Source organism: Bacillus sp. TL12, assembly GCF_022625245.1.
Lineage (GTDB): Bacteria > Bacillota > Bacilli > Bacillales > Bacillaceae_G > Bacillus_A.
Map to the genome: position 1 here is coordinate 57,672 of NZ_JAJJBY010000008.1, position 115,343 is coordinate 173,014.

General features: G+C 35.2%; 112 protein-coding genes, 1 tRNA gene and 8 pseudogenes (1 of these 121 only partly in view). 83 read left to right on the forward strand and 38 right to left on the reverse strand.

The window, feature by feature from the left end:
• The 10 genes and pseudogenes from LOK41_RS09930 to LOK41_RS09975 form a co-directional block, all read left to right on the forward strand.
• On the forward strand, positions 1–75 hold the final stretch of the coding sequence (locus LOK41_RS09930; protein ID WP_241816323.1) for a peptidoglycan recognition protein family protein. Its footprint begins 402 nt before the window's first position; the window shows 75 of its 477 coding nt (coding positions 403–477); its start codon lies beyond the left edge, outside the window; its stop codon occupies positions 73–75.
• Positions 72–321: pseudogene (locus LOK41_RS09935) on the forward strand (DUF2164 domain-containing protein). Before LOK41_RS09930 ends, LOK41_RS09935 begins: the two are co-directional and overlap by 4 nt.
• A gap of 228 nt (positions 322–549) precedes the next feature.
• Positions 550–753: a hypothetical protein gene (locus LOK41_RS09940; RefSeq protein WP_241816324.1), complete on the forward strand. Its 204-nt coding sequence runs from the start codon at positions 550–552 to the stop codon at positions 751–753.
• Positions 750–1,322, forward strand: a complete 573-nt coding sequence (locus tag LOK41_RS09945; protein WP_241816325.1) for a GNAT family N-acetyltransferase — start codon at positions 750–752, stop codon at positions 1,320–1,322. Before LOK41_RS09940 ends, LOK41_RS09945 begins: the two co-directional genes overlap by 4 nt.
• A 96-nt stretch (positions 1,323–1,418) precedes the next feature.
• Positions 1,419–1,562: a hypothetical protein gene (locus LOK41_RS09950; protein WP_241816326.1), complete on the forward strand. Its 144-nt coding sequence runs from the start codon at positions 1,419–1,421 to the stop codon at positions 1,560–1,562.
• Positions 1,514–2,323, forward strand: a pseudogene (locus LOK41_RS09955) (amino acid permease); the annotation flags it as partial. The gene LOK41_RS09950 and the pseudogene LOK41_RS09955, both read left to right, overlap by 49 nt.
• A 135-nt stretch (positions 2,324–2,458) precedes the next feature.
• Complete coding sequence (locus tag LOK41_RS09960) at positions 2,459–4,078, forward strand: long-chain fatty acid--CoA ligase (RefSeq protein WP_241816327.1); 1,620 nt, start codon at positions 2,459–2,461, stop codon at positions 4,076–4,078.
• 191 nt (positions 4,079–4,269) lie between these two features.
• Positions 4,270–4,845, forward strand: a complete 576-nt coding sequence (locus tag LOK41_RS09965; protein ID WP_241816328.1) for a biotin transporter BioY — start codon at positions 4,270–4,272, stop codon at positions 4,843–4,845.
• A gap of 83 nt (positions 4,846–4,928) precedes the next feature.
• Positions 4,929–6,392 (forward strand): acyl-CoA synthetase, encoded by a 1,464-nt coding sequence (locus tag LOK41_RS09970; RefSeq protein ID WP_241816329.1) that lies wholly within the window; start codon positions 4,929–4,931, stop codon positions 6,390–6,392.
• The gene (locus LOK41_RS09975) at positions 6,385–7,482 is read left to right on the forward strand and encodes an acetyl-CoA C-acyltransferase (RefSeq protein ID WP_241816330.1); all 1,098 of its coding nucleotides are present in this window, start codon (positions 6,385–6,387) and stop codon (positions 7,480–7,482) included. The genes LOK41_RS09970 and LOK41_RS09975 overlap by 8 nt, the downstream gene beginning before the upstream one ends.
• A 66-nt stretch (positions 7,483–7,548) precedes the next feature.
• Here the strand turns inward: LOK41_RS09975 and LOK41_RS09980 are convergent, their stop codons facing one another.
• Entirely contained in the window at positions 7,549–8,751 is a 1,203-nt protein-coding gene (locus tag LOK41_RS09980) for an alanyl-tRNA editing protein (protein WP_241816331.1), read from the reverse strand.
• Between the two features lie 137 nt (positions 8,752–8,888).
• On the opposite strand from LOK41_RS09980, the gene LOK41_RS09985 reads away from it, so the two are divergent.
• Positions 8,889–9,281 carry a hypothetical protein gene (locus LOK41_RS09985; RefSeq protein ID WP_241816332.1) on the forward strand — a complete coding sequence of 131 codons (393 nt, stop codon included), beginning with the start codon at positions 8,889–8,891 and terminating at the stop codon, positions 9,279–9,281.
• A gap of 83 nt (positions 9,282–9,364) precedes the next feature.
• Positions 9,365–10,606 (forward strand): MDR family MFS transporter, encoded by a 1,242-nt coding sequence (locus LOK41_RS09990; protein ID WP_241816333.1) that lies wholly within the window; start codon positions 9,365–9,367, stop codon positions 10,604–10,606.
• A 114-nt stretch (positions 10,607–10,720) separates the two neighbouring features.
• Here the strand turns inward: LOK41_RS09990 and LOK41_RS09995 are convergent, their stop codons facing one another.
• The gene (locus LOK41_RS09995; protein WP_241816334.1) at positions 10,721–11,101 is read right to left on the reverse strand and encodes an Hsp20 family protein; all 381 of its coding nucleotides are present in this window, start codon (positions 11,099–11,101) and stop codon (positions 10,721–10,723) included.
• Between the two features lie 253 nt (positions 11,102–11,354).
• Positions 11,355–11,498, reverse strand: coding sequence for a small acid-soluble spore protein P (locus LOK41_RS10000; protein ID WP_241816335.1), 144 nt, complete (start codon positions 11,496–11,498; stop codon positions 11,355–11,357).
• A 116-nt stretch (positions 11,499–11,614) separates the two neighbouring features.
• Between LOK41_RS10000 and LOK41_RS10005 the strand changes: the two genes are divergently transcribed.
• Both LOK41_RS10005 and LOK41_RS10010 read left to right on the forward strand, forming a co-directional pair.
• A complete protein-coding gene (locus tag LOK41_RS10005) occupies positions 11,615–11,878 on the forward strand; it encodes a hypothetical protein (RefSeq protein WP_174103786.1) in 264 nt (87 codons plus the stop codon).
• A 47-nt stretch (positions 11,879–11,925) separates the two neighbouring features.
• Positions 11,926–12,651 (forward strand): polysaccharide deacetylase family protein, encoded by a 726-nt coding sequence (locus tag LOK41_RS10010; protein ID WP_241816336.1) that lies wholly within the window; start codon positions 11,926–11,928, stop codon positions 12,649–12,651.
• A 34-nt stretch (positions 12,652–12,685) separates the two neighbouring features.
• Here the strand turns inward: LOK41_RS10010 and sspO are convergent, their stop codons facing one another.
• Positions 12,686–12,835: a small acid-soluble spore protein O gene (gene sspO / locus LOK41_RS10015; RefSeq protein WP_174103784.1), complete on the reverse strand. Its 150-nt coding sequence runs from the start codon at positions 12,833–12,835 to the stop codon at positions 12,686–12,688.
• Positions 12,836–13,130: 295 nt separating this feature from the next.
• On the opposite strand from sspO, the gene acnA reads away from it, so the two are divergent.
• Positions 13,131–15,854 carry an aconitate hydratase AcnA gene (gene acnA / locus LOK41_RS10020; protein ID WP_241816337.1) on the forward strand — a complete coding sequence of 908 codons (2,724 nt, stop codon included), beginning with the start codon at positions 13,131–13,133 and terminating at the stop codon, positions 15,852–15,854.
• 157 nt (positions 15,855–16,011) lie between these two features.
• On the forward strand, positions 16,012–16,236 hold the full coding sequence (locus LOK41_RS10025; RefSeq protein WP_241816338.1) for a hypothetical protein: 225 nt from the start codon (positions 16,012–16,014) through the stop codon (positions 16,234–16,236).
• A 147-nt stretch (positions 16,237–16,383) separates the two neighbouring features.
• Here the strand turns inward: LOK41_RS10025 and LOK41_RS10030 are convergent, their stop codons facing one another.
• The 3 genes from LOK41_RS10030 to LOK41_RS10040 all read right to left on the reverse strand — a co-directional run bounded on the left by LOK41_RS10030 (position 16,384) and on the right by LOK41_RS10040 (position 17,605).
• Positions 16,384–16,710, reverse strand: coding sequence for a YmzC family protein (locus tag LOK41_RS10030; protein WP_174103781.1), 327 nt, complete (start codon positions 16,708–16,710; stop codon positions 16,384–16,386).
• 24 nt (positions 16,711–16,734) lie between these two features.
• Positions 16,735–16,947: a hypothetical protein gene (locus tag LOK41_RS10035; protein WP_241816339.1), complete on the reverse strand. Its 213-nt coding sequence runs from the start codon at positions 16,945–16,947 to the stop codon at positions 16,735–16,737.
• Between the two features lie 67 nt (positions 16,948–17,014).
• A complete protein-coding gene (locus tag LOK41_RS10040) occupies positions 17,015–17,605 on the reverse strand; it encodes a DUF4306 domain-containing protein (RefSeq protein ID WP_241816340.1) in 591 nt (196 codons plus the stop codon).
• A 200-nt stretch (positions 17,606–17,805) separates the two neighbouring features.
• On the opposite strand from LOK41_RS10040, the gene LOK41_RS10045 reads away from it, so the two are divergent.
• The 5 genes from LOK41_RS10045 to tlp all read left to right on the forward strand — a co-directional run bounded on the left by LOK41_RS10045 (position 17,806) and on the right by tlp (position 20,257).
• Positions 17,806–18,384, forward strand: coding sequence for a peroxiredoxin family protein (locus tag LOK41_RS10045; protein ID WP_241816341.1), 579 nt, complete (start codon positions 17,806–17,808; stop codon positions 18,382–18,384).
• Positions 18,385–18,488: 104 nt separating this feature from the next.
• Complete coding sequence (locus LOK41_RS10050; RefSeq protein WP_241816342.1) at positions 18,489–19,436, forward strand: 3'-5' exonuclease; 948 nt, start codon at positions 18,489–18,491, stop codon at positions 19,434–19,436.
• 167 nt (positions 19,437–19,603) lie between these two features.
• A complete protein-coding gene (locus tag LOK41_RS10055; protein WP_241816343.1) occupies positions 19,604–19,747 on the forward strand; it encodes an FbpB family small basic protein in 144 nt (47 codons plus the stop codon).
• Between the two features lie 43 nt (positions 19,748–19,790).
• On the forward strand, positions 19,791–19,925 hold the full coding sequence (gene sspN / locus LOK41_RS10060; RefSeq protein ID WP_000527986.1) for an acid-soluble spore protein SspN: 135 nt from the start codon (positions 19,791–19,793) through the stop codon (positions 19,923–19,925).
• 107 nt (positions 19,926–20,032) lie between these two features.
• Positions 20,033–20,257, forward strand: coding sequence for a small acid-soluble spore protein Tlp (gene tlp / locus LOK41_RS10065; RefSeq protein ID WP_241816344.1), 225 nt, complete (start codon positions 20,033–20,035; stop codon positions 20,255–20,257).
• 15 nt (positions 20,258–20,272) lie between these two features.
• Here the strand turns inward: tlp and LOK41_RS10070 are convergent, their stop codons facing one another.
• Entirely contained in the window at positions 20,273–21,565 is a 1,293-nt protein-coding gene (locus tag LOK41_RS10070) for a glycoside hydrolase family 18 protein (protein WP_241816345.1), read from the reverse strand.
• A gap of 109 nt (positions 21,566–21,674) precedes the next feature.
• Here LOK41_RS10070 and LOK41_RS10075 point away from each other — a divergent pair, with 109 nt between their 5' ends.
• Complete coding sequence (locus LOK41_RS10075) at positions 21,675–22,094, forward strand: acyl-CoA thioesterase (protein ID WP_003199074.1); 420 nt, start codon at positions 21,675–21,677, stop codon at positions 22,092–22,094.
• Between the two features lie 27 nt (positions 22,095–22,121).
• Here the strand turns inward: LOK41_RS10075 and LOK41_RS10080 are convergent, their stop codons facing one another.
• Together LOK41_RS10080 and plsY are read right to left on the reverse strand one after the other, a co-directional pair.
• Positions 22,122–22,412, reverse strand: coding sequence for a HesB/YadR/YfhF family protein (locus tag LOK41_RS10080; protein ID WP_174101397.1), 291 nt, complete (start codon positions 22,410–22,412; stop codon positions 22,122–22,124).
• A gap of 259 nt (positions 22,413–22,671) precedes the next feature.
• Entirely contained in the window at positions 22,672–23,268 is a 597-nt protein-coding gene (gene plsY / locus LOK41_RS10085; protein WP_174101398.1) for a glycerol-3-phosphate 1-O-acyltransferase PlsY, read from the reverse strand.
• A gap of 226 nt (positions 23,269–23,494) precedes the next feature.
• Between plsY and LOK41_RS10090 the strand changes: the two genes are divergently transcribed.
• From LOK41_RS10090 to parC, 7 genes are all read left to right on the forward strand, one after another.
• The gene (locus LOK41_RS10090) at positions 23,495–25,351 is read left to right on the forward strand and encodes an anaerobic ribonucleoside triphosphate reductase (RefSeq protein WP_241816346.1); all 1,857 of its coding nucleotides are present in this window, start codon (positions 23,495–23,497) and stop codon (positions 25,349–25,351) included.
• A complete protein-coding gene (nrdG, locus tag LOK41_RS10095; RefSeq protein WP_174101400.1) occupies positions 25,348–25,800 on the forward strand; it encodes an anaerobic ribonucleoside-triphosphate reductase activating protein in 453 nt (150 codons plus the stop codon). Before LOK41_RS10090 ends, nrdG begins: the two co-directional genes overlap by 4 nt.
• 18 nt (positions 25,801–25,818) lie before the next feature.
• Positions 25,819–26,496, forward strand: a complete 678-nt coding sequence (locus LOK41_RS10100; protein WP_003199064.1) for a response regulator transcription factor — start codon at positions 25,819–25,821, stop codon at positions 26,494–26,496.
• Positions 26,497–26,699: 203 nt separating this feature from the next.
• A complete protein-coding gene (locus LOK41_RS10105; RefSeq protein WP_241816347.1) occupies positions 26,700–27,929 on the forward strand; it encodes a S1C family serine protease in 1,230 nt (409 codons plus the stop codon).
• Between the two features lie 72 nt (positions 27,930–28,001).
• Entirely contained in the window at positions 28,002–28,415 is a 414-nt protein-coding gene (locus tag LOK41_RS10110) for a CoA-binding protein (protein WP_174101402.1), read from the forward strand.
• 375 nt (positions 28,416–28,790) lie between these two features.
• A complete protein-coding gene (gene parE / locus LOK41_RS10115) occupies positions 28,791–30,755 on the forward strand; it encodes a DNA topoisomerase IV subunit B (RefSeq protein WP_241816348.1) in 1,965 nt (654 codons plus the stop codon).
• 1 nt (position 30,756) lies between these two features.
• Positions 30,757–33,180 carry a DNA topoisomerase IV subunit A gene (parC, locus tag LOK41_RS10120; RefSeq protein WP_241816349.1) on the forward strand — a complete coding sequence of 808 codons (2,424 nt, stop codon included), beginning with the start codon at positions 30,757–30,759 and terminating at the stop codon, positions 33,178–33,180.
• Positions 33,181–33,544: 364 nt separating this feature from the next.
• Here parC and LOK41_RS10125 read toward each other — a convergent pair whose 3' ends face one another.
• From LOK41_RS10125 to LOK41_RS10135, 3 genes are all read right to left on the reverse strand, one after another.
• Entirely contained in the window at positions 33,545–34,696 is a 1,152-nt protein-coding gene (locus tag LOK41_RS10125) for a cysteine desulfurase family protein (RefSeq protein ID WP_241816350.1), read from the reverse strand.
• Between the two features lie 18 nt (positions 34,697–34,714).
• A complete protein-coding gene (locus LOK41_RS10130; RefSeq protein ID WP_241816351.1) occupies positions 34,715–35,608 on the reverse strand; it encodes an LPD16 domain-containing protein in 894 nt (297 codons plus the stop codon).
• A 21-nt stretch (positions 35,609–35,629) separates the two neighbouring features.
• Positions 35,630–35,703 (reverse strand) — tRNA-Cys (locus LOK41_RS10135).
• A 549-nt stretch (positions 35,704–36,252) separates the two neighbouring features.
• Between LOK41_RS10135 and LOK41_RS10140 the strand changes: the two genes are divergently transcribed.
• A complete protein-coding gene (locus LOK41_RS10140) occupies positions 36,253–37,185 on the forward strand; it encodes a DMT family transporter (RefSeq protein WP_241816352.1) in 933 nt (310 codons plus the stop codon).
• A 292-nt stretch (positions 37,186–37,477) separates the two neighbouring features.
• A complete protein-coding gene (locus LOK41_RS10145) occupies positions 37,478–38,128 on the forward strand; it encodes a hypothetical protein (protein ID WP_241816353.1) in 651 nt (216 codons plus the stop codon).
• A gap of 394 nt (positions 38,129–38,522) precedes the next feature.
• Here the strand turns inward: LOK41_RS10145 and LOK41_RS10150 are convergent, their stop codons facing one another.
• From LOK41_RS10150 to LOK41_RS10160, 3 genes are all read right to left on the reverse strand, one after another.
• Positions 38,523–38,873: a hypothetical protein gene (locus LOK41_RS10150; RefSeq protein ID WP_000475221.1), complete on the reverse strand. Its 351-nt coding sequence runs from the start codon at positions 38,871–38,873 to the stop codon at positions 38,523–38,525.
• Between the two features lie 236 nt (positions 38,874–39,109).
• A complete protein-coding gene (locus tag LOK41_RS10155) occupies positions 39,110–39,535 on the reverse strand; it encodes a thioredoxin family protein (protein WP_174101408.1) in 426 nt (141 codons plus the stop codon).
• Positions 39,532–39,972, reverse strand: coding sequence for a disulfide oxidoreductase (locus tag LOK41_RS10160; protein WP_174101409.1), 441 nt, complete (start codon positions 39,970–39,972; stop codon positions 39,532–39,534). The genes LOK41_RS10155 and LOK41_RS10160 overlap by 4 nt, the downstream gene beginning before the upstream one ends.
• A gap of 652 nt (positions 39,973–40,624) precedes the next feature.
• Between LOK41_RS10160 and LOK41_RS10165 the strand changes: the two genes are divergently transcribed.
• Positions 40,625–41,653 (forward strand): oxidoreductase, encoded by a 1,029-nt coding sequence (locus LOK41_RS10165; RefSeq protein WP_241816354.1) that lies wholly within the window; start codon positions 40,625–40,627, stop codon positions 41,651–41,653.
• Positions 41,654–41,737: 84 nt separating this feature from the next.
• Here the strand turns inward: LOK41_RS10165 and LOK41_RS10170 are convergent, their stop codons facing one another.
• Positions 41,738–41,920, reverse strand: a complete 183-nt coding sequence (locus tag LOK41_RS10170; RefSeq protein WP_241816355.1) for a hypothetical protein — start codon at positions 41,918–41,920, stop codon at positions 41,738–41,740.
• A 27-nt stretch (positions 41,921–41,947) separates the two neighbouring features.
• Complete coding sequence (locus LOK41_RS10175) at positions 41,948–42,601, reverse strand: TetR/AcrR family transcriptional regulator (protein ID WP_241816356.1); 654 nt, start codon at positions 42,599–42,601, stop codon at positions 41,948–41,950.
• 135 nt (positions 42,602–42,736) lie between these two features.
• Here LOK41_RS10175 and LOK41_RS10180 point away from each other — a divergent pair, with 135 nt between their 5' ends.
• The 9 genes from LOK41_RS10180 to LOK41_RS10220 all read left to right on the forward strand — a co-directional run bounded on the left by LOK41_RS10180 (position 42,737) and on the right by LOK41_RS10220 (position 54,585).
• Positions 42,737–43,630: an ABC transporter ATP-binding protein gene (locus tag LOK41_RS10180; RefSeq protein ID WP_241816357.1), complete on the forward strand. Its 894-nt coding sequence runs from the start codon at positions 42,737–42,739 to the stop codon at positions 43,628–43,630.
• Positions 43,623–44,429, forward strand: a complete 807-nt coding sequence (locus LOK41_RS10185; RefSeq protein WP_241816358.1) for an ABC transporter permease subunit — start codon at positions 43,623–43,625, stop codon at positions 44,427–44,429. The genes LOK41_RS10180 and LOK41_RS10185 overlap by 8 nt, the downstream gene beginning before the upstream one ends.
• 214 nt (positions 44,430–44,643) lie before the next feature.
• Positions 44,644–45,177: an RNA polymerase sigma factor gene (locus LOK41_RS10190; RefSeq protein ID WP_241816359.1), complete on the forward strand. Its 534-nt coding sequence runs from the start codon at positions 44,644–44,646 to the stop codon at positions 45,175–45,177.
• Positions 45,178–45,190: 13 nt separating this feature from the next.
• Positions 45,191–46,189, forward strand: a complete 999-nt coding sequence (locus tag LOK41_RS10195; RefSeq protein ID WP_241816360.1) for an anti-sigma factor — start codon at positions 45,191–45,193, stop codon at positions 46,187–46,189.
• 61 nt (positions 46,190–46,250) lie between these two features.
• Complete coding sequence (locus LOK41_RS10200) at positions 46,251–47,300, forward strand: LCP family protein (protein WP_241816361.1); 1,050 nt, start codon at positions 46,251–46,253, stop codon at positions 47,298–47,300.
• Between the two features lie 536 nt (positions 47,301–47,836).
• On the forward strand, positions 47,837–49,543 hold the full coding sequence (locus tag LOK41_RS10205) for a peptide ABC transporter substrate-binding protein (RefSeq protein ID WP_241816362.1): 1,707 nt from the start codon (positions 47,837–47,839) through the stop codon (positions 49,541–49,543).
• 380 nt (positions 49,544–49,923) lie between these two features.
• Positions 49,924–51,636, forward strand: a complete 1,713-nt coding sequence (locus LOK41_RS10210) for a peptide ABC transporter substrate-binding protein (protein WP_241816363.1) — start codon at positions 49,924–49,926, stop codon at positions 51,634–51,636.
• Positions 51,637–52,051: 415 nt separating this feature from the next.
• A complete protein-coding gene (locus tag LOK41_RS10215) occupies positions 52,052–53,758 on the forward strand; it encodes a peptide ABC transporter substrate-binding protein (RefSeq protein WP_241816364.1) in 1,707 nt (568 codons plus the stop codon).
• 35 nt (positions 53,759–53,793) lie between these two features.
• Positions 53,794–54,585, forward strand: a complete 792-nt coding sequence (locus tag LOK41_RS10220; RefSeq protein WP_277818567.1) for a class I SAM-dependent methyltransferase — start codon at positions 53,794–53,796, stop codon at positions 54,583–54,585.
• A 108-nt stretch (positions 54,586–54,693) separates the two neighbouring features.
• On the opposite strand, the gene LOK41_RS10225 is transcribed toward LOK41_RS10220, so the two are convergent.
• Positions 54,694–55,035 carry a hypothetical protein gene (locus tag LOK41_RS10225; protein ID WP_241816365.1) on the reverse strand — a complete coding sequence of 114 codons (342 nt, stop codon included), beginning with the start codon at positions 55,033–55,035 and terminating at the stop codon, positions 54,694–54,696.
• Between the two features lie 140 nt (positions 55,036–55,175).
• Between LOK41_RS10225 and LOK41_RS10230 the strand changes: the two genes are divergently transcribed.
• From LOK41_RS10230 to LOK41_RS10250, 5 genes are all read left to right on the forward strand, one after another.
• Positions 55,176–55,511 (forward strand): hypothetical protein, encoded by a 336-nt coding sequence (locus LOK41_RS10230; protein ID WP_241816366.1) that lies wholly within the window; start codon positions 55,176–55,178, stop codon positions 55,509–55,511.
• A 74-nt stretch (positions 55,512–55,585) separates the two neighbouring features.
• Complete coding sequence (locus LOK41_RS10235; RefSeq protein WP_241816367.1) at positions 55,586–55,786, forward strand: P1 family peptidase; 201 nt, start codon at positions 55,586–55,588, stop codon at positions 55,784–55,786.
• 266 nt (positions 55,787–56,052) lie between these two features.
• A complete protein-coding gene (locus LOK41_RS10240; RefSeq protein WP_241816368.1) occupies positions 56,053–58,152 on the forward strand; it encodes a vWA domain-containing protein in 2,100 nt (699 codons plus the stop codon).
• Between the two features lie 385 nt (positions 58,153–58,537).
• The gene (locus tag LOK41_RS10245) at positions 58,538–61,900 is read left to right on the forward strand and encodes a tubulin-like doman-containing protein (protein ID WP_241816369.1); all 3,363 of its coding nucleotides are present in this window, start codon (positions 58,538–58,540) and stop codon (positions 61,898–61,900) included.
• Between the two features lie 57 nt (positions 61,901–61,957).
• Complete coding sequence (locus tag LOK41_RS10250) at positions 61,958–62,101, forward strand: phosphonate ABC transporter permease (RefSeq protein ID WP_241816370.1); 144 nt, start codon at positions 61,958–61,960, stop codon at positions 62,099–62,101.
• A 34-nt stretch (positions 62,102–62,135) separates the two neighbouring features.
• Here LOK41_RS10250 and brnQ read toward each other — a convergent pair whose 3' ends face one another.
• Entirely contained in the window at positions 62,136–63,482 is a 1,347-nt protein-coding gene (brnQ, locus tag LOK41_RS10255; RefSeq protein WP_241816371.1) for a branched-chain amino acid transport system II carrier protein, read from the reverse strand.
• A gap of 656 nt (positions 63,483–64,138) precedes the next feature.
• Here brnQ and LOK41_RS10260 point away from each other — a divergent pair.
• The 5 genes from LOK41_RS10260 to LOK41_RS10280 all read left to right on the forward strand — a co-directional run bounded on the left by LOK41_RS10260 (position 64,139) and on the right by LOK41_RS10280 (position 69,613).
• Positions 64,139–65,521, forward strand: a complete 1,383-nt coding sequence (locus LOK41_RS10260) for an APC family permease (RefSeq protein WP_241816372.1) — start codon at positions 64,139–64,141, stop codon at positions 65,519–65,521.
• A gap of 236 nt (positions 65,522–65,757) precedes the next feature.
• A complete protein-coding gene (locus LOK41_RS10265; RefSeq protein WP_481748801.1) occupies positions 65,758–65,997 on the forward strand; it encodes a DUF1294 domain-containing protein in 240 nt (79 codons plus the stop codon).
• Between the two features lie 210 nt (positions 65,998–66,207).
• Positions 66,208–67,149: an EamA family transporter RarD gene (rarD, locus tag LOK41_RS10270; protein WP_241816374.1), complete on the forward strand. Its 942-nt coding sequence runs from the start codon at positions 66,208–66,210 to the stop codon at positions 67,147–67,149.
• A 78-nt stretch (positions 67,150–67,227) separates the two neighbouring features.
• Positions 67,228–67,653: a divergent PAP2 family protein gene (locus tag LOK41_RS10275; RefSeq protein ID WP_241816375.1), complete on the forward strand. Its 426-nt coding sequence runs from the start codon at positions 67,228–67,230 to the stop codon at positions 67,651–67,653.
• Positions 67,654–67,753: 100 nt separating this feature from the next.
• The gene (locus LOK41_RS10280; protein ID WP_241816376.1) at positions 67,754–69,613 is read left to right on the forward strand and encodes a terpene cyclase/mutase family protein; all 1,860 of its coding nucleotides are present in this window, start codon (positions 67,754–67,756) and stop codon (positions 69,611–69,613) included.
• Between the two features lie 83 nt (positions 69,614–69,696).
• Here LOK41_RS10280 and LOK41_RS10285 read toward each other — a convergent pair whose 3' ends face one another.
• Positions 69,697–69,846: a YfhD family protein gene (locus LOK41_RS10285; RefSeq protein ID WP_241816377.1), complete on the reverse strand. Its 150-nt coding sequence runs from the start codon at positions 69,844–69,846 to the stop codon at positions 69,697–69,699.
• Positions 69,847–69,978: 132 nt separating this feature from the next.
• On the opposite strand from LOK41_RS10285, the gene fabG reads away from it, so the two are divergent.
• The 7 genes and pseudogenes from fabG to LOK41_RS29280 form a co-directional block, all read left to right on the forward strand.
• Positions 69,979–70,719, forward strand: coding sequence for a 3-oxoacyl-ACP reductase FabG (fabG, locus tag LOK41_RS10290; RefSeq protein WP_241816378.1), 741 nt, complete (start codon positions 69,979–69,981; stop codon positions 70,717–70,719).
• A gap of 933 nt (positions 70,720–71,652) precedes the next feature.
• Positions 71,653–71,973, forward strand: coding sequence for a PadR family transcriptional regulator (locus LOK41_RS10295; RefSeq protein WP_033796096.1), 321 nt, complete (start codon positions 71,653–71,655; stop codon positions 71,971–71,973).
• Positions 71,974–72,044: 71 nt separating this feature from the next.
• On the forward strand, positions 72,045–72,386 hold the full coding sequence (locus tag LOK41_RS10300) for a DUF1048 domain-containing protein (RefSeq protein WP_174101433.1): 342 nt from the start codon (positions 72,045–72,047) through the stop codon (positions 72,384–72,386).
• Positions 72,387–72,626: 240 nt separating this feature from the next.
• Positions 72,627–73,319, forward strand: a complete 693-nt coding sequence (locus LOK41_RS10305; protein ID WP_241816379.1) for an ABC transporter ATP-binding protein — start codon at positions 72,627–72,629, stop codon at positions 73,317–73,319.
• Entirely contained in the window at positions 73,320–74,069 is a 750-nt protein-coding gene (locus LOK41_RS10310) for an ABC transporter permease (protein ID WP_241816380.1), read from the forward strand.
• Positions 74,070–74,174: 105 nt separating this feature from the next.
• Positions 74,175–74,306 carry a hypothetical protein gene (locus LOK41_RS28955; RefSeq protein WP_277818572.1) on the forward strand — a complete coding sequence of 44 codons (132 nt, stop codon included), beginning with the start codon at positions 74,175–74,177 and terminating at the stop codon, positions 74,304–74,306.
• Positions 74,307–74,329: 23 nt separating this feature from the next.
• A pseudogene (locus LOK41_RS29280) lies at positions 74,330–74,460 on the forward strand (Tn3 family transposase); the annotation flags it as partial.
• 283 nt (positions 74,461–74,743) lie between these two features.
• Here LOK41_RS29280 and LOK41_RS10315 read toward each other — a convergent pair.
• The 3 genes and pseudogenes from LOK41_RS10315 to dhaS form a co-directional block, all read right to left on the reverse strand.
• Complete coding sequence (locus LOK41_RS10315; protein WP_241816381.1) at positions 74,744–75,283, reverse strand: GNAT family N-acetyltransferase; 540 nt, start codon at positions 75,281–75,283, stop codon at positions 74,744–74,746.
• Between the two features lie 174 nt (positions 75,284–75,457).
• Positions 75,458–75,550 (reverse strand): annotated as a pseudogene (locus LOK41_RS10320) (helix-turn-helix domain-containing protein); the annotation flags it as partial.
• 224 nt (positions 75,551–75,774) lie between these two features.
• Positions 75,775–77,259, reverse strand: a complete 1,485-nt coding sequence (gene dhaS / locus LOK41_RS10325; RefSeq protein ID WP_241816382.1) for an aldehyde dehydrogenase DhaS — start codon at positions 77,257–77,259, stop codon at positions 75,775–75,777.
• Positions 77,260–77,531: 272 nt separating this feature from the next.
• On the opposite strand from dhaS, the gene LOK41_RS10330 reads away from it, so the two are divergent.
• Together LOK41_RS10330 and panF are read left to right on the forward strand one after the other, a co-directional pair.
• Positions 77,532–77,810: a YhdT family protein gene (locus tag LOK41_RS10330; protein ID WP_174101439.1), complete on the forward strand. Its 279-nt coding sequence runs from the start codon at positions 77,532–77,534 to the stop codon at positions 77,808–77,810.
• Positions 77,811–77,813: 3 nt separating this feature from the next.
• Positions 77,814–79,253: a sodium/pantothenate symporter gene (gene panF / locus LOK41_RS10335; protein ID WP_241816383.1), complete on the forward strand. Its 1,440-nt coding sequence runs from the start codon at positions 77,814–77,816 to the stop codon at positions 79,251–79,253.
• Positions 79,254–79,342: 89 nt separating this feature from the next.
• Here panF and LOK41_RS10340 read toward each other — a convergent pair.
• Positions 79,343–79,858 (reverse strand): annotated as a pseudogene (locus LOK41_RS10340) (DoxX family membrane protein).
• A 227-nt stretch (positions 79,859–80,085) separates the two neighbouring features.
• Between LOK41_RS10340 and LOK41_RS10345 the strand changes: the two are divergent.
• The 4 genes from LOK41_RS10345 to LOK41_RS10360 all read left to right on the forward strand — a co-directional run bounded on the left by LOK41_RS10345 (position 80,086) and on the right by LOK41_RS10360 (position 84,781).
• Positions 80,086–81,018 carry a nucleoside hydrolase gene (locus LOK41_RS10345; protein ID WP_241816384.1) on the forward strand — a complete coding sequence of 311 codons (933 nt, stop codon included), beginning with the start codon at positions 80,086–80,088 and terminating at the stop codon, positions 81,016–81,018.
• 119 nt (positions 81,019–81,137) lie between these two features.
• Complete coding sequence (locus LOK41_RS10350; protein ID WP_241816385.1) at positions 81,138–82,247, forward strand: serine hydrolase; 1,110 nt, start codon at positions 81,138–81,140, stop codon at positions 82,245–82,247.
• Between the two features lie 125 nt (positions 82,248–82,372).
• Positions 82,373–83,881 (forward strand): argininosuccinate lyase, encoded by a 1,509-nt coding sequence (gene argH / locus LOK41_RS10355; RefSeq protein ID WP_241816386.1) that lies wholly within the window; start codon positions 82,373–82,375, stop codon positions 83,879–83,881.
• 66 nt (positions 83,882–83,947) lie between these two features.
• The gene (locus LOK41_RS10360; protein ID WP_241816387.1) at positions 83,948–84,781 is read left to right on the forward strand and encodes a GNAT family N-acetyltransferase; all 834 of its coding nucleotides are present in this window, start codon (positions 83,948–83,950) and stop codon (positions 84,779–84,781) included.
• Positions 84,782–84,819: 38 nt separating this feature from the next.
• On the opposite strand, the gene LOK41_RS10365 is transcribed toward LOK41_RS10360, so the two are convergent.
• Together LOK41_RS10365 and ric are read right to left on the reverse strand one after the other, a co-directional pair.
• A complete protein-coding gene (locus LOK41_RS10365) occupies positions 84,820–85,572 on the reverse strand; it encodes a (S)-benzoin forming benzil reductase (protein ID WP_241816388.1) in 753 nt (250 codons plus the stop codon).
• Between the two features lie 170 nt (positions 85,573–85,742).
• Positions 85,743–86,450: an iron-sulfur cluster repair di-iron protein gene (ric, locus tag LOK41_RS10370; RefSeq protein WP_241816389.1), complete on the reverse strand. Its 708-nt coding sequence runs from the start codon at positions 86,448–86,450 to the stop codon at positions 85,743–85,745.
• 217 nt (positions 86,451–86,667) lie between these two features.
• Here ric and LOK41_RS10375 point away from each other — a divergent pair, with 217 nt between their 5' ends.
• The 7 genes and pseudogenes from LOK41_RS10375 to LOK41_RS10405 all read left to right on the forward strand — a co-directional run bounded on the left by LOK41_RS10375 (position 86,668) and on the right by LOK41_RS10405 (position 91,100).
• A complete protein-coding gene (locus tag LOK41_RS10375) occupies positions 86,668–87,009 on the forward strand; it encodes an ASCH domain-containing protein (protein WP_241816390.1) in 342 nt (113 codons plus the stop codon).
• Positions 87,006–87,422 carry an NUDIX hydrolase gene (locus LOK41_RS10380; protein ID WP_241816391.1) on the forward strand — a complete coding sequence of 139 codons (417 nt, stop codon included), beginning with the start codon at positions 87,006–87,008 and terminating at the stop codon, positions 87,420–87,422. Before LOK41_RS10375 ends, LOK41_RS10380 begins: the two co-directional genes overlap by 4 nt.
• A gap of 68 nt (positions 87,423–87,490) precedes the next feature.
• On the forward strand, positions 87,491–88,108 hold the full coding sequence (locus tag LOK41_RS10385) for an acetate uptake transporter (RefSeq protein ID WP_241816392.1): 618 nt from the start codon (positions 87,491–87,493) through the stop codon (positions 88,106–88,108).
• Between the two features lie 191 nt (positions 88,109–88,299).
• Positions 88,300–88,743 (forward strand): flavodoxin, encoded by a 444-nt coding sequence (locus LOK41_RS10390; protein ID WP_241816393.1) that lies wholly within the window; start codon positions 88,300–88,302, stop codon positions 88,741–88,743.
• Between the two features lie 16 nt (positions 88,744–88,759).
• Positions 88,760–89,659 (forward strand): annotated as a pseudogene (locus LOK41_RS10395) (WD40/YVTN/BNR-like repeat-containing protein).
• 227 nt (positions 89,660–89,886) lie between these two features.
• Positions 89,887–90,087, forward strand: coding sequence for a cold shock-like protein CspB (gene cspB / locus LOK41_RS10400; protein ID WP_003198964.1), 201 nt, complete (start codon positions 89,887–89,889; stop codon positions 90,085–90,087).
• A gap of 167 nt (positions 90,088–90,254) precedes the next feature.
• The gene (locus LOK41_RS10405; protein WP_241816394.1) at positions 90,255–91,100 is read left to right on the forward strand and encodes an exonuclease; all 846 of its coding nucleotides are present in this window, start codon (positions 90,255–90,257) and stop codon (positions 91,098–91,100) included.
• A 220-nt stretch (positions 91,101–91,320) separates the two neighbouring features.
• Here LOK41_RS10405 and LOK41_RS10410 read toward each other — a convergent pair whose 3' ends face one another.
• Positions 91,321–92,400 carry a DUF3900 domain-containing protein gene (locus tag LOK41_RS10410; RefSeq protein ID WP_241816395.1) on the reverse strand — a complete coding sequence of 360 codons (1,080 nt, stop codon included), beginning with the start codon at positions 92,398–92,400 and terminating at the stop codon, positions 91,321–91,323.
• 161 nt (positions 92,401–92,561) lie between these two features.
• On the reverse strand, positions 92,562–92,909 hold the full coding sequence (locus LOK41_RS10415) for a hypothetical protein (RefSeq protein WP_174101455.1): 348 nt from the start codon (positions 92,907–92,909) through the stop codon (positions 92,562–92,564).
• 416 nt (positions 92,910–93,325) lie between these two features.
• Between LOK41_RS10415 and LOK41_RS10420 the strand changes: the two genes are divergently transcribed.
• Positions 93,326–94,237, forward strand: a complete 912-nt coding sequence (locus LOK41_RS10420; RefSeq protein WP_241816396.1) for a VanW family protein — start codon at positions 93,326–93,328, stop codon at positions 94,235–94,237.
• A 387-nt stretch (positions 94,238–94,624) separates the two neighbouring features.
• The gene (locus tag LOK41_RS10425) at positions 94,625–95,197 is read left to right on the forward strand and encodes a GNAT family N-acetyltransferase (RefSeq protein WP_241816397.1); all 573 of its coding nucleotides are present in this window, start codon (positions 94,625–94,627) and stop codon (positions 95,195–95,197) included.
• A gap of 374 nt (positions 95,198–95,571) precedes the next feature.
• Here LOK41_RS10425 and LOK41_RS10430 read toward each other — a convergent pair whose 3' ends face one another.
• Together LOK41_RS10430 and LOK41_RS10435 are read right to left on the reverse strand one after the other, a co-directional pair.
• The gene (locus LOK41_RS10430) at positions 95,572–95,982 is read right to left on the reverse strand and encodes a VOC family protein (RefSeq protein WP_241816398.1); all 411 of its coding nucleotides are present in this window, start codon (positions 95,980–95,982) and stop codon (positions 95,572–95,574) included.
• A 45-nt stretch (positions 95,983–96,027) separates the two neighbouring features.
• Positions 96,028–96,483 (reverse strand): SRPBCC family protein, encoded by a 456-nt coding sequence (locus LOK41_RS10435; RefSeq protein ID WP_241816399.1) that lies wholly within the window; start codon positions 96,481–96,483, stop codon positions 96,028–96,030.
• A gap of 153 nt (positions 96,484–96,636) precedes the next feature.
• Between LOK41_RS10435 and LOK41_RS10440 the strand changes: the two are divergent.
• Positions 96,637–96,784: pseudogene (locus LOK41_RS10440) on the forward strand (VOC family protein); the annotation flags it as partial.
• An 83-nt stretch (positions 96,785–96,867) separates the two neighbouring features.
• Here LOK41_RS10440 and LOK41_RS10445 read toward each other — a convergent pair.
• Positions 96,868–97,320 carry a DinB family protein gene (locus tag LOK41_RS10445; RefSeq protein WP_347269301.1) on the reverse strand — a complete coding sequence of 151 codons (453 nt, stop codon included), beginning with the start codon at positions 97,318–97,320 and terminating at the stop codon, positions 96,868–96,870.
• A gap of 3 nt (positions 97,321–97,323) precedes the next feature.
• A pseudogene (locus LOK41_RS10450) lies at positions 97,324–97,779 on the reverse strand (GNAT family N-acetyltransferase); the annotation flags it as partial.
• Positions 97,780–98,118: 339 nt separating this feature from the next.
• Here LOK41_RS10450 and LOK41_RS10455 point away from each other — a divergent pair.
• The 4 genes from LOK41_RS10455 to LOK41_RS10470 all read left to right on the forward strand — a co-directional run bounded on the left by LOK41_RS10455 (position 98,119) and on the right by LOK41_RS10470 (position 102,344).
• Positions 98,119–98,904 (forward strand): TrmB family transcriptional regulator, encoded by a 786-nt coding sequence (locus tag LOK41_RS10455; protein WP_241816400.1) that lies wholly within the window; start codon positions 98,119–98,121, stop codon positions 98,902–98,904.
• Positions 98,905–99,194: 290 nt separating this feature from the next.
• Entirely contained in the window at positions 99,195–100,580 is a 1,386-nt protein-coding gene (locus LOK41_RS10460) for an FAD-binding oxidoreductase (protein WP_241816401.1), read from the forward strand.
• Between the two features lie 11 nt (positions 100,581–100,591).
• Positions 100,592–101,560 carry a bile acid:sodium symporter family protein gene (locus LOK41_RS10465; protein WP_241816402.1) on the forward strand — a complete coding sequence of 323 codons (969 nt, stop codon included), beginning with the start codon at positions 100,592–100,594 and terminating at the stop codon, positions 101,558–101,560.
• Positions 101,561–101,723: 163 nt separating this feature from the next.
• Entirely contained in the window at positions 101,724–102,344 is a 621-nt protein-coding gene (locus LOK41_RS10470) for an FMN-binding negative transcriptional regulator (RefSeq protein WP_241816403.1), read from the forward strand.
• A gap of 94 nt (positions 102,345–102,438) precedes the next feature.
• Here the strand turns inward: LOK41_RS10470 and LOK41_RS10475 are convergent, their stop codons facing one another.
• A complete protein-coding gene (locus LOK41_RS10475; protein WP_241816404.1) occupies positions 102,439–103,914 on the reverse strand; it encodes a protein adenylyltransferase SelO in 1,476 nt (491 codons plus the stop codon).
• Between the two features lie 762 nt (positions 103,915–104,676).
• On the opposite strand from LOK41_RS10475, the gene LOK41_RS10480 reads away from it, so the two are divergent.
• Both LOK41_RS10480 and LOK41_RS10485 read left to right on the forward strand, forming a co-directional pair.
• Complete coding sequence (locus tag LOK41_RS10480; protein WP_241816405.1) at positions 104,677–106,296, forward strand: FAD-dependent monooxygenase; 1,620 nt, start codon at positions 104,677–104,679, stop codon at positions 106,294–106,296.
• Between the two features lie 410 nt (positions 106,297–106,706).
• Entirely contained in the window at positions 106,707–107,651 is a 945-nt protein-coding gene (locus LOK41_RS10485) for a glycerophosphodiester phosphodiesterase (RefSeq protein ID WP_241816406.1), read from the forward strand.
• Positions 107,652–107,774: 123 nt separating this feature from the next.
• Here LOK41_RS10485 and LOK41_RS10490 read toward each other — a convergent pair whose 3' ends face one another.
• Positions 107,775–108,674, reverse strand: coding sequence for a LysR family transcriptional regulator (locus LOK41_RS10490; RefSeq protein ID WP_241816422.1), 900 nt, complete (start codon positions 108,672–108,674; stop codon positions 107,775–107,777).
• A gap of 109 nt (positions 108,675–108,783) precedes the next feature.
• Here LOK41_RS10490 and LOK41_RS10495 point away from each other — a divergent pair, with 109 nt between their 5' ends.
• Positions 108,784–110,004 carry an MFS transporter gene (locus LOK41_RS10495; RefSeq protein WP_241816407.1) on the forward strand — a complete coding sequence of 407 codons (1,221 nt, stop codon included), beginning with the start codon at positions 108,784–108,786 and terminating at the stop codon, positions 110,002–110,004.
• A 112-nt stretch (positions 110,005–110,116) separates the two neighbouring features.
• On the opposite strand, the gene LOK41_RS10500 is transcribed toward LOK41_RS10495, so the two are convergent.
• Complete coding sequence (locus LOK41_RS10500; protein WP_241816408.1) at positions 110,117–110,365, reverse strand: hypothetical protein; 249 nt, start codon at positions 110,363–110,365, stop codon at positions 110,117–110,119.
• A 365-nt stretch (positions 110,366–110,730) separates the two neighbouring features.
• Here LOK41_RS10500 and LOK41_RS10505 point away from each other — a divergent pair, with 365 nt between their 5' ends.
• The gene (locus tag LOK41_RS10505; protein ID WP_241816409.1) at positions 110,731–111,858 is read left to right on the forward strand and encodes a serine hydrolase domain-containing protein; all 1,128 of its coding nucleotides are present in this window, start codon (positions 110,731–110,733) and stop codon (positions 111,856–111,858) included.
• 35 nt (positions 111,859–111,893) lie between these two features.
• On the opposite strand, the gene pepF is transcribed toward LOK41_RS10505, so the two are convergent.
• On the reverse strand, positions 111,894–113,681 hold the full coding sequence (pepF, locus tag LOK41_RS10510; RefSeq protein WP_241816410.1) for an oligoendopeptidase F: 1,788 nt from the start codon (positions 113,679–113,681) through the stop codon (positions 111,894–111,896).
• Between the two features lie 192 nt (positions 113,682–113,873).
• On the opposite strand from pepF, the gene LOK41_RS10515 reads away from it, so the two are divergent.
• Positions 113,874–114,323, forward strand: coding sequence for a hypothetical protein (locus tag LOK41_RS10515; RefSeq protein ID WP_241816411.1), 450 nt, complete (start codon positions 113,874–113,876; stop codon positions 114,321–114,323).
• Positions 114,324–114,377: 54 nt separating this feature from the next.
• Here LOK41_RS10515 and LOK41_RS10520 read toward each other — a convergent pair whose 3' ends face one another.
• Positions 114,378–115,169 (reverse strand): arylamine N-acetyltransferase family protein, encoded by a 792-nt coding sequence (locus LOK41_RS10520; RefSeq protein WP_241816412.1) that lies wholly within the window; start codon positions 115,167–115,169, stop codon positions 114,378–114,380.
• Positions 115,170–115,343: the final 174 nt, after the last annotated feature.

Consider the following 115,343-nt stretch of genomic DNA (forward strand, 5'->3'; position numbering starts at 1 on the left):
TGTCCAGGAACACGTTTTTCTATGGTAGAGTTAAGGGAAATATTATCGCAAAATAGAGGAGAAGATGAGGCATGATGAATATAAAAATACCAAATGAAAAGAAAGATGAGCTTGTAGAACAAATTCAGCGGTTTTTTGAAGAGGAAGACTTGGATACAATCGGGCGTTTTCAAGCAGAGCGTTTATATAGAAGAAATGGTAAAATTAATTGGGCCATACGCATATAATCAAGCAATTGGGGATGCGAGAATATTAATTACAGATAAGTTGTCAAACATAGAAGAGGATTTATATGTATTAGAAAAGCAGGGTGGTAAGTAAAAAGGGCCTTTAATAGGCTCTTTTTACTTATGTTCTTTATTTTCATGTACTCATAAAGTATGACAGTCTCTATTTTAAAAGAATGTAATAATGTATTTGGAATGTATGAAGGCGACTCTAATGCTACTTTTCCTTTCAACATTTAGGAGAAGTAGGGATTTTTTTGTGGAAGGAAAATGGAAGATTACTGTCGAAGGGAGTAGAAACAGATTAAAGGTGGGTGCTCTCATGAAAAAGAAAGAGATACATACATGCTCTTATTGCGGCTCTAATGATATTGGGGAAGGCGAGTTTGTTGGATATGCGCAAATAAGAAAAAAAGAGACGATGTTTACATCTTCTCCAGTGGATGCTTATATTTGTACGGATTGTGGAAGTATACTTCAGTTAAAAGTAAGGAACTATCCTAAGTTTAAGAAGAAACCATTATGAACAATAAGATAGAAAAGTATCCAACATTGTATACAAATCGTCTTATATTAAGGAGGATTAATATAAGCGATATGTTAGATATATATGAGTATGCTTCAGATAAAGAAATGACAACGTATACTGTATGGAATCCCCATACAACATTAGATGATACGAAAATGTTTGTGAATTCAATTATAAACCAATATGCACAAGGAGAGTTAACTGCTTTTGGTATGGAATTACAAACTGAAAAGAAGCTTATAGGAACGTGTGGATTTATTGCTTATAATCCGAAAGAACAAAAAGCGGAGATAGCTTATGCGTTATCACGAAAATATTGGGGAAGAGGGTTGGCGACAGAGGCCGCGCAGGCGTTTTTGAAATATGGTTTTACAGAGTTACATTTCAATCGTATTGAAGCAGGTTGTCATACAAGAAATAGACAATCTGAGAAGGTGATGAAACGATTAGGGATGAAATATGATCAAACCATTAAGGACGATTTGATTGTAAAGGGGATGTATCGTGATACGAAGCGATACTTTATTACACGTGATATGTATAGTGAAATGAGCAGAGGAGAGTAAACTAATGAGGTTATTCTCCTCTGTTTATTTTTTTGTTAAATAGATAGAATTTTCTGTTTAATAAATTGACACAAAATAATAGAAGTGAGGGAGAATATGGAGAAGAGAAAGGGAGAGTTTCAAAACATTATAGAAAGAGAGAAAGGGTTACAACGGCGACTATCTACTAGGCAATTGTCGATGATTGCGATTGGTGGGGCATGTGGGTTGCTGTTTGTGTTGCTATATTTAGTTACTTAAGTATCGAAATGATTGCTGTTACAGCTGGAGAGGCAAAAGACCCAGAAAAAGCAGTTCCAAAGACTCTTCGTTCAACAATCGATCGGTTGATTATATTTTATTTATGTACGTTAGCTCTCATGTTGATGATTGTTCCTTGGAAAGTGGCAGGTGTGGATAAAAGTCCATTTGTTAAAGTAATGGAGTTACTTCATATTACAGGTGCTTCTGGTATTATGAATTTTGTAGTGTTAATTGCAGCATTATCGGCGATGAATAGCCGATTATATATTACAACACGCATGATGTTTTCATTATCACGAGCGGGATATGCACCAAAGCGTTTTGGAATACTTAGTAAGAAAGGAGTTCCCGTTTCAGCTTTATTCTTGTCCACAATAGGAATCGCGTTAGCAACCGTAGTTACGATTATTTCTCCTAATCAAGCGTTCATGCTAATGATGGGAATCTCTATGTTTGGAGCTATGTTCACATGGATGATGATTTTTGTTACTCATTTATATTTCAGAAAAAAATGGGATAAGAATGGCGGAAGGAAGTTACCGGTACGTATGTGGGGATTTCCGTATTTAACCCTATTGGGCGTGATATTAATGTTAGCAATTATTCTTACCACATGGTTTACTGATATGTTTAAAACGACATTATTGACAGGAATTCCGTTTCTACTCATGATAAGCATAGGATATATGATATGGAAAAAAGCCAATGAAAGGAATATAGTCATAAAGAAAGATACGATATCAAGTGGTAGGGAATAAAAAGAGTACGATAAGTCAATTAGATAATTATTTCTGCGGAAATAATTCAGAAAATACAGAAAAATAAAACTTTTGTTACGGAAGTTTGGTATAATATTTAAAAATGAAAACGCTTTAATGGGAGGTTGGACAAAAATGATGATGAATGTGCCATTAACAATTAGTTCTATGATAGAAAGGGCAGAAAAGCTGTTTCCAAAGAAAGAAATCGTTTCGCGTACACATGATACGATTACCACTTTAACGTATAAGCAATTAGGAGAGCGAACAAGAAGACTCTCTAGCGCATTGAAGAAATTAGGGATAAAAGAGGGAGAACGAGTTGGAACTTTAGCGTGGAATCATCATCGTCATGTGGAAGCATATTTCGCAATTCCGGGTATTGGATCTGTCTTGCATACGATTAATATTCGTTTATCTGCACAACATATTTCCTATATTATTGGACATGCAGAAGACCGCATTTTACTCGTTGATGAAGATCTTGTACCTCTCGTTGAAAAAATTCAAGATAAACTATCAACTGTACAAGCATACATCATTATGACCGATAAAAAAGAACTTCCAGAAACTTCTCTAGAGCCGGTGTACCACTACGAACAGCTTCTTACAGAAGGGGATCTTGATTTTCAATTCTTAAAAGATATGGATGAAAATACACCAGCAGGTATGTGCTATACGTCAGCGACAACAGGGAATCCAAAAGGTGTTGTATATACGCATCGTAGTACGGTACTTCATTGTATGGCGCTTGGGCTCGCGGATACAGCGGCATTATCTGAAGGTGATGCAGCAATGGCGATTGTTCCAATGTTTCATGTGAATGCTTGGGGACTGCCGTTTGCAGCAACGTGGTTTGGATCGAAACAAGTGTTACCTGGCCCGATGTTTACACCGAAAATTTTATTAGAAATGATTCAGAATGAAAGAGTGACGTTGGCTGCTGGTGTACCAACGATTTGGCTTGGTGTTTTACAAGAATTAGAAAATAATAGTTATGATCTGTCAAGTATGAAACGGATTTTATGTGGAGGCGCTGCAGCACCTAAAAGTGTGATAGCTGCATTCGAACAAAAACATAATGTTCCTTTTGTCCATGCATACGGTATGACTGAAACAAGTCCGCTTGTGACACTTGCGCGGTTAAAAAGCTATGAGACAAATTTATCCTACGAAGACCAACTTGAAATCAGGTCAAAGCAAGGGTATCTTGTGCCAGGTGTTGAGATGAAAGTAGTTGGAGTGAGCGGGGAAGTGAAGTGGGACGGGACTGAGATGGGTGAATTGTGCTTGCGGGCACCATGGGTTGCTGCAAGTTATTATAATGATGAACGAACTATCGAAGGATTCCGTGATGGTTGGTTATATACAGGTGATGTTGTTACAGTTGATGAAGAAGGATGCGTTAAAATTGTTGACCGCACAAAAGATGTAATTAAAAGTGGGGGTGAGTGGATCTCATCTGTAGATTTAGAAAACGCTTTAATGGCACATGAGTCTGTATTTGAAGCAGCTGTTGTTGCGGTTCCTCATCCGGAGTGGCAGGAGCGGCCTGTTGCATGTGTTGTACAAAAGAAAAATAGTTCTGTAACGAAAGAAGAGTTATATGAATTTTTACGACCGCAATTTGCGAAGTGGTGGTTGCCAGACGATATTGTTTTTATGGAGGAGATTCCAAAAACATCCGTCGGAAAATTTTTGAAACAAGCATTACGAAAAGAACTAGAGAATCTGCATAAAGGTAGCGAAAAATAATTTATAGGAAGAGGCGATTCCCTGCCAAAGGGAGTCGCTTTTTTATATTGAATCATGTTTATTTATAGTAGTTTTATTTGTTAACCGAAATCATAAAAATGTTGACAATGATACAAGAGAAAAGGTAAGATAACACCAATGATATGTTATCTTATGATAACTTATAGTTTACAAATAGGAGAAATAAACACATGAATACAAAGAATTTAGTTTTTGTTGCTTTATTTAGTGCAATTATGGGTGTATTAGGACTAATACCACCAATTGCGCTTTCTGTTACACCTGTTCCTATTACATTGCAATCTCTTGGTGTTATGCTTGCGGGAGGATTACTTGGATCTCGCCTTGGTGCATTAAGTCAAATGGTTTTCTTGTTTATTGTTGGAGTAGGAGCACCATTATTAGCTGGTGGTCGCGGTGGCCCAGGCGTATTTGTTAGTCCGAGTGCAGGGTATTTAATCGGATATATTGTTGGAGCGTTTGTGATTGGGTATCTTGTAGAGCGTTTAAGCCATGTGTCTGTTATAAAAGTGTTTTTGATTAATATAATTGGCGGGATTCTAGTTATTTATATATTTGGCGTGACTGTCCAAGCATTCATCATGGATATTTCTGTATGGCAAGCCATTAAAGTGAGTGTTGTATTTTTACCAGGTGATTTCGTTAAAGCTGTGATAGTAGCGATTCTTGTACCTAGATTACATCGTTCATTGAAACACATTATTACGCCTGCTTTAAAGAAAGGTAAAATCTCAAACGCTAGTTAAATAGCGTAAGAGACTTTATAAAATGTAAGAAACACGTATTAGCGTGTTTCTTTTTGTTATCTGAAAGGAAAGGATGAATAGTAGTGGGGATTACATCGTCTTATAGGAAGCATGCTGGTTTACATCCTAATAAAATAGCGATAAAAGAAAAAGATAGAGTATTAACATATAAAGAATGGTATGAATCTGTTTGCCAAGTTGCAAATTGGCTTAATAAAGAAAGAACAACGAATAAAACAGTTGCGATTTTACTAGAAAATCGTATTGAATTTTTACAAATCTTTGCAGGTGCTGCAATGGCAGGGTGGGTTTGTGTCCCGCTTGATTTAAAGTGGAAACATCATGAGCTTAAGGAAAGGTTGAAGCTTGCTAATCCATCTATTGTAATTACTGAACAATATAAGATGAGTGAAATACCGCTAATAGATGGAAAGGTATTCTCGATTCATGAATATAATCAAATGGTAGGTGACCAGTTACATATATACTATTCTTCAGAAAGTGTAAAAAAATGCTCGTTCTATATGGGGTTTACATCGGGGTCAACTGGGAAAGCGAAGGCATTTCTTAGAGCGCAGGATTCTTGGGTCCATAGCTTTGATTGCAATTTACATGATTTCCATATGAAGAAAAATGATACGGTTTTGCTTGCTGGTACATTGGTTCATTCTCTTTTTTTGTATGGGGCAATAAGTGCACTAAATTTAGGGCAAACAGTGTATCTTGTAGAAAAGTTCATTCCAAATCATGTTTTATCTATATTGAAACAAGAGAAGATTTCAGTGATGTATACTGTTCCGACTATGCTAGAGGCATTATATAAAAAAGAAAGCGTTATAGAACAAGAAATAAAAATTATTTCTTCAGGAGCAAAATGGGAAGCTAGAGCAAAACAGAAAATAAAAACTGTACTTCCATATGCGAAAAGGTATGAATTTTATGGTGCTTCTGAATTAAGTTTTGTCACAGCATTGACAGATGTAGAAAATGAAAGAAAGGGATCTTCAGTTGGAAAGCCATGTCATAATGTGCAAATTCGGATATATAACGAAAAAGGTAGGGAATTAAAACAGGGTGAAATTGGAATTGTTTATGTGAAAAGTGATCAGTTTTTTATGGGGTATGTATTAAATGGAGAGCTTTCTTGTCAAGTTACAGAAGAGGGCTGGATGACTGTAAATGACATAGGCTATCAAGATGAGGAAGGTTTTTTATATATAGTAGGTAGGGAGAAGAATATGATTTTATTTGGAGGTATCAATATTTTTCCAGAGGAAATAGAGAGTGTATTATCTACTCATCCCCATGTTGAAGAAATTGTAGTTGTTGGTATAAAAGATGAATATTGGGGCGAAAAACCTGTTGCTATGGTGAAAGGAAGAGCTACGAGACAAGAATTAAAAAACTTTTGTTTACAACGACTATCCTCATTTAAAATTCCGAAAGAGTGGTATTTTGTTAATGAAATTCCACATACAAGTAGCGGGAAAATTGCCCGTGAAATAGCAAGAAATGTAATTGAGAATCAGGAGACAGTTTATGAATAGAGCGGTCATTGTAGAGGCGAAGCGAACACCGATTGGCAAGGAAAATGGAATGTTGAAAGAATACGAGGTTCAGCAACTGACAACTCCTTTGCTAGCACATTTAAGTAAAGGAATAGAGAACGAAATAGACGATGTAATACTAGGAAACGTTGTTGGGCCAGGCGGAAATATTGCACGGTTATCAGCGCTTGAAGCCGGACTCCCATATACAGTACCGGGCGTAACAATTGATCGCCAGTGCGGTGCGGGGTTAGAAGCGATTCGGATGGCTTGCCACCTTATTCAAGGTGGGGCAAGTAGTTGTTATATTGCTGGAGGAGTGGAAAGTACAAGCACATCTCCCTTCCAGAAGAGAGCTCGCTTTTCGCCTGATCGTATTGGAGATCCAGATATGGGAATAGCAGCTGAATATGTAGCAGAGAAATATAAAATTACAAGGGATATGCAGGATGAATATGCTTGTCTCAGTTATAAAAGAACATTGGAAGCACTTAGAAAAGGGTATTTACAAGAAGAAATGATTCCGATTTCTTCAAATATACTGGAAGATGAAACGATAAAGTACGGAATGAATTATGAACGAATTATAAATAGAACAAGGCCGGTTTTTTTACAAGGAGGAACGGTGACAGCCGGTAACTCATGTGGTGTAAATGATGGGGCATGTGCTGTGCTTGTAATGGAGGAAAGAAAGGCTCGTGCATTTGGTTATAAGCCGATTCTAAGGTTTGTGAGTAGTGCTGCAATTGGTGTAGATCCTCTTTTACCAGGTAGCGGACCGATATTTGCTGTACGAAAGTTATTACAAGATCAGAACCTATCAATAGACGATATTGATTATATTGAAATGAATGAGGCTTTTGCTGCTAAGATTGTAGCGTGTGCACAAGAACTACAAATCCCATATGATAAACTAAATGTGAATGGTGGGGCGATTGCTCTTGGTCACCCTTATGGTGCATCTGGAGCGATGCTTGTTACTCGGTTATTTTACCAAGTACAAAGAGGGGAAGAAAAGTATGTCATTGCAACGCTAGGTATTGGTGGGGGAATTGGGGTTGCGATATTGTTTGAGAGAGTAGAGAACTAGAAAAAATCTAGTTTTCTACTTTTTTTGTTTATAGACATTACTTCCAGGCGTTGATTTTATTTCATTTCAAACTGTTTCTTGTGATAAGTGAATAAGCAGAGCTAAAAACTCCTCTCCTGTAATCACTGCTTTTCCGCCACCACGAGCACTTTTTTGATTACCGCCTCCTTTTCCTTCAATAGTAGGAAGGGCATTTTTCAAAATTGTATTCATGTTTGTTTTTACCGATTTTCCACATGCAAGAACACATTGTAATTTTTCTTCATTTTCGGTAACAAAGTATGTAATCGAGTGTTCGTTTTTTTCAGTAATGATAGCTGATAATTTCGCAATTTCCTGCATGGACCGATTTGTAAAGACTTTAGAAATGAGTGTCCCAGCATGTACGTCTTTAGATTGTTGCAGTAATTCATTTGCTTCTATGAGTAGTAGCTTTTCATTCATAGTTTGTAGTGCTTTTTCGTTGTCTTTCTGAGAGGTGAGAAGCTGGGTTACTTTATTTGGAATATCATTTTCATTACTATTTAACTGTTTGGAAACGTCTTTAATAATGTGTTGATGGTGCTTCATTAACTTGAGTGCACGCCATCCTGCAACAAAGGTTAAACGGATGCCGCCTTTATTTCGCTCCCAATCTATTATATGAATCGGTCCCACTTCACCTGTATATTTTGGGTGTGTACCGCCACACCCGTTGTAATCGTAGTTTTCAATGATTACAACGCGAATATCTTCTGTAATTGTTGGCTCTTTTCTAAGAGGTAATTGTTTTGCTTCCTCTAAATTCATCCATTTAATATGGATGGGATGGTTTTCAAAGACGACTTGATTTGCGATTTGTAGTGCGCTATTAGCTGTTTCTATTGAAAGTTCAGGCGTGTCTAAATCAATTGTTACCGTTTCTTTTCCAAGATGAAAACCAATTGTAGGGATGTTAAAATGATCCCAAAAGGCAGCAGATAGAATGTGCTGAGCGGTATGCTGTTGCATATGATCAAAACGACGCTGCCAATTGATTTTGCCGATTACTTCTTTTGTATGTAATTCACTTGAAATGAAATGGCGGACTTCGTTATTAACTTCCTCAACATTGATGACGGAAATATCATTTAATGTTCCTGTGTCATGTGGTTGACCGCCACCAGTTGGATAAAATGTTGTTTCTGTTAGAGTCACATATAAATTTCCTGCGTTATCATAGTCCTGTTTTATAAGTTGTGCTGTAAATGTTTGCTGATAGGCATCGGTGTAATATATTTTTCTGTTCACTTTCGTACTCCTTTCTATTTCACTAGTTTCATTGTAAAACAATCTAAATAAGTTTCCTAATATTTCAGAAGAAAAAATCTCTTTTTTAGAATTTTCTTGCTATAATAAGAAAAAGAGCATATACGGGGGTGGATGAAATGCTGTATGAAAATGGCGTAGACAAATTAATTCGTCTCAATACAAATATTTCTGAACTATATCGAGAATTACATGACATGACTCGTACTTTAACAGAATGTAATCGAGAGAGTGTAACATTCGATCGGTTATATGTGAAAGAGTTATTATGGAAAAAAGAAGATGTGTCCGCTATGTATGATCAGCTTCTCGTTCAGCTTTGTATTAATGAATGTTTTGATTTAAAAGGTGTCATTACTGGTGAATACAAATATACGTATGAGGAAGTGGAAAATGCGGTTCTTGCATTTAATGAAAAGTACGACGTGAACATCCTAATCAAGGACGTTTGTAAAGAGTTACAGTTTACATATGGTATAGATATGGAGCTATCTAGGACAGCTCGGGTATAAATATAATTTATTATTGAAAAAGGAAAAAGAAAGCAGCTTCTTTGCTTTCTTTTTTTGTATGAAATAGGGGAGTAGGTATAGGTATGAGGGGAAAGTTACAACATATTCACCCGCTTGGGATGAGTATTATTATAGGGACACTATTTGCAAGGTTTGCAACTTCAATGAGCATTCCTTTTTTGGCAATTTATTTAACAATTGTAAAAGATATATCAGCTGGGATGACAGGTGCTATTATTGGAACAAGCGCATTAGTTGGAGTGTTTGCTAGTTTTATTGGTGGGAATTTATCAGATCGATTTGGCCGTAAAACAATTATGATATCGTCCCTTATTGTTTGGATTTTTGTATTTATCGGGTTTTCGATTGCAGACCATGTTCTAACTTTCTTTTTATTAAACGCATTAAATGGTTTATGTCGTTCCTTTTTTGAACCGACATCAAGAGCGTTACTATCGGATTTAACGAAGCCGGAATATCGTTTATTTGCGTATAACTTACGATACGGTGCCATAAATGTCGGTGTGGCAATTGGACCGCTTGTAGGATTGCAAATTGGAAGCGCCAAATCAACAATGCCGTTTTTAATAGCGGCTGGAGTATACATTGTATATACGGTGATATTAGCAATGCAATTTAAAAAGTATCAAATGGATGAAAAAACAATGGACACTATAGAGCCTGTAACGATGATAAAAGCAATTCGTATTTTAAGAAAAGATATTGTTTTCTTGGTTGCCTTAGTTGGAATTATTTTAAGTAACAGTGGTTTTTCACATTTTACAACAACAGTCTCTCAATACTTTGCGAACTCTTATGTATTTCAAGATGGCGTGACATTATTCTCATATATGCTAACATTAAACGCAATTACAGTAGTAATTATACAATACCCTGTTATTCAGATTTGTAAGAAGTGTACACCACTTGTATCAATTATGATTGGCACGCTCTTTGTTAGTGGTGGGCTCATTGGTTTTGGAACTGGAGAATCAATCATCAGCATTGTTCTTTACACGATTATTTTTACAATAGGAGAAGTATTAATGTTTTCAATGACAGATGTGTTTATTGATGATATTTCAGTCCCACACTTAAAAGGAACGTATTTTGGAGCAATGGGATTTTCAGGGATTGGTGGTGTGATTGGCCCTTGGTTTGGGGGAGTACTGTTAGATTATTACGGATATCAAAATGGTTTGGCCGTATTTTCGATACTAGCTATCTTTTCAGTTATTGCTTTTCCCATTTTTTTATGGACAAGAAGCTTATTATCTAAAAGAAATCGCACCGTAAATTGCGATATGGAAATTGGAATGAAATAGCAGTTGACGGTAAAGCTAATTGTTTCTTAATCAATCCTTCTATATAAAGTAAAGAAAAAACAGGGTAAGAAAAGTTAGCAATAAACTGTTCTTACTCTGTTTTTATATAACGCTTTAATTTGAAAAAAGTACTTTGTTTTCATGCTTATTTGCAACTTCAGTTTTCGAAATGTGTATGGCAAGAAAGCCATTTTCTAAACAGGCTAGCATTTTTTTGTAGATGATGTTAGCAGGTAAAGAAATTGTTCGTTGTAAAGATGAATTTTTATGAAATATACAAATTGTTAGGCCTGTCTCTATCTTGTTTATAAGTACATTTTGTTCTGAAACATTAGGAATATCAGTTTCTAAAATGTACTCTTGTTCAGTTTCACAAAGGTCAATGTGAATGTGATTAGGGAAACTGAAGTTGTCATATGAATCAGAGCAAAACTGATCCATCCATTCTTCAAAACCATCAACACGAAAAAGACAATTTTTCTTTTTCTTGCCCATGTAAGACACCCTCCGTAAAGTCTCAATTCATACTATATATAATATGCATTAAGAAATTAGAGGTGAAAAGCAAGCTAGAAAATATGTTGACGGGTTTATCTTGCTATTTGAGGGGCAGTAAGACTCCCACCTCAAAATTCAGCGGAGGCAAAGAAGTTAGGTGGGAGAGGAAGAAAACCCCCACTCATGAAAGTTTCACTTTATTGCAAGTGGTTTAAGCGAGAAGGACAATGCGTATGCATTGCCCTTCCTTTTACATATCATGATGTGCGTGATTTTTTTGTCTTGAATGATTACGATTTTTTACTTTATGAGACCCACTTAATGGTTCAGGTTGCCCAGAAGGCTGTCCTTTTTTTGTATTTTGATGAATGGATTTGCTATTGTTTTTTTCCATGTTGTCACCTCCCTCTTGTATTTAGAATGAGAGAACTTTGTAAATTTATACGAGAATGTTTTTATGAAAAAAGGTAAAGATAAGTGAGACTAACTAGAAAAGAAAGGGGAAAGCGTATGCCGTATCATAAAGATAAACAGCAAGCTTTTCAAGCCGCACAACAAGGGGTCGTACAAGCGGAAAACTTATATAACAATATTGTGAAAAACGACCCGAATTATGGTCATGATTTAAAACATTTACGACAAGAAGTTCAAGAAGCATATGAACAAATTCAAAATGCATTAGAAGTAGCATCTGAAACACAACGTCCACAACTTGAGCAGTTTGAAAGTAATTTACAAAATATTATGCGAGATGTGGATCAGTTAAATGATTGAACAGGTTGTTGTATGACTTCAACAACCTGTCCAATAGTAGGATTAATATGTTGAGAAGAAAAATTTCTATAATTATTATTTGTTTGATTAGTTTCGTACATATATATCAGGTGGACAGAGTAGAGGCAAAAATGTTAATGAGAAAAGAATTGGAACCTACTGGTTATGTAACGTGGGAAGTACCGAATAACGAAAAACTAATTGCAATTACATTTGATGATGGCCCAGATCCCACATATACTCCTCAAGTGCTTAATTTATTGAGGCAATATAAAGCTGAAGCAACTTTTTTTATGATTGGTTTTCGAATTCAACGGAACCCATATTTAGTTAACAGGGTACTTAAGGAAGGGCATGAAATTGGAAATCATACGATGAACCATTTATATGCAAGAGATGCATCTAATGAAAAATTAAAAACTGATATTTTAGAGGAGAAACGATATTTACAAGAATGGGTAAAGGGACCTCTACTTTTTCGTCCACCAGGAGGATATATTAACGATGCGGTATTTGCAACAGCAAAAGAAGCAGGTTATCAAATTGTATTGTGGTCTTGGAATCAAGATCCGAAAGATTGGGCAGACCCAGGTACTGAATCTATTGTGAAGCATGTTGTAACAAATGCCAAAAGTGGTGATATAGTGTTATTGCATGATGGTGGAAGTGATCGAAGTCAAACTGTAGCTGCATTAGAAAAAATTTTGCCGGCTCTTCAAAAAGAAGGATACCGATTTGTGAAGGTTTCAGACTTATTACGTTATAAACATTAAAAATCCCAAAAGGAGTACCTTTTGGGATTTTTCACTACTGATTCTTCTTACGTTTTTTATTATTTTGACGCTGAGCTGGTGTTAATGGCTCGTTGGCGAATTCCTCATTATAACCAGCTCCTTGTCCTTGTGCTGATGCAGCGTTCATTCCTTGAATGATATGATTTGCTTTACGTTTTCCCATTTGTAGTCACCCCTATAATGTTTTCTTTACAACACAAATAATGAGCTGTTCATTACATGCATGAACAGAGTAGAAAAGCTTCGAAAAGAAAGCTTTACTTTATGGTAATAGTATTCATAAGGAGAACGAAGGTTATTCAAATTTCCAGAGATAAAGAAAACTTATGATAAACTATAAGTTTCTTATTATTTACTTATTTAGAAAGTTGTAATAAGATATTATCGTAAGGTATTGAAAAGTTTGTCTACATTTTATATTCAGACAACTCAGTCACGTTTAACAGGGGGGAAACATAATGGTCAAACATAATCCATTTCAATCTCGTGAAACATTTGAAGTAGATGGGAAAACGTATCATTATTATCAATTGAAAGCGCTTGAAAACGCAGGGGTTGGCAATGTATCACAATTACCGTATTCAATTAAAGTTTTGCTTGAATCTGTACTTCGTCAAGTTGATGGACGTGTAATTACAGAAGAGCATGTTACAAATTTAGCAAAGTGGGGAACGAAAGATGTTCAAGATATCGATGTTCCATTTAAACCATCTCGCGTAATTTTACAAGATTTCACAGGTGTTCCAGCTGTCGTTGATTTGGCTTCACTTCGAAAAGCGATGGCAGATATGGGCGGGGACCCTGATAAAATTAATCCAGAAATTACTGTAGACCTTGTAATCGATCACTCTGTACAGGTTGATAGAGCGGGTACAGCAGACGCGCTTGAATTCAACATGGACTTAGAGTTTAAACGTAATGAAGAACGTTATAAATTTTTAAGCTGGGCACAAAAATCATTTGATAATTATCGTGCAGTTCCACCAGCAACAGGTATTGTACACCAAGTAAACCTTGAGTATTTAGCACCAGTTGTTCATGCGGTGAAAAATGCTGAAGATGAATTAGTTGCATATCCAGATTCGTTAGTTGGAACAGACTCTCATACTACAATGATTAATGGTATCGGCGTTCTTGGATGGGGCGTTGGTGGTATTGAAGCAGAAGCAGGGATGCTTGGACAACCTTCATACTTCCCAGTACCAGAAGTTATCGGTGTTAAGTTAACTGGTACACTTCCAAGTGGTACAACAGCAACAGACGTTGCTTTAAAAGTAACGCAAGTGTTACGTCAAAAAGGTGTAGTTGGTAAATTTGTTGAGTTCTTCGGTAACGGATTAAAGAGCATGCCTTTAGCTGACCGTGCAACAATTTCAAACATGGCACCAGAATACGGCGCAACTTGTGGATTCTTCCCAATTGACGAGATTTCATTAGATTACTTACGTTTAACAGGAAGAGATGAAGAACAAATTCGCGTTGTTGAAGAATACTGTAAAGCGAACGGTTTATTCTATACAGCAGACAGCAAAGATCCAATTTATACAGACCTTGTTGAAATTGATTTAAATACAATTGAATCTAACCTTTCAGGACCAAAACGTCCACAAGATTTAATCCCACTTTCAAATATGAAAGAGGAGTTCCATAAAGCAGTTGTGGCACCAGTTGGAACACAAGGGCTTGGATTCAATGAACAAGAATTTGATAAAGAAGTGAAAGTTGCATTAAAAGATCAGGAAGTAACGATGAAAACAGGTGCAATTGCAATCGCTGCGATTACAAGCTGTACAAATACATCTAACCCATATGTATTAATTGGTGCAGGTTTAGTTGCGAAAAAAGCAATTGAAAAAGGTCTTAAAGTGCCTGGTTATGTAAAAACATCCTTAGCACCAGGATCTAAAGTAGTAACGGAATACCTAGATAAATCAGGTTTAACAACTTATTTAGATCAATTAGGATTCCAAACAGTTGGTTACGGCTGTACAACTTGCATTGGTAACTCTGGTCCATTAGCGCCAGAATTAGAAGAAGCAATTGCAGCAAACGACTTATTAGTAACATCTGTTTTATCTGGTAACCGTAACTTTGAAGGTCGTATTCATCCACTTGTAAAAGCAAACTACTTAGCATCCCCACCACTTGTTGTGGCATATGCGCTTGCTGGTACTGTTGATATCGACTTGAAAAACGATGCAATCGGTAAAGATGAAAACGGTAATCCAATTTACTTTAACGACATTTGGCCATCAGCGAAAGAAATTGAAGAAGTGGTTCAAAGTGTCGTAACATCTGAACTGTTCAAAAAAGAATATGCGCAAGTATTTAACAGTAATGAACGCTGGAATGAAATCCAAACTTCAAATGAGGCGCTATATACTTGGGATAATGACTCAACTTACATTCAAAACCCACCGTTCTTTGAAGGTTTATCAAAAGAACCAGGTGAAGTGGAAACACTTTCAGGTTTACGCGTAGTTGGTAAATTTGGAGATTCTGTAACAACAGACCATATTTCACCTGCGGGTTCAATTGGCAAACATACACCAGCAGGACGTTATTTATTAGAAAATGGCGTACAGCCAGTTGACTTTAACTCTTATGGTTCTCGCCGTGGTAACCATGAAGTTATGATGCGTGGTACATTCGCAAACATTCGTATTAAAAACCAAATCGCACCAGGAACAGAAGGTGGATATACAACTTACTGGCCAACTGGCGAAGTAACATCTATCTATGATGCTGCGATGAAATATAAAGAAGATGGTACTGGACTTCTTGTAGTTGCAGGTAAAGATTATGGTATGGGAAGTTCTCGTGACTGGGCTGCGAAAGGTACAAACCTTTTAGGCATTAAAGCAGTAATCGCAGAAAGCTTCGAGCGTATTCACCGCAGTAACTTAGTATTAATGGGTGTATTACCATTGCAATTTAAAGACGGAGAATGTGCTGAAACATTAGGCCTTGTTGGTAATGAATCATTTGAAATTCAAATTGACAAAACAGTTAGACCTCGTGACCTTATAAAAGTAGTTGCAATCGACCCAGAAGGAAACGAAAAGCAATTTGAAGTAGTAGCACGTTTTGATAGTGAAGTTGAAATCGACTACTACCGTCATGGTGGTATTCTGCAAATGGTTCTTCGTGAGAAAATTGAAGAGTCTAAGGTGTCAAACTAATTAAGTAGTTGTAGTAAAGAAGAAAAGTATAATATTTTCAATCAAAACAAGGAAGCTGACTGAAGTTAGCTTCCTTGTTTTATGTAAAGAGGAAAGGGGTGAAGCCGTATAGCTTCATCCCTTTCCTTTTCTTATAGAAAAAATTGGAGGTATAACAATGAAAGGATATAAACGACTCTTAATTCCGTTGTTACAAGAAAAATTGCTACTCATCGTCTCGATATGTAGTGGGGTTTTAGCAGCCATGATGAATGTATCTAGACCATTGTTAATGGGACTAATTGTAGATCGATTTATTCAGAAACATATAGAAGAAGTGTATATATACATTGCTTTATTTGTAGGAAGTAGACTGATTACATGGGGAAATTCGTTGTTGTAATGAACAAAGGCGTTATTGCTGAATGTGGGACGTCACAAGAATTATTAAGCTATAATTCGTTATTTAAAGAAATGCTGGTGAAATAACTTTTGAAATTTACTAAACCAAGGGACAGAATTCTGCCCCTGGTTTATATGTAAGTAACATTCATTCCGCTTTATTTAGTTGATATTCATATGATTCTGGATTTTCAGTATTAAATTCTTTAACTAATGTAATCTTATTTGTATCTGGGTTATATTTAAAGATTTTAATCGTGTGTCTATCACCACTGCTAGGATTACTTTCCTGTAAAGCAAATGTATTTTCTGCAATTTGAGTCATATTACTGGTTTGTATATCTACTGGAGTGGTGTCGTGGTTTGTAGAAACTTCAATAACTCTTTCTTTGTTAAAAAATATAAGAACTAGAATTAAAATAGTTAAACATATACGCATATAGCGTAGTTCTTTACTAATCGGATGTTCGCCCATAGTACTCACCCTTTCAATAAATTATTATGAACTAGAGGTTGTTGTAATAGAGTAAAAGCTAATAATACCAAGCATGGTGAATAGAATAAATGATACCAAAACTGTATAAATGCAAACGCGACCAGTTTTTCGCCTTTCAGGATCTTTGCTAAATAAGGTTATAACCCATACGATGATACCAATGGAATAAAATATGAAGCTAAACATATAGAGAATAGCTTTTTTAAATGATTGCATAAGAAACCGCCTTTGTAAAAGGAAGATATTTGCACAAAACAGTACAAGCATGTTCCTTATTGTCACCTTATATGTTTATATTTTTGCGTAAACGTATTTGACGAGAAATCTTAGTTACAACTAGCCCTGTCATATAAAGAAAAGTTAGAATGAAAACGGTACTAATGATAGGGGACTTTTGAAATGCATATAATAGCCTATCGATATAATAGATTTGATTAAAATCAGTAATCGATTTTGGAGAGAAGAGTAAGTATTTTTTCCAGTTTTCTTCTATAGCAATCATCGTGCTTGTAGAATGTGTAACAAGTAAAGTGTAAAGAAAAATAGGGAGAATGATCATGAGTTGTAAACCAATGAATCCTGTTTTATGTTTTTTCCAGTACAACCAGCGTGTTAATATAATTCCTAATAAATAGACAATGGATAATACAAAAACTGTAGTGGAAACGGGATTGTATTTAAAGGCATATAGAAGTTTATCAATTTCATACACTTGTTGGGAGCTTTCAGTTATTTTAGGTGTGAAGACGATATGTTGTTTCCAATCTTCTGAAATACTTAAGTAACTAGCAGTCCAACTTGTAATGAATAATGAGAAAAATAAAATGGGGAGAATGATCACATATTGTAGCCAATGGAAAATTGTTTTATGCATAAATGATTACACCCCTTCCTAATTATGGATATTTCCATTATACGATAAAGAGAAAAGATTTTCGATTGCATTAAGAATATTCTATTTATTTTTCAGGAGAATATTTCCAAGGTTGTCCGTATAAGCTAAAATAAAATGTAAATACGAATATTATTTTTGAATGAATATAATAAATGACTCAAATTATAAGGGTGATGTATATGTGGCGGAAATTTACGGTTATTATCATCTTATTTTGTTTAGCTGGTTACGCAGTATATGTGCAACTTGGAAAAAATGATAAACAAGTAAGCGAAGAACCAGTAAAAAGTGAAGAAACGATGAAAAAAGAAGTGATTGCAAAAAACGGAATTGAAGTAGGTAAGGTTGCACCAGATTTTGAGTTGTCAAAATCGGATGGGACAAGGGTTAAACTTTCAGATTTAAAAGGTAAAAAAGTCATCCTAAATTTCTGGGCAACGTGGTGTGGTCCTTGTCAGCAAGAAATGCCGGATATGGAGGCTTTTTATAAGAAACATAAAGACGATGTAGAAATTCTTGCTGTAAATTATACGGTTTCTGAAGGTGCTAATGGAGAGGAAAAAGTGAAAAAGTTTGCGGAAGAGAAAGGAATTACTTTTCCGGTTTTACTGGATAAAGACATAACTGTTACCACGACATATAAAGTAATTACTATCCCAACTTCATATTTTGTGGATACAAAAGGCGTGATTCAGGATAAGTTTATCGGGCCGATGACGCAAAAAGAGATGGAAAAACGAGTTGCGAAACTAAAATAGTAGGAAGAAGACAGGGTTAGCCATAGGCTGTTTCTGTCTTTTTTTTTCATCAAGCAGCTTGTTCATGGTATGATAAAAGAAATTTAAACGAGGAGAGTATGCCTGTGGGACATTTATCTTTGCCAGCAGACTATGTTGTGATTGACTTTGAAACGACAGGATTTAATCCATATAATGATCGAATTATTCAAGTGGCAGCGGTAAGGTACCGTAATCATGAGTTGGCTGATCAATTTGTTTCTTTCGTAAATCCAGAACGACCTATCCCTAGTCGAATTACAAGTTTAACAGGGATTACAAATTATCGCGTTTCGGATGCACCACTGATTCAGGAAGTTTTGCCATTGTTTCTAGCATTTTTAGGTAACGACACAATTGTTGCGCATAATGCTTCGTTTGATATGCGTTTTTTAAAGAGTAATGCAAATATGCTTAGATTGCCAGAACCTAAAAATATGGTAATTGATACCGTGTTTTTAGCAAAAAAATATATGAAGCATGCTCCAAACAATAAGTTAGAAACTTTAAAAAGAATGCTCGGAATTCGTTTAAGTTCTCATAATGCACTTGATGACTGTATTACATGTGCCGCTGTATATCAAAAATGTGCAATCGTGCAAGGGGAAGGGCGAAAGAAAACGAAAAAAGAAACAATTGAAGAAGATGCGGTGTATACATTAATTAAAGAAATGCTTGTGAAGAATAATCGTGGTGTCGAATGGATTCGTTATGTAAGTGTCGGGAATTATTTAGATATTAAAGCGTTTTATCCGATTGTAAGAGTGAAGGTCAAAGGGCGTAAAAAATATGTTTTAACTGAAAAGACCGAACAAGAAATATTAGAGATATATCCTACTTTAAAATGTGAGCCGGCTTTAAAAAGTGAAATAGGTATGACGAGAATTATGGTTGAAAGTCTAGAAGATTTTGCGACGTTAGAAAATTATATTTTAGAGGTTTATGACACAGTGATGCAAGAACTGAGTGAGTATAAAGAAAGTACAGTTAATGCAGATGAAGAAATTGAAAAATATTTAAGTATAATGAAATAATAAATGTGCTAAAAAATCCATCGGTTGTCAAAGGACGACTGATGGATTTTTATTTAGAAATAAACTTTTCTTTGATAAAACATAAAATTTTCTTGCAAATCTGATTAAAGAGTTTTTCATTTGCTCATACTAACTAGTAAGAAAGAGAAGGAGAAAGGATGAGCAGCATGAGAAGAAGTCGTCGGAAATCATTTGAAGAACTTGTGGGGGAAAATAAAAGGCAACTATTAAGCGATCGTGATGCAATTGAACGGATTGAAGAACGAATTGAAAAACGTTATGAAATGCAACTTTTTAAGCAGGCTGAATAATTCTTACTACTAGTATGATACTAGTAGTAAGGAGGCGGTTATAATGGGTAATCCAAAAAAGAATTCAAAAGATTTTGCACCAGATCACATTGGAACACAGTCAAAAAAAGCTGGTGGAAATAAAGGGAAGCAAATGCAAGACCAGACGGGAAAACAACCGATTGTGGATAACGGTTAAAGAAAAGGAGAATGTTTTCATTCTCCTTTTCTTTATGTGCATACATAATCTAATTCGTTTTTGGAAAGCTAATATGGTATGTATATCTCAATTAGGAGGAAAATAGCATGACAGAGCAATATAAAGCGAATCCAGATGATCGAAGTGATAATGTAGAAAAGTTGCAAGAAATGGTACAAAATACGATTGATAACTTTAATGAGGCAAAAGAAACTGCAGAGGTTTCGAATGAAAAAGATCGCGCTGCAATTGAAGCGAAAAATCAGCGCCGTTTAGAAAGTATTGATTCATTGAAAAGCGAAATAAAAGATGAATCTGAGTATAATGGGTAAAAAGGCTGACGGTTGTCAGCCTTTTTTTGTAATTAAGAAATTTTCCACGAGTAAGCGCCAGTTTTGCGGGAAAGGAAGACCGATTTTCCAATAGCTAATCCCGCGAATACCTTGTTCTTTGATTAAATTAAATTTACTTTGAACAGACCTAGCATCTTCAAACCATACTTCGTGCTGCACACCATTTTCATCAAAATAATTAAAGTGTGGTGCTTGTGCTGTGAAATCATAACGAATTGGCACATTATATTTACGAGCCAGTGCAACAGCTGCGACAGAACTAATTGCTTTTGCAGGAGGATTTCCTTCTTTAAAGGGAAGCTTCCAGACGAAACCATATAAATTTTGTCCCATCATAATTTTGTGCGGTGGCATTTGAGATTTTGCATATTGAATTACCTGTTTCACGGGACCGATAGGAGATATAGCCATCGGTGGCCCACCTTGCCATCCCCAGTCATATGTCATAATAACAACAAAGTCGACAATTTCTCCCTGTGCTTTGTAATCGTGTGCTTCAAAAAATTTTCCTTTTTGCTGAGAACTCGTTTTGGGAACAAGTGTTGTACTTAATGTATATCCTTCTGGTAGTCTTGTTTTTACATTTCGTAAAAAACGATTGTATGCTTCGCGATCCTCTGGTGCAACATTTTCAAAATCAAAATGAATATCACGCATATTATACTTCTCAGCTGTTTGTAGAATATTAGTAATAAATTTGTTTTGAATGGTAGCACTCCGTAAAAAAATAGAGGCTAATTCAGCGCTAAAATTGCCGTTTTCAATATTTGTAATCACGAGCATAGGAATCGTTTGACCTTGCACAGCAATTTGAGCAATTCTTGCAGTTTCAGTTGGTTCTTTTAAGGTTCCATCGCGCAATGCTTCAAAGCTAAAATAGGCTAAATATGTGAGGTAAGGAATGATAGCCCGTGTGGCATTCACTAAACTTTCTTTAATTGGAATAGTAGAAGGCTGCAAATAGGCAATAGATTCTATTGCTCGTTTTGAGCCTTTTGGAATGTACAATTGTTGACCGACGTGAAGGATGGATTTTAAAGATAAGTTATTTACTTTTGCTAAGCTCGCAAGAGGAACGTTATATGTTTGAGAAATTCGGTAAAGGCTGTCTCCAGGTTGTACGTAATAGTTATTCCCTTTCGTATTTACAATTAGTGCCTGACCGACAACAAGTGTTTCAGTTGGATTAAGTCCATTGTCTTTTACAATTTCTTCAGGTGTAGTTCCGTATTTTGACGCTAAGCTATATACGCTGTCACCGCTACGAACGGTTACAATTTGAATCATATACTCGCTCCTTTCAGGAAAAAGATTCACCGTTTCTATTTTATTTTTGATTTCACTGTATTATGATTAAATGTATGCGAGGAAACAGAAGCGAGAAGGAGATTGTGATATGTTTGTAGCAGAACACGAAATTGAAATCCGCTATGCGGAAACAGATCAAATGGGTGTGGTGTATCACTCAAATTATTTAGTATGGCTGGAATTGGGGCGTACTAAATTAATACAAGAATTAGGATTTTCATATATTGAAATGGAAAAAGAAGGAGTTATTTCTCCAGTATTAGATTTGCAAATTTCATATCGGAAAGCAATGCGTTATGGAGAAAAAGCAATTGTAAAAACATGGATTGATTCAGTTAGTCCACTCCGTGTTATTTACGGATATGAAATTTATAATGGTGATGGAGACCTTTGTATTACGGCTACAACAACAAATATTTGTGCGAAAAAAGAGGGATTCCGTCCTGTATCCTTTAAGAAATTATACCCTGAGTGGTATGCGAAGTATGAAGAAATTAAGAAAAAATAAAAAGTGTGGCCCTGGGCCACACTTTTTTTATTTTTCATAATTAAATTGCGGGAAGTCATCACCGTCGTTAAGTGTAACAGATAAGTCATGCCCATCAAAGAACCATTCATCATCCGATTCAATGAAGAAGTTAATGCCTTCTTCTTGAATTTGAGTGGCAGGATGAGCAGGATCGTCTTTACGGATTCCTAGAGAAAGTCCCTTTTGAACAGTGCTGCAACCACCATATTGTACGAAAAAGCGAAGTGTATCGCCAGATTGTAAGTTTAATTCATCTTTATACCAATTTACTGCTTCTTTTGTTACGGAAAGATTCATGTATAGTTCCTCCAAGTTATGTTGCTTTTTCTATAGTATAAAAAATAACGCAAAAAGACGCTATTAATATGCTTTGCGTTTTCTTTTTGCGTTATCCCGCATTAACGGACAGTAATACTCCCACCTCAAAATTCGGCGGGAGCAAAGAAATTAGGTGGGAGATAAACTGTCCGTAAAAGCCCGATTGGTTCAACTAATAATCAGTGGGGATGAAGAAAACCCCCACTGATTAAAGTTTCACTTTATGTGGGGCACAACCTTACTTTTGTTTCTTTGTAAAATTCGCTTTCGGCTCAGTTTTATTTATAATTCGTCCAATATTGGCACGGTGTTTATAAATAACCATACCAGCTAATAAACACATCGCAACAATGAAGATTTTATTCCCGTCAATAATTGATGCGATAACAGCAACAACAGCCGTTACCATAGAAGAAAGCGATACGTATCTCGTTGTAAATAGCAGGGTGAAAAAGACAGCGGCTAATATTACAAAAATGATTGGCGTGTAGCATAAGAGTACTCCAGCAGAAGTTGCGACTGCTTTTCCGCCGCGGAATTTCGCGAAAATCGGATATACATGTCCAAGAACTGCAGCTAATCCAAACCAAAGGGGATGGGTGTCTAAGGCGAAAATTAACGGTAGTGCTGTCGCTAACGTCCCCTTTAAAATGTCAGCAATTGTAACGATAAAACCTGCTTTTTTCCCTAGCGTCCGAAATGTATTCGTTCCTCCTAAATTACCGCTACCATGCTCGCGAATGTCGATTCCATAACCAATTTTTCCAACAACAAGTGCAAAGGGAATCGAGCCAAGTAAATAGGCAACGATAAATAAAAGATATGTAATAAGCATAAGTTCAGTCTCCTTTATTCAAATGTGTTGATAAAGGGTAAAAAGAGTTTTTCCCGTATATTGTACCATACATTTGTAAAGATCACATTTCTTTTTTGTAAATGAAAAATTCAAAGTTTCTTAAAAAAACTTTCACAGGAATGTTACATTTCTCACAGATTGATTAGAACTATATGTTGTATCATTTTGTTAGTGAATTAACAAGATGTTGTTGGAGGTTTGGGAAATGATGAAACAAAGTACGTGTGGAGAAGAATTAATGAAGATTTTTGAAACAATTGTCCACGGGAATGAGCAAGATTTAATGCAAGAAAATGCAAATGTTGATGGACGGTCTCCAATGGGAATGATGGGAACATTTGCATCTGAGAGCGCCAAATATTATGCAATGGAACAGTTACTTTCTGAAGAAGTAAAAAAAGCAATCAATCAAAATATATTATACCCACATGATTTAGACTTTTATGCGACAGGTACGACAACATGTTCGCAAATTCCTTTAGCACAAATGCTTGAAAAAGGATTTCATACCGGGCATGGACATATGAGACAACCACAAGATATTAAAAGCGCGTTGGCGCTTTCTTCGATTATTTTTCAGGCAAACCAGAACATGCAGCACGGCGGTCAATCATTTGCCTTATTTGATATTGATTTAGCACCGTATGTGAGAAAAACATTTGAGAGAAATAAGAACAGATTAGGGGCGTATCCGTTAACAAAAGAGCAAGTAGAAGAATTTGCATGGAAAGAAACAGAAAACGATACGTATCAAGCTTGTGAAGCGTTTATTCATAATTCTAATAGTATGCATAGCCGGGGAGGTGGGCAAGTTCCGTTTATCTCTATTAACTACGGAACGGATACATCGAAAGAAGGAAGATTATTAATTCAGCAATTATTACGAGCGACTCAGGCTGGATTAGGAAAAGGTGAAACACCTATCTTCCCTATTCAAATCTTTAAGCTGAAAAAAGGTGTCAATTTTGAAGAGAGTGATCCGAACTATGATTTGTTTGAATTGGCACTAGAAACGACTGCTGAGCGGTTGTTCCCGAATTTTTCATTTTTAGATGCGCCATTTAATGCAGCGCATTATGATGGTCGTTCAGAAAGCGAAGTATGTTATATGGGCTGTCGTACGCGTGTTATGTCTAATATTCATGGGGAAGAGACTGCAATTGGAAGAGGGAATTTATCGTTTACTTCTATTAACTTAGTGAAATTGGCATTGATTAGCGGTTCAAAAGAAACATTTTTTGAAGCTTTACATTATTATGTGGATCTTGGCATTCGTCAACTACTAGAAAGATTTGCTTACCAGTGTACGAAAAAGGCAAGAGATTTTCACTTTTTATATTCACAAGGAGTATGGCGGGGCGGAGAAAAACTGCATCCTGAAGATTCTGTTGCTGAAATTTTAAAACAAGGAACGTTAAGTATTGGTTTTATCGGCCTTGCAGAATGTTTAGTTGCTTTAACAGGAAAACATCATGGGGAAGATAAAGAATCATGGGATCTTGGAAATGAAATCGTGACCTTTATGAGAGAGAAGATGGATCAAGCGACGGAAGAATATCAACTTAATTTCTCTTTAATTGCAACTCCTGCGGAAGGATTATCAGGCAAGTTTGTGAAAAGAGATCGGGATGAATTTGGAATTATTAGTGGTGTGACAAACCATAAATATTATACAAATTCGTTCCACATACCAGTTTATTATTCTATTCAAGCAATTGACAAAATCCGCTTAGAAGGTCCATTTCATGCACTGTGTAATGGCGGACACATTACGTATATTGAATTAGATGGAGCGGCAGTTCATAATCAAAAAGCATTAAAACAAATTGTGCAGGCGATGGCAGAGTATGGAGTAGGGTATGGATCAATTAATCATCCAGTTGATCGTTGTAAGTGCTGTGGTTACCATGGGGTCATCGAAAATGAATGTCCAAGTTGTGGAAACGAGAATGAGAATGAAATAGAAAGAATTCGTCGGATAACGGGATATCTTGTAGGTGATATGTCGAAATGGAATAGTGCAAAACGTAGTGAAGAAGCGGATCGGGTGAAACATAAATGAGAGTAATGAATATTATTCATGATAGTGTAGTAGATGGGGAAGGATTGCGGACAGTCGTGTTTTTTGCGGGCTGTCCGCATCGTTGTTTAGGATGTCATAATCCTAAGTCATGGAATATTTGTAATGGAACTGAAATGACCGTAGAAGAAATTGTGAAAGAGATTGCCAAAAATCCGCTTACTGATGTAACTTTTTCGGGTGGAGATCCATTTTTTCAAGCTGCTGAAGTGAAAATCGTAGCAAAAGCGGTAAAAGATTTGAAAAAAAACTTATGGATTTACACAGGTTATACGCTAGAAGAGATACAGAGTTCTCAAAATAATGATATGATAGAATTGTTACATTATGGGGATGTTCTGGTCGATGGAAGGTTTGAACTTGAAAAAAGAGATTTAACACTTCCATTTCGCGGAAGCTCCAATCAACGTATGATTCGATTGAAAGAGTAAAAAGGCGGGATAGGTCAGATGAATAAAACGGTATTACTTGTTGAAGATGAAAGAAGATTACGTGAAATTGTTAGTGATTATTTTCGCAATGAAGGTTTTGAAGTGATAGAAGCTGAAGATGGGAAACAAGCATTAGAATTATTTGCTGAACATACAATTGATTTAATTATGTTAGATATTATGCTACCAGAAATAGATGGTTGGTCTGTTTGTCGTCGCATTCGAAAAGAGTCAGCGGTACCAATTATTATGCTTACAGCACGTTCTGATGAAGATGACACATTGTTAGGCTTTGAGCTTGGGGCTGATGAGTATGTAACAAAGCCTTTTAGTCCAAAAGTATTAGTTGCGAGAGCAAAAACTTTGTTAAAGCGCGCTGATGGGGCAGTAGGGGTGGCAGAAGAGAATGCACTTTCTATGGCAGGAATCGATGTGAATCGTCTTTCACGTACGGTATCGGTAAACGGAGAGGAAATAATATTAACACATAAAGAGTTTGAACTTCTTGTTTATTTAATGGAGAATAAAGGGATTGTATTATCACGCCAACATTTATTAGATCAACTTTGGGGGTATGATTATTATGGTGATGATCGTACTGTTGATACACATATAAAAAAGTTGCGTAATAAGTTAGGTGATAAAGCAAAACATATTGGAACTGTCATTCGAGTTGGATATAAGTTCGAGGAATAATCCTTAAATACTATGCAATTCAGCTTGGGAATATAGTACATTTGCACTCTCTTTTGTAGATGGAAATGTACAAAATATAGATTTTTTGTCTACTATAATAGATAGGAGTATTTTTTTAATTGGATTTCACGATGAATTCACAAGAAAGACACAACATGTGACTATACTGAAAATACGAATTCAGCAGAGAGGGGATATCAATTATGGGATATTATGACGGACAAAATATGAATGAAGAGCATAGTGAAACGAGAGAAGTAAAAAAATCAGGTAGTAAAAAAGGGTACTTTTTTACAGGGCTAGTTGGAGCGGTTATTGGAGCTGTTTCCATTAGTTTTGCAGCACCGTATATGCCATGGACAAATGGAAATGGGACGGTTTTAACTTCTAATTCAAAAGTAGAGGGAACTGTGGTTCCTGTTGTAAATAAAGCAAAGAGTGAGACGGATTTACCTGGCATGATTGAAGGAGCTAAAGAAGTAGTTGTAGGTGTTATCAACATGCAAAAGAGTATGGATCCATTTTCAATGGAGCAAGCAGGTCAAGAACAAGAGGCTGGATCAGGATCGGGTGTAATTTATAAAAAATCTGGAAACAAAGCTCTGATCGTAACGAATAATCACGTAGTAGATGGAGCAAATAAACTTGCAGTGAAACTAAGTAATGATAAAACAGTAGACGCAAAATTAGTTGGGAAAGACCCTTGGTTAGATTTAGCTGTTGTAGAGATTGATGGATCTAATATTAATAAAGTAGCCACACTTGGTGATTCCAGTAAAATTCGCGCTGGTGAATCGGCTATTGCAATTGGGAATCCATTAGGTTTTGATGGTAGTGTAACAGAAGGGATTATTAGTAGTAAAGAACGCGAAATTCCAGTGGATATTAATGGTGACAAACAGCCGGATTGGCAAGCAGAAGTTATTCAAACAGATGCAGCAATTAACCCAGGGAACAGTGGTGGCGCATTATTCAATCAAAATGGTGAAGTCATTGGTATTAATTCTAGTAAGATTGCACAGCAAGAAGTAGAAGGAATCGGGTTTGCTATCCCAATTAATGTTGCAAAACCAGTCATTGAATCTCTTGAAAAAGATGGAACGGTAAAACGTCCAGCGATGGGAGTAGGAGTTGCATCTCTTGAGGATTATCCACCGTATGCATTAGGACAATTAAAATTACCAAAAGATGTTACAAAGGGTGTTCTCTTAAGCAAAATTTATCCCGTTTCACCAGCTGAAAAAGCGGGACTTCAGCAGTATGACGTTGTTGTGGCATTAGATGGCCAAACAGTAGAAAATTCACTTCAATTCCGTAAATATTTATATGAAAAGAAAAAAGTTGGCGATAAAATTGAAGTAACATTCTATCGAAATGGTGAAAAAATGACGAAAACAGCTACTTTAGCAGATAACTCTTCTGCTAAGAATTAATAAAGAAAGTCTCTTTCGTATTGAAAGAGACTTTCTTTATCGGCTATACTAAAGGAATAGGAGGGATTTACTATGACAATTGAAAACCCAACTCGTACGGAAATTGGTGAAGTATTGAAAAAAAGCAAAACAATCGCGGTTGTCGGATTGTCCAACAAACCAGAACGCACATCATATATGGTTTCAAAAGCGATGCAGGATGCAGGATATCGTATTATCCCGGTAAATCCGGTCATAGATGAAGTGCTAGGAGAAAAAGCAGTTTCGTCATTAAAAGATATTAAGGAACATGTCGATATCGTAAATGTATTCCGTCGTTCGGAATTTTTAATGGACGTTGCAAAAGAATTTGTAGAGATTGATGCGGATGTTTTTTGGGCACAATTAGGAGTACAAGATGAAGATACATATACATTTTTAAAAGAAAAAGGCTATACTGTCATTATGGATCGCTGTATTAAAGTAGAACATGCGATGACGCGATAGTATAGACATTGTAAGTGAAAGTTCAATTCAGCTTTAGTTAATACTTGCTAACTAAACAGATGAACGAGGTGTTCATCATGAGATTTTTTAAAGGCTGTTTTTGGGGATTGCTACTTGCTATCCCATTTTGGATAATTGTCATTTGGTTAATTGCCAAATGGTGGAGTGTGTAATTTGGAATACATATCCATTTCTCGTTGACAAACGATTATTTTTCTGAAATAGTAGCCTAAAGGAATCCTTGTGAAAAAACAAGGATTTTTCTATTGAGAATGGTATATAAAAGACATAACATAACTTGCCAAAAGTATGGTTAAGGCGTTATTCTATAATAGAAACATATGTTCTGATTTGATTAGGAAAGGGGCAAGGAGTTTGGCAAAGCATCAGTTTCAATATAATGAAGATGCCATTCAAGTGCTTGAAGGTCTTGAAGCCGTTCGAAAACGCCCGGGTATGTATATCGGGAGCACGGACAGCCGTGGATTGCATCATTTAGTATACGAAATAGTAGATAACTCCGTTGATGAAGCATTAGCGGGATTTGGCGACGAAATTTCTGTCGTAATACATAAAGATAATAGTATTAGTGTAATTGATAAAGGGCGCGGGATGCCTACAGGAATGCATAAACTTGGAAAGCCTACACCTGAAGTGATTTTAACTGTACTTCATGCAGGTGGGAAGTTTGGACAAGGAGGCTATAAAACAAGTGGCGGTTTACACGGTGTTGGTGCATCAGTTGTAAATGCTTTATCAGAATGGCTCGTTGTAACGATTAAACGTGATGGAAATATATATGAACAACGTTTTGAAAATGGTGGTGTGCCTGTAACAACACTAGAGAAAATCGGAAAAACGAAACAATCTGGAACAACGATGCATTTTAAACCAGATCCATCTATTTTCAGTACAACAAATTATAATTATGAAACGTTATGTGAGAGATTGCGTGAATCTGCCTTTCTGTTAAAAGGCATGAAAATTACTATAAAAGACGAACGAAATGATTTAGAAGACGTTTTCCATTATGAAACAGGAATTGAAGCATTCGTTTCTTATTTAAATGAAGAAAAGGACTCTATCCATCCAGTTGTATACTTTGCTGGTGAACAAAATGGAATTGAAGCAGAACTTGCATTTCAATTTAACGATGGCTATTCAGAAAACATTCTTTCATTCGTAAACAATGTACGTACGAAAGACGGTGGGACACATGAAGCTGGATTTAAAACAGCAATGACACGTGTTTTTAATGAATATGCTCGTAAAGTTTCAATGTTAAAAGAGAAAGATAAAAATTTAGAAGGTACGGATATTCGCGAAGGGTTAGCGGCAATTGTTTCTGTACGTGTGCCGGAGAATTTACTACAATTTGAAGGTCAAACAAAAGGGAAACTTGGAACAAGTGAAGCACGTTCATCCATAGATGCGATTGTGTCCGAACACTTAGCATACTTTTTAGAAGAAAATCCAGATGTAGCAACTCTTCTTGTGAAAAAAGCGATTAAAGCAGCACAAGCGCGTGAAGCAGCTCGTAAAGCTAGAGAAGAAGCGAGAACTGGTAAAAAGAAAAAACGCTCGGAAGGAACATTGAGCGGCAAGTTAACACCTGCGCAATCTCGTAACCCACAAAAGAACGAGTTATATTTAGTAGAGGGTGACTCTGCTGGTGGCTCTGCGAAGCAAGGGCGCGATCGTCGTTTCCAGGCAGTGCTGCCGCTAAGAGGTAAAGTAATTAACACGGAAAAAGCAAAGCTTGCTGATATTTTCAAGAATGAAGAGATTAATACCATTATTTATGCAATCGGCGGTGGTGTTGGAAACGAATTTTCTGTCGAAGATATTAACTATGATAAAGTTGTAATTATGACCGATGCTGATACAGATGGCGCACATATTCAAGTGTTATTACTTACATTCTTCTACCGATATATGAAGCCGTTAATTGAAGCAGGTAAAGTATTTATTGCTCTTCCACCTTTATATAAAGTAAGTAAAGGAAAAGGGAAAAGCGAAGTAATTGAATATGCGTGGTCAGATGAAGAGTTAGACGATGTGACGAAAAAGGTCGGTAAAGGCTATATGTTGCAGCGTTATAAAGGTTTGGGCGAAATGAACGCGGATCAGTTATGGGAAACGACAATGAATCCAGAGACACGTACGCTAATTCGCGTGAAAATTGATGATGCAGCAAGAGCTGAACGCCGTGTTACGACGTTGATGGGTGATAAAGTAGAGCCTCGCCGTAAGTGGATCGAGCGAAATGTACAATTCGGTATGCAAGAAGAAGGAAATATTTTAGAAAATGAAATGATTATGGAGACGGAGGTGGAATAACATGCAAGCAGAGAAGTTTCATGACCTCCCGCTTGAAGACGTGTTAGGTGATCGCTTTGCACGTTACAGTAAATATATTATTCAAGATCGCGCGCTTCCAGATGCGCGTGATGGTTTAAAACCAGTACAACGTCGTATTTTATATTCCATGTATGTAGAAGGAAACGTACATGACAAGCCGTTTCGTAAATCGGCTAAAACAGTTGGTAACGTTATTGGTAATTACCATCCACATGGTGATTCCTCTGTATATGAAGCGATGGTACGTTTAAGTCAAGATTGGAAAGTGCGTAACGTATTAGTTGAAATGCATGGGAATAATGGTAGTGTAGATGGTGACCCAGCGGCAGCGATGCGTTATACAGAAGCTCGTTTATCGCCAATTGCCTCTGAATTGCTTCGTGATATCGATAAGGAAACAGTAGAATTCGTATCAAACTTTGATGATACAAGTGAAGAACCAGTTGTTTTGCCAGCAATGTTCCCGAATCTATTAGTAAACGGATCGACAGGAATTTCAGCTGGATATGCAACAGAAATTCCACCTCATCACCTTGGTGAAGTAATCGATGCAACAATGATGCGTATTGATAAGCCTAATAGTACGGTAGATGACTTATTAACGGTTATTAAAGGGCCTGATTTCCCAACAGGTGGTATTATTCAAGGGCTTGATGGAATTAAAAAAGCGTATGAAACAGGCAAAGGAAAAATCATCATTCGCGGAAAAGCAGAAGTTGAAACGATTCGTGGTGGTAAGCAACAAATTGTTATTACAGAAATTCCATATGAAGTAAACAAGGCGAATCTAGTAAAAAAAATGGACGAATTACGTCTAGATAAAAAACTGGATGGGATTGCTGAAGTCCGTGATGAGACAGATCGTACAGGTCTTCGTATTGTTGTGGAATTAAAAAAGGAAGCAAACGCAGAAGGTATTTTAAATTATTTATATAAAAATACTGATTTACAAATTCCATATAACTTCAATATGGTAGCTATAAATAATCGTCGTCCGACGCTTATGACGTTACCGAAGATTTTAGATGCGTACATTGGACATCAAAGAGAAGTTGTTACACGTCGTTCAGAATATGAACTTAGAAAAGCAGAAAACCGCCAGCATATTGTAGCAGGTTTAATGAAAGCATTATCGATTTTAGATGAGGTAATTGAAACCATTCGAGCATCTAAAGATAAACGTAATGCAAAAGACAACTTAAGTGCAAAATTTGGGTTTACAGAAGCGCAAGCGGAAGCAATCGTATCACTGCAATTGTATCGTTTAACGAATACAGATATTACCGCACTGGAGAAAGAAGCAGAAGAACTGCAAAAGAAAATTTCAGAATTACAAGCGATTTTACAAAGTGAGAAAAAGCTTCTGCAAGTTATTAAAGTGGATTTAAAGAGAGTAAAGAAAACGTATAGTGATAATCGTCGTGCGGTTATTGAAGAAGAAATTGAAGAAATAAAAATTGATGTGGAAGTTATGATTCCGCAAGAAGATGTCATCGTTACTGTAACGAAAGAAGGGTATGTAAAACGAACAGGCTGGCGTTCACATAATGCATCGAACGGGAAAGACTTCGGTATGAAAGAAGGCGACATCTTACTGGAACGTTTCGATACAAACACAACAGAAACAGTTCTTTTATTCACGAATAAAGGAAATTATATTTATCTTCCAGTATATGAGATGCCAGATATTCGTTGGAAAGATTTAGGCCAGCATGTAGCGAATATTGTTTCGCTTGAACGAGATGAGACGTTAATTTGGGCAACGGTTGTACAGAACTTTGAGGAAGAAAAACGTTTCGTAGTGTTTGTAACGCGAAATGGTATGATTAAGAAAACGGAACTAAATCAGTATAAAGTGCAGCGCTATTCAAGGGCGTTCGTTGCTGTAAACTTGAAAAAAGATGATGAAGTTGTAGATATATTCGCAACAGACGGAACAAGTGATATTGTTCTTGCAACACATGGCGCATATGCACTTATTTTTAACGAAGAAGAGGTAAGTCCAGTTGGTGTAAGAGCAGCTGGTGTAAAAGCGATTAATTTAAAAGAAGATGACTACGTTGCTTCTGGTAAGCCGTTAAATAGTGAAAAAGATCAATTGATTCTTGTCACGCAGCGAGGCGCGGTTAAGCGATTGAAAGCTTCTGAGATTGAGAAATCAACAAGGGCAAAGCGCGGTCTTGTTATCTTTAAAGAGTTAAAACGTAATCCGTACCGTATTGTTGGTATTGAAATTGTTCGAGATGATGAACTTGTTTATATGAAAACAGAAAAACAGATTGTCGAAGAAATAGATCCAAAAGCGTTTCGTAATAAAGACCGGTATAGTAATGGTAGTTTAGTCTTAGATGTTACGGATACAGGTGAAGTGGTCGAAACGTGGACGAAGAAGCGGACAGAGTGAATAAACGATAGTAAGAATTTTAATTAAATATATACTCATCTTATTAGTGAAACCCATGTTCTATATAGAACATGGGTTTCTTGGAGTAGTAGGGTTTTAAACTCACCACGATTCTAATTTTTTTAGTTTTTTCATGAAAGTAAACCAAAAAGAATTAGGATGAAAAAATAAAGGTAATTATATATTGATTGAAAGAAAGGGAGTACAGTATGTCACCATCCTATTAGGACTATGAGGTACTCTCGAAAATATATTGTTTTAAGTTATAACTTTTTATTAAAATCTTAGACTGTTGTGAAGCATAAAAAAGCACTATTCTTTCTGTGAAGGTATATAGAAAAAAGAGTGCTTTTTTCTATTATTTTTAAAATCCCTGTTGCACACAATAAATATCTTTAATTTTAGCTATAATCTCATCAACAGCGTATAAAAGTTCTTCTTCGCTTAAATAGGGACTAATTGATATACGAATAGAACTATTAGCTTCTTCTTTTGATAATCCAATCTCTTGTAATACATATGACGGTTCTAAGCTGTTTGAATTACAAGCAGATCCCGAAGAAATAGAAACAGTTCTCATACCTGCTATAAGTGTTTCTGAACTAATATTTGGGATCATTATATTTATGATATGAGGTATGCTATTTTCCATACATACATTTACGCGAGAAAGGGGTATTTCTTGTTGAATTTGATTTATAACAATTGTTCTTAATTTCAGTGCTTTTTCATAATTCTCTTTTAATTCTAATATAGCTATATCACTTGCTACGCCCATACCAGCTATTAGTGAAGTTGGTAATGTTCCACTGCGCAAATATGTTTGCTCACCTCCAAATAATAAAGGACGGAAATATTCCTGTTTGTGCTGGTTTACATATAAAATGCCTACACCTTTTGGTCCATAAATTTTATGTCCCGATAATGATAAAGTATCTATATCCAATTCTTTCACATCTATTGGTATTTTTCCAAAAGCTTGAACAGCATCTACATGTATCAATGTTTTATACTTTCTGCATAAAGCAGAGATCTCATTGATAGGTTGAATTGTTCCCACCTCGGAATTAACATATGCAAAACTAACAACCCTTGTATCATCATCTAATAAGCGTCTCAATGAATCTAAGCAAATGGTTCCATCACGTTTAATGTCCACATATTTTACGATAATACCTCTTCTTTGTAACTCTTTTCCAACCTCTAAAATCGATTTATGGTCTATAGGTGAGAGAATTACATTTACAGGTTCTTTTTCATGATAATCAATTGCTCCTAACAATGCCAAGTTGTTACTTTCTGTTGCCCCCGAAGTAAATATTATTTCTTCTTTATGAGCACCAATAGAAATTGCAATCTTACTTTTCGCTTGATACACCGCATACTGTGCTTTTTTTCCCATCACATGCTGAGATGAAGGATTTGCAAATTCTGTTTTCATGTACTTTTCTACCACTTCGATCACTTTATTATGACATGGAGTAGTAGCAGCATAATCTAAGTACACCTGTCTCATAAGCATTGCCCTCCTTTATCACGAAGAAAACACAGAGAAATTAACGGTTTTTTCATAGATTTCTTCTTTTGACATTTCACCACTTCCACCAGGATCCACAACAATAACTTTCATCCCGGTTAAATTATATAGATTAAGAGCGATTTCAATACCTGTACGTACTGGTTGGTAACATTCTCCAGGTGCGAATAATAACAATGCTCTATAACCTGCCTTATGTACCTCAGCTATCATTTCTGTAATTTCTCCTGCACATCCAGTTACACCACAACTAATTAATGTTTTATAATTTCCATCCGCATCTACAAATGATACTTCGGATTGATTTTCTCGATCGTTTAGCATTCTTTTTTCTAATTTTCCTTCTTTTACTAGCTTACTAGCACTTTTTTGAAATCTATATTTAAGCCAAGTTTCAGGGAAAAAGATCGGATTTTTTCGGCTAGACAAGATACTCTGTTGATTAAAGTACTTACTCTTTTCTAAACTTGTAACGTAAGCTTCTGGAATTTCTGTATATCTCTCATAAAACTCTTTACGAAGATCACTAACGCTTGCATTTGCAGATGGAACATATTGCCAATCGTTAATTAATAGTAGGTATTTAATGTCTCTAAATTGTTCATAAAATTGCTTGCCTAATTGAATTCCGATATTCCACGTGTATAAAGGGAATATACCTACTCTACGTGAAATCCTTTCTTTCATCACATCTGTTTTCTGTTCTTCGATAATTCCAGGAGTTAAGCTATTTGTTTCTTCATCAAAAAAGAGCATAAAGTGCCCTGACATAATTACTAATTCTTCTTGAGTAGTATTTTTTAATTCTTCACTGATTAACTTGATCATCTCTTCTTCTGATGCAACTAATTGATGAATTCCTTTCTTTTTTACATTCATTGAATTCGACATATGTTACCCCCTTAAAATGTATGGAGGCAGTGCTTGGATTTGAACCAAGGAATTAGGTTTTGCAGACCTATGCCTTACCACTTGGCTACACTGCCATCATATAGAGTTTAGGTGCTAATTTGAAACTTGTTTATCACGTTGTTCATAGTATCATTCTAAAAAAATAATCGTCAATAATATTCTGAATATAATTATTTTTCTCAACATAAAAATTAATACCTAGAAAGTTTATTGAAAATATAAGCATTCAAATAAAATAAAGAAATATGTAAGATATTTTAAAATAATAGTGTTTTTGAAGGATAAGAAATATAACCATAAAAAATTTTTTTTATTCTATGGTTGATGATTCAGTATAAATTTCTCAAAAGATAATCAATTTTTTATTTTGCAAATATAAGATGCTGCATGCTATTGTTAGTTATGATTTTTAGAAATCCTTATTTTTTAAAAGAGCCAATTCACTATAAACGAGTTTTCACCCAAAAGGTAATTAATCATGAAATCATCGTGCATAGAAGATCTTTCAACTCATGAAGGCTTAAGAGTTTATGCTATGTAACCAGTTGAATATCAAAATAATAAAAAGCAACATGCTAAATAAAGCTTTTAATACTAACAATTTAGTGAGAAAGGAATCCAATATGTCCAAACAAACAATTGCTTATATTCAAATGTCATTTGCAATGGTTGCAATTGGAAGTTTCGTTATTGTTAATAAGTACATTATTAAAGAACTTCCTATATTTATTGCTTCAGAGCTTAGATTACTAATTGCTTCCTTAATATTACTTCCTTTATTTTTATATAAAGGTGAAAAAATGCCTAAACTAGTAAAAAAGGATTACATTATATTTTTTCTTCAAAGTTTTATAGGTGTGTTTTTATTTAGTGTTTGCACATTATATGGTTTAAAACAAACAACAGCTTTAGATAGCGGCATCATTATGAGTTGTACGCCTGCAATAATGGCTTTAATCTCTTATTTTTTTCTAAAAGAAAGACTAGGAATGAATAAAATAGGAGGGATTCTATTAACTATTTTAGGTACATTGTCTATCAATGTTTTTGGTCAACTTTCAAATTTTAATGTAGGCTCGCACTCATTAACAGGAAATATGTTAATCTTCTGCGCTGTGATTGGAGAAGCAATTTTCTTTTCCTTTGGGAAATTAATTTCTACGCCTTTAAGACCTTTAACAATGACAACAATTATGAGTTTGACAGGTGCGATATTATTTTTACCTTCTGCGATATATCAATCCTTACATTTTAACTTTTTTACTGTATCTCCATTGGCGTGGTTACTCGTATTATATACAGGAGTTGTAATTACTGTATTAGCTGTTCTATTAATGAATCAAGGGTTAGAAGTGGTATCAGCGGGGACAGCGGCAGTATTTACAGCTTTAATGCCTATAAGCACAGTGATTTTATCAGCTTTTATATTACATGAACCTCTCTTCTGGTATCATATTTTTGGAATGGTATTGGTTATTTCGGGTATTTTTGTTATCACGAACTCTTCAAATGAAAGTAAAGAAATGTTTGAAAGAAGCAGACACGAAAATATGTAACAATAAAGTGAAACTTTAAACAGTGGGGGTTTTCCTCATCCCCCACTGATTGTTAGTTGAACCAATCGGGCCTTTACGGGCAGTTTATCTCCCACCTAACTTCTTTGCTCCCGCCGAATTTTGAGGTGGGAGTATTACTGCCCGTTAGTGCGGGATAAATTTTCTCAATATAAGACTGCATATATTGTTGGTTTCAGTATTCAAAAAAATACATTGTTAATTTACAATAATTTAAGAAGTGTAGAACAGTAATAAATATATTAACTATATTCTGTAATAAAGGAGCCCATAAATGAAAAAAGTATATTCCTTTTTAATGACTGTATCTGTATGTATATTTATATCTGCTTGTTCTAATCAAACGAATTCTGAAAAAGAGGTAGAATCTGATACGAAAAAAGCTCCAATAGCTGAAACGAATGTAAAAGCTAAGCCTTATACAGAGCCATTAACACAAGTAGGACAAGAAGCAAAGCATCCACTTGGAACAGTGGTTCTAAAGCAATTAAGTGAGCCAAATACAATGATAGAAGCAGGGCCTCTTCATATTCAAGTAGAGAGAATTAAGGTAATTCAGAGTACAGAAGTAAGTGAAATTGGGAAATATAACTTAAAAGAACGAGGACTAAGTACAGAGCAAATGAATGCAATACAATTTACAACTATTTTAGAAAATACTTCAGATCAAGTACTTAATTTGGAACAAGGGCCTTTTAAAACACTTGTTTTAAGTAATGGTGAACAAGTAGATGTATATAAAATGAATGCGGATCCAAAAAATCGAAGCTTAAATGCCAAGGAAAAAATAAAGCTTACACTTATCTGTTTCTTATCTCAAGCTCCAAACGAAATTACATCCGTAAAAGTAGTTACTGATGTGGTACGAGATCAACAAACAAAAAATGAGGTAAGTGCAGTAACCAATACTGAGATTACTATGTAAAAAAGAGAACAGCCTGATGAGGCTGTTTTCTTGTGTTTTCTAATTAAAAAGAGCAGTATCCAACAACTGGCTTGGAAGAACCAGTTTTAATGAAATAATTAGGAGCAAAGCCTTGGCTCAAGCACCACCATAGCCATTATCATCTACTTTTAAGCACTGGTGAACAAGTAGATGTATACAAAATGAGCGCGGATCCCCAAAAATAGAAACTTAATGTAAATGTGAGAGTGAAGCTTACACTTATTTGCTTCTCATCTCAAGCACCAAATTAAAGGTAATGACTGATGTAGTACGAAATCAATAAACTAAAAGTGAGATGAGACCATTAACCACTAGGGGGATTACTATGTAAACAAGAAAACAGCCCGAGGAGGCTGTTTTCTTGTTTTTCCAATTAAAAAGCACAGTATCCAACAACTGGTTTAGAAGAACCAGTTTTAATGAAATAGTCAGGAGCAAAGCCTTGATCTAACTCACCACCATAGCCATTATCATCTACAAAATCCCAAACCTTACTTCCCATATAAGATTCGCCATTTACATAGCAATATAACCAAAGTTTAGTGCCATCTGGAATGTTTGATTCAGTCCGTAGGCCATTTATTGTCGGAGTCGTGCGAAGATCTAGCCCAGAACCCGTTTTTTGTACCGGATAAAAAGCAGCTTCCGTTACCGATTGACTTGCGAATAAAACTGAACCTGCTACTGCTACCGAAGCGATTGATAATGCAACTTTTTTAAACATACGTGTTACCTCCTAATAAATTATATTTTATTGCAAATGGGGAATCCCCCTCATACTTAACAAATCAAAAATTAAACTGTATTCAATATTGGTAAGCATGAGGGAGAGCCCCCTTTACTCCTCTATAAATTAATAGAATGTATAGTTAAAAACAAAAAATTACGCTAATATTTATTTCTTTATCAATACTCTAGTTATAAGTTTGAAAAATAATGTTTTTGGTAAAATATAAATCCTTATTTGTTGTTTTCAAACCATGTTTGAAACGTTTGTAAGGACTGTTCGCCTAATATACGGTTCATTTCTTTCCCGTCTTTGTAAGAAATAATTGTAGGGGTTCCTTTTATTTGAAACATATCCCAACCTTGTTTATATTCTTCTAGATTCAAAACTTGCATATCAATATTCATATTTTTTGCCATAGGAACTACAATTGGTGAAATCCTTTGGCAATGCGGACAGGTCGTTTTGTAGAAATAAACTATTTTTGTTTTGTGATTGGATAGATCTTGTTGTAATTGTTCGGGGGTAATTTGGTTTTTATAATAATCTACCTCCTCAGTACTTGTGGTTTTTTCACTTTTTGTTCCTTTATTGGTTAGAATAAAAATAAGTGTAAATATTGATAAAATAGTAATAATGAAAAAAAGCATTTTTTTCATATACTGTTTCTCTCCTTGCTTATTTTAATAAGAATAAAGCAACAAATAATAATAAAAAGAAAGGCTATTAGAGCGAGAAATGGGATTGTAATAAATCCGAACCAATCTAAATAATCTCCTGTGCAAGGTATTCTCCCACATGATGTTCCGTTTTCAGATAAAAATGGGATTTTTTGAAGGGAATAGTGATAGGCAGCTATACATGCGCCAATGATAGCGAGGACCAAACTATAAACCCCAATTCTATAATCTTTCCGTATAATAGCTGTTCCTAGTAAAAGAACGAGTGGATACATGAGAATACGTTGATACCAGCATAATGTACAGGGCTCATATTTCATTATTTCAGACAGATACAAACTCCCGAGTGTTGCAATAAAAGAAACAGACCAGCTACTAAACAATATGTATTCTAGTTTTTTTTCTGTATTGTTCATGACTTCAACCTTTCTTTTTTAAAGATGGAAATAATGTAATAAAGTCCTCTAAGAAAGTAGAATATAAAAAATAAATTTAAAAAATAAATTTAAAAAATGATTAGCTCAAGAGTTATTATAAATTATGTTTTTGTTTTGTATATTGAGAAAAAATTGATTTTATAAAATCTTATAGAAGAATAAAGTAAATAAGATGAGATAAATAGAAAGTATGCATATCCTTTTTTAGGGAGCTGTCTACGCTCATCCAGTAAATATTTTAAAGTGCCCTCAAAACGAAAAATTTTTCTTTACAGCTATTTATAAGAATTCAGCTTGTTTTGTTATTTAGGTGAGTTAATAGATTTATTAGTTTGATGGTAATGAGGTTGCTCCTTAAAAAGTCGAAAAAGATGTGAATATACACATCTTTTACAATTCTATTTATCTTCTATATTTTGATCCCGCTATTCGCGGGTAGTAAGACTCTCATTTCAAAATTCGGCAAGAGCAAATGGGGGTGAGGGTGAATAATCAGTGGGGTATGAAGAAATTCACAGGAATTAAAGTTTCACTTTATTTTTACCAATCTAAGAATGAGCAAATGGTTATGTAAATAAAATAAAACTTGCTATAATGAATATGAAATCGTTCTCATGGATGGAGGAAATATATGAAAAAAATAGGTGTAGGGATTGTCGGATTTGGATTTTCTAGTACAACATTTCACATCCCTTTATTACAAACGATAGATGAATTTGATATTCGTGCGATTGTATCTTCAAAAGAAGAGGTAGTGATAGAAGCATTACCGACTGTACAAGTGGTTCGTACGATTGGAGAATTAGTAAAACGAGATGATATAGACCTTGTTGTAATTACATCACCAAATACAACACATTTTCCATTTGTAAAAGAGGCTATTTTACATAGCAAACATGTTGTTGTTGAAAAACCTTTCGTTGTTTCAATTGAAGAGGGAGAAGAACTTATTAGATTGGCGAAAGAGCATGATGTTTTTGTTAGTGTGTATCATAATCGTCGATTTGATAATGATTTCTTAACAATAAAGAAATTAATTGAGGAGAAACAAATTGGAAATGTGTATGCATATGAAGCGCACTTTGATCGTTTCCGTCCTCATGTACGCGATCGCTGGCGTGAAAAAAACTTACCGGGGTCAGGGATTTTATACGATCTAGGGTCGCATTTAATTGACCAAGCATTACGTTTATTCGGAAAACCAGATGCTATTAGTGCAGATGTAGTAAAGCAGCGACCTGGAGCAGAAACAGATGATTATTTTCATGTTGTGCTTCACTATGGATTTAAGCGTGTAATTTTACATAGCAGCAGTTATGTAAAACATGCAGGGCCTCACTTTAGTGTTCATGGGGATAAAGGTTCGATTGTGAAATATGGTATGGACTCACAAGAAGAGCAATTAAAGCTTGGTATGAAGCCAGGTAGTGCAGGATATGGAGAAGATAGTGAAAGTAATTTTGCTATTTTAGAAACAGAAGATGAAGTGAAACGTATTCCAACAGAAGTGGGATGCTATGAAATGTATTATAAAGGAATTCGAGATAGCATTGTAAGTGGAGCGCCAGTTCCTGTAACAGCGGAAGAAGGTTTACAAGTTATTCGTGTTATTCAAGCTGTTATTGAAAGTAGTGAAACAGGTAGGGTTATTTCACTATAAATAAAAAAGACACGATTTCGTGTCTTTTTTTGATGAGTTTCGTGTTTAAAATATATAATGGATTTGTTTAGATAGAAACATTTTTTAATATTTGTTAAAAAAATTTTTAATTGCTTCAAGCTGTATATTATGACTACAGTGCTCACAAGTGTGTTTTCCATTGCTATTTTCTTTAAAGAGTTTGTATATTTTCGTTCCTTCATATGCTTTAAATATTTGTCTACAGCTCATACAAACCAATTCATAGAACAGTTTATCTTGTGACATGTAACATTCCCCTTTGATCTCAATAGCTCAATTCAAACTTTCTTTTTCATTTTTGTGAGTCGTATTGTCGGGATTAGAAAGTCCATAAAAAAACAACGTAACAATATCTTTTATATGTTTTTTACGATCTCCTTCTAAGAGCTGTGCCCCATAATCTTCACCTAACTTACTAAACATTTGAATGTATAATAGCATCATTTCTTTTGAAAGGTTTGGATTAATTTCATTTTTATGCTGTGCGTTTTCTAATATCTCGAAAAACCAAGGCAGGACTGTCTCGCGCTGATAACGATATAGAAATTCATGGAGTTCTGGATCTTTTTGAGTTGCTTGCAATAGCATTTCAGGATGAAATAAACTGCCACTTTCCATCTTCCGTAGTATCATTTTATGCATCATATCGTGAAATGGCATGTTTTCAGCTGCTATTTTTTGATAGTATTGGAATTCAGTTGTCGTAAATTCTTGAATAAGCTCTCTAAAAAGGGCATCTTTACTTCCAAAATGGTTATAAATTGTCACCTGAGATACTTTAGCCTTTTTTGCAATATCCTCTATTTTTACTTCGTTAAATCCACGTTCTGAAAATAATGACAAAGCAGCGTCTTTAATGGCGCGTTTTTTCTTTTCTTTTACTTTTTCAAACCCGTTCAATATAATCACCTCATTCAAAATATACAAGAAAATAGAGATGAAAACAATAATTTTGAAATATAGATATAAAAATATTTCAAAAAATGTTGTCAATATGATTGGAGAGGAGTACAATAATTTTGAAATATAAACAATTAAATATTTCAAAAATGAGGTGGAATAATGATTTCAGTCCAAAATGTCACAAAACAGTTTTCGAATGGAAAAGGGTTATTTGATATTACTTTTCAAGTAAAAGAGGGGGAAGTTTTCGGTTACCTAGGACCAAATGGCGCGGGGAAATCAACAACGATTCGTAATTTAATGGGATTTATAAAACCAACTGCTGGTCATGCCGAAATTTTTGGATTAGACTGCTGGAATGAGGCTGCGAAAATTCAAAGAGAAGTTGGTTATTTGCCAGGCGAGATTTCTTTTATAGAAGGGATGAATGGATTAGAATTTCTAAAGCTTATGCAAGGTATGCGAGGATTGAAAGATACAAAAAGACGTGATGAGCTCATTGAAAGATTACAATTTGATGTGAAAACACCGATTCGAAAAATGTCTAAAGGGATGAAACAAAAAGTAGGAATTGTAACTGCATTTATGCATGATCCTGAAGTGCTAATTTTGGATGAACCAACGTCAGGATTAGATCCGCTCATGCAGCAAATATTTATAGATTTAATATTAGAGGAAAAACAAAAAGGAAAGACAATTCTCATGTCATCTCATATTTTTACAGAAATTGAGCGGACATGTGACCGGGTAGCTATTATTAAGGATGGTCGCCTTGTAACGGTAGAAAACATTCATGATTTACAGGGGATGAGAAGACAGGTAATGGATGTAACGGTTTCGTCACAAGAGGAAATACGTTCTTTACAAAAAGAAAATTTACAATTTGAAGCGATAAAGGGGAATACAGCGTCCGTTATTGTACAGGGGAATTATCAGGAAGTATTAAAAACACTTGCTCGGTATAATGTGAAAGTACTCCAAACGAGAGCAATGGATTTAGAACATTTATTTATGCATTATTATGATGCAAAGGAGGGTGTGAAACATGAATAAACAGCTATTTTTAGCTAGTTTTAAAGAAAACCAAAAAAGCATATGGAGTTATTCGATTGGTGCGGCTCTTTATTTGTGGTTATTAATTTGGATATTCCCATCGCTCGTATCCGCGAAAGGGCTAAATGAAATGATAGATGCTATGCCAGATAGTGTGAAAAAGATTGTTGGTATGGAAAATTCGATTCAAAATGTAAGTGATTTTTTAGCCGGCGAATACTATGGTATGTTGTTTCTCATTATATTGACAATTTTTAGTGTAATGGTAGCTACACATGTAATGGCTCGCTATGTAGATAAAGGAGCAATGGCTTACTTGTTGGCAACACCGGTATCGAGAGTGAAAATTGCAATCACACAAGGAATAGTTCTTATTCTGGGATTACTAATCATTATAATTGCGACGTATGGGGCAGGTGTATTAGGAGCAGAGTGGCTCTTGGAAGAAAATAATTTAAATCAAGAAGTATTTTTCAAAATGAATTTAGTTGGGGGACTGTTGTTTCTCGTAGTCAGTGCCTATTCATTTTTATTCTCTTGTATATGTAATGATGAAAGAAAGGCTCTTAGTCTTTCTGCTAGTGTGACAATTTTGTTTTATTTACTAGATATGGTAGGGAAATTAAGCGATAAGCTAGAATGGATGAGAAATATATCATTATTTACGTTGTTTCGGCCAAAAGAAATTGTGGCAGGGACATATAACATATGGCCGGTGAGTGTTGGACTAACTTTTGGTGCGATTTGTATCTTTGCAGTAGCGATTGTGTTGTTTAAGAAAAGAGATTTACCGCTATAGATAAAGGGGTTCATCCTCACTAATTATCAGCCCTCACCAATTGGGTTGCCCGCGAATAGCCGGATAAATAGAGTTGAAAAGATAGTTAGTTCCTAAAGGAATTGACTATCTTTTTTATTTCTAGAAAATTACAAAAAAAATGAACCTTTTTCCTCACAAATCCGTCTAATAAGTGTAAAGTTTTATTGAGAGAAATAAAACAGGAGGATAAACAGTGAAAGTAATACCGTTATATAAAACGATAGTGAAGGAAGAGAGCGATGTTTCTTTAGCTAAAAAAGGCGATCATGAAGCATTTGTTTCTTTAATACATACACGTAAAGTTCAACTCTATCGTATAGCTAAGGCAATGCTATATGATGAAAATGACGTAGAAGATGCGATACAAACAACCATTCTAAAAGCTTATGAAAATATAAAAAATCTTAAAAGTGAAGAATTTTTCCAAACATGGTGCATTCGAATCCTGATTAATCAGTGTAATGAAATGATACGATCGCGAAAAAAGGTAATTGCAATAGAAGGAAATGTTGATTGCATGATAGCATTTGATTCTTATGAAGATATAGATCTTCATAATGCAATTCAGTCTTTAACCGAAGAATTAAAAGCTGTAACAGTACTCTACTATTATGAAGATATGAATCAAGAAAATATTGCGGCATTATTAGAAATACCAAAAGGAACGGTTAAATCGAGGTTGTCACGGGCGAGAGAACAACTGCAGAAACAATTAAAAATGGAGTAGGAGGTGGGATGTGTTGGATAAGGATGAATTGTTTGATGAAAAATTAAAAAAACGAATAGAACGAGAAAAGACGATGTTACCGGAGCATTTGAAACGGAAAATTAATGATACATTATATAATCTTCCGGTAAAAAAGAAGTCTTATAGAGTTCAAGTTATGGCTGTTAGTGCGGCAATAATGGTAATGTCAATCGTTTCTATGTTTGAATTTTCCATGCAAAGTTTTGCGCAAAAAGGTGGCGTATTTGAATATGTAACGAAAAAGGCATTTTCAGACTATGAAAACGAGGAAGAAACAAAACTTAACGTAAATTATCCTGAAAAAGAGAAAATTCATCAAAAAATGCTGGATTCAATTGATTATTTTAAAGATGTTACAGGGCAATTTGAAGAGTACTCTAGTTCATCTCGTCTCATTACTACTTATAAGTATGCAATTGATACAAAAAATCAAAGAGGAATTTCTTCTAAAGAGGATCGTCAGTCAAAAAAAATGACGGTTTTATATAACAAAGGAAAGAAACAAGAATTTAATGATAAAGATTATACATATAAAGAAGTGAGCTGGAAGCCAGAATCTAAAAATAAAGAGTTACTAAAATTAACGCCTACTGAAAGAGCGTTTAATAAAATGGGAGAAAAAAAACGGTATGATGATGACTATGTTGGATTCGCTAAATATAGTATTCAATCGGAGTTTGCAGATTTGTTAATTAGATATAAAGATTGGGACTTTAAAGAAATAAAATATCTTGGATTAAATTGCTATAAAATAGAGGGCGTTATTAATATAGAGATGCCTTTAAGTACAGCCGAAGACTTACGAGGGAAATTCGAAATGATTGTAGAAAAAAATACAGGGATTATGTTGAACTTTCTTAGTTTTCATAATGGAATGATTCAATATTCTATTACTACAGAAAAGATACAAATAGATAAAGGAATTGATGAAAACATATTTCAAAAAGATGTTTCTTCATATGAAAAATTAAAAAACGTATTGAATAAATAGTGAGCTAGTTATTTTGCTAGTTTTTAATTCGTCTTGAATAATATATATCGGGGGAAATAATATGGAGAAAAATTCACTTTCGCGTGAAAAAAAGAATAAGAAAAAATATAAAAAAAGAACAGTAGTAGGAATATTTGTAGGAATCTTGTTAGCTAGTGGGGTGGGATACGCTGCGTACTTATACGATAAAGCTTCAAATACGGTGCAAAAAGCTTCTCTCAGTCTAGCACGTGGTGAGAAATCTGATTTGCGTGAGGAAGTTGTTAAGCCAATAACGAATAATGTTTCGTTGTTAATTATGGGGATTGATGAGAATGAGGAGCGTCAAAAAGAATATAATGGGGCATTTCATACAGACGCATTATTGCTAGCGACTTTTAATAAGGATGATAAGACAGTCAAGTTAATAAGTATACCACGTGATACGTATACATATGTTCCAATTGAAAAGAAAAAAGATAAAATAACACATGCTTATGGCAGAGGTTTTGTAGAGAATGGAAAAGATGGAGGTCCACAAGCGTCTGTTGAAGCAGTAGAAAAACTATTACATGTACCGGTTGATTATTTTGTGAAATTCAATTTTAATTCATTTATCAAAATTGTCGATGATTTAGGTGGTATTGAAATAGATGTTCCAATTGAGTTTTCGGAGCAAAATAGTAAAGATGAACTCGATGCTATCCATTTGAAAAAAGGAATGCAAAAATTAACAGGAGAAGAAGCGCTGGCTCTCGCAAGAACACGTCATATTGATAGTGATGCCATGAGGGGACAGCGCCAGCAACTCGTCATTGAAGCAATATTAACAAAATTAAAAAGTGTAGGATCTGTTACGAAAATAGGAAAAATGATTGATGCTGTAGATGGTGATTTGAAGACAAACTTAGCCTTGGATGATATGCTGTCGTTTTATAAATATGGATTAGATGTTTCAATTGAGAAAATTCAATTAGTTGGAGATGATTTATATTTGCCAAATGGTCCGAAAGGTGAACGTGTATATTACTATAATCCAGATACAAAGAGTTTAAGGGAACTTAGTAATACACTGCGAACACATCTGGGATTAAGTAAGAAAAAAGTTGAAAAAGAAGAGGAAGAAGGATAGAGATAGGATGTGTTGATTAAGTAGGGCTTTCATAAGCTCTGCTTTTTGGTTTTGTATCACAAAAATGACATGAAAATTTTTAGGTGGAGAGGGAGAGTTGTGTGTATGCGTGTCATTGTAAATTTAATGAAGAGAAGCATAAACAGATGTTATTTGAGATGCGGAAAGAAAAAATAGCGGATAAAAAGGTCAGTTTCTCTGGCCTTTTTTATTTTGTTAAAAAAGGATTTGTTAAATTTATACACTATATATTAACAATAATTCATAATGATTTTTTATTGAATCGTAATAAATGGAAGAATAGGAAGATATATGTTCTATTAGTCAGAAATTTCTGTAAAATAAAAAAGAATGTTTATGAATGTTACTGTAATAAAATAAAATTTTAAAAATTTTTAATAATAATACTTTACAAAAATTAAAAAATTAGTAGAATAATAAGTAATAGTAATCTTCTGATAAATATATAAAGAAAAATAGAATTATCAGAAATTTCTTAATCTAGAAACGTACAGGTAATTAGGGAGGGTACAAAAGTGAAAAAGAAAAAAATGAAAAAACTAACAGCAGTCGTAGCACCAGTTTTAGCAATGAGTATGGCATTGACAGCATGTTCTACAGGTGGAGACAAAAAAACAAGTACGAATTCAAGCGGAAGCGATAGCAAATCAGGTGAGAAATTAGCAGCAAAACAAGTGCTAAATCGTACAGAAACAAATGAAATTCCAACAATGGATACTTCGAAAAATACGGATACACTTGGTTCTCAAATTTTAGGAAATACAATGGAAGGTCTATATCGCCTTGATAAAGATAATAAGCCAATCCCAGCTGCTGCTGAATCTAGCACAACAAGTGAAGATGGTAAAAAATATACATTTAAACTTCGTAAAGATGCAAAATGGTCAAACGGTGATCCAGTAACAGCGAAAGATTTCGTGTATGCATGGCAACGTTTACTAGATCCAAATACAGCTGCAGAGTATTCATTTATTGCATATTACATTAAAAATGCAGAAGCAATTAATAAAGGAAAAGCGGAAGTATCTACACTAGGCGCCAAAGCAGTAGATGATTACACACTTGAAGTAGAGCTCGAAAGACCAACTCCATACTTCTTGAACTTAACAGCGTTTCCATCGTACTATCCACTAAATGAAAAGTTTGTAAAAGAAAAGGGCGATAAATTTGGTTTAGAGTCTGATACGACAGTTTACAATGGACCATTTGTTTTAACGGATTGGAAACATGAAGAAGGCTGGAAACTGAAGAAAAATGATAAGTATTGGGATAAAAAGACTGTAAAATTAGATGAGATTAACTACAGTGTTGTAAAAGATATGGCAACTCGTGTAAATCTATATGATAGTGGCCAAATTGACTTTACCTTACTAAGTGGGGAGTTTGTTGATAAATATAGAAACAAAGAAGGAGAGTTTGGAACATATTCTGAACCAAGCACATTCTACTTACGTTTAAACCAAAAACGCGCGAATCAAGATACACCACTTAAGAGCAAGAAATTACGTGAAGCAATTGCGTTATCTATTAATAAAAAAGATTTAGCAAATGTTATTTTAAATGACGGTTCTAAACCTGCGGATTATTTAGTACCAAAAGGATTAGCAAAGAGTCCTGATGGAAAAGATTTCCAAGAAGAGTTTAAAAATGGTTTAAAACATGATACGAAAAAAGCAACAGCAGCATGGGAAGAAGCGAAAAAAGAACTTGGTAAAGATCAAGTAACATTAGAATTCTTAAACTATGATACAAGTAATGCGAAAAAAGTTGGGGAATATGTAAAAGATCAAATTGAGAAAAACTTAAAAGGTGTAACAGTAAATATTAAAATGCAGCCATTCAAACAAAAACTGAAATTAGAATCTGAACAAGATTACGATTTCTCATATGGCGGCTGGAGCCCAGACTATGCGGATCCAATGACATATTTAGATATGTTTGAAACAACAAACTCTCAAAACCAAATGAGTTACTCAAATCCAAAATATGATGAAATCATCAAACAAGGTAAGACAGATTTAATGGCGGATGCGAAGAAACGTTGGACAGAGTTAGGGAAGGCTGAAAAATTGTTACTTGAAGAAGATGTGGCGCTTGTACCATTACATCAAAATGCTAGATCGTATGTAATGAAACCAAACGTAAAAGGTGTTGTAAAACATAACATCAGTCCAGAATACAGCTTCAAGTGGGCTTATGTAACAGAGGAAAATAGTAAGTAACAAAGATAAAAAAGCATTTCTAAAAGTAGTATATCTACTTTTGGAAGTGCTTTTTTCTATGGAGGGAATCTTGTTTTAAAAAGGTTCAGTTACTAGAAGCAATATTTGATGGAGAAATCATATATAAAGAATTTTAATAGGAACTTAAATAAAGAGTAAGAAGTGTTGTGCTGTTAAATAGTGAATGGGAAAATTTTGCACAGTAATATAACCGAAAGATATTGTCATTATAGTAGAAAATATTTTAAGATTTTAAAAAAATAACTTTACAAAACTTAAAAAAACAGTAGAATATTATTTAATAAGAATTTTCTGATAATACAAATATATCAGAAAACTAATAAGGGTATCATCGTACATATAATTAGGGAGGTACACAAATGAAGAAGAAAAAGATGAAAAAATTAACAGCAGTTGTAGCACCAGTTCTAGCAATGAGTATGGCATTATCGGCATGCTCGGGATCAGGTGGGGATAAGAAGACAAGCACAACGTCTAATAGTGGCGAAGAGAAGAAATCCGATATAAAATACGCAGCAAAGCAAGTATTAAATCGTACGGAAAATCAAGAAATTCCAACGATGGATACTTCAAAATCAACAGATACATTGGGGGCGCAAATTCTAGGTAATACAATGGAAGGTCTATATCGCCTTGATAAAGATAATAAACCAATCCCAGCTGTGGCGGAGTCTAGTACGAAAAGCGAGGATGGTAAAAAATATACATTTAAGCTTCGTAAAGATGCAAAATGGTCAAACGGTGATCCAGTAACAGCACATGACTTTGTATTCGCGTGGAAGCGCTTACTAGAAAAAGAAACAGCAGCTGAATATGCATTTATTGCTTATTATATTAAAAATGCAGAAGCGATTAATAAAGGAGAAGCAGATGCATCGACATTAGGGGCAAAAGCGGTAGATGACTATACACTTGAGGTAGAATTAGAAAAGCCTGTTCCATACTTTTTAAATTTAATGGCATTCGCATCATACTACCCATTAAATGAAAAGTTTGTAAAAGAAAAAGGAGATAAATTTGGTTTAGAGGCGGATACAGTTTTATATAACGGACCATTCGTAATGTCTGAGTGGAAGCATGAGCAAGGGTGGAAGTTGAAGAAAAACGATAATTATTGGGATAAAAAGAGTGTGAAACTAGAAGAAATTAATTATAGTGTTGTAAAAGAAATAGCTACAAAAGTGAACTTATATGATACTGACGCAATTGACTTTACGTTATTATCGGGAGAGTTTGTTGATAAATATAAATCTAATAAAGAGGAATATGGTGAGTATGCAGAGTCAAGTACGTTCTTCTTACGTTTAAATCAAAAACGTGGAGGCCAAGATACACCACTTAAGAGTAAAAAATTACGTGAAGCGATTGCGCTATCAATCGATAAAAAAGGTTTAGCAAATGTTATTTTAAACAACGGATCGAAACCAACGGACCAATTAGTACCAAAGGGACTAGCAAAAGGTCCAGATGGTAAAGATTTTACAGAGACATTTAAAAGTGGTGTAAAACAAGACACGAAAAAAGCAGCGGCAGCATGGGAAGAAGCGAAAAAAGAACTTGGTAAAGACCAAGTGTCAATTGAATTGTTAAGTTATGATGATGGAACAGCGAAAAAAGTTGCTGATTATGTAAAAGATCAAATTGAGAAAAATTTAAAAGGTGTAACAATTAATACGAAAATTCAACCGTTTAAACAAAAGTTAAAATTAGAGACAGAGCAAGACTATGAAATCTCATATGCTGGATGGAGTCCAGACTATGCGGATCCAATGACATTTATTGATATGTTTGAAACGAAGAGTCCGTACAACCAGATGAGTTATTCTAATTCAAAATACGATGAAATGGTTAAACAAGCAGGAAATGAATTATTGTCTGATGTGAAAAAACGTTGGGAAGTGTTAGGAAAAGCAGAAAAATTATTACTTGAAGAAGATGTAGCAATGGTTCCGTTATATCAAAGAGGCAATGCATATGTAATGAAATCAAATGTAAAAGGAATTGTAAAACATAATATTAGCCCAGAGTACAGCTTCAAATGGGCGTATATAGAGGAGAAAGGCGGAAAATAATAAGCTTTAGAAAAGCGTCTCCAGAGGTAAGCACACCACTTTTGGAGAGGCTTTTTCATGGGAAGAATCTAGTTTATCAATTTGAATGGATCAAGAGTGGAAGAAAAAAGTAAAGGAATGTTTTACATTCAAATGATTTATAACGAGAAAGAGGCATATATAATAGCACTTAAAAAAAATAGAAAAGAATAAGAAGGTTTTGAGGCTCATATAGTAGATGGGGAGAATCTTGTAATACTACTATTAAAAAGCGAATTATTATAGAAAAAATATTTTCAGAATTTTTAAAAAGAAACTTTACAAACTCGGAAAAAATAGTAGAATATTAATTAATAAGAATCTTCTGATAACTTGATGGATATCAGAAAATCTCTCAAGAGTATCATCGTACATATAAATTAGGGAGGGTATACAAATGAAAAAAGTGAAAAAATTAACAGCAGTTGTAGCACCAGTTTTAGCAGTAAGCATGGCACTCACAGCATGCTCTGGATCAGGTGGGGATAAGAAGACAAGTACAACGTCTAATAGTGAGGAAGAGAAAAAATCGGATATTAAATATGCAGCAAAACAAGTACTAAATCGTACAGAAACAAACGAAATTCCAACAATGGATACTTCAAAAAATACAGATACTCTTGGGTCACAAATTTTGGGGAATACAATGGAAGGATTATATCGTCTTGATAAAGATAATAAGCCAATCCCAGCTGTCGCAGAATCTAGTACGAAGAGTGAGGATGGAAAAAAATATACATTTAAACTTCGTAAAGATGCAAAATGGTCAAACGGTGATCCAGTAACGGCGAAAGATTTCGTATTTGCATGGCAACGGTTGGTAGATCCAAATACGGCTGCAGAGTACGCATTTATTGCATACTATATTAAAAATGCCGAAGCTATTAATAAGGGGAAAGCGGAAGTAGCTACACTAGGTGTAAAAGCTGTAGATGATTACACACTTGAAGTAGAACTGGAAAGAGCAACTCCATATTTCTTAAACTTAACGGCATTTGTATCGTATTATCCACTAAATGAAAAATTCGTAAAAGAAAAAGGAGATAAATATGGTTTAGAATCTGATACAGTAGTTTATAATGGACCGTTTGTTCTAACGGATTGGAAGCATGAAGAAGGCTGGAAGCTGAAGAAAAATGATAGTTATTGGGACAAAAAGAATGTGAAACTAGAAGAAATTAACTATAGTGTTGTAAAAGATGCAGCGACTCGTGTGAATTTATATGATAGTGGTCAAGTTGACTTTACTTTATTAAGTGGAGAGTTTGTTGATAAATATAGAAATAAAGAAGGTGAGTTTGGAACATATTCAGAACCAAGTACATTCTACTTACGTTTAAACCAAAAACGTGCTAACCAAGATACACCATTAAAGAGCAAAAAATTGCGTGAAGCAATTGCATTGTCCATTAATAAAAAGGATTTAGCAAATGTAATTTTAAATGATGGTTCTAAACCCGCGGATTATTTAGTACCAAAAGGATTAGCGGCTGGTCCTGACGGTAAAGATTTCCAAGAAACGTTTAAAAATGGGTTGAAACCGGATGCGAAAAAAGCAGCAGCAGCATGGGAAGAAGCGAAGAAAGAGCTTGGTAAAGATCAAGTGACACTTGAGTTCTTAAACTATGATACAAGTAACGCTAAAAAGGTTGGAGAATATGTAAAAGATCAAATTGAGAAAAATTTAAAAGGTGTAACAGTTAATATTAAAATGCAGCCATTTAAACAAAAACTGAAATTAGAATCTGATCAAGATTACGATTTCTCATATGGCGGCTGGAACCCAGACTATGCGGACCCAATGACATACCTAGATATGTTCGAATCAACAAACTCTCAAAACCAAATGAGTTACTCAAATCCAAAATACGATGAAATGATTAACAAAGGTAAGACAGAGTTAATGGCGGATGCGAAGAAACGTTGGGAAGAGTTAGGCAAGGCTGAAAAATTGTTACTGGAAGAAGATGTAGCGCTTGTACCGTTATATCAAAATGCTAGATCGTATGTAATGAAACCAAACGTAAAAGGAGTCGTAAAACAGAACATCAGTCCAGAATACAGCTTTAAGTGGGCTTATGTAACAGAGGAAAACAGTAAGTAGTAAAGACAAAAGCATTCCTAAGGTGGTCCTTAGAAATGCTTTTTTATTTTGCACCGTTTTTTATGTTTATGAATATAGCTATTGTAGAAAAAATGAAGGAGAATCCTATGAAACGGAACGTGTATATTGATTTTTTAGCTTATTACGGAATTGGGAGTGCACACCCTGGTGGTTTTACATTAACAAAAAAGGTATTGGCACAGTTGCCATTACATCGTGAAGCAAATGTGCTTGAAATAGGGTGTGGAACAGGGCGTACAGCAGCTTATATGAAAAAACAATTTGGTTACAATGTGACGGCAATTGAAAATAATGAGATTATGATTCAAAAGGCGAAAAATAGATGGTTACAAGAACAATTACCTATTGGGCTGATTAAAGGGAATGTGGAGCAGTTGCCGTTTTTGAACGAGCAATTCGACCTTGTATTAGGAGAATCTGTACTTGCTTTTACAAAGAAAGAGCGGGCGATTCCAGAATGTTATCGTGTCTTGCGAAAGAACGGGAAGCTTATTGTGATTGAAATGATTATTGAGAAACATTTACCAAAAGAAGAAGAGGATAAAATAACACAATTATATGGAATAAAAGAGTTACAAACAGAAAAGGAATGGATGGATGTATTTCAAATAGCAAACTTCCAAAGGATAACAATAGTAGGTGGAGGAACGATTGCTGAGACGGTTGCAGGCCAAATAGAGCAGCCAGAATGGAATCTGTCACATTTTATTCCAGTAGAATTGTATGATGCATGGGTACAACACGAGCAAGTATTACAAATGTACCAACATATTTTAGGGCACCGTGTATTTATTTGTGAAAAATAAAAAGCAGACCCAAAGATCTGCTGTGTGTATTTGTGTATAATAGGATTATTATATCGCGTTATTTTTGAAAAGGAGTTGACTAGAAAATGCAGTCAGCTCCTTTATATATTAGATGAAAAATAACCCAGCTAAAGCAATACCAAAAATAAACCCGAAAGCTAATTCAATCGCACCGCCGCCGCAAAAACCGCCACGGCAACCTCTATCAAAACCAAATCCACAACGGTTACATCGACGTAATCCACCACAAAAGTCACAGCCGCCATTTGCATATGCATCATAGTATCCAAAACCGGTATCAAAAGATGGACGATGAATCGGCTCAATCCAAACAGAATCATCTGTTACGTCAACTATTTTACCTAGATGAATATAACCATCGCGATCTTCAATTCGTACAACTTTACCAAAATAACGTCGGCAAGTATTAAAACATTTTTGACGATGCACGTTCTTTCCTCCTTCCGTGTTACAGTAATACGATATGTCATCGGGACAAGTGCGGCTTGTACGATTGACCTAAGTCTCATAATTGTTACGAGAAAGGGAAAAGATAAGGGGAGAGTGTATGTGAAAAAGGAGTGGGACATATGGAACCTAAAGATCAATTTCAAACATATGAAGTGCCTTGGGGTGAATTTACAAATGCCCTTCGTAGTGAAATGGAAAAGCAAGTAGGGGCAGATATTATCGATAGGATTGTTTGTGATTTAGCAGATGGATTTGAAGTGTATACATATATACAAGGAGATTTGGATTTTGAATATGAAGAGGTACTTGAACGGAAATTTGGAAGTGATGGAGAAATCCCCAATTTGTTAACAGTTATGTTATTAGCAAGTATTTATCATACAAGCGAAGAGAATATTCGCCTGCATGCGGATCGTAGAGATAACCCAATTGTTGAAGTATACGTGAAACAATAGAAACACGCTTTTATAGGCGTGTTTTTTTATTTGTATGATAAAATATAAGAAAATTCTTGATTTAAGGAGAAGTTATGGAACAGAAACGGTTACGAGATCTTAGGGCTGTAATAGGTAACTATGAAACAGGTTTGTATAATGCGATAACGGATGTACAAGGAGTCCAAGTTGGGCATGTTACACTTTTTGAAAAGGATACAGTTCGTACAGGTGTTACGGCTACTTTGCATGGAACGATACAATATATGTTGCAGCAAATTGAAGTGCTGTGCTAAATAAAAAAATCAAACTTTTTTACGAGAGCTTTCAGTTTGAAAAGTCTGTTTTGAGATGTTTATTTCAAAATAGACTTTTTCTTTGCGTATAAATAATAAGGTAGATATGCAGGTAGAAAATACGAAAAGGAATGTTTCTATTTTAAATTTTGTTTACATAATAAGATTATGTCGTGATTGCTGTCCTAAAATACAAGTCATATATCTTGTTTCTTTTCATAAATTTAAACATAGGAATTTGTCTACAAAGGTGGCGAAGCCTCATCATGAAGATTCGAATCTGTGCCACATTCATTTTTTTTCTATTAGTATGTTTGAATCCTTTTTTTACTTTTGCAAAAGGAGAGGAGGCAAAAGAAAGGGTCGTTTCACTTGTATATGATGATTCTGGCAGCATGCGAAATAACGATCGCTGGAAATATGCCAATTATGCTTTGCAAAGTTTAGTTGCATTATTAGATGAAAAAGATAGATTTTCATATGTTCCAATGAGTCGTCCTACTGAAGCGTTAAATGTTATGCTAACAAATGAAAAAAGGCAAACAGAGATCAATCAAATTGGGGCATGGAAGAACTATTTAAATACACCGTTTAGCGCAGTAGAGATCGCAATGCAATCTATTAAAAAGGAAGCGGACATAAATGGAAAACGTGAATTTTGGCTTATTGTATTAACTGACGGGGCATTTAATGAATTAGAAAAAGAAAAAACTGGTGGTAAAGAGCAAATCACGCAGAAACTAAAGGGATTTAAACAAGAAATGGAAGCGAAAAAAATATCATTACATCCAGTTTTAATAACAATGGAAGAGAACCTAGGACAGCAAGAGAAACAACAGATGAATACGTTCAAAGAAATTTGGAAGAAAGAAATAAATGGTATTATCATGCCGACAAGCGGGGAAGATGGGGTCATTGAGAGTGTAAATCAGGCTGCGGCTCTGATTGCGAATCGAGATCCATTTTCTTCTGTTGAATCTGTTGTGAAAACGAGTATATCAGGCAATAAATTAGAGGTTACTACACCATTTCCATTAAAAAGAATGACACTTGTGCAACAATCTTCTAATGCATCTCAATATCAAATCGAACAACTTTCTAAACCATTAGCAGTACAATCGTCTTTTTCAATTCATGCACCAGGAGAATCGAAATTATATGGAGGTATTACACATATTGTTGCTACGAACGGTGAAGTGATGAAACCAGGGACATATACGTTAGAAATTGATAGAGATATTGTGAAAGAAGGATTGAAAGTACTTGTCGAACCAGCACTTGATTATACCGTTTCTACTTATGATAAAGAGGATGAATCGAAAAAAAATGTAGAGAAAATGTATGAGGGAACGAAAGCAGTGATTGAAGCGAAACCGACGGATTTACCCATTCAATCTTCTTATTTCCAAGCAGAAATAGAACTAGATGGAAAACAGCATCCAATGAAATGGGATAATAAAAGAAAACTATTTTACTATGAAACGCAAGTTGGAAAACAGCCAGTACGCGGAAAAATTCATATGAATATAAAAGGGTTTTACAGGCAAACGAGAGAGTTCCGAATTGATCCGATGCCAAAGGCAAAATTATCTTTGCAGATTATAACGAAAGATTATGAAGAAAAGGTGACGAATTTAGAAAAAAGCAAACCATTTGTGTTGCAGCCATTACTGAATGGTGAACCAATGGCAGAAGGGGAAGTAAAGAAGCTATTGCAATCTACTGGTGTCACATCTCATCAATCGATCAACTACGAACTGCGGCAACATGACAATCAAATTTATGTGTATCCTCGTCCTTATTACTCCGATACATTCAATTTTACAGATACCGGCACCATAGAAGCTACCATCACTATAAACGATTCAAGGTTACAAAAAGTGAAAAAAACGATTTCGTTTCATATTCAAAATGCACCATTTTGGGAACGTTATGCGATAATTTTTCAATTCGTAATTCCAGTTGCATTACTGTTTTTGCTTGTTACAATTCTTGTTTTAGGATGGATTGTTCGGCCGAGATTTCATCGGAAAGCAATGTTGTACTACGAATGGGATCAAGAGGTAGCGCAAGATTGGCTTTATCAATCAGAACCAGAATTATTAAAAAATAAATGGTGGAAACATTATTTTGGTATTCCATTTCGAGCAGAACGAAAGACGATACAATCCGTAACCTTTATAGCGAAAAAAGGTTCGAAGTCTGTATTTGTAGCAAAGGAATCACAAGTGATTGGTATGATCATTGACGGTATGTTTATAACAGAGGAAGAGGTCGGAAATGAGCATAAGACATTATATCCGAATGAGATTTTATTGATTGATCGGGGGTATGGAAAGGAAATCTATCGATACGAATGTGAATGATAGGAAGTTCAAAAAGTCCGGTAAAGATAGCTTTCGTATTTCGTCGTTGCATCGCCAGTCCGGTACTCATGTAGTGTTAGCTACACTCCGTATCCTCCTGGCTTCTGCGCCTCGAACTGCTCGGCTCTCTTTATCCTCCTTTTTAAACGTATATTTTAATGGGAAGTTCAAAAAGTCCGGTAAAGATAGCTTTCGCATTTCGTCGTTGCATCGCCAGTCCGGTACTCATGTAGTGTTAGCTACACTCCGTATCCTCCTGGCTTCTGCGCCTCGAACTGCTCGGCTCTCTTTATCCTCCTTTTTAAACGTATATTTTAATGGGAAGTTCAAAAAGTTTGGTAAAGATCCTCCTTTTTGAATACGTACTAATAGGAAGGTGGTTCACATGACATTACAAGTTCCTACAATTTTAATTGGTTTAGGTGGAATCGGGAGCACTGTTACACATCAAATATATGAAAGATTGCCAGAGGAACGACGTAAAAAGGTAGCGATGCACGTGTTTGATACAGACGTGAATACATTAAGTAAATTTGAACACATTCGTAAGTTTAAGACACAAACGAGCTCTAGTAAAACGCCCAGGGAATATATTGCGGGGGATCCAACGATTCCAGAATGGTTTCCAATGGATCCTACTATTCTTGATAAGCCGTTAACAGAAGGAGCTGGTCAACTTCGTGTGATTTCACGTTTAGCTCTTCGGGCGGCGATGAAAGAAGATAAATTGACTGCTTTTTGGCAAGAAATCGAAAAGATTTTTCCGGTTACAAGTGATCAAACAGAGTATGGTGTTCGTGTTATTATCGTTACATCATTAGCTGGTGGTACTGGTTCAGGGATGTTTTTACAAATTGCATTGTATCTACGCGAGATGCTTCGAAAAAAATTACAGCATCATAACATTTTAATACGCGGTGCGTTTTTAATGCCAGATGCACTGGTGAAAACGCGCACGGTTAGTGCGAAAGAATTTGAAACTGTGCAGGCGAATGGCTATGCGTCATTAAAAGAACTACACGCGATTACACTTGGCTCAACAGGTGAATTATCAAAACGGGGCGGTGTAACAATTGAACTAGAGTATCGTCCGGATCAAGTAGATGAAGACGGAAGAACGAATCATACAATTAAAGAGCATCATTTACCATATAATTATTGTTTCTTATATGATTATGAGAATTTACATGGTCATCATTTACACAATCTATCAGATTACATGGAACAAATGACAAATACGATTTATTTACAGTTATTTAGTCCAATGTCTACAAGTCATTTCGCACAAGAAGATAATCAAATTCAGCAATTGGCGGAATCAAACGGGAAAGCGCGTTATTGCGGTGCTGGAACTGCAAAGCTCATTTATCCGTATGAGCATGTACTAAAATATTGTGCTTTAAAATGGGCGGTGCAAGGATTAGATGAATCGTGGTTACATTTAGATCAATTGTTTCAAGAGAAAAAACAACGGTATGAACAAGATGTTCGTCGTGGTATGCAGCGTGAGAAACCAGAGCGAGGAAAGAGTTATTTAGAAGATTTAGAGCATCTTGCCACTCGCCCGGAGCAAGCGCATATTTTCTATCGACAAATGTATAATGAAACGCGTGAAGGAGCTGAAGGCGGGAAGGTTGGAGTTGCGAAATCAAAGCTGTTTTTAGAAGCAGTTGAAAGCTATGTACATCGTACTGTACAAAAAGACGAAGAGTTAAATAGGTTGCAGCATGAATGTAAAATATATGCCGCAAAGCTTAAAATAATGGAGCAAATGAAGGGAGAAGTGGCAAGAGTTGATCATGCTGTTCGGTTGTATGCTTATGCGATACCAAGCCGCGTACATGAGCATGTGACGACACTTTTATACGACATGATTGAATCAGACCGCTATACACCAAGTGGATCAGAGGGACAGTCATACCAACTGAATACATGGTTTCTAAAGAAAACGGAAGCTGTTCACCCAGTGGCCGCTCGTTTTATGTTGTATGAGATTCGTAAGCAATTAGTCGAGAAAATGAATCGATTACATGAGAATAATGAACAGAAGCGCAATTTAATTCAAAATTACGATAAGAAATTTAATGTAAGTAATATTGATGGTACAGTAACAGCGGTACGCCGCGTTGAACTTGCCCAGCAGCAAGGGTGGTTTGGAAAGATGTTCTACAATCAGCAGCGTACATTCCGAAAAGAATTCGAAGATATCGTCACACAATATGTGCATAAGTTGAATGAATATCGTAAAGAAATGTTACTTGAACTTGTTTATCAATCACTATATCAAGCTGTAAACAAAATGATTCAACATTGGGAAAGATTCTTTGATAACTTACAGGAGACACGTGAAAACTTACTATTTGAAATTCAAAAACGGAGTAAAGAATTTGAAGGGAAAACAAATCCGACAAATGTATATGTGTTAGCAGATGAAAAATTACAAGAAAAAATATGGCAAGATATGCAGCAACATTTAAATTTAGGTGTACTTCCAAAGGATATATCAGCGGAGATTTATATGAGTTTGTACGGGGAATATTGCCGTGATGCGCAAGCAGAAGAAAGTCAATCGAAGAAGGTAGAAGATTTTTATCGAGAGCATATTTTAACGTATTGTTATTCAGAGCTCCAAGTTCGATATCGAGACAAACTAGAACTCAATATTATTGAAGCATTACGAAAAGAAGCTGACTTTAAAAAACGTGATCGTAATGAATATGTAAGAGAAAAAATTGAAGACCTCTTTCATTTAGCAAGTCCATTTATTCCGAAAGTAGCTCATCATCGAGAGTTACAATATTGGGGTATACATCCTTCGCTAAAACAAGAATTACAAGAAGAACTTTTGCAAGAAATATTCCAAGAAAAAGATACGGTGAATGAAGCATTTTCGCAATTTGAGGTAATTTGTTACCGAGCGCATTATGGATTGTCATTGCAAGATTTTCCTAAGCTTTCTTCTGGTCATATCGCAAATGGTTTTATGCATGATAAAGGTGATTATTTTCAATCGTATTATCGCCGTGTGAATAAATTAAATATCAAAAAATCGAATTTAACACCGCATTTAGATAAATATTGGCACTTACCAGCCTTTATGCCGGACTTAAATGTGACGCAAACAAAATTAGATTATGATAAATGTAATCGTGCTCTTCTTTATGCATATATGTACCGGTGGATTAGTCTTGTCGCTGTCGACGGTCAATTTGTCTATCAGTATAACGGTGTAGGGCGTAGCTTCTTAATACAGTCCATGGGGAAAAATATTTCAAGTGAAAGTTATAAATTGCACCGTGCATTGCTTCATAATCCATTTATTTATGAAAATATTTTGTCGCGTTTTGAAGAAGAACAAGAAAAGGCAATGCTCCAAGGCGGACATTTGTACACGCAAGCTTTTGTGTTAGGTGCACAAGATGTAAGATGGCTTAGAAAAGAACATGTCCATAATATTTTAGATATTATTTTAATGTATGATCGGGAGGCAAAGTATGATCCAACGTTAGAGGAAACATCAGATGAATTGTTACGGTTACTTCTTGATGAAATTTTAGTTTATTTCCAAGATTATTATGGAACTGGTGCTGAAATGGTAGCAAAGAAAGAAGCAGAGTTGTTTGTAAAACAACTATGGGACCGTTCGCATGCGAAAGGCTATGTAGATCCAAATAGTGCACCTTATAAAAAATGGCAACATGTATTACATGTTCAAGATGAGGAACAAGACACAAAAACGAATGTATAGAATGAAGATAGGGAACCCTTAATTATGCCAATACTATTTTTGAAAAGAGGGGTTCAGGTGCCATTTTTAGGAAGTGTGTATCAAATATTTGGATTATATCCAGAGATTTATCATGCGATGATTTCGATGGAAATGCAGGAAGAAGAATTGCGTAATGAACATGTGGAAAAGAACAATACGGAAATAGACATGGAAGATTAGGAAAAACCATGCAGAGCTTTATCTGCATGGTTTTTTAATGATTCGTTTTCGGAGTACTGGTAATGAATTTCATTCGAAATACATAAATGAAGTAACCGATACACCCTCCAACAAATGCAGGACAGATCCAACCTAAACCTGCATCATATAAAGGAAGAATTTTAGAAAAAATAACATTAATTGTTTGAATAGGTATATTTGCTGCATTTAGTCCATCAAACAAACTAACGACAAAAGTTAGGAGTAAGCTCCATTGATATACCTCTGTTCTACCTTTAAATATAGGGTGCAAAAATGTTAAAACAATTAGCATAATTGCTAGTGGATATATCGCTGTAAGTACTGGCACAGAAATCGCAACTAATTCTGTCAAACCAAGATTTGCAATTAATGCACTAAAAATAGAAAGCATAACAGCAAATGTTTTATAAGATATTTTAGGGAATACTTTATGGAAGTATGAAGAGCATGATGTTACAAGTCCAACGCTTGTTGTTAAACATGCAACAGTAATCATTAAGCCTAATAATAAATTGCCCAGAGAACTAAAATAATAATTAGCTACTTTAGCTAATACTTCTCCTCCATTTGTTAAATGCCCTAGTTTAGATACGCTAGCGGCTCCCATATAAGAAAGTGAAGTATAAACAATTACTAATACAATTGCTGCAATACCAGCAGCCTTTGCACAAACGCTCACTATTTCTTTTTTATCATAAGTACCTTTCTCTTTTATAGCATTGATAATAATAATGCCGAATACAAAAGATGCAAGTGTATCCATTGTTAAGTAGCCTTCTTGGAAACCTTTAAAAAAAGAATTGTTTACAAATTCTTTTGTAGGTGCCTGAATAGGACCAATTGGTTGAACAAACGCTGCAACTACTAAAATCCCGATGAATGTAAGTTTGATAGGTGTTAAAAGTTTGCCAACAACATCTACAATTTTCGCCGGATTAAACGAGAACCAACATGTAATACTAAAGAAAATGACTGTGAAAATAAGTAATGCAACCGTTTCTGTTCCGTTAGATAAAAATGGTTTTACACCTATTTCAAAAGAAACACTTCCAGCTCTAGGGAGTGCAAATAACGGACCAATTGCTAAATAGAGAATAAATGTGTACACAGCACTGAACCAAGGATGAACACGATTCGCTAATGTTTGTAAATCATCACTACCAGAAATGCCAAATGCTAGAACGCCTAACAAAGGAAGACCTACTCCTGTAATTAAAAATCCAGCAGTAGCAATCCATACATTATGCCCAGCTGCTTGTCCTAACATAGCTGGAAAAATTAAATTTCCAGCACCAAAAAACAGTGCAAATAACATAAGTCCGATTATAAGGATACGAGAAAAGGGTGCTTTATTTGCCAACTTAAAACCTCCATCGAAATAATTCTTAAAAATACCATAATGTTACATAGAAAATTCTGAATTTTAAAATTGTTATGTTCACAACGTTTTTTATTATACTAATATGAATTTTATATAGCAACAAAAAATTTCTTTTTTGAATTAATAATAAAAAATAAATTTAAGATTTGAAATTCAAATCATCCAAATAATAGAGTTAAGATACAACCAAATGATTATTATTTTTATTTCACAAAAATAATTTCAATTATGAAATAGTTACGAGCATATGTATCTTGTAGGGGATAGTGAATAAAAAATTAATATTAGAAAAATAAATAAAGAGATAATCCTGGTAATAATTGAAATGTAATGATTTGAGGTTGTAAAATAACACGATTTGTTACATAATTATCCATTTAAAATGAGTGGTCTTATTATTGACAATTGAATTAATTATATGATAAATTCAATCCTGTTTCTCAGTGATGCATCATTTGAAAGAATATTGTATAGGGAATTTTAAATGTATATTTTTTGGAATTTTGTGTTTTCAAAATGTGAAATATGGAAAAGGTGAAGTTTATAGTTATTAAAAAATAGTAATTATAAAACCCTAAAAAGGAATAGAAGAGGTTGTTTAATAAGAGATTATATTGAAAGCGAGGTTTCTATCAATGAGTTTACTAATTAAAAAGGAAATGAATGAAGAAAAGAAAAGGGTATTGAACCAAACGTTAGGAGCATTTGACTTAACTCTTTTAGGAATTGGGGCAATTATTGGAACTGGTATTTTCGTACTAACAGGTATTGTGGCGGCGAAACATGCTGGCCCAGCGATTGTTCTATCTTTTGTATTGGCTGCAATTGTTTGTGCCTGTGTGGCACTTTGTTATGCTGAATTTGCTTCTACTGTTCCAGTGTCCGGTAGTGTATATTCTTATACATATATTACATTAGGAGAAATTTTTGCTTTTATAGTTGGTTGGTGTGTCATGTTAGAGTATTTATTAGCAACCTCGGCCGTAGCAGCTGGGTGGTCCGCTTATTTTCAATCATTACTTCTAGGATTTCATATTAAAATTCCTACTCTTTTTGCCTCGGCACCGGGCATGGGGCAAGGTGGAATCATTGATTTACCTGCAGTTTTTATTATTTTAGTTGTTACATTTTTATTAAGTCGTGGTGCGAAAGAAAGTGCGCGTATTAACAATATGATGGTTATTATTAAACTTGCTGTTATTTTAGGATTTATTATTGTAGGTGGACAATATGTAAAACCAGAGAATTGGCAACCATTTCTTCCGTTTGGATTTCACGGTGTTATTGGGGGAGCGGCTACTGTGTTTTTCGCCTTTTTAGGTTTTGATGCAGTTGCTACAGCAGCTGAAGAAGTGAAACGCCCACAACGCAATGTTCCAATTGGTCTTCTTGTATCGTTATGTATTTGTACAATTCTTTATATTGGTGTTTCATTTGTTTTAACAGGAATGGTACCATTTACTGAATTGAATGTAGCTGATCCAGTTGCCTATGCATTACGTATTGTAGGAGAGGATAAAATTGCAGGTTTGTTATCAGTAGGAGCCATTGCTGGTTTAACTACAGTGCTTTTAGTAGCCATGTTTGCTTTTATACGGATATCTTACTCAATGAGTCGTGATGGATTACTTCCAAAGAAGCTTTCAAGTGTGCATAAACGTTTCCAAACACCATTCCTTAATACATGGATTACAGGAATTCTCGCAGCACTTTTAGCTGGGCTTTTAGATTTGAATTTATTGGCGAATTTAGTGAATATAGGAACAATAACAGCTTTTATATTTGTATCTATTGCGGTAATTGTACTGCGTAAAACAAACCCAAATATAGAAAGACCATTTCGTGCACCATTGGTTCCTTTTTTACCAATCATGTCAATAATAAGTTGTATGTATTTAGCTTTAAATCTTTCTCAAGTAACGTTAATCAGTTTTATGGTTTGGATTATGATAGGTATTTTGGTTTATTTTGTGTATGCTAAAAAGCATAGTAATATAAGAAAAAGAAATAGCGTATAAAGTGTAACAACTATCCCTAAGGTTGGTTATTAGCTCTCATCAATTTAGCTTTTACTACCTGCGAATAGCGGGATAAATAATTGAAATAACAGCTGTAGGCTGAAAAGATAGCTTGTTTACAAGTAATTCTTTACTGTCTACAGCGATTTTTATTTGTATATAAATAAAAAACTTATTGTTGTAGAGAGAATTAAAAAAAGAAAGTGATGTGAGAATTAATAATGTTCGTAAAATGTATGTATATATTGTGTATGAGCGTTGTTGCTTTTTCGATGATGGGACTTGATAAACGTAAAGCAGTGAAAAAACAATGGCGTACCCCTGAGAGTACATTGTTTTTAGTATCTGCAGCAGGGGGAGCAATCGGAACGTGGATTGGAATGTATGTTTTTCACCATAAAACTCATAAAAATAAATTTAAAATTGGTATACCACTTCTTCTTGTCATCACTTCATATGTTTTATGGGTAATTTAAGTTTACTAGTGCTACAAATTAGGATTCTATGATAATTCTAAAAGGAAGTTAGCTGTTTTCTGCTAGGTTCTGAAGCATGTAATATTAAAAATAAGTAAGTTTTTTGAAAAAGGAATTACATTGTCGAAAAAGATAGGGGAAGAATATTTGTAAAGGTTTAAAGGTACCCCTTATAATGAAGAGAAAAAAGAGAAGAGGAGAAAAGGGAAGATGGAGAGTCAAAAAGCACTGCAAAAGAAAGGGATTTTATATGCGGCTGGTGCTTATATGATGTGGGGCGTTCTCCCTATTTATTGGAAGTGGGTTGAAGAGGTTCCTGCAAAAGAAATATTAGCACATCGCATTGTTTGGGCTTTTGTTTTTATGTTGTTTATTTTAGGAATATCAAAGCGGTTTGGGCAATTTGTGGGAGAACTGTTGAGTCTTTTTAAACGTCCTAAATTATTCATCTCATTAACAATTGCTTCTATTTTAATTAGCGGAAACTGGTTCGTGTACATATGGGCTGTGAATCACAATCATATTATCGAAGCCAGTCTAGGATATTATATTAATCCACTTGTGAGCATTTTACTTGGGACAATTGTATTAAAAGAGAAGTTGAATTTTTGGCAGTATGTTGCGGTAGGGTTAGCTGGAATTGGCGTTATCATTTTAACATTCCGATATGGAACGATTCCATGGATTGCGCTGTCACTTGCATTGACGTTTGCATTGTATGGACTAACGAAAAAATTATTAAACTATGATGCAATGATTGGTCTTACGATGGAAACAATGATTGTAACGCCGCTTGCGGTTATTTACTTGTTTATGAGTGGTGAGCATGGATTTGGCTCATTTGGATCGATTTCGCCTGTTTCAACTTTACTTTTAATGGGAGCAGGTATTGTTACTGCTGTGCCGCTCTTTTATTTTGCAAAAGGAGCGCAATTGATTCCTTTATATATGATTGGTTTTTTACAATACATTTCGCCGACCATTAACCTTATTTTAGGTGTGTTTATTTTTCATGAACATTTTACATCAGCTCATATGGTTGCATTTTTCTTTATTTGGGTTGCATTATTTGTGTTTTCAATGGCAAAAACAAAGTTTTTACTACGGAAGCAGCCGAAGTTTTTGAAGAATAAATCAGTAAAAGTATCCTAAAGCGTAGTATTTTCTACGCTTTTTTCTTTATACTTATAAGTATAGAATTTCCATTACTGCAAGTAGGGAGCTGGAAATATGGAAACAATTTTACATAATGATCCACTTATGGCAGCTGTAATTGCTTGGTTTTTGGCGCAATTAACGAAAGTTATTTTTAAGTTAGTAAAGACGAGGGAATTTGATTTCGCGCAATTTTTTGCTTCTGGAGGAATGCCAAGCTCTCATTCTTCAACGGTTACAGCGTTAGCAACAGGAGTTGGAGTGGTAGAAGGAATTACAAGTGCAGTGTTTGCTGTAGCTGCCATTTTTGCCATTATCGTCATGTACGACGCTTCAGGAGTGAGACTTGCGGTAAGTAAACAGGCAAAGATTTTAAATGACTTTTTTCATGGTAGACAAACAGAGTATAAGAAATTAAATGAGCTTGTCGGACATACGCCGTATCAGGTAGTTGTCGGAGCTATTTTAGGAATTGTTGTTGGAATTGGGTATTGCTTGTGAGCAGAATGTGTATTTACATATTCTGCTTATATTTGTTTTATACATAATTACGTGCGAAGTGGAATATCGTATACGGATTTAGAAAGGGTGGGTGAAAAGGGTGTTATTACATGAAAAAGTACGTGAGGAAGTTAAGAGGAAACTTACTGCACTGCAAACAATGCAGCATCAAGATGGTGCGTGGCGATTTTGTTTTGAAGGTTCACCATTAACAGATTGTCATATGATTTTTTTGCTTAAATTATTAGGTCAAGAGCAAGAAATAGAGCCGTTTGTTGCAAGACTAGTAGCTCTTCAAACAGATGAAGGAACTTGGAAGCTCTATGAAGATGAGCATGTTGGTAATTTATCGACGACCATTGAGGCATATGCGGCTTTACTTGCTTCTGAAATGTATACGAAAGAAGATATAATTATGAAACGTGCAGAAGCGTTTATTCGGAAGCAGGGTGGGGTTACAAAGGCCCACTTTATGACGAAGTTTTTATTAGCGCTTCATGGAGGATATGAATACCCTTCCTTATTCCACTTTCCAACGCCTATTTTATTTTTACCTGAAGATTCCCCACTTAGTATATTTGAGCTAAGTAGTTCCGCGCGTATTCACCTCATCCCGATGATGATTTGTATGAATAAACGATTTACTGTGTCTAAAAAAATTCTTCCTAATCTAGATTACATTTCAGGCGAGAGTAAAAAGCAGTGGTTCCGTGAAGAACGTTCACCATTGTTTCAAACGCTACTTGGAGATGTAAAGAAGTTTTTATCATACCCCTTAACTTTGCATCATAAAGGGGACAGGGAAGCAGAGCGTTTTATGATTGAGCGGATTGATATAAATGGAACATTATATAGTTATGCGAGTGCTACATTTTACATGATTTATGCATTGCTCGCACTGGGACACTCCATTCAGTCACCGCTTATTTCAAATGCAGTATTAGGATTGAAAACTTATATATGGAATATGGATAAGGGAACCCATCTTCAAAATTCACCATCTACAGTGTGGGATACAGCTTTACTAAGCTATTCGTTGCAAGAAGCGCATGTACCACATGATAACCAAATGATTCAAAAAGCAACAGGTTATTTACTACAAAAACAACATAAAGAGAAAAGAGACTGGAGTGTGCATGCCCCGTTACTTGATGCTGGAGGTTGGGGATTTTCAGATGTTAATACGACAATTCCTGATATTGATGATACGACAGCTGCACTTAGAGCGTTAGCGCGAAACCGAATAGAAAATCAAAGGATAGAAAAAGTTTGGAAGAAAGGAATTGAATGGGTCAAGGGATTACAAAATATTGATGGGGGCTGGGCAGCTTTTGAAAGAGGTGTAACAAGTAAAGTTTTAACACATTTACCTCTTGATAACTCAGGGGATATGATTACGGATCCGTCTACGTCAGACATTACAGGTAGAGTGTTGGAGTTTTTTGGAACATACGCTCCAAACGAGTTACAAGGTGACCCAAAAGATCGAGCGATTCGTTGGCTAATTCAAACGCAGGAGAAGGATGGATCCTGGTATGGGAAATGGGGAGTGTGTTACATATATGGTACTTGGGCAGCCCTCACAGGTTTACGTGCTGTAGGTGTTCCATCTAATCATACGGCTTTACAAAAAGCAGCTACCTGGTTAGAGAGTATTCAACATAGCGATGGAGGGTGGGGCGAGTCTTGCAGGAGTAGTATAGAAAAGAAATTTATTGCGTTACCATTTGGTACACCATCACAAACGGCATGGGCACTAGATGCACTTATTGCTTTTTATGATACGGAAACACCTGCCATTCGAAATGGGATTTCTTATTTACTCGCACATCTAAATCGGAATCAAGATTATCCTACAGGCATAGGGCTATCAGGTGGGTTTTATATTCACTACCATAGCTACTATCATATATTTCCACTCCTTACTTTTGCGCATTATATCAAAAAATATTGGAAATAAACCGAGAAATCATCTCGGTTTATTTCATTTTTATGGGTAGTAGTAGGTCCCAAGTGAAAAAAGGATAAGGGCGAGATAGTCCCTTATTTTTGTTTAGACTGGCGTTTTTGACGTGCATCGGCGGCGTCAGCACGTGCGTTTGCTTCTAAGTCATCGTGATCAGCGAGTTCACGAGAAAACTCTACATCGATGCCATCAGAAATTTTGTTTCGTTCTGGGTTCTTTTTATTCATTCGACACAATCTCCTTGTGTTTATGCTGTATTGCAAGTTTAGTTTGACACAAATAGACTTTTTTATACAAAAAGGATTTGGAAAGCATAAAGCCGAAATATACAGTATAAGTAATAGAAATGGGGGAGAGTAATGGACTTTTTACATGGGAAAACAGCTGTTGTAACAGGAGCTGCACAAGGAATAGGGAAGGAAATTGCTTGTACTTTTGCAAAATTAAGTGCAAAGGTGTTAATCAGTGATGTCAATGAGGAGAAGTTAAAAAAAACAGCAAGAGAGTTTTTAGACCAAGGATATGAAGTAAGTGTATATGCATGTGATGTGAGTAATCAAAACGAAGCAAAATCATTAATTGAATATGCGGTTCAAACATTCGGTGGGATACATATTTTAGTGAATAATGCTGGGATTACAAGAGATGCGATGTTACATAAAATGGAGAAATCAGCTTGGGAGCAAGTCATGCAAGTGAATTTAACAGGTGTGTTTTATTGTATGCAACCGGCACTTCTTTATATGAGGCAGCAACAATTTGGACGTATCATCAATATTTCTTCGATTAGTAGGGAAGGGAATATTGGGCAAGCGAATTATGCTGCAACGAAAGCAGGTGTCATTGGATTAACAAAAACGGCAGCGAAAGAAGTGGGGGGATTTGGGATTACTTGTAATGCCATTTGTCCAGGGTTTATGGATACAGATATGACAAAAACAATACCAGATAAAGTGAAAGAGAAGATGGTTGGTGCAATTCCAGTTGGAAGAATTGGAACGCCGCAAGATATCGCAAATGCAGCAGCCTTTTTCGCTTCAGAGTATGCTTCTTATATTACAGGTGAGGTATTAAATGTGAGTGGTGGTTTACAAGTGTAAGAGATAGTTCTATATTTTTTAATACGTTATGGAATAAAATGTTTGAATTCTCTAAATAATTCATTACATAATAAGTAGAGCCTGACCAACTTTTTTTATTTAGAATCAAGGGATGTGCGTTTGGTATATGTATACCAAGAATAATTATATAATGTGCAACATTATATAGATAAAAAGAAGAGGGTAGAACAAACAGAGAAATTCTGCTTGTTCTATCCTTTTGTTGTACTACAAATGACTTCATTTACTACTACAATGTATTTGCTTTTTGTGTATAGAGATAATAATGATGTTTCATTTTGATGCTTGAAATAGAATAATCCTCAGTTACTTTACTAAAGCTCCCGTGAACCCAAAAAGAAAAACGTCCCCACACCTTGCATAAACATTTACTTTTCTGCTGAGATTATTAAGGACATAGATCTACGAAGTTCTTCTTTCATTTCGGAAATACTCTTTAGCATTTCTTCGGAAGGAATTGATCACTGGAAGTAGGAGAAAACCTCGTCTTTTTCATACCAAAGAAATCGGGAGCCTACATGTATAGCTACTGGATGGGAATGATTCACGGTGTAATCATTGTGAAAGAAGCATAGGAGGAAGTAAAAGCTCCCATAAAGAAACTCGGCTGTATCTAATGAGGATAGCTGGTTTTAAAAATATTTAGAAAATCCAGTTGACAATCCGACTACTATGTATTACGATATACATGTAATATGTCACACTAGATACTGGTACCACTGAATAGTGAGGTTGTAAAAATATTTTTAAGAAAAATATTTGACACCTTTTACTCAGTGTTATAATATACATGTAATAAGTAATACTGAATAGCATAATTTCCTAAAATCTATTCAGTAAAAATTTCCCTCAGTACTCTGTTATACTGAATATAAGTCAGACAAAATAGAGGAGGTAAAGGAGGATCGGAACATGGAAAATTTAACTGAAATGCTGAAGGGTTCGCTGGAAGGCTGCGTGCTGGAAATCATCAGCCGCCATGAAACCTATGGCTACGAGATTACCCGTCGCCTGAACGAGCTTGGGTTTACCGAAGTCGTGGAAGGGACGGTATATACCATCCTCGTGCGATTAGAAAAGAAAAAACTTGTGAATATAGAAAAGAAACCGTCAGATATGGGGCCGCCCCGCAAGTTTTACTCACTTAATGAGGCTGGCCGCCAGGAACTTGAATTGTTTTGGGAAAAATGGGATTTTGTATCATCGAAAATTAACGTCTTAAAGTCAATCTAGCTTCATAAGATATTCTGTCCGATATTTTTGGAGTGTCTTGTTCAGCTTTATAAAAAAGGAGGAAAAATAATATGATGGAAATGTTCAAAAAAATGATTGGTGATAAAAAAGAGTACAAAATGATGATGGCACGGGTTGGAGCCCTGCCAGAGGACTACCAGTTCGTATTTAAGAAAATTCAAAACTACATGTGGAATTTCTCAGCGGGCAACGGGATGGATATGCTGCACATACAGTATGAATTAATCGAGTTGTTCGAAGCCGGTGCGGCGGAAGGTAGACAAGTGCTAGAAATCACTGGGGACGACGTAGCGTCCTTTGCTGACGAACTAGTGGCAAACGCTAAAACCTATGTCGCCAAGTATCGTGAAGATTTGAATCAAAGTATCATGAAGCGATTGAGAAAAAAATAAATTCAATAGATAATACCGACTGATTAGCTGGTTACAAATGTGAATTGCCGCCTTCGCTATTCAGTTATATTTTTAACCTGGTAATAAGTAATACAGATTATCAGTAAGACTAAATAGAAGAGTATAGGCAATCTAGCTCCGCAAAGCGCTTTTTATAAGGAGGAAAAAAGTATGAGCAATGCAGCGATTTCTGTAAAAGGGTAAAAAAAATCCTTTAAAGACAAGGAAGTCTTAAAGGGGGTGGATTTTGAGGTGCAGCGTGGCGAGATTTTCGCACTGCTGGGCTCAAATGGAGCAGGCAAGACAACGACGGTCAACATCCTCTCGACGCTGATGAAGTCCGATGGCGGCGAAGTAGGTATTTGCGGCTTTGATGTCCAGCGTCAACCGGATCATGTTCGCCAGAGCATCAGCTTGACAGGGCAGTTCGCAGCTTTAGACGGCATGCTCACTGGACGAGAAAACTTGATGATGATCGCCAAGTTGCGGGGAGTTTCCAATCCCGTTCAAGTCGCCGACAATCTGCTTGCAAGGTTCAGCCTGACTGATGCGGCCAACCGCCGAGCAGACCAGTATTCCGGCGGGATGAAGCGCCGGCTTGATATCGCCATGAGCCTGATCGGGACGCCAGCAGTCATTTTTCTCGACGAACCGACGACAGGGCTTGACCCCGAAGCGCGGATTGAAGTCTGGGATACCGTCAAGGAGCTTGCCGGCGGTGGCACGACCATCTTGCTGACGACCCAGTATCTGGAGGAAGCCGAACAACTGGCGGATCGTATCGCCATCCTGCATAGCGGAAAAATCATCACGACCGGTACCCTTACCGAACTCAAAGAGATGTTCCCGCCAGCGAAAGTCGAGTACATCGAGAAGCAGCCGACATTGGAGGAAATTTTCCTCGCGATCATTGGCAAAAAGGAGGAGATGTAAATGAAAAGTAAAACAGGGGTATTACTAGGACGTTTAATGCGCAACATTATGCGCAGCCCGGATACAATTATCACGGTGGCGATTACGCCGATTATGATGATGCTGCTGTTTGTCTACGTATTTGGCGGCGCCATAAAGACAGGCACGGACAACTACGTCAATTATTTATTGCCGGGAATCTTGCTGATAACTATCGCATCCGGCGTCGCTTACACTTCACTGCGGCTGTTTACGGATGTAAAGAGCGGGCTGATGGCGCGTTTCATTACCATGCCCATCAAGCGCTCGTCGGTATTGTGGGCTCACGTGTTGACCTCGCTTGTTTCCAATGCGCTTACTGTCGTGGTGGTTATCCTCATCGCCCTCTTGATGGGCTTCCGTTCCAGCGCTGATATCCTAGATTGGCTCGCGGTAGCTGGGATACTCGGGCTATTTACGTTGGCGCTGACATGGCTGGCGGTCATTCCCGGATTGACAGCAAGGTCTATGGAAGGGGCGACAGCCTACTCGTACCCGCTGATTTTCCTGCCGTTTATCAGTTCGGCCTTTGTCCCCACCGAAACCATGCCTACAATTGTCCGTGCGTTCGCTGAGAATCAGCCCGTGACTTCAATAGTGAATACAATTCGTGCTCTCTTGTATGAAGGGTCTGTTGGCAACGGTATCTGGATCGCACTTGCCTGGTGCGTCGGCATCATGGTCATTGCTTACTTCTTCGCCAGTAAAGTATTTAAACGTCAGTTGGGATAAGTACACCATTATGGGATTAGTCATATCAATAGTCAGCCACTGCGATGAATGCATTTGCTATCACATGGAAGGCTGCTTAAGTGCAGGGCAACCATCGATGAAATCATGGAAACCCTCAAAATTTGTGTGATTGGTGGCGGCTTGATCACTTATCCCAATGCGAGGTTTGCCATGCATGCTTTAGAAGAATTTACAGCGGGTAGTGCTCTTTCGCAGGAGGAGAAATTAAAAGAATAAAGCCCATATATAATTGACAGTAAAAAAATCGACTTTATAAAGCATTTAGAGAACTAGGACGCATTGTAAGGACCGTCTTTCTCCTAAAATATATTTCAGATATAAAAGGGAACAAATAACAGCTAGTACAAATCAAGTTGAAGCATATAAGGGGTAGCGTCAGGAAAATGCGGATTTACAACGTTAAGGAAATCCAAATATAAAAAGCCTAATTTCTCAGGGTTATAAGTGAGAAATTAGGCTTTAGTTACTTCATTAAAGCGCCCGATTGTAGAAAACGTTATTCAAGGAAAACACCCGTTAGTTTAAGTGTAAATCCTGATAAATTTATTTAATGCAATATATGACTGTTGTAAAATGACGTTCATCAGTTGAAACGAAAAAAAATAAAAAGTAGTACATAATTCGTTTACTACGTTAAATCTTTGGTAAAAACTCTAAAACTTTAATAAAGAGTACACCTTTAAGTCTTTATGTTCCCCTTTAACATACATTACTTTTCTACTTATACCTTCAAAAGACATACCTAACTTTTCCATAACACGCTCTGAACCCTTATTTTCTAAGAAGCATCTCGCCTGAATACGAACTAAGTTCATACTTTCGAACCCAAAAGAGATGATTGCCTTTGCTGCTTCGGTAATTAACCCTTTGCTCCAGTATTCTTTAGATAGAACATATCCAATTTCAGCACTATTGTGTTTTGGCTGCCACCAAACAAAGTGAACTGTTCCAATAAATTTACCATTTTCTTTTAGCTCAATCCCCCATGGAGCATCATATTGAGGTACAAATGAATCTATAAATTCATTTGTATCTGATAATGAAGAATGAGTATCCCACGTTACATATCTCGTTACTTCTTCATTCGAGGCATATAAATACATATCTTCTGCATCATCTAATGTGATTTTTCTAAGGACGAGACGTTCCGTTTCTATTTTAGGTACATCACCAAATTTTTCTATAATATTCATGAATTCACCACTTTACAAAATATTATTGACTGATAATAATTCTATCATTTATTAAATTAACCTACCACGTTACTTTAAGTGCATTTCTTCACAATGTTTTCTGATTTTAGCATGACACAATGACTGTGTTGTTCTATAATCGAGCCCTTTTCTGGAATATGGGGTAAGGAAGGACTATTTGTTCCCTTCGGATAGCTTTCTATATAATGAAGCTCTAGACACATTTGTAATTTCACAAATTTGATTTACGGTCATATTTCCTTCTTTTATTTAAAATAGAAACATACATTCCTGTTTAGTGTAACCACACTAATGTTGTTGTTGTATATAAGGCCATAAAGAGGTCAGCATAATAAAAAAGTACATCACTCTTATTGAGCAATGTACTAATACATATATAATGTGCAACATTATATACATCCCCTTATTCTTATAAGGAAAGATAGATATTGTCACTTATTTATTTTACAGAGTAGGTCAGGCTCTTTCATTTAGTTCAGATTCACCCAAACGCTCTTCACTTCTGTATAGTTATTTAATGCATAAGATCCCATTTCGCGGCCAAGACCGGATTGTTTAAATCCACCAAATGGAGAAGCGGCATCAAATACGTTATAACAGTTTACCCATACTGTACCAGCACGGACTTTGCTTGCAATGTAATGTGCATTTTTGACATTTTCTGTCCATACACCAGCAGCTAAACCAAATGATGATTTATTTGCACGTTCAATTACTTCATCAATATCATTAAACGGCAATGCGGAGATGACAGGTCCGAAAATTTCTTCTTTGGCAATTGTCATTTCGTCATTTACGTCGGCGAAGACGGTTGGAGAAACGAAATAACCTTGTTCAAATGGATTATTTCCACCACAAAGGACTTCTGCACCTTCTTCAATACCTTTTTCAATGTATCCTAAAACGCGTTTTTGTTGCTCTTCAGAAACAAGGGGGCCAATTGTAGTTTGTGGATCTAGACCTGCGCCTTGTGTTAATTTTTTCGAATATAGCACAAGATCAGCCATGACATTGTCATACATTTTCTTTGGAATAAATAAACGGGATCCTGCGCAGCACACTTGCCCTTGGTTAAACATAACACCAGAAAGTGCAGCTGGGATTGCACGAGATAAATCAGCATCTGGCAAAATAATATTTGGTGATTTACCACCAAGTTCTAATGTAACTCGTTTTAGTGTTTCAGAGGCTTGTCTCATAATTTGTTTACCGACAGGAGTTGAACCGGTAAATGCAATTTTATCGACGAGAGGGTGATTGACAAGAGCTTGCCCAGCTGTTTCACCGAATCCTGGTACGATGTTGACAACACCTTTCGGGAATCCAGCTTCTTCAAATAATTCAGCTAAATATAATGCGGAAAGAGGGGTTTGTTCTGCAGGTTTTAAAACAATTGTACAGCCAGTTGCAAGTGCTGCCCCCATTTTCCACATCGCCATAAGGAGCGGGAAGTTCCATGGAATAATTTGTCCAACAACACCAACTGCTTCGTGACGTGTATAGTTAAAATATTCACCGGAGACTGGAATTGTTTGACCGACAATTTTTGTAGCCCAGCCAGCATAATAACGCATATGTTCAATTGCAAGCGGAATATCTGCAGCTGACGTTTCACGGATTGGTTTTCCATTGTCTAATGTTTCCAGTTGTGCTAATTCTTCTTTATGCTCTTCCATTAAATCAGCAAGCTTGTACATAAGGCGGCTCCGCTCAGCGGCGCTCATGCGTGACCAAGGACCTTCATCAAATGCAACTCTAGCAGCTACTACAGCTTTATGAATATCTTCGCGGCCAGCTTCCGAAACAATTGCAAGTGTTTCGCCAGTTGCTGGGTTAGGAGTTTTAAATGTCTTTCTGGAAGCGCTTTCAACGAACGCTCCATTCACATATAATTTTTTTGTTCCTTGAAGAAATTTTTCAACTTTTTCATGAAGATTTACAGCTAGTTGACTCATTGTATAACCCCCTTGAAAATATAGTGTAAACGCAGTACGAGACGGCGTTTATTCCTGTAACAAGGTTGTAAAAACTAGGTGAAAGAACTCTAATTTTAATCATAAATAACAAAGACTGAAAATTCAAATTTCATTTACGTTACAATTGTAAAAATTATGTAATATGAAACTGAATTCTATATCTTTTAAAAAAATCCTTCTAGTTTTTCTTTTCTAGTAGGAAAAACTAAAAGAACAATGTTACAATTATACATCGTGAGAGGAGGGAGAAAATGAAAGATTATCATGATGATCCACGCTTTCGAATTGCCCATAGAGAGGCGTTAATTGGTCTTGGACTTGCTTTTATCAATTTTATCATATGGTATGGGTTTGCTTATGGGCTTGGTAGTAAAGATCCAAGTGAATATACATATGTATTAGGTTTTCCAGCGTGGTTTTTTTATAGTTGTATAGTCGGTTTTGTTGTAGTTGTTATACTTCTTATTTTAATCGTGCGTTTTGCATTTCAAGATATTTCGCTCGATGAGGAAGAAAAAAGTGAGGAATGATAAATGAATTGGTACGTAATAATTCCAATGATAATTTCTTTTATCGTTGTATTTTTAATTGGTGTATATGCATCAAGGCGTGTGCAAGCAACGGCTCATAATAAATTTTTACAAGAATACTTTCTTGGTGGACGTGAACTTGGCGGTCTATTATTAGCTATGACAATGATTGCTACGTACGGTAGTGCGAGTAGTTTTATCGGTGGACCTGGAATTGCATATAATATGGGGCTTGGATGGGTATTATTGTCGGCAATCCAGGTTGTAACGGGTTACATCGTCTTGACGGTAATTGGTAAAAAGTTTGCAATCATTGCAAGAAAGATGGAAGCAATTACGCTTATTGATTACTTAAAAGGAAGATACAATCATAAAGCGGTGGTCATTCTTTCGGCATTATGTATTATTATCTTTTTATTTTCAGCAACAGTTGCTCAGTGGGTTGGAGGCGGAAGGTTAATTGAATCGTTAACAGGCTTTTCGTATACAACGTCTTTATTTCTTTTTACCTTTTCTGTACTTGTATACGTTATAATTGGTGGATTCCGTGCAGTTGCTTTATCCGACACACTGCTTGGCATTATTATGCTAGCAGGTACGACAATTATTTTAATTGCAACGGTGATTGCTGGTGGCGGAATTGAAAAGATCATGCAAGAACTCGTTCAAATCAATCCCAATTTAATTACACCGTTTGGAGCGGATGGTAGTTTAACGAAAACGTATGTGACATCATTTTGGATTTTAATTGGGATTGGCGTTGTTGGATTACCGCAAATTAGCGTGCGGGCGATGTCTTATAAAAATTCAAAAGCAATGCACCAAGCGCTCATTATTGGAACGATTGTTGTCGGCACCATTATGATCGGGATGCATCTAACAGGTGTATTTGCCCGTGTAGTACTTCCGGGTGTAACTGTGCCGGACAAAGTAATGCCGCTTCTAGCAATGGAAGTATTACCGCCTTGGCTTGCGGGAATATTTTTGGCGGCCCCAATGGCGGCGATTATGTCAACGGTAAACTCACTGTTATTACTGGTGAGTTCATCTATTATTAAAGATATATATGTGAATTACATAAATGAACACGCAGCAGATACAACAATAAAAAAAGGAAGCTTATGGATTACGGGTATCGTTGGTTTACTTGTATATGCTGCAGCTGTTAAACCGCCAGATTTTTTAATATGGTTAAATTTATTTTCCTTTGGTGGTTTAGAGGCCGCTTTTATTTGGCCAATTGTTTTAGGGTTATATTGGAAAAAGGGGAATGCATACGGGGCGCTTGCGTCTATTCTTGTTGGTGTTGGTTCTTATATAATCGTTCACCTTTGTTTTCCAAATCCGTTTGGTATACATACAGTCGTGCTGCCGATTGGTTTTGCTTGTATTGCGTATGTAACAGGCAGCATGTTAACGTCAAAAAACAATGTGAAAATATAAATGTATGTCAATTGGTGATGTTTAATAGAATGTATGGAATGGAGGAGGTTATCCTTCAATTCCATACATTTTTTATGTGTAGAACTTATCTATGATGCGAATTTATGTGTAGGATAAGTTGGAGTATTATTTCTGTTCTTACTGAAAAGTTTTTGAAAAACAAATCCGTCCAAACCGATGCGCCCTGCGTTATGTCCTGCTACTAAAATAAGGATAGACAGTAATATCATATTTGGGTTTGTACTTATAGTTCCACTTAAAAGAAAAGCAGTATTCATAATAATTCCGAAAAATGCTGCAGTTTTTGTTAATCCTCCTAAAAGAAGCCCTAACCCGACTAAAATTTCTCCCCATTGCACAAAAAAGCTAAATAGGTCAGCATGTGGAAGAGCGACATGTTATAGAAAATCAGCCCACCAACCTTGTACAGCTGGATGATCTCCACCCGCCTTTGCGATTGCTCCTTTTAAAAAGCCGCTTGCATCAAATTGTTGACCGAAAATTTTCCCTAATCCAGCAGCTAGCCAAGCATACCCTAAATATAAGCGGAGAGGCAAAAGGATAAATAATGCTTTCGTGTTACTACGTAAAAAATGAATAAACATAATAAATTCCTCCCATACATAATAAAATGTATTTACAAGTTTATTATGTATTTTTGTGAATCGAATCACAATGAACGGAATTTGAACAAATAGTTTGATTTGATTGTTTTTTTGTATGATTCATTATTTGTTCAAAAATCAGTGCGCAAATTTCGTATTTCATGTGTATGGTATAAACGATAAAGAATATGCTTTTGGTAATAAGAGGTGAAGGGATGGAAAGTATCATGAAAAAGGTGCTTTTTTTAGGGGATCCTGGTATTGATGATTCTTTAGCAATCATGTATGGGCTGTTACATCCAGAAATTGAAATTGTTGGGATTTTAACTGGGTATGGAAATGTAACACAAGAGCAAGCAACAAGTAATGCTGCGTATTTAATGCAACTAGCAGGTAGAGAAGATATACCGATTATAAATGGAGCGAAAATGCCGTTGTCGGGTGAATTTACAACATATTATCCTGAAATTCATGGAGCGGAAGGGTTGGGGCCAATTCGCCCTCCAAAAACTATTCAACCAAATATTAAATCGTTTTGCACAATATTTGACATTATTAAACGCTATAAAAAAGAAATTATTATTGTTGATGCAGGGAGGGCAACAAGTTTAGCAACTGCATTTATATTAGGAAAAGATGTAATGCAGGATGTAAAAGAATATTACATCATGGGTGGTGCCTTCCTTATCCCAGGGAATGTAACACCTGTAGCGGAGGCAAATTTTCATGGGGATGCACTTGCTGCAAATTTAGTCATGCAGTATGCAAAAAACGTAACATTAATCCCTCTTAATGTTACAAGTGAATCAATCGTTACACCTGAAACTGTACAATATATAAAAAAACATTCACAAACTGCATTTAACAAATTAATTGAACCTATATTTCAATATTATTATAAAGCATATAAGAAAATAAATCCGAAAATTACCGGAAGTCCCATTCATGATGTGCTTACGATGATGGCAGTTGTAAATCCTTCTATGATTGAATATGTATATCGGAAAGTAGATGTTGATTTAGAAGGTAGTGCAAAAGGGGAAAGTATTGCTGATTTTAGGCCACAGCCTGATGCAAAAGCACTTAAAAATTGGGTGCGAATTGGCTGGAAATTAAATTATAAGAAGTTTAGTGAAAACTTTGTTCGAATTATGACATAGACATAATAGGAGATTACAAGTTACAATAATAGAGACGATTATTTAGATAATCGTCTCTATTGTTTTGTTTATAACTATATATAATGGATAAAAGATATAAATTAGGAGAGGGAATTCACTTGAGAAAAGTTATAATATGTGCGGGAATCATTGGTGTATTCATAGTGCTTATATCCGGTAACTTTTTAGCGAAAAAAGTTTGGAGCTCTAATAATGATGATGCTCAGTTTATTGCCTCATTTGTTGAAGAACATAAAGATGAAAAAAATAGTGCCTTACTTATAAAACGAAATGATAAAGTTGTTTATTCTGTAAATCCAAATGTTGTGTTACCAGTTGCGAGCACGATGAAGTTAATTGTCGCATTTGAATTTACGAAACAAGTTGTAGATGGAAGAATTGACCCGAATAGTTATGTGTCAATTGATGATGTAAATCGTTATTATGTTCCAAATACAGATGGTGGTGCGCAGGGTCGTTGGCAAAAGTATTTAATAAGAACTGATAAAATAGATGAAAATGCAGTGTCCTTAGAAGAAGTTGCGAAAGGAATGGTGAAGTTTAGTTCAAATGCAAATACAGAATATTTAATGGAGCTACTTGGACTAGACCATATTAATCAAAATTTACAAAACCTATCACTTCCTTCACACCAACCGTTATTTCCTATCGTCTCTTCTCTATACATTCCGGGATATTTGCATAAGGAATTGCATATTCCAAAAAATAAATTAGAGAAAAAGCTAAAAGAAATGTCCGCAGAGGAATATCGTCGTTATGCGATGTTAATACATGAACGGTTAAAAGAGAAAGGGCCGTTATTACAAAAAGAAATCCCGCTGTATTTAGAAGAAAAATATGAAAAAATATGGTCAGATAAGTTTCCGGCTGCATCTGCGAATGATTATATGGTGCTTCTGGAAAAAGCGAATCATAAAAAAGGTTTTACAAAGGATGAAGAAAAAGAATGGGCGAATCTCGTTGAAACAGATATGAAAGCCAAGAAGTATCGTAAGTCATTCAGACATGCTGGGCAAAAAAATGGATATACGCCGTGGACGTTAGCAAAAGCTGTTTATGCTACTGATAAACTTGGGAATTGTACAGAAATTGTGTTTTTAGCAAACGAATTAGATGAAGATGATAGTACAGAGCTTCGTAAGCACTTGCGTAATTTACATTTCCAGGTACTAAAAAGTGAAAAATATGATGCAACTGTTATTAAATAAACCCGATGCACGTGGCAGCGGGTTTATTTTTGTTTGTTCAATGAAAGTTTCGCTTCATACAAGCACCTTTTCAGCAGCTCCGGGTATGATGGTTAGTAAATAACTGGGCGAAAGGGGAAAAGGTGATGAAATGGGATAAGGAAGAATTTATTAAGAGTGAAGGCGCTGATTTCCCTGGAAAAACCTATGCAAACTGCGTGTTACAGCATGTGTTTCAATTTCAGCGAGATTATTTATTGCAAGAGATGTTTATGATTCATCGTGCTCATATTATCATGCTTATGGAAGAAAAGTTAATGAAGCAAGAAGATGCAAAAGTTATTTTAACAGCGTTAGAGAAAGTGGCGCAAATTCCAAAAAGTCGATTATTGTATGAGCAGGAACATGAAGATCTCTTTTTTTTAATTGAACATTTAATTGTAAAAGAAGCGAATGATGATTTAGTAAGTAATATGCATATTGGTAGAAGTCGTAATGATATGGGAGTGACAATGTATCGAATGAGTTTACGTCGCTACCTACTACGTTTTATGGAACATTATATCTTATTGCAAGAAAGTATATTGCAACTTGCTGATGATCATATGGAAACAATTATGCCTGCTTATACACATACACAGCCTGCTCAACCAACAACATTTGGTCATTATATGTTAGCTGTCTATGATGTGATGACAAGAGATTTAGAGCGGATTTGGAAAACGTATGATCTTGTGAATCGCTCGCCAATGGGCGCGGCAGCTCTTTCTACAACAAGTTTCCCCATTAATAGAAAGAGAATTGCTCAGTTACTTGGATTTTCAGGTGTTATTGAAAATTCATATGATGCAGTCGCAGGTGTTGATTATTTACTAGAAGTCAGTTCTGTACTGATGATGACAATGACGAATACGAGTAGATGGCTTCACGATTTCTTACTGCTAGCAACAAAAGAATACAATGGGATTACTGTTGCAACCCCATATGTACAAATCAGCAGCATAATGCCACAAAAACGGAACCCTGTTTCAATCGAACATGCTCGCGCGCTCGCTAGCGGTGCATTTGGTGAAGCTTTCACTGTATTTCAAATGATCCATAATACACCTTTTGGAGACATTGTTGATACAGAAGATGATTTGCAGCCTTATTTGTATGGAGGAATCGAAAAGGCAATTCGTGTGTTCTGTATAATGAATGCAGTGATTCGAACAATGAAGGTGGAAGATGAAGTTTTAAGAAACCGCTCGTTTAAACATGCGATTACGATAACGGATTTTGCAGATACCTTAACAAAGAATTACAATATTCCTTTCCGGCGTGCTCATCATGCTGCAAGTGATATTGCAAAAGTGTCTATGGGGCAACAAAAAGAACTGCATGAATTAAAACTCATAGAAGTAAATAAGTACTTACAAGAAAATTTGCACGTAATACTTTCAGAAAAAGAGTGGGATGATATTATATCACCGGTAGCATTTGTTGAGAAAAGGAATGTATATGGGGGAACAAGTAAAAAAGAAATGATACGTATGATTCAAAAGAGGAGAGAGCGTTTTAAGCAAGAAGAAGTTAAATTTGAAATGGAGAAACAGCGAATCACGCAATCTGAAAAAGAAGTAATGATGGCAGTCTTGAATATTATTGAATTGTAAAAGAAGGATTTTGTGAATTAATCGCCAATAATCTATTGAAATATAAATAGAAGGAAGAGATTGTCGATGATTCAATTACAGGTGTATGAAGATATTTCTCAGTTTAAGAAGGATTTCGTTCCAATTTTAGAAATGAATGAACAAGAAAATAATTTAATATTAGGGGTAATGCAGTCTGTAGAAAATCTACTATTTATGGCAGCGGCAAAGCGAAATGAAAACACCATACTTATATTTCTTCAAACTGAGAAAAAACAAATGATTGTTGCTAAATCCGTGGCTTCGAGAGAGGAGGTAAAGGAAATAGCAAAACAATTAGTAACGGTGTATCCCAACATACCTGGATTGATTGGAGAAAAGAGAGTGGTGATACAATTAGCGGAAGAGATTGCGCAACTAGAGCACAAGAAATTTTCTATTCGCATGAATCAAGGGATATATAAGCTGGAAAAAGTAAAGAAGCAATGGAATGAACAGGGTGTTTTCCGTCAAGTAAATGATGATGAGCTACCATTTATAGAAGAGTGGGTGTATCAATTTTGTGAAGATGTTCATTTACCTACTACAGCAGAAGATGCGAAACAAACGGCATATGCATTAGTAAGTACAAAGCGGTTATTCGGCTTGGAAGTAGATGGAGAATTAGTTTCGGTAGCTGCCATAACAAGACCGACTAAGAGTAATATTACAGTTAACTTTGTATATACGCCAAAAGAAGCACGAAAGAAAGGGTACGCTTCTAACTGTGTAGCTGCCATTAGTCAGTACATGTTAGATCAAGGTTATAAAACAACTACATTATATACGGACTTAGCAAATCCAACGTCGAATAAAATTTATCAAGAAGTAGGCTATGAATTCATAATGGAATCTGTCTTACTATTTTTAGAACCGATGTAATGAAAGGCTCGCATACAAGCGAGCCTTTTGTTATGAAACTACTGTTCATCAATCCGAATGACGCCACCTTGTTCAAAGTCCTTAGTTTCTAATAGATGAGCAACAGCTTTTGCAACATACTCAGGGGAAAGTAATTTTCCTTCTTCTTTTAAAGCGATAAATCGATCTAAGTTAGTAAAATCTTCTTTTGCTGTTTGGCGAATTTGCTGTTGCATATTTGTATCCACAACACCTGGTGCAAAGGCAATCGTTTTTACTGGATACTCTTTTTCGGCTTCTTCTGTAGCAACACATTGTGTAAACATATTTACACCAGCTTTCGTTGTACAATAAGCCCCCCACCCAAAGTAAGGTTTTTGTCCAGCACCTGAGGAAATATTGATAACACGCTTGTCTACTTTCCACTCTTTCGTATGTTTCATAAAAGAAGAGGTAAGAATCATTGGAGCAATTAAATTAATTTGTACATTTGCAATTAAAAGTTCACTCTCTGATTTTTCAATCGGTTTCATAGGTGCAAGTGTACCTGCGTTATTAATTAAATGAATAGATGAGACATTCTCTTCTTCAATGGATGAAAAGATGGTTTCAAAATGAGTTTCTAGATTATGTACATCTTGGAGATCAATTGAGTGAAAAATAAAAGAAATACCTTTTTGTGTTGCTTTTTCAATAAGTTTTTCATTTTGTCTTCTAGAAATACAAATGAGCTTTGTATTTTCTTCTAGTAATTGTTTGGCGATTGCCTCGCCCAATCCTTGCGAAGTACCTGTTACAATAACATAGCGCATCGTTTGTTGAACTCCTCTCCTATGTATATTTTTTTGATTATGCGGTGTGCGTAATCTACTTATATAGTATAGAGGATTCTTTTGTAGAAATGGAGTAATTAGTAACAGATTATAATTGGAGTTAAGGAGAAAGATAAGCAGCGTGAAATAGTCCTCGCTGCTTATTCATTTTACTTGATAGAAAGTAATCGCTGGAATAAAATGTTGTTTTCAAGATGTACGTGTTGGAATAAATCAGATTCAAAATCTTCTAGACGATTATAAACCATACGATATGTGCGACATGCATGCTCTGGAGGAGTAAAATCATTTGTAATACTTCGCAATTCTTTTATAAGATCGCCAGCTCCATCATGTTCTTGTTCTAATTCTTCAAGTTTTTCGATTACTAAAACTAAATTTTCTTGAGTAGGATTTTGTTCATATTTTTTGATAAGTGGGAATACAAGAGTTTCTTCTTTGATAATATGTTGTTCAAGTTCTAATTTTAATTCATGAAAAAGTCGATGCACGTTATTTAAATGCGACTCTGTTTGACCATGTACGCGAAATACCTTTGTTACATACGGACTCAGTTGTGGTAATTCTTCTTGAATATAGCGATGATGTGTTTGGATAATATGATCAATTAGTGTAGAGAAACTAACTTCATTCCAGTTTGTAGATTCATTATTTTTCGATTGATATAAAGTATATTGTTCATTTAATGTTTTTAAAAGTTCATCAGGAGAAATTTCTTTTGTTTGTGTCGCCACTTCAATTGTCTTGTCTCCGCCACAACAAAAGTCGATACGATGTTTCTTAAATAAATCACTTGCTTGTGGAAAAACGGTAACAATTTCACCTACAATAGATATTTTTGTAAAAGGTATAGCCATATCAAACACTCCTCTGTTCATTTGTATGTTTTTAGCATAATGTTTTAGAAAAAAGGTTGAAGTGATTATAATCACAAATATGGTGAAGAATTCATGAATGTTTTGTACATGTGGGGGGACTATCCATTAATGAGGGATAAATTTAGTTGGATTTTCAGTAGCGAATGAAAAAAGCGTTTGAAATGTTCATGTTATAATGACTCAAGGTGGTGAGGAAATGAAACATAAAATGAGTTTATATAATGAACCGTTTCAATCTATTCAATCTGGAAAAAAAGTGTTTGAAGTACGCTTATATGATAAGAAGCGTCAAAATATACAAATAGAAGATGAAATCGAATTTACAAATTTAGCAACAAAAGAAACAATTTGTGTAAGGGTAACGGAATTGAAATGTTATAAAACATTTGAAGAAATGTATAAGGATATTAATAAAAAGCTGATGGACTGTGCCAACTGGAGTCTAGAAGAAATGTTAGCAAGTACATATGAAATATATACGAAAGAACAAGAGCAGAAGTGGGGAACTGTTGCAATTAGGGTTGAAATTATAGCATGATTCGAAATCGTGGTGTGGCCATTATTATACAGAATGATAAAATCGCCCTTATAAAACGTATTCGAAACAATGAAGTATACTTTGTATTTCCAGGTGGAGGAATTGAAGAAGATGAAACACCAGAAGAAGCAACCGTACGTGAAGTTTATGAAGAACTAGGCGTGCATATTGAAATTCAAAAACTTGTTACGAAGTATGAATATAAAGGCACGCAATATTTCTATGAAGCACGTATCATTGATGGTGTTTTTGGCACAGGAAAAGCTGAAGAATTCATAACGGTTGATAGAGGACACTACATTCCAGTTTGGATTCCTATACAAGAGCTATTCAATCTAAATATCAAGCCGTATGAAATAGCAAAAATGATTGTTCATTATTGCAAAGATGCAAAGTCTGACGACATACAATAAAAACCATTGACATAGGCTTCTGATTCGAGTATTGTATTCAGGTATGTGTTCAAAATCAGGAGGTTTTTATGAGTAATCAAACTACACATCATGTAAAAATGACAACAGCGGATCCATCTGGAATTGGTCTATTTGGATTAGCAATGGTAACACTTGTAGCATCATCACAAAAATTAGGATTAACGGATGGTGTTTCATTTGTATTACCATGGGCAATCTTTTTAGGAGGATTTGCACAACTCTTTGCGTGTATTCACGATGCGAAGCATAACAACACGTTCGGTACAACTGCATTTGGTGCATACGGCCTATTTTGGTTAGGTGTTGGAACGTCTTGGTTAATTCAACTTGGAGTATTCGGCGAAAAATTAGCCCAATCTGTAGATCCAAAGCAGCTTGGTGTAGCCTTTATTGGATATTTAATCTTTACGATTTTTATGACAATTGGCGCAATGGAAGCACATAAAGTATTATTTATGATTTTTGTACTTATTGATTTCTTATTTATTGGTCTTTCATTTAGTACTTTAGGTGTTATGCCACATGCTATGCATAATTTAGCAGCGTATTCTGAACTATGTATTTCATTACTATCTTTCTACGGTTCAGCAGCAACTGTATTAAATGTTCATTTTGGAAAAGTTGTATTACCAGTAGGAAAGCCGTTTGGCATTTTTAAAAAATAAGAATGAAAAACACGAATGACAAGAATGGTCATTCGTGTTTTTTTATACAAATGGATAGCTGAGTTTTTGATTGTACCAATATTGATAGAAAAATTTACTTGTGGCCAGGGAAAAACAAAAAATACAATTGAAATTGATTATCATTATTAATATAATGAGAATAAGAATCAATTGCAAAAGGGGATGTCGACATGGCAAAAATTTTAATAGCTTATGCAAGTATGTCAGGAAATACAGAAAGTATTGCTGATTTAATTAAAGTGAGTTTGGATGCATTTAATCATGAAGTGGAATTAAAGGAAATGGAAGGAATGGACGCAGAAGAACTATTAGAATATGATGGTATCATTTTGGGATCTTATACGTGGGGAGATGGGGAATTGCCATTTGAAGCAGAAGATTTTCATGATGATTTAGAAAGTGTAGATTTAGCTGGGAAAAAAGTTGCTGTATTTGGATCTGGTGATACGGCTTATGAGCAGTTTTGTGAAGCAGTAACAATTTTTGAAGAACGCCTTGTAGAATGCGGGGCAGAACTTGTACAAGAAGGATTGAAAATTGAGTTAGCTCCAGAAGAGGAGGAAGATATCGAGAAATGCAGTAACTTTGCAATCGCATTTGCTGAAAAGTTCTAGGAATGGGAGTGTCATCGTGGAAACAATGTTAAGTGCAACTGCCGTAACGAAATTAGAAGATGGGAAACTCCTGTTAGCAACTACATATGATGGATTATTCATTGAACAAGATGGGAAATGGAAACGGATTTTAAGCGGATTTCAAAAAAGGATTCGAGATTTACAGAGTAGCGGCAATGTAATTTATGGTGTAGGCGACGAAGGAATTTTTATTCGTAGTATGGATTGTGGTGACAACTGGACGATTCAACGTTTTCCAACAAAGGCAACAAGTTGGAATGTATGTAGTAATGAGAGTGGGACAGTTATTGCACATGGGGATAAAACGTTATATCTTTCAAATAACTTCGGTGCTACTTGGGAAACTATTCATCCATTTCTTTGTTATGGTAGTGGTGCACCGTCTATTCGTTCGCTATTTTTATATAAACATTACTTATTTATTGGTACTAAAATTCATGCGAAGTATGGTGGTGTTTGGCTTTTTGATCTGCAAAAGCGTAAGTTGAAAAGAATTAAAATAGCCACGAACCAAATGATTTCTGCGTTGACATTACATAACTCCTACTTAGTAGCAGCAAGTGGATCTTGCAGAGGAATAAGTGGGAATATTTCTTTTTGAATGGTAGATGAGATTATTAAAAAGAAAAAATTAAATTGGCATACATGTCAAAGTGAACAAAAAGCAAGTAGCTATTTAGATTTAAGTGTTGATCAACAAGTATTATATACAACATCTACACAGAATAAAGCTGGAATTAGTACGGTATGTCGTGTCCTCCTTGATGAAGGAACGGTAACGGTATGTGGATCTATTAAAGGTCACGGGTGGCGCATTGTTAATCAGGAGGAAGGCTATGTTGTGGCTGGATCAGGAGAATCAAAATTGATGCAGTGGCAAAGAAATATTGTGTAAAATGTGTAGAAAATAAAAATCGCTTTACTTTTATTATATTGATATGATATAGTGGTTATAAACCATTTTACTTTTAATAATATAGAGATTTAAATGAGCTGTAACTTCAGAGGAGGATAGCAATGTTAAATCTCCTCTGCGGTTGCAGTTTTTTAATGTCTTTATTATTGTGTAAAGTGGTCGAAAATGAATATGTACATATAGGTACATTGTAGGAGGATTTTTTCATGCAAAACGGTAAAGTAAAATGGTTTAACTCAGAAAAAGGTTTCGGATTCATCGAAGTTGAAGGCGGAGAAGACGTATTCGTTCATTTCTCAGCTATCCAAGGCGAAGGATTCAAAACTTTAGAAGAAGGTCAAGAAGTTACTTTCGAAGTAGAACAAGGTAACCGTGGACCACAAGCTACTAACGTAGTTAAGAAGTAATTGAATTAAAAGGAGAGGGGCTTGCCCTTCTCTTTTTTTTGTCTTTTTTATTTGTCTTAATGTTCAAAAAATAATCTATAATCTTTTTTAGGAATTTTGTTTTGTGCATTTGTACAGTGGAGACTATATAGTTATAAATATAATCAAATAAGGAAGGGGTATGTGAATTGAATGAACCTAAATGTTATATTGTATTTGATGTTGAGAGAAATTTTCGACCCTATAAATCACAAGATCCGTTAGAAGTAGTTGATATTGGAGCAATCAAAGTAGAAGTAAGTACAATGCGTATTATAGGACGATTTTCTTCACTTGTTAAACCAACTGCACCTCTAACCCGCCATACAACAAAATTAACAGGAATTACAAAGAGAGATTTAAAAGAGGTGGAAACGTTTCCGAAGGTAATGGAGCGATTCCTTCAATTCGCTGGAGATGATGGCATGTTTATAACATGGGGGAAGGAAGATTACAAATTTCTCGCGCAAGATTGTAAGCTGCATAATATCGAATGTCCTAATATAGAGAATGAAAGAAGATTTGATTTGCAAAAATTTGTATTTCAAGCATATGAGCAATTATTTATACATACACCAAGTTTGAAATTCGCGGTGGAACAATTCGCTTTAGAATGGGAAGGGAAACAGCACCGTGCTTATGCAGACGCTAAGAACACCGTAAATATCTTTCTTAAAGTATCCAAGGAAAAAGATATTTATAAGCGATATAAAAGAAATGAAGAACTCATACTTGCAAAGAATGGTGTATTAACTGAAAAAGCAAAAAAGAAAATGAAGAGATGGGTATTTAAAGAATTAAAGAAAAAAGAATATGTTCAATTTACTTGGGGAGATTTTAAAAATAGCAAGACATGGGGGAATATAACGGAACGATATTATATTGATAATAACACGATACGACTTTTACAAAATTATTTTACTATTGCTGTACAGAAAGGGGAGCAGCAATTACGAGTGTTACAGGAAATGAATAACAAAATGAATGATGTGTAGTCCAGGAATGCAAGTGAGAATAAAAGAGCGCTACAGATTAGCGCTCAATACAAACTATGATAAGGAAAGAAAGGACGAAAATTTAAAATAAAACTTTATAAGATGATTCTTTTTTGAAACATTGTTAGGTTTAATGAGAGTATAACTGTAACTTCTAGTGATTTATGGACTTGTTTGTAAGTCCTAAAAATTTTTGAAAGTTAAAATCGTATCATTTTAGTTAATATTGATGTGGGTTGGAAGCTTTTTTCTCAATCCGCTCAATCACATCTTGCAGCTCATCTGGCTTCAAAAACTCAATCGGAGAGAATCCCTTCTCAAACGTCAGTGTATCCGCCTCTATCATGAGTACATATCGATCATTTACCTTCGCAATATGAATCTGGTCACCAAAATCCGCAAGTAGTGCCTTCACAGAAATATGGTCTGCTTTTACTTTGAGCTCAACCTCAGGAGCATGCTCGACGATTTGGGCCGTTGCTTCCATTACTTCCTCCGTTGAAAACTGTTCCATAATTTCACGTTTAGGACTCGCAGCCCATACTTCCATCGCTTGGTCGAATTGTTCACGTTCTTCTGTTCCTTCTTCAAAGACGTCTTCAATTTGGTCATATACCATATCCATAACTTGTGTTTTCATAATTTCGGGCATAGAGCGCTCATATTCAACAAATTTTAAGAAATCCTCGAAGTAGCGGGCATGTGATGCTTGGTGGATTTTTAGTTCGCCTACTTCGACCATGCCTTCTTCTGGCATGTATGGGTATTGAATGGATTTCATGTTTTTTGTCGTAATTGCCATTTCAACATTATGAATAAGTGTTGCTTCGTCAGAAATGGAAGCAACTTTTGGTTCGAAGTCACACTTCATAACGAATACAAATGGATCGTCAAAATATTTACGTAGTTTTGCCTGGGCAACTAAAAATACACCACCACGTATTGCACTTGTATCGATATATGTATAAACGAGAGGTTCACTCATATCTTTAAAATTCTCTTTCGTTTCTGCAAAGCGGATACGATTAAACAAATTATAATGAGGGTTTGAATCGAATTCGTGCCCAGCTTCTACAATAAATCGGCCAATCTTTGTTGGGGCTTGTTCGGTCTTTGCGTGACGTTCTACTTTTCGCTTAGATATTTTTAGTAATTCGCCATCTAAGAATTCCTTTAAAGAGCTGTCTTTATATTCTTCGGCATCTAACGTTTGGAAATGTTTATATCGCTTATCTGCTTGTTCGCCTTTTCCTTCTACTTGTACGACATAGAAGGAGAGGAAATTTATTTCAAAATCCATATTTATCACCTTGTTTCATTTCATTGACTCTTATCAGTATAGAGATGGAGAAAACTTTCGTCAATTTTATAAAGCAAAACGAATATTGGGGATTTGCTATCTGCTAATTCAGAATATAGGAAGGGAGAGTCCCTTCCTAATATAGTTCTTTGTGTTACGAATTAAAATCCATCCTCAAGTGCTGAAAATGGAATGTTGAGTCGATTTTCTACAGTACGTAAACGTTGATTTAATCGATTGAGTCTACGTGTATGTCGTTCTACTGTGTTTTGAAGTTGATTTACTTGCCGGTTTAATTGATTTACTCGTTGCTCTAGCTCATTTACTCGTCTTTCTAGTTGACGGCCGCCACCACCAGGAAATGAAATTGGAATTTGAAATTGTCTGTTTGGATCATATGGATCGAGTTGTTCTGTTTGTTCTATATATGGTTGATGTTGCGGGTGTACATCATATTGTTGTTGGTATACATAAGGATTGTATGGATCATATGAATTGTAGGGATACATAAACATCCTCCGTTCTTTAAATTTGTTTGAATTCATCATAATGTATGTGTAAGAGCGGATGGGTGGCACGGCAAATACCTATTTTGAATAGAGCGCTTCATCAAACGTATGTAAGAGAATTTGTAAAGAATTTTTTATGAATCTTAATTTATTATAAAAAATTCCGAATTATCAATGTATTAAAATTGTTTTTGGATTATCGTTTGGTATATACTGGTTAAATAAGAGGAAGATTACATTCTTAACAAACTTAAGGTTTTTAAGTAAATATGTGTAGACATTTCGTAAAGAAAAGAGTAATTTTAATATAGTGGAAATCAGATTGTAATATTTTGTAGTCATATTGCAAAGTCATGTAATCATACATACATAATTTTAAAAACAAAGAGTAATAGTAGGGTAAAGGAGAGAGTGTATTGTTACGTAAAGTAAAAAGTGTGGTAATAGGGGCTCTATGCGTAGGGGTAGTGAGTGGGTGTGGTACAAAGGTGAGTGAAGTTTCATTAGTAAGCGGTATAGGAGAGCATGTCGTAGAAGCTAAGACTGGTGTCAGTGAAAGTGTAAGTTTGGTTGATGCTAGAAGTGGGAAAGAAGTAAAAAATGTGAATCTAGCAAGCTTAGGTTATTTTGAAGATGAAAATAAATTTAAAAAAGAAGTAACGAAGGTTGCTAAGGAAGTAGGAAAAAGCATTGATCAAAAGATGGTTCCGTCCCGTATGGCAAGTGATGGAACATGGCAAGAAGGTAAGCCTTCTTATGAATTAATGGAAAAAGAACTAGTAGACAAATTGATGAACGTAGGTATGTGGGATTCTTCTTATCAATTGCCGATTGTTGAGAAAAAACCAGTAGCGACACCGGCTGATGCAAATGGAAGTGGCGCAGTTTTAGGGAGATATGAAACAAACTTAGGTGGTTCTACAGGTGGTAGAATTGAAAATATCCGTTTGTCTGCAAATAGCATTAGTGGTGTAGTACTAGGAAAAGGAGATCGCTTCTCTTTTAATGCGCTAATCGGAGATACAACACCGGATAAAGGGTATCAGTTAGGAAAAGAAATTGTTGATGGAAAATTAGTAGATGGTTATGGTGGTGGAGTATGTCAAACATCTTCTACTCTTTATAATGCAGCTGATCAAGCTGGTTTAAAAATGGTAGAAAGAACAACACACTCTAAAACAGTAGGATACGTTCCAAAAGGCCGAGATGCTACAATTGCATATCCATATTTAGATTTAGTATTTGAAAATACAAATGATGTGCCTGTGAAGCTTTATATGAGTGTAGAAGGTGGAAAGCTTGTTGCTGAGGTACGTGCAGCAAGATAAGAGTAGTGTTACCGCTCAAGAAAGACTAGCTATTAGTGGTGGGAGAAAAATAATCACTAATAGAAGTTTCGCATTATCATTGTTTAAGCCATTCTTTCTAGTATTTTTGTAGAAAGGATGGCTTTTTGTATATACATAAATCAGTAATGGGAATTTTCTTGCTTGTAGTTGCTTTGATGAAATTAAAAAGAAGGCCTTCCGTACACTAAAGGAGAGCTGTTTTTTTACTACGCTCAAACCTCATAAAGAAAAACAATGCATAGATTACCATATAAATATGAAAATTAGCACGAATTATTTAAAAAATCTTTTGTGTACATTATAAAATAAGGAGATGAAAATGAAAATTTACATATCTATTAAAGAATAACTTAAGGAGAGAATAACATGAATCTAGAAATGATTTTTGGAGATTTTCCAGTATTAGAATCTACGAATCTAGTTTTAAGAAAAATTGAAGAGGAACACTTACAGGGAGTATTTACAATCTACGATAACGAAAATGTATTTGCATATTGTGGAATCATTCCTAAGCATAACATACAAACGGTAAGTAAAATGATCGGTCATTTTGATAGGGATTACCATAAAAAAAGTAGAGTTAAGTGGGGAATCTTTCAGAAGAATGAAATTAACAAACTGGTAGGAATTATAGAATCTATGGATTTTAACAAAAAAGTGAACATGGTATCTATCGGTTATTTTTTAGCAGAGGACTACTGGGGCAAGGGGATTGTAACTGAATCGGTTCGTATGCTAGTAAAATTTTTATTTGAAGAAGTAAATGTAAACAGAATTCAAGCAGAGGTCATGCCTGCAAATGAGGTTTCAAAAAAGGTCCTCTTAACAAACGGTTTTATAAAAGAAGGATTGTTAAGACAAGCTTCATTATGGTCTGGAAAAGGAGTTGTTGACTTAGAAATATATGGTATTCTAAAGGAGGAATATGTGAGTAGTTGAATTTTCTGATTTTCCATTTTTATAGGGTTTTTATTTTTCACATTTTATATGTGATATCAATTATAATATTACTTATGTTTTTCTTAAATTTAGAAAGTGAAAAAATAGCTATTTTTCTCAGCTTGAAGGTGATGGATACTTTGAAATAGTAACTTGATGGACATGTGGTGCTAATCAAAGGAGGAGGAACTGTGCAATTCATTTTGGAAACCGTAGCAATTGCTGGAATCATATTCATCATTGTGGTTTTAGGATTTAGTAAAACGTTAAAAGATGTTAATAGAAGGAAGAAGAATAAAGAAAACAAATGAATCGTATTGTAAAATGATATAGAAAAAGGTGCTTATGTATAGAGGCACCTTTTTCTATGGAAACTAAGCTTTTGTATAATTTAAATCCCAAATAACACCGAAGCAATCTTTCACTTTAGCAAATTTTGCTCCCCAGAATGTATCTTGTAATTCCATAAGTACAGTTCCTTTTTCGATTAATGTACCGTAAATTTTTTGAATCTCATCTTCACTATCTAATTCAAGAGCTAATGAAATATGATTTCCAACTTCAACGGATTGACCTAAAAATGCATCAGATACCATGAAAAATAAACCATCTTTCTTGAAACGAGCGTGCATAATGCGATTATCCATCTCTGGTGGCGTTGGGAATTCAGCATCACCGAAAGTTTGGATTCCTTGAATTTCTCCTTCAAATACCGATTTGTAGTATTCAAGTGCTTCTTTTGCATTGCCGTTGAATGTTAAGTATGGGGTAATTTGTTGTTGCATTTGTAACGCTCCTTTAATGTTTTATTATGTTACTTAAGTAACAATCTATTTACTATATTCAGACTCAGCAATCGTTTTAACACGATTAACAAAGTCAACTACAACTTGATTTGTAGCAGATTTCATATATAATTCAGCTTGCTCAGTTAATGGCTGATTTGTAGCGGTATATTTAAATAATGTTTGATTTTCATCTATTTGTCTTAATTCGTATGTAGCAGTAATATTAAACATATTAGCAAGAGTAAAACCGAACTTCAAATTTTTTAGAGTTAGTAAATTGATGTAATCAAGAGTTTCTACATCATATTCTTGAATTTCTTCGCCCTCTTTGTATTTTTGGCGATAAACATTCCCAACGATTGCATCGGTTTCTTTGAGCGGTGTATTCTCTATCACTTGAGGCATTAGCTTTTGCATTTGAGATAATGAACCATCTAAATAAGAAAATAGGTGCTCAATAGGCGTGTGAATGATAATTTCTTCTGTCCAGCTTTTCATTACAGTTCCCCTTTCTATTTTGAATTAATTTCATGATACAAACGAATGTTCGTTTCGTCAAGTTGTTTATAGAGTTTGATGCTGATTTACAAGTTGAGAAAATTAAATATCCATTCGTATAGTTATAGTTAAATTTCATTTCTGTTATAAAATACAATTTTGTTACCGTATAAAGAGGCATTGAATGAAGTGAAAGAAAGATTAGTAGAGAAAACATCATGAATTAACAGAGAAAGTAAATGGGTTTACAGTTGTGGACCCAAGTGGAATTACGGTGCAGTTTGAAGTAGAGGTAGAATAGTAAAAATAAGGAGGAGAGCGGACGGTGAGCTTTCCTCGTTATTTTTGATATGTAATCTAGGACAGCAAAGGATGAAAAGAGATTTATTTTTTTCGAGTTGCAAATATTTGAGTAAGATGATGATTCATATGATCAATATAATCTTTGATAAGCCACTCTAAAGTTACTTCCTGTTGGTTTTCTAACTTACATATAAGTTGCCATTGTTCATTTTTTACATTGTTTAGTAATTTTATAATCTGTGTGTTAATAGCTTCCCATAATTTTAGAATTTCATTTGATGAAAAAGATTGTTGATAATTATGTGCATACACCCACGAATCTTGATTATAACCAGTGAGTGTAATAGTTTTCTTTGAAGTAAGAATATCAACAAAACGTTTATGGTTGACTGTACCGGAATCGCAAAGATGTCCTAATATTTCTTTTTTAGACCATTTTGTTGGGGTAAGTTTTATGTCCATGTCAGAAATGAGTATCATTTTTTGAGAAGCTGTATGAATTGTATTTTCTAGTTGAGTTGCTAATGTAGACATGTGAATTCCTCCGTTATGTAAAATTGTTTTTTCAGAAGCAACATTCCATTCGTCGCAAACGACAAGCACTTTTGTAACATCTAATTCTTTTATTTTTTCCAATGATAATGCTAATAATTTTGTAGCAAACCCTTTTTGTCTTGCGGAAGGGCGGATGCCATAACCAATATGTCCACCAGCGTTGAATAGATGTTCTGTTAACTGATGGCGAATATTTACGGCTCCAACAATTTTTTTATTATCTGCAATAAGCCAATAAGTAGAGTCAGGTACCCAACCTTTACGGAGATTTTTTCCTTCTGATGCATCGAGTAGCTCTTGAATCATTTCTGGAAAATTAGAAGGATCTTTTGCAATAACCCAAGGAATCATTGTTTCGCCGCTATTTTTCCATTCTTGATAGAATTCTAGATATTCTTCTTGTAAGTCGATTGTAGGCTCAGTTAAGTAGACATTCATCTTAATTAAACTCCTTTATAAATTTTTTGAAATATTAAAATAATATTAACATAATTTGGATAATAGAGGAATAAAGTACTTGCGGATAATAACGTTTATGGATTTAGAGACTATAGATTGGGATGTCCAAATGTTGTTCATTGCTTTAATGAATATGTACGTAATACTGTGATTCTACATTTGAAACTTACCTTCAATATTTTACCATGTTAATTAATGAGGATAAGTAGATGAAATTTTGTTTGTTTTCGTTTAAACTAAATGTAATATCAAATTAGGAGTATTGATAAATACTACTTAAAGAATATTTAATTTGACTGTTTAGTAAGGGGGATTCGCATGATTGATTTACTGAAAAAGATAGGTTTGTCTGATTTAGAAGCAAGATGCTATTTGACGTTACATGAAGAGTCAGATTTATCCGGGTATGAAGTTGCAAAACGAGTATCTGTTTCAAGAACAAATGTATATGCTGCATTATGGTCATTAACAGACAAAGGAGCTTGCCGAAGTATGGAAGGGGAGACCGTGCTTTATAATGCTGTTCCAATTGAGCAATTAATCCGCCTTTTTCAAGCTGAATTTGAACAAACTTCGAAGGATCTTATGAATCAATTAAAAACTCCACCTAAACCTACACCTGCTTTTTATAATTGGCAAGGAAGTCATGCGTTAGATAAGGTTGTACGTCGCGTTATTGCAAATGCAGAAACATCTATAGTTGTAGATATTTGGTCAGAAGATTTGTATCGTATAGAGGAAGCGTTACTTGTAGCAGAAAGTAAAGGGATTAGTGTGATCTTAATTACAATGGGAGCATGTAAAACATCTCTTAAACATGTATTCCAGCATTATAGGGATGAAGAATGGCCTACAGAAGAAAAGAAATTTTCGATTCTCTGTGATTCTAGTTTAGCTTTAATTGGTAGTTTCGAAGGAGATATGAAGCCATCGGCATTAGAGACGAATCATCCAGCAGTAATTGAAGTAATAAAAAATGCTTTTTACCATGATATGATGATGCAACATATCGAAGAAGATTTTGGAAAAGAATTTCAAGAGAAGTACGGAGAGAATTACCGGAAAATGTTAAGCTATTTCAAAGAGAAAGGTTTGCATGTTTAATTGGAGTGCTTTTGGAAGTATTGCTGCCAGTCAAGATATATATAAATGGAAAAGGAATTCCAAAATCTCTAAATGAATAAACTTTTTTCATATAAATACAAAAGAGTCCAATATGAGTGGGCTCTTTTTCGTTTTTTATGATAGGAAGAATTTGGAGTTGTTTCTAAATTAAACCTTGAATTATTTGACTTTTCAGATTATTATGTATGAAATAGTTCATCAGATGAATCGTTATAAAACGATCCTAAATTGTATATCAAATCTGTAACAGAATGATGGGAGAGAATGAAATGAAAGCTGAAACTGCAAATTTGATAATTGCCTTAAAAGAGGTACTTCCTGAAACAGGAGTAGTAGTAAATGAAACGGTGAGAGAACTTCACAGTAAAGATGAATCTTACCATCCTAAAAGTTTACCTGATGTTGTTGTATTTCCAACAACGACAAAAGAGGTTAGTGAAATAATGAAACTAGCAAACAAGTATCAAATACCGGTTGTACCATTCGGAGTAGGATCAAGTTTGGAAGGGCATGTGATTCCGTATGAAAACGGGATTACAATCGATTTTTCACTTATGAATCAAGTGTTAGAAGTAAGGGAAAAGGATTTTTTAGTTAAAGTGCAACCTGGGGTAACTCGTTTACAGCTTAATAAAGAATTAAAAAAGCATGGGTTGTTTTTTAGTGTCGATCCAGGAGCTGATGCTACATTAGGGGGAATGGCTGCCACAAATGCGAGTGGAACGACTTCAGTAAAGTATGGCGTTATGCGTGATCAAGTTCGGGCTTTAGAAGTTGTATTGGCAGATGGAACGATTATACATACAGGGACGTTAGCTGCAAAGTCATCATCTGGTTATCATTTAAATGGTATTTTCGTTGGATCAGAAGGAACACTTGGCTGTTTTACGGAATTGACGCTTAGAGTATATGGAATACCTGAGCATACGATGGCAGCGAGAGCATCTTTTCCGACAGTGAATGATGCGGTAGAAGCTGTGATTGATATTTTACAGGCGGGCATTCCAATCGCGAGAATTGAACTTGTTGACGAACTATCTATGAAACAGGTTAACAAATATAGTGAAACAAACTATAGAGAAGAGCCGACGTTGTTTTTAGAGTTTCATGGTAATGAAGCAGGGTTAAAACAAGATATTGATTTCACAACAGAAATTGTGAAGGATCATAAATGTAACGATATTTCATTTGAAACAGAAACAGCAGCAAGAAATAAATTATGGGAAGCAAGACACAATTTAGCATACGCCTATGTTCACAGCAATCCGGGGAAGAAACTAATGAGTATGGATATTTGTGTACCTATTTCAGAGTTAGCGGATGCAATACAATATGCAAAAGAGACGTTAGATGAGATAGGAATCATTGGGGGAATACTTGGACATGTCGGAGATGGGAACTTTCACGTTTTATTAATGGTGAATCCAAATGATAAAGAGGAAGTACATAAAACGGAAGCGGTCAATGAAAAAATTGTAATGTATGCTCTGGAGCGCGGCGGTACATGTACAGGTGAACACGGGGTAGGGGTTGGTAAACGGAAATATCAAGAAAAAGAGCACGGTGCAGCACTTCTTGTGATGAAAAATATAAAACAAACTCTTGATCCAAAAAACATTTTGAATCCGAATAAGATTTTTAAAATCAAAGAATAAAGGATGGTTCGATGAAAACGTTGGAAGCAATTAGTAATGTAGCAGGGAAATATTTTGCCATTTGGGTTATTTGTATCGCAGTTATCGCTTTTATTATTCCAACACCATTCATTTGGTTCAATGGGTACATAACAATTTTACTAGGTATTGTTATGTTTGGAATGGGACTGACGCTAAAAGCGGTTGATTTTAAAATGATTGTAACGAAGCCGTTACCAGTCATTATTGGAGTGTGCGCTCAGTTTATGATTATGCCTCTCGTTGCATATGCACTGGCTTATATGATGAATTTGCCAGCAGAACTAGCAGCGGGATTAGTATTACTAGGTTCAGTGCCAGGTGGAACTTCGTCAAACGTAATGGTGTATCTCGCGAAAGGAAACTTGCCTTTATCTATTGCGATGACATCATTATCGACATTACTTGCACCGATTGCTACCCCTTTTATTTTATTACTATTAGCAGGGCAATGGATGCCAGTTGATCCGATGTCGATGTTTCTTTCTATCGTACAAGTCATTATTGTCCCAATTATTTTAGGGATAGCAGTGAGAAAGTTCTTTCCTGCGGTAGTGAATAAAGGGATTACAGTCGTACCCCTTATTTCAGTGTTAGCAATTATTATTATCGTTTCAGCGGTTATTTCAGCGAATGTAAGTAGTGTTGCTTCTTCCGGATTATTCATTTTTGCAGCAGTGATGCTCCATAATGCTTTTGGATTTTTACTGGGCTATTTAACGGCATTCGTACTTGGTCTTGATGAAGGAACGAGACGGGCGATTTCGATTGAAGTGGGGATGCAGAACTCTGGTTTAGGTGTAGCACTAGCTACTGCACATTTTGGGCCATTAGCAGCTTTACCGAGTGTTTTAGCGGCGGTATGGCATAATATCGCAGGACCTATCCTTGCTACGTTTTGGTCGAAAAAGCCAGCGGATATTTTGCAGAGAAAAAGTATTCAAACGAGTGTAGAAAGGTGAGTGCATACCTATTTCAAACGCTTTTCAGTTCAAATACTGAAAGGCGTTTTATGGTGTATAGAAGTAGTACGACCCTTATAAAATAATCATTATCTGTCCCTGTTGGGTTCGCTTTTTTCTAAATATAATGGGAAGATAAAATGATGAGAAAAGAGGAAAGAATATGTATATACCTAAATACTTCGATGTAAAAGATGAAGCAACAAAATATGAAATGATTGAACAAAATAGCTTTGCAACGTTATTTTCTCAGCATAATGGAGCACCATATGCAACGCATCTTCCTTTGCTGTTAAATAGAAATGAGCGCACCTTATATGGTCATTTTGCGCGCCCGAACGAACAATGGAAAGACATGGGGAATCAAGAGGTACTTGTGGTTTTCCAAGGTCCACACTGCTATATTTCTCCGTCATGGTATGAAACAAACAAAGCAGTACCAACGTGGAACTATGTAGCAGTTCATGTATATGGTGAAATGGAAATTGTAGTCGATGAACAAGAATTAATCGATTCTCTTCGTGATTTAGTAAATAAATATGAAGATCAGGCGAGCTCCTATTCACTAGATGAAGTAGAACCTAGTTATATTGAAGGGTTAAGTAAAGGAATTGTCGGATTCAAAATAAAGATTAATAGAATTGAGGGGAAATGGAAGCTAAGTCAAAATCATTCAGCGGAGCGGCAAGAATTAGTGGTGAAGCAACTTGAACAAATGGATAGTGAGAATCATAAAGCGATTGCTATGTTGATGAAAGAAAATCTTATAAAGAATGAGGAATGATTTTTTCATAAAAAAATGCTATCCCTCCATTTTGAGGGATAGCATTATGTAATATAGATAGTAAATCATGAGAAAGTGTTAACTGCATCTTTTCTTACGTACCACAAAAAGTTCGATAAGGACGAGATGAAGCGGCAGGCAATGTAGCATATTCACATTGTTCAGGTGAATGTGCATAAGGGCTTGAAAGAACTGCAAGCAGTCGATTCATTACGCTGTAATCTCCTTGTTTTACTGCGGCCCCTAGCGCCTCTTCCACACGGTGATTTCGTGGAATAATCGCAGGATTGTTGTCGCGCATTAACTGATGTGAAGAAGATTTTGATTCTTGCTGTCTGCTTAGTCGTTTTTGCCATTTTTCATTCCAAACCGTAAATTCTTGGCTTGTAAATAAATCGGTATCTTTATCAGTATCAAAAGTTAAAGCAAGGAAGGTGTTCGTATAATCTGCGCGGTATTTCTCCATCAATTTAAGGAGCTCATCGATAAGCGCTTTATCTTCTGCTTCTTCATTACATATACCTAGTTTTGTTCTCATTCCAGTAAGCCAATGCTTTTCATACAATGCACCGAAATTTGAAAGCTCATCTTGGGCTAATTGGACAGCTTGTTCTTCGTCTTCATGTAGCAGTGGTAATAATGATTCCGCAAAACGGGTAAGATTCCAAACGCCAATATAAGGTTGGTTGCCATAGGCATATCGTCCTTGTGTGTCAATAGAACTGAATACAGTTGCTGGATCATATTCATCCATAAAAGCACATGGGCCGTAATCGATTGTTTCTCCGCTAATGGTCATATTGTCAGTATTCATGACTCCGTGAATAAAACCGACGAGTTGCCATTTTGCAATTAGGCTTGCTTGTTGCTTCATCACTTCTTGAAGTAGCGCTAAATATGGTTTTTCATCTGATTGAATAGCTGGGAAATGACGTTTAATCGTATAATCAGCTAAAGCTTTAAGATTCTCAACTGAGCCGCTTGCTGCTGCGTATTGAAATGTGCCGACGCGTATATGACTGCTGGCTACACGTGTTAAGATTGCACCGGGTAAAGCTGTTTCGCGCAAGATTGACTCACCCGTTGTTACTACAGCTAAACTACGAGTAGTAGGAATACCAAGTGCATACATTGCTTCACTGATAATATATTCACGGAGCATTGGACCAAGTGCAGCGCGTCCATCTCCGCGGCGGGAATATGGTGTTCGGCCGGCCCCTTTTAGTTGAATATCAAATTGTTTACCTGAAGGTGTAATCTGTTCACTAATTAGTAGAGCACGTCCGTCCCCTAGCATGTTGAAATGCCCGAATTGATGCCCAGCATAAGCTTGAGCAAGAGGAGAAGCGCCTTCAGGTACTTCATTGCCGGCAAACACTGCTACACTTTCTTCACTTTGAAGTGCCCCTACGTTTAACCCTAAAGATGTTGCTACAGAATCGTTAAGAATGATTAACTTTGGTGAACGCACGGGTGTTGGAGAAGTTTTTGTGAAAAATGATTCTGGGAGACGAGCATAACTATTGTCAAAGTTCCATCCAGTTTCTTGTGTTTCTTTTTTCTTTTCCATTGTATCTCCTTTTCTTGTTCATTCTAGTTTAAAGCATAATATAAAAAGTATTTCATAATATTCTCCGTTTTATTTGTAGACAGAAGGGAATTTTAATATTGTTGCACTTTTGTCCTTCGTTTTTGTGATCTACTTGTAAATATATATGATACAACTTTAATCAATGGTAAATAAAAAATGCATTAGTAATTGAGTTGTATTCAAATGGTTCTGATATATATAGTAACACTTTTATTTACAGAACCAAAACGTAAACATTTTTCAATAGGTAAATGTCTTTAGTCGATGTTGGAACATTAAGACGGTAAGTTGAAATATAGAATCTCTAGATAAAGTGAAATGTTAATCAGTGGGATTTCTACTGTTTGTGAATACGGGGTAAATTTTCAGGAATTGAAAACTTTAAGGCTCATCATAAAAAGGTTGATAATAAAATGAAGATTTATAATTGGTGAACAATCCCTAACATATAGGGGTGGAGTATTAAGAAAAGAAAAAGCTGCGCTCATTTTATAATGAGTGTAGCTTTTTTGTTATTATAGGTCGTTTAATTTTTAAGTTAATAGTATATAGTTTGTGATTACGCTTTATTTTATGAAAAGAAATTTATCAATAAACAGAATACATTTTTTGGGGCGTACTCTATCTATATGATAAATGATTCAGAAAAATAAGTCTATATTTTTCTGAATTTCCTTATTATAGTTAAACTACTGAGCTCAGTGAAATTTATGTGTGTTTTATATGAAAGGAGAAATACGCATGAAATCCATTCATGTTCCAGTTTTAATTATTGGAGGAGGTTTAACAGGGTTAACCTCGGCATTATTTCTTTCTCGTCGTAAAGTGGATTATTTACTCATTGAAAGACATCCAACTACTGCTATTCACCCAAAAGCAGGGGGGATTACTTTTCGCACGATGGAATTATTCCGGGAATTAGGTGTAGAAAAGAAGATTCGCACTGCTGGAAAGATGCTGGAGAACTGCCGTGGAAGGGTTAGTGTAAATACAATCGCTGAAACAGACTATGAAGAATTAAAAAGGGTAAAGATGGTTCAGGATGAAAATGATAAAAGTTTGTCCGAGTTGATTAAAAAGATTAGTCCATCAAAACCGACTTCGTGTTACCAAATTAATTTAGAACCAATGTTACTGCAAGAGGCTAGGCGATTAGGTGGAAAGCTGTGGTTTCATCATGAACTTGTTTCTTACAAACAGGATGAACTGGGAGTAACTGCTATTGTGCGAAATTGTGAGACGAAAGAGGAACAAATTATTTATAGTAATTATTTAATTGGAGCAGATGGGGCAAAAAGTCTGATACGTAAACATTCTGGCATTCCTACTAATGGTCGTGGTACGATAGGGGGCCATTATATAAATATCTACTTTAAAGCAGATTTGAGTGATTTCATAAAAGGGGATGCTTTTGCTTTCACAATGATTACAAATCCTGAAGTTTTTGGTGCATTGATTCCGGTCAATAATAAGGATTGCTGGATTTATCATGTAGCCTATAATCCTTTACAAGGAGAAGCCCCAGAAGATTTTTTTGTGAAGCACTGTCAAGAAATTATTCAAAAAGTCATTGGAAAATCAAATCTAAATGTGGAAATATTAAGTATCACACCTTGGGAAGCAACAGAAAGTACAGCTGAACGTTTTCAAGATAATCGTGTTTTCTTAGTTGGCGATGCAGCTCACCTTATGCCGCCCACAGGAGGCTATGGTTCAAATACAGGTGTTCAGGATGCTCATAATTTAGCTTGGAAATTAGCTGCTGTTATCCATGGACAAGCGAATCCCAAGTTATTAGAAACTTATCATGCGGAGAGGCATCCTGTTGTACAATTAACCACGGATTACGCAAGCAGCATTCTACTGCGGGCTGCGAATAGAGAAGAAGCTAATTTGAATACTATGGATAGTTTAGCTGTTACTGTAGGTTATAAGTACTGTTCCGCGGCAGTAATAGATCAAGATGAGAATCCGCACAGAATGGATATTTTAGAGCTCAAGGGAAGGCCGGGAACACGAGCTCCACATATGTGGGGGATTTATCAAGGGAAGCGGACTTCAATACTTGATTTATTGGGAAGGAACTTTGTGTTATTTACGGGTTCAGAACACGATTTTTGGTTAGTTGCTGCACATACTGTTGCTTCACGTTTAAAAATAAGTATTGATGTATATCGAGTTTGTCCAAAAGGTGATTTTATTGTGCAAGATAACATATTTGAAATGTTATATGAAATAGATACTGAAGGAGCTGTATTAGTAAGGCCAGATGGATTTATTGGGTGGCGTACAGAAGAAGTATTAACACCCGATCTAGTACTTGAAGAGGTGTTGAAGTGTATACTATGTAAATCTTCTTAAAATGAAAAATTCCTATTAATTGATGAAAAATATTCACAAATTTTCATGGATTTGGTATGATGAAATTCAACAAGTTAATAGAGGGCCGGAGATTTTGAGAAAAGCCATAAGACAATTTTAGGATACTAGTAGTGTATTTTAAAATGTTTTATGGTTTTTTTTGTTGGGGGTAAAAAAGCACAATAGAGAATACGATTGCGATAAGGAAAGGTGTGATAAAAAAGAAAATCTTGAATAAGTAGCTTTTTGTTACATAGAGAAAGTTGCAGTACATAGAGTAATAGATTCAAATTTTGATGCAAGATTGTAATTTTATTATAGGTTTATAAAAAGTATATAGGGTATTTCTTCTATTTCGTGTAAATCTCATTAGCTTGTTGAAATTTGCAACGTGGGAAGGAATGAAAAGCATGAAAAAGATAATAAGTTTTTTAGTTATTTTCTTTACAATAGGGAGTTCTTTTTACGGGGGAACAGTTAATGCGAAAACAGAAAAGAAACATGAATTCAATGCGAATAAGTTTTTAAATATTGCTCATCGAGGAGCGAGTGGACATGCCCCTGAGCATACTTTTGCTTCATATAATCTTGTAAAAAAAATGAACGCGGATTATTTAGAATTAGATATTCAATTAACAAAAGATGGCCAATTGATTGCAATGCATGATACAGCAGTGGATCGTACTACAAATGGAACTGGGGAAGTAAGAGAAAAAACATTAAGTGAAATAAAAAGTTTAGATGCAGGGTCTTGGTTCAATGAGGCTTATCCAGAGAAGGCGAAGCAAGAATATGTGGGACAAAAAGTTCCAACACTTGAAGAGATATTTCAAAAGTATGGAAGAAGTATGAAATATTATATTGAAACGAAATCGCCTGATGTATACCCAGGAATGGAAGAAAAATTATTAGGATTGTTAGAGAAATATAATTTAATTGGACGAAATATGTCTTCAAGTCGTGTTATGATTCAATCATTTAGTCAAGAAAGTTTAAAAAAGATTCATAGTATGAATAATAATATTCCACTGGTGCAACTGCTTTGGTATTATCCAAATGAAAACAATGAGATTATTGAATGGTCAGGGCTTACTCATGCTCCTAAAAGCGTAACAACTCAAGATTTCCAAACGATTAAAGAGTACGCGGTTGGTATTGGACCAAACTTACGTGACGATAATGGAGAACTAATTATTGATAAAACTTTTATTAAAAAAGCTAGGGAAAATAGATTGCTAGTTCATCCATATACGATTAATGAGAAAGAAGATATGAGAATGTTAATTGGATGGGGCGCTACAGGTATGTTTACAAATTACCCAGATCGATTACATAGTGTTCTAAAAGGAAAATAAGAACTAACTTGAAAGTAAACGAATGATGATTTTCTAAAAAACCTAAGTCAAATTAAAATGACTTAGGTTTTTTTAGTCTAGGAAATTTATTATAAGAAATATATTTGTTATATGTAGCTGTATCTAACTTAAATAATCATGAGGGTGAATGTGATTTTTATCAATTAAGTAGGATGTATTTGTAACCCTATCGATAAACTTACGTAAAGCCCCTGAGTAAAAAATATCTTTTCGAACAATAAAAGTAGTGGGTACCTTTGAAAAACTCTCGGGTAAAGAAGTTAATACTAAAGAATGCTCATAATCTTGTATAATAGATTTTATCATGATAGCGATGCCCATACCTGATTTTACACAAGCAAGTATAGCTTCAATTGTTCCAAACTCTAATACTCGTTTTGGGTAAATTCCTTCTTCATGAAGCCAGTTTTCTAATAGGTTGCGGTAATAACAACCTTGACTAAAGGCCAACAAGTTCATCTCTCCTAAATCGTTGAAAGAGGGCAGAGGGTGTTTACTAATGAGCACTAATTCTTCTTCTTGAAATAAGATTGAATTGAGGTCAGGGTGATGTCTATTGCCAGCAATAAATGCGCCTTCCAGTTTTCTTTCTAAAATAAGTTCAATTAATTTTTCTGTTGAATGAGTTTCTAAAATGAATTCAACTTCAGGATACGTTTCATAGTACGAGGTCAGAATAGAAGGAAGACGGACTGCAGTTGTAGATTCTGTAGATCCAATTTTTAATGTTCCTTTTGGATGGGTACTGTTATTTTGGACAGCTTGAATAGATTGCTCCATTAAAGAGAGGATTTGTATCGCATACGTTAATAAAACCTCCCCATTTGAAGTTAAAGTCACACCTTTTCCATTTCGATAAAATAAAGGCGCGCCTAATTCATTTTCTAATTGTTTAATGCGCATTGTCACATTGGATTGTACATAATTTAAATTTCGGGCCGCATGTGAGATACTACCTTCCTTAGCTACTTCATAAAAAACAGTTAAATCTTTTATATCCAGTTCAATCCCCTCCTAAAGATATCAATTATTTTGATGTCTTTTATCATTAATGCTCATTTTACATGATATTTTAATTTTCATACAATTAAAATGTATGGAGGGGATGAAATTGTTAAGTCAAGAAAAGGTAATGAAGTGTAGTAGTTCGTATAAATGGATGGTGCTTATGCTAGCAACAGCAGTGCAAGCAAGTGCAACGTTAATAACATATGGGGTAGGACCTTTAGCGTTTTTTTGGAAGGAAATATATCATCTTACTGATATGCAAATGGGAATGTTGTTAACCGCTGTTAATATCGGTCCGCTTTTTTGTATGCTTTTTGTGGGGAGATTACTTGATCAATATAATGAAAGGTTATTAATCGGAGTTAGTTCTATATTTCTCGCTGGATCTCTTTTATTTGTTCAAGTAGTAGAAGGGTTTACTGGATTGTTATTTGTTCTTATGATAGTTGGAGTGTTTTATAGTGCTGCACAACCGGGAGGAAGTAAAGTGATTTTAAAATGGTTCCCGAAAGAAAATAGAGGGCTAGCTATGGGAATTAGGCAAGCTGGCATTCCTATAGGCGGTGCAGTGGCGGGAGCTATTATTCCGATTCTTTCTGTAAAGTTTAGTTTGTCATTCGTGATATATGTTCTTTCAAGTATATGCATTGCGGGAGGAGTACTGTTTTTCATTTTTTATAGAGAGCCTGTTGTTCATCATGAGCCTGCATTAAATAATAAAGGAATTTCTTTTTGTCAACAGTTAAAAGAGATAATGAGTAATAAGGAATTATATCCTGTTTTGTTTACAGGGGTTTGTATGATTTCATTACAAATGGTGTTGATTGGACATCTTATAAACTTTTTGATTACTGCTAAATCTATATCTCCTATTTTGGCTGGAAAGGTATTTGCGTTCACTTTATTTTTGGGGATGTTGGGGCGTATTGTCTTAGCTGCAATCAGTGATTTCTTTTATAAAGGTAACCGCAGGAGGCCATTGCTAATTTCTGTCTTCGTAACATGTATGTGTATATTCATTTTGATATTGAATATAGACAATCTTTCGGTATGGAGTTTATTTTTACTAGGTGGGTTGTTAGGTTTCTTTGGCATTGGATGGTTTAGTCTTTTTATGGTTGAAATTGCTGAAACAGCAAAGCAGGATTCAGTAGGAATGACGATTAGTTTTGCACTTACGCTTAATCAAATTGCAATCATGTTAGCTCCTCCTATTTTTGGACTCATTGTCGATGTAAAAGGATATATGTGGGCATGGATAGGGTTAGTGATATTGCTGTTTACTTCAGTGATAAGTTTATTGAAAAAAATGCTACGCAAATGACATTTTTTTGACAATATGCTGTATAATCAATTTTGAAAGGAATGATATCACGACATATCAATAGAAACTTTTGTCGTAATGGGAGTACTGATAAATAGTGAGATAAATAAACTTAATCCTTAGTATTATTTCTTTTCCGCTCATTTCCTCTTTTGAAATTCCCTGTTATCTTGGCCATAATGAGCTGTCGTTCTTTTTCATTATTTGCAAGATGTATTTTATTTAGAAAAGCACTTGCTTCTTTCCCTTTTAAAATCATAATTTGTTTTCCGTAATATTCAATAAAAACCATGTTATTTTTATTTGTTCGATAACTGAACATTTCGAGATCTAGTCGATTTCGTTTATCGATGTTTCCCAATAGAGTTCCTCCTTTATCTCGCTATTGTGGGGTAGTATACTTCCAGTGATGAAAGCTTTACTTTATATACTAATTGTAATGAATGTTACATAAAAAAACGAAATTATAGTTAGACGAATTAGATTGTAGGTTGGAAATTTTAAAAGAAAGTAAATACAATAAAAAGTGGTAAAAAATTTGAATATGGAAAGCTAACCTTAAACAACTTTCCGATATGGTTAATTCTTTTGGGAGGTAGAGAAGTAGGTTCGTTCATTTATAGAATTAAGCAAAAATTAAGGTCTTCTTTTCAATGAATAGAGGTAGAATGAATATATAGATGAGAATGATAATCAATACAAAATGAATAAAAAGAGGGCTCCTGTATGTCTAAGAAATATGTAACCATTTTCTTTATTATCGCAATTTTTTGTTTAAGTGTATATATGTTCATGCAAACAAATAAAAATAAGACACAGACATTAAAAGTATTTTCAGATTTTAATAGTAAAACAGAAAATGATAAGCTAAAAGTAAATACAGAGCAGCATACCCGTTATGAGGTTGCAGCGGAAAAATTAGATCAATATTTAAAAGAAAAAGGGTTTAACGGAACGGTACTTGTAACTGATAAAAATAAGGTGATTTTGAGAAAAGGCTATGGATACGCAAATATGGAAGATAAAGTTTTAACAACACCAAGAACGAAATATCGTATCGGTTCTATTACTAAGACAGTAGTTGCAGTATCTATATTACAGTTACAAGAAAAAGGAAAGTTGAATATAGAAGATAATGTGAATACATATATCCCTTCGTTCCCGGCGAATAAAAATATTACTTTGAGACATTTATTAACGCATACATCTGGACTACCGGAGCAAGGGAAAGGGAAAGTGGATGCAGCATCACGCCAAAAATTAGTGACATGGATTGGTTCGCAAAACCTTGAATTCCCTGCAGGGGCAGGGTGGAGATATACAGACTATAATTATATGGTACTTGCTTATATTGTAGAACAAGTTTCGAAGCAACCATTAGCTGAATATGTAAAAGAACATGTTTTTAATCCAGTTGGAATGCATGAATCTGGTATGGGTGCAAAGTTCCCTGAAGATATATTTTTCGCAGAAGGTTATACAAAGAAAGAGAATGAATTTGTATCTGCTCCTAAGTTAAGAATGAACTGGTTATATGGTTGTGGTGAAATGTATACAACTGTAGAAGATATGAAAAGGTTAGATGAAGCAATTATGGCGGGGAAGTTACTTTCGAAACAAAGTTTAGCATATATGTTCACTGTATCACCCGCAAGGAAATACGGATTTAGTTTTTATATTTATCCAGATTATTACCATAACCATGGTGTATTAGCTGGATGGAATACATTTAATAATTTCGATTGGGATAAGCAAATTTTTGTCATTCTTTTCTCAAATGTCCAAAACGGAATAAATGATGCATTTAATCAGGAGTTTCGAAAGATGGCAAAAGATTTATTAGAAGAAAAATGAATTTGAAAAAGCCTCTAGCGTGAGAGGCTTTTTTGTTACAGTGATGAAAATTCCTCAATTAGTTTATTAAAACGATTTAGTGCACTTTCAATTGGTTGTGGCGTTGTTAAATCTACACCTGTTTTCTTTAAAAGGTTGAGTGGATAATCCGAACTTCCGCCTTTTAAGAATTCGATATAATTTTGCCTAGCGATAGGGTCATCGCTTAACAGTTGATCTGCAATTTGGATTGCCGAAGCAAATCCGGTAGCGTATTTATAAACGTAAAATGGTCTGTAAAAATGAGGGATTCTAGCCCATCCGTATTTTACTTCTTCATCGAATACGAGTGTATCACCGTTGTATTCTCTAAATAATTTTTCATAAACATCACTAAAGGATTGCACATTTAGTGGTTTTCCTTGCTGCGCCATTTCATGCATAATCTTTTCAAATTCAGCAAACATAATTTGTGTAAAGAACGTTCCTTTAAATTGTTCAATGAAATGATTGATTAAATGCTTGCGTATGTCTACCTCTTTTGCTTCTTTTAATAGATGGTGAATTAAAAGAACCTCATTCACCGTAGAGGCGACTTCTGCTACAAAGATTGTATAGTGAGCAGAAATTCTTGGCTGAAACTTATGCGAATAATAAGTATGCATGCCATGTCCACATTCATGAACTAGTGTAAATAGACTATTTAAGTCATCATGGTGATTTAAAAGGATAAATGGATGAATGCCATATACTCCGAAATTATAAGCCCCAGAACGTTTACCAGGTAATTCTCTCACATCTATATAGCGTTTGTTTTTAAATTCTCGAAGTACTTGAATATAGTCGTTACCTAATGGAGCTAAGGCTGAAAGCATAATTTCATAGGCTTCATCATATGGAATATTTTGTTTTACACCTTTTACTAAGTCCACGCCTAAATCATACTGTCTTAATTCATCTAGTTGCAGTTTTTCTTTTCGTAAATGATTATATGTATGTAGAGATGTAATGTTCTTTTTCGTTGTATGAATTAAATTATCATATACTTCTTTTGGAACCATATCACCAAATAAAGATTTTTCTAAAGCAGATGGGTAATTTCTAATTTTGGAAATGGTAACATTATTTTTAATAGCCGCTGCTAAAGTAGAAGCGATAGAATTTTTTAGTTGCACATATGGTTGATAGTATGCTTTGTAAGCTTCTTTTCTCTTCTCTCTATTTTCGTCTTTTATTAATTTTGCGTACATGCCGCGTGTTAACTTTACTTTATTTCCATCATCGATTGTCACTTCTCCAAATATTATATCTGCATTATTGAGCATTCCGTATGTTTGTTGAGGAGAGGAGAGAGCCTCGCCCATTTGTGATAAAATTTCTTCTTTATCTTTGTTTAACACATGTTTCTTATATCGATATAATTCTAATAAGTCTTCTTTATAATATTGTAAGCCTTCGTTTTCTTCTATATAAGAATGTAATGTTTTCTCATCGATACTTAGTAAAAATGGAGAAAAGAAGGAACGAGCCGCGCTTATTTTAACGTGTAATTGTGATGTCTGATCTACAAGAGATTGCGCTTCCGTATCACGTGTATCAAGGTCTGCTTGCAGCCTTGCATAGGCATAAACGAGGCTGAACAAACTGGATACTTCTTCACTTTTTGTAAGATAAGCAAGTAAACTTTGACCATCATGGATATTTCCATTGAATTCTTTTAAGTCCTCTGTTAAAATTTCAATTTTTTCATAGTCGTTTTTCCAGTCTTCCATTGTTTTATAAATATCTGTTAAATCCCACTTTTCCTGATTAGGTACGTCCATTCTATTTTTAAATTCTGTCATAATCATTTCCTTCCCAAATATGTATTTTGTATATTCTATCTAACTATGAAATACAACAAATTGCAAAGAATCCCTGCTGCACTATAGAAAAATAGAGAGCATAGGTGTCGTTATATCATAAGTAATTATTTGTTAAAGGATTGTGCATGTATATATAGACGGAAAATATATTTAAGTAAGGAGGGGAATGTATTGATTCTAATCCCATTCATTCTGTTAGGTTTACCACTTGCGATTATCGTATTTATTTTGTTAGCGATCATGAAATGGAAAAAAGAGGGGGAGGAAGATGTGTTTAGACAATTATATGTACATTTAGTATTATTTGCGACTTTGATGTTATCGATTGGAGGCGGAATTGGCATATTTATGGGACTATCAGATTATATCAGTCCACCTTCTTACTACGAATCTTATGATTCATTTCAAAAGATGAAATTAGTAGAAGCGAAAGATTCACAACAAACGGTAAGTGAAGAGCAAATTCGTGCAGAATATGATCGGAATGTAGAAGATAGAAAAGAAACAGTTAAACAAGAAGCGAAAAATACAATGATTAAAAGCTTAGGTTTTATCGTTATTCCGCTGCCTATTTTTCTGTATTTTAACAATGGTAGAATTCGAGATAAAAAATCAACGTAAATCGGAGGGAATAAAAAGTCTTGCCGCCATTGGTAAGACTTTTTATCATGTCGATTATAATAGTATACCGAATGTCGAGTGTAATAGGTCTGAATATTGCTCTTTTGTAATCTCTTCTTTACTCTGTACTCCTTGCTTTATTACTGTAAAATGATCTTTTGTTAAAGTAGCGTGCCCATCAGAAGTTAGTTTTACGGTAAGAGGTACTTTGTTAAAAGGAGAGTCTATATGTTCTACAATTGTTTTTTGTGCTTCATTTAATTTTCTTTCGTCAACTGCTTCCTTGTAAAATGCATAACCTAATGTCCAGTCTTGAGAGGAAGCGGCATCTAGAAACTCATTGCTTTTTCGCATTTCTAAAATGTAATTTCCTTTTTCAGTTGTTTCTTTTCGGATGCGATAGTCCCCGGTAACGGAATGAACAGTCTCACCTGTGAAAGGAACAGGTGAAAGGGGAAGATTTGAACCGAAACCGACTTCAATTAAATAAAGTTCAGTATTATGTTTTAAAACGGTTGCCACATGCCCTGAATCAACAGCCCAGGTACCGGAAGCGGCAGTATAAACTGTTCCTGATACTAAGTGAACATCAAAACCGCAATCTTTAAGGAAGTAGTACATCGTTGGATTCAATTCATAGCAAAGACCACCGCGATTATTAACTAAGATTTTTTCTTGGAGATGTTCTTTTGATATTTCTTTCACTGTACCTTGAATAATATCCAAATTTTCAAATGGAACTGCTTGAGCCATCGCATGAAGGATGTCGTTTAAATCTTCAAATGAAATGGATTCTCTTTCTTGTATATTTAATCTGGAAAAGAATTGTTTTTGTAGTTCTGTCATATAAATCGCTCCTTATTCACTTTACTTATATATAATTGTATCGAATGTTGAATAAGAAAACATCCGTAATACGTTGAATAAACAGTCCATACATATACTTACGACTAAAGTATTACAGTATGGCACCTTTACATCTTTTATAACATATAGTATGATAATTTCAATAAATTAGAT

What these genes read in the sequence shown, in the direction of transcription:
- LOK41_RS10160 (WP_174101409.1), bottom strand. Translation starts at nt 39,972, where the DNA reads ATGAACAATACAGAAAAAAAACTAGAATACATATTGTTTAGTAGCTGG.
- tlp (WP_241816344.1), top strand. Translation starts at nt 20,033, where the DNA reads ATGACAGAGCAATATAAAGCGAATCCAGATGATCGAAGTGATAATGTA.
- LOK41_RS09990 (WP_241816333.1), top strand. Translation starts at nt 9,365, where the DNA reads ATGAGGGGAAAGTTACAACATATTCACCCGCTTGGGATGAGTATTATT.
- LOK41_RS10360 (WP_241816387.1), top strand. Translation starts at nt 83,948, where the DNA reads ATGATTCAATTACAGGTGTATGAAGATATTTCTCAGTTTAAGAAGGAT.
- LOK41_RS10010 (WP_241816336.1), top strand. Translation starts at nt 11,926, where the DNA reads ATGTTGAGAAGAAAAATTTCTATAATTATTATTTGTTTGATTAGTTTC.
- LOK41_RS10100 (WP_003199064.1), top strand. Translation starts at nt 25,819, where the DNA reads ATGAATAAAACGGTATTACTTGTTGAAGATGAAAGAAGATTACGTGAA.
- LOK41_RS10435 (WP_241816399.1), bottom strand. Translation starts at nt 96,483, where the DNA reads ATGAAAAGCTGGACAGAAGAAATTATCATTCACACGCCTATTGAGCAC.
- LOK41_RS10025 (WP_241816338.1), top strand. Translation starts at nt 16,012, where the DNA reads ATGAAAGGATATAAACGACTCTTAATTCCGTTGTTACAAGAAAAATTG.
- LOK41_RS10245 (WP_241816369.1), top strand. Translation starts at nt 58,538, where the DNA reads ATGACATTACAAGTTCCTACAATTTTAATTGGTTTAGGTGGAATCGGG.
- LOK41_RS09945 (WP_241816325.1), top strand. Translation starts at nt 750, where the DNA reads ATGAACAATAAGATAGAAAAGTATCCAACATTGTATACAAATCGTCTT.
- LOK41_RS09960 (WP_241816327.1), top strand. Translation starts at nt 2,459, where the DNA reads ATGATGATGAATGTGCCATTAACAATTAGTTCTATGATAGAAAGGGCA.
- LOK41_RS09950 (WP_241816326.1), top strand. Translation starts at nt 1,419, where the DNA reads ATGGAGAAGAGAAAGGGAGAGTTTCAAAACATTATAGAAAGAGAGAAA.
- LOK41_RS10040 (WP_241816340.1), bottom strand. Translation starts at nt 17,605, where the DNA reads ATGCATAAAACAATTTTCCATTGGCTACAATATGTGATCATTCTCCCC.
- LOK41_RS10080 (WP_174101397.1), bottom strand. Translation starts at nt 22,412, where the DNA reads ATGAATCTTTCCGTAACAAAAGAAGCAGTAAATTGGTATAAAGATGAA.
- LOK41_RS10200 (WP_241816361.1), top strand. Translation starts at nt 46,251, where the DNA reads ATGGAGAAAAATTCACTTTCGCGTGAAAAAAAGAATAAGAAAAAATAT.
- LOK41_RS10260 (WP_241816372.1), top strand. Translation starts at nt 64,139, where the DNA reads ATGAGTTTACTAATTAAAAAGGAAATGAATGAAGAAAAGAAAAGGGTA.
- LOK41_RS10130 (WP_241816351.1), bottom strand. Translation starts at nt 35,608, where the DNA reads ATGTCGAATTCAATGAATGTAAAAAAGAAAGGAATTCATCAATTAGTT.
- LOK41_RS28955 (WP_277818572.1), top strand. Translation starts at nt 74,175, where the DNA reads ATGGAAACCCTCAAAATTTGTGTGATTGGTGGCGGCTTGATCACTTAT.
- LOK41_RS10460 (WP_241816401.1), top strand. Translation starts at nt 99,195, where the DNA reads ATGAAAGCTGAAACTGCAAATTTGATAATTGCCTTAAAAGAGGTACTT.
- LOK41_RS10215 (WP_241816364.1), top strand. Translation starts at nt 52,052, where the DNA reads ATGAAAAAAGTGAAAAAATTAACAGCAGTTGTAGCACCAGTTTTAGCA.
- LOK41_RS10140 (WP_241816352.1), top strand. Translation starts at nt 36,253, where the DNA reads ATGTCCAAACAAACAATTGCTTATATTCAAATGTCATTTGCAATGGTT.
- LOK41_RS10315 (WP_241816381.1), bottom strand. Translation starts at nt 75,283, where the DNA reads ATGAATATTATAGAAAAATTTGGTGATGTACCTAAAATAGAAACGGAA.
- LOK41_RS10180 (WP_241816357.1), top strand. Translation starts at nt 42,737, where the DNA reads ATGATTTCAGTCCAAAATGTCACAAAACAGTTTTCGAATGGAAAAGGG.
- LOK41_RS10485 (WP_241816406.1), top strand. Translation starts at nt 106,707, where the DNA reads ATGAAAAAGATAATAAGTTTTTTAGTTATTTTCTTTACAATAGGGAGT.
- ric (WP_241816389.1), bottom strand. Translation starts at nt 86,450, where the DNA reads ATGGCTATACCTTTTACAAAAATATCTATTGTAGGTGAAATTGTTACC.
- fabG (WP_241816378.1), top strand. Translation starts at nt 69,979, where the DNA reads ATGGACTTTTTACATGGGAAAACAGCTGTTGTAACAGGAGCTGCACAA.
- LOK41_RS10470 (WP_241816403.1), top strand. Translation starts at nt 101,724, where the DNA reads ATGTATATACCTAAATACTTCGATGTAAAAGATGAAGCAACAAAATAT.
- LOK41_RS09975 (WP_241816330.1), top strand. Translation starts at nt 6,385, where the DNA reads ATGAATAGAGCGGTCATTGTAGAGGCGAAGCGAACACCGATTGGCAAG.
- parC (WP_241816349.1), top strand. Translation starts at nt 30,757, where the DNA reads ATGCAAGCAGAGAAGTTTCATGACCTCCCGCTTGAAGACGTGTTAGGT.
- LOK41_RS10410 (WP_241816395.1), bottom strand. Translation starts at nt 92,400, where the DNA reads ATGGATTTTGAAATAAATTTCCTCTCCTTCTATGTCGTACAAGTAGAA.
- LOK41_RS10465 (WP_241816402.1), top strand. Translation starts at nt 100,592, where the DNA reads ATGAAAACGTTGGAAGCAATTAGTAATGTAGCAGGGAAATATTTTGCC.
- LOK41_RS10285 (WP_241816377.1), bottom strand. Translation starts at nt 69,846, where the DNA reads ATGAATAAAAAGAACCCAGAACGAAACAAAATTTCTGATGGCATCGAT.
- LOK41_RS10275 (WP_241816375.1), top strand. Translation starts at nt 67,228, where the DNA reads ATGGAAACAATTTTACATAATGATCCACTTATGGCAGCTGTAATTGCT.
- LOK41_RS10145 (WP_241816353.1), top strand. Translation starts at nt 37,478, where the DNA reads ATGAAAAAAGTATATTCCTTTTTAATGACTGTATCTGTATGTATATTT.
- sspN (WP_000527986.1), top strand. Translation starts at nt 19,791, where the DNA reads ATGGGTAATCCAAAAAAGAATTCAAAAGATTTTGCACCAGATCACATT.
- acnA (WP_241816337.1), top strand. Translation starts at nt 13,131, where the DNA reads ATGGTCAAACATAATCCATTTCAATCTCGTGAAACATTTGAAGTAGAT.
- LOK41_RS10210 (WP_241816363.1), top strand. Translation starts at nt 49,924, where the DNA reads ATGAAGAAGAAAAAGATGAAAAAATTAACAGCAGTTGTAGCACCAGTT.
- LOK41_RS10390 (WP_241816393.1), top strand. Translation starts at nt 88,300, where the DNA reads ATGGCAAAAATTTTAATAGCTTATGCAAGTATGTCAGGAAATACAGAA.
- rarD (WP_241816374.1), top strand. Translation starts at nt 66,208, where the DNA reads ATGGAGAGTCAAAAAGCACTGCAAAAGAAAGGGATTTTATATGCGGCT.
- LOK41_RS10455 (WP_241816400.1), top strand. Translation starts at nt 98,119, where the DNA reads ATGATTGATTTACTGAAAAAGATAGGTTTGTCTGATTTAGAAGCAAGA.
- LOK41_RS10265 (WP_481748801.1), top strand. Translation starts at nt 65,758, where the DNA reads ATGTATATATTGTGTATGAGCGTTGTTGCTTTTTCGATGATGGGACTT.
- LOK41_RS10415 (WP_174101455.1), bottom strand. Translation starts at nt 92,909, where the DNA reads ATGTATCCCTACAATTCATATGATCCATACAATCCTTATGTATACCAA.
- LOK41_RS10155 (WP_174101408.1), bottom strand. Translation starts at nt 39,535, where the DNA reads ATGAAAAAAATGCTTTTTTTCATTATTACTATTTTATCAATATTTACA.
- LOK41_RS10475 (WP_241816404.1), bottom strand. Translation starts at nt 103,914, where the DNA reads ATGGAAAAGAAAAAAGAAACACAAGAAACTGGATGGAACTTTGACAAT.
- dhaS (WP_241816382.1), bottom strand. Translation starts at nt 77,259, where the DNA reads ATGAGTCAACTAGCTGTAAATCTTCATGAAAAAGTTGAAAAATTTCTT.
- cspB (WP_003198964.1), top strand. Translation starts at nt 89,887, where the DNA reads ATGCAAAACGGTAAAGTAAAATGGTTTAACTCAGAAAAAGGTTTCGGA.
- LOK41_RS10090 (WP_241816346.1), top strand. Translation starts at nt 23,495, where the DNA reads ATGATGAAACAAAGTACGTGTGGAGAAGAATTAATGAAGATTTTTGAA.
- LOK41_RS10380 (WP_241816391.1), top strand. Translation starts at nt 87,006, where the DNA reads ATGATTCGAAATCGTGGTGTGGCCATTATTATACAGAATGATAAAATC.
- LOK41_RS10480 (WP_241816405.1), top strand. Translation starts at nt 104,677, where the DNA reads ATGAAATCCATTCATGTTCCAGTTTTAATTATTGGAGGAGGTTTAACA.
- LOK41_RS10520 (WP_241816412.1), bottom strand. Translation starts at nt 115,169, where the DNA reads ATGACAGAACTACAAAAACAATTCTTTTCCAGATTAAATATACAAGAA.
- LOK41_RS10505 (WP_241816409.1), top strand. Translation starts at nt 110,731, where the DNA reads ATGTCTAAGAAATATGTAACCATTTTCTTTATTATCGCAATTTTTTGT.
- LOK41_RS09995 (WP_241816334.1), bottom strand. Translation starts at nt 11,101, where the DNA reads ATGGGCAAGAAAAAGAAAAATTGTCTTTTTCGTGTTGATGGTTTTGAA.
- LOK41_RS10030 (WP_174103781.1), bottom strand. Translation starts at nt 16,710, where the DNA reads ATGGGCGAACATCCGATTAGTAAAGAACTACGCTATATGCGTATATGT.
- LOK41_RS10385 (WP_241816392.1), top strand. Translation starts at nt 87,491, where the DNA reads ATGAGTAATCAAACTACACATCATGTAAAAATGACAACAGCGGATCCA.
- LOK41_RS10445 (WP_347269301.1), bottom strand. Translation starts at nt 97,320, where the DNA reads ATGTCTACATTAGCAACTCAACTAGAAAATACAATTCATACAGCTTCT.
- argH (WP_241816386.1), top strand. Translation starts at nt 82,373, where the DNA reads ATGAAATGGGATAAGGAAGAATTTATTAAGAGTGAAGGCGCTGATTTC.
- LOK41_RS10310 (WP_241816380.1), top strand. Translation starts at nt 73,320, where the DNA reads ATGAAAAGTAAAACAGGGGTATTACTAGGACGTTTAATGCGCAACATT.
- LOK41_RS10185 (WP_241816358.1), top strand. Translation starts at nt 43,623, where the DNA reads ATGAATAAACAGCTATTTTTAGCTAGTTTTAAAGAAAACCAAAAAAGC.
- LOK41_RS09965 (WP_241816328.1), top strand. Translation starts at nt 4,270, where the DNA reads ATGAATACAAAGAATTTAGTTTTTGTTGCTTTATTTAGTGCAATTATG.
- LOK41_RS10220 (WP_277818567.1), top strand. Translation starts at nt 53,794, where the DNA reads ATGCTTTTTTATTTTGCACCGTTTTTTATGTTTATGAATATAGCTATT.
- LOK41_RS10125 (WP_241816350.1), bottom strand. Translation starts at nt 34,696, where the DNA reads ATGAGACAGGTGTACTTAGATTATGCTGCTACTACTCCATGTCATAAT.
- LOK41_RS10425 (WP_241816397.1), top strand. Translation starts at nt 94,625, where the DNA reads ATGAATCTAGAAATGATTTTTGGAGATTTTCCAGTATTAGAATCTACG.
- LOK41_RS10150 (WP_000475221.1), bottom strand. Translation starts at nt 38,873, where the DNA reads ATGTTTAAAAAAGTTGCATTATCAATCGCTTCGGTAGCAGTAGCAGGT.
- LOK41_RS10330 (WP_174101439.1), top strand. Translation starts at nt 77,532, where the DNA reads ATGAAAGATTATCATGATGATCCACGCTTTCGAATTGCCCATAGAGAG.
- LOK41_RS10035 (WP_241816339.1), bottom strand. Translation starts at nt 16,947, where the DNA reads ATGCAATCATTTAAAAAAGCTATTCTCTATATGTTTAGCTTCATATTT.
- LOK41_RS10005 (WP_174103786.1), top strand. Translation starts at nt 11,615, where the DNA reads ATGCCGTATCATAAAGATAAACAGCAAGCTTTTCAAGCCGCACAACAA.
- LOK41_RS10365 (WP_241816388.1), bottom strand. Translation starts at nt 85,572, where the DNA reads ATGCGCTATGTTATTGTAACAGGTACTTCGCAAGGATTGGGCGAGGCA.
- LOK41_RS10055 (WP_241816343.1), top strand. Translation starts at nt 19,604, where the DNA reads ATGAGAAGAAGTCGTCGGAAATCATTTGAAGAACTTGTGGGGGAAAAT.
- LOK41_RS10240 (WP_241816368.1), top strand. Translation starts at nt 56,053, where the DNA reads ATGAAGATTCGAATCTGTGCCACATTCATTTTTTTTCTATTAGTATGT.
- LOK41_RS10110 (WP_174101402.1), top strand. Translation starts at nt 28,002, where the DNA reads ATGACAATTGAAAACCCAACTCGTACGGAAATTGGTGAAGTATTGAAA.
- pepF (WP_241816410.1), bottom strand. Translation starts at nt 113,681, where the DNA reads ATGACAGAATTTAAAAATAGAATGGACGTACCTAATCAGGAAAAGTGG.
- LOK41_RS09985 (WP_241816332.1), top strand. Translation starts at nt 8,889, where the DNA reads ATGCTGTATGAAAATGGCGTAGACAAATTAATTCGTCTCAATACAAAT.
- LOK41_RS09940 (WP_241816324.1), top strand. Translation starts at nt 550, where the DNA reads ATGAAAAAGAAAGAGATACATACATGCTCTTATTGCGGCTCTAATGAT.
- LOK41_RS10170 (WP_241816355.1), bottom strand. Translation starts at nt 41,920, where the DNA reads ATGTCACAAGATAAACTGTTCTATGAATTGGTTTGTATGAGCTGTAGA.
- sspO (WP_174103784.1), bottom strand. Translation starts at nt 12,835, where the DNA reads ATGGGAAAACGTAAAGCAAATCATATCATTCAAGGAATGAACGCTGCA.
- LOK41_RS10430 (WP_241816398.1), bottom strand. Translation starts at nt 95,982, where the DNA reads ATGCAACAACAAATTACCCCATACTTAACATTCAACGGCAATGCAAAA.
- LOK41_RS10075 (WP_003199074.1), top strand. Translation starts at nt 21,675, where the DNA reads ATGTTTGTAGCAGAACACGAAATTGAAATCCGCTATGCGGAAACAGAT.
- LOK41_RS10070 (WP_241816345.1), bottom strand. Translation starts at nt 21,565, where the DNA reads ATGATTCAAATTGTAACCGTTCGTAGCGGTGACAGCGTATATAGCTTA.
- panF (WP_241816383.1), top strand. Translation starts at nt 77,814, where the DNA reads ATGAATTGGTACGTAATAATTCCAATGATAATTTCTTTTATCGTTGTA.
- LOK41_RS10300 (WP_174101433.1), top strand. Translation starts at nt 72,045, where the DNA reads ATGATGGAAATGTTCAAAAAAATGATTGGTGATAAAAAAGAGTACAAA.
- LOK41_RS10105 (WP_241816347.1), top strand. Translation starts at nt 26,700, where the DNA reads ATGGGATATTATGACGGACAAAATATGAATGAAGAGCATAGTGAAACG.
- plsY (WP_174101398.1), bottom strand. Translation starts at nt 23,268, where the DNA reads ATGCTTATTACATATCTTTTATTTATCGTTGCCTATTTACTTGGCTCG.
- LOK41_RS10375 (WP_241816390.1), top strand. Translation starts at nt 86,668, where the DNA reads ATGAAACATAAAATGAGTTTATATAATGAACCGTTTCAATCTATTCAA.
- nrdG (WP_174101400.1), top strand. Translation starts at nt 25,348, where the DNA reads ATGAGAGTAATGAATATTATTCATGATAGTGTAGTAGATGGGGAAGGA.
- LOK41_RS10295 (WP_033796096.1), top strand. Translation starts at nt 71,653, where the DNA reads ATGGAAAATTTAACTGAAATGCTGAAGGGTTCGCTGGAAGGCTGCGTG.
- LOK41_RS10235 (WP_241816367.1), top strand. Translation starts at nt 55,586, where the DNA reads ATGGAACAGAAACGGTTACGAGATCTTAGGGCTGTAATAGGTAACTAT.
- LOK41_RS10045 (WP_241816341.1), top strand. Translation starts at nt 17,806, where the DNA reads ATGTGGCGGAAATTTACGGTTATTATCATCTTATTTTGTTTAGCTGGT.
- LOK41_RS10000 (WP_241816335.1), bottom strand. Translation starts at nt 11,498, where the DNA reads ATGGAAAAAAACAATAGCAAATCCATTCATCAAAATACAAAAAAAGGA.
- LOK41_RS10230 (WP_241816366.1), top strand. Translation starts at nt 55,176, where the DNA reads ATGGAACCTAAAGATCAATTTCAAACATATGAAGTGCCTTGGGGTGAA.
- LOK41_RS10165 (WP_241816354.1), top strand. Translation starts at nt 40,625, where the DNA reads ATGAAAAAAATAGGTGTAGGGATTGTCGGATTTGGATTTTCTAGTACA.
- LOK41_RS10345 (WP_241816384.1), top strand. Translation starts at nt 80,086, where the DNA reads ATGAAAAAGGTGCTTTTTTTAGGGGATCCTGGTATTGATGATTCTTTA.